Consider the following 114,429-nt stretch of genomic DNA (forward strand, 5'->3'; position numbering starts at 1 on the left):
GCAGTGGCTGCACACCTACAATCACCACCGCGGACACACCGCGCTGAAAGGCCAACCACCCGCCAGCCGCGTCCCCAACCTCACGGGTCAGTACAGCTAGCCCGCCACCCGCAGCAGCAGTACCGCCCGCTCCGGCATCGTGATCTCCGTGCCCGCCCGGTGCTCCGCCCCGGGCGCCTGCGCCTGCTCCTCCAGGCTCGTGTCGACGACGACCTCGTAGCGCTCCGCCCAGGGCGGCCCCGGCAGCGTGAAGGTGACCGGTCCCTCTCCCGCGTGCAGCACGGCCAGGAAACTGTCGTCGACGATCTGCTCCCCGCGCGCGTCCCGGCCCGGAATGTCCCGGCCGGACAGGTACATGCCCAGTGTGGCGGCGGGCGCGTACCAGTCCTGCTCCGTCATCTCCGTGCCCCGGGAGGTGAACCAGGCCAGATCGCGCAGCCCGTCCGCGGTCTGGGCCCGGCCCGAGAAGAACGCCCGGCGCCTGAGCACCGGGTGACGGTGGCGCAGCGCGATCAGCCGGGACGTCAGCGCGAACAGGGCCTTCCAGCCGGGGTCCTCGAGCAGCGTCCAGTCAAGCCAGCCGATCTCGTTGTCCTGGCAGTACGCGTTGTTGTTGCCGTGCTGGGTGCGGCCCAGCTCGTCGCCGGCGACCAGCATCGGCACGCCCGTGGACAGCAGCAGGGTGGTCAGCAGGTTCCTGAGCTGCCGCCGCCTGAGCGCCCGTATCCCCTCGTCGTCGGTCTCGCCCTCGGTGCCGCAGTTCCAGGCCCGGTTGTCGTCCGTGCCGTCCCGGTTGCCCTCGCCGTTGGCCTCGTTGTGCTTGCGCCCGTAACTCACCAGGTCGCGCAGGGTGAACCCGTCGTGGGCGGTGATGAAGTTGACGGACGCGTACGGCCTGCGCCCGCCCCAGGCGTACAGGTCGCTGGAGCCCGACAGGCGGTAGCCCATCTCCCGGACGTCGGGCAGGGCGTGCCGCCAGAAGTCCCGCACGGCGTTGCGGTACCGGTCGTTCCACTCCGTCCACAGCGGGGGGAACGCCCCCACCTGGTAGCCGCCCGACCCCACGTCCCACGGCTCGGCGATCAGCTTCACCCGGCGCAGCACCGGGTCCTGGGCGATGACCGCGAGGAACGGGGAGAGCATGTCGACGTCGTGCATGGAGCGGGCGAGTGCCGCCGCCAGGTCGAAGCGGAAGCCGTCCACGCCCATCTCGGTGACCCAGTAGCGCAGCGAGTCCGTGATCAGGCGCAGCACATGCGGCTGGACCACGTGCAGGGTGTTGCCGCAGCCGGTGTAGTCGGCGTAGCGGCGGGCGTCGTCCTGGAGGCGGTAGTAGCCGCGGTTGTCGATGCCCTTCAGGGAGAGCGTCGGGCCGAGTTCGCCCGCCTCCGCGGTGTGGTTGTAGACCACGTCGAGGATGACCTCGATCCCGGCCGCGTGCAGGGCGCGCACCATGCGCTTGAACTCGCCGACCTGCTGGCCGGCCGTCCCGGAGGCCGCGTAGGCCGCGTGCGGGGCGAAGTAGCCGATGGAGTTGTAGCCCCAGTAGTTCGTGAGGCCCCGGCGCAGCAGGTGGTCCTCGTGTGCGAACTGGTGCACCGGCAGCAGCTCCACCGCCGTCACGCCCAGCCGGACCAGGTGGTCGATCGCCGCCGGGTGCGCGAGGCCGGCGTAGGTGCCGCGCAACTTCTCGGGGATGCCGGGGTGCCTCTGCGTGAAGCCCTTGACGTGCAGCTCGTAGATCACCGAGTCGGCCCACGGCGTCTTCGGGCGGCGGTCGTCCGCCCAGTCGTCGTCATCGTGGACGACGACGCCCTTCGGCACGTGCGGCGCCGAGTCCCGGTCGTCGCGCACGGTGTCGGCGACGTGCTGCTGGGGCCAGTCGCGGACATGCCCGTACACCTCCGGCGGCAGGCTGCTGTAATCATTTCCCGCGGCACCGTCGACCGCCCGCGCGTACGGGTCGAGGAGCAGCTTCGCCGGGTTCCAGCGGGCGCCGGTCCACGGGTCCCAGCGGCCGTGCACCCGGTAGCCGTAGCGCTGGCCCGGCAGCACGCCCGGGACGAAGCCGTGCCAGATCTCGTGGGTCAGCTCGCCGAGCCGCACCCGCGACTCCTTGCCCGCCTCGTCGAAGAGGCACAGCTCGACACCCTCCGCCCCGCCCGCCCACAACGCGAAGTTGGTGCCCGCCACCCCGTTTGGGCCGACCCGGAACCGGGCGCCCAGCGGGGTCGGCGCACCCGGCCACGCGGGCACGGTGGGCGGCGGCGCGGCCCGCCGTGCGCCGTTCACGGCGGCGGCCTGGCGCCCTTTCCCGGCGGCCTGATGACCGGCCACCGCCTCCTGCTCGGCTGCGCTGGACACCTGTCAGCCTCCCGCGGCTCGTGGAACGACGGGGGACAGAGGGATGCGGCCCTGTGCTGCGGCCCGGGTCGCGGCTCCCCTGCGCGTCGTCCTCCCCACTGTTCTGCCCAGAGCGTGGGTCGCACTCACGTTTCCCCGGGGGCGGGCATGGTCGTTTCCCGGGGACACGGCCGGTCGTTGGGCACCCCGTGAGGCACGTACAAGGGCGCGCGCGGCGCGCGAGGGCCGCGCTGGCCGCCGTAGTGACATGGGCAGGGCTCCTCGCCGGGGCCACGGGCTGTACCTCGGACGACGCGGGCGGGATCACCGGGGCGTTCGGCGCGCCCCCGGCGCCCGGGGACGTCATCAAGGTCTCGCCCGAGGACGGCAGCAGGGGAGTGCGCCCCGGGAAGAAGCTGCGGGTGCGCGTGCCCGACGGCCGGCTGGAGAAGGTGAAGGTCGTCCGGTCGCAGGACGCGCAGGAGACCCCGGTGCCCGGGCATCTCTCCGCCGATCGCCTGACCTGGGAACCCGACGACCAGCGGCTCGCGCTGGCCGCCAGGTACACGATCGACGCGGTGGCCGTGGACGGCGAGGGACGCCGCTCGGCCCGGCACACCACCTTCACCACCTACGTCCCCGAGGAACGCTTCATCGGCTACGTCGCCCCGGAGAACCGTGCCACCGTCGGCACCGGCATGATCGTCTCCCTGGAGTTCAACCGGGAGATCACCGACCGCGCCGCCGTCGAACGCGCGGTGCGGGTCACCGCCCGCCCCGCCGTCGAGATCCGCCCGCACTGGTTCGGCAGAACCCGCCTCGACTTCCGCCCCGCTGACTACTGGAAACCCGGCACCCGGGTCACCGTCGACCTGCGCCTGCGCGACGTCGAGGGCGCCCCCGGGGTCTACGGCCTCCAGCACAAGACGTTCTCCTTCACCGTCGGCCGCAGCCAGATCTCCGTGGTCGACGCCGCCGCGCACTCCATGGAGGTCCGGCGCGACGGCGAGCTCCTCGCCACCGTGCCCATCACGGCGGGCGCGCCGAAGAACACCACGTACAACGGCAAGATGGTGGTCACCGAGATGCTCGACGTCACGCGGATGAACGGCGCCACGGTCGGCTTCAAGAAGCGCGACGGCAAGGGCGAGTACGACATCCCGGACGTCCCGCACGCCATGCGCCTGACCGACTCCGGCACCTTCCTGCACGGCAACTACTGGGCGCACCCCACCGTCTTCGGCCGCACCAACGTCAGTCACGGCTGCATCGGGCTGCGCGATGTGAAGGGCGGCGGTTCGGGCACCCCGGCCGGCTGGTTCTTCGATCGGAGTCTCATCGGGGACGTCGTCGAAGTCGTCAACAGCAATGACAAAAAGGTCTCTCCCGACAACGGGCTCGGAGGCTGGAATATGGACTGGAACGCATGGAAGGCGGGCAGCGCGGTGAAATAGCCGCATACGGGGGGCGGGTTGACCGGGCGCCGCGTTGGGACCGAACAGTGACAATCGCGGGCGGCCGGGCCCGTCCCCCCTGTGGTTACTATTCGCCGACGCGCGGGGGACGCGCGAGGTGTGGGCCTGACCAGGCCCTGGGAGGGGAGAACCACTTGAACGGGCGACCGATATCGGGGGCGTCGGTTGGGCGCAGGAACGGAGTGCTCGCGCTGATACTGGGCATGCTGCTCCTCGCCGTCACGGCGTGCGGCGGCGGGGGGACCGGCTCCGGTTCCGGCGGGGGCGACACCGGGGGGAAGGATTCGGGCGCCGCGCAGAGCGGGCAGTCCGAGGCGGTCGTCCGCATCACCCCCGAGGACGGAGCCAAGGCCGTCGACACGAGCGGTGCGCTGAAGGTCACCGCCGCGAAGGGGAAACTGACCGAGGTCGAGGTCAAGGACGCCGAGGGCAGGAAGGTCGACGGCGAGATATCCGAGGACGGCGCCGGCTGGACGCCGTCCACTCATCTGGCCGGCGCCACCAAGTACACGGTCCACGCGGTCGCCAAGGACTCCGAGGGCCGCACGGCCGCGGAGGACGCCGGCTTCACCACGCTGACCCCGGAGAACACCTTCACCGGCACGTTCACTCCCGAGGACGGCTCCAAGGTCGGCGTCGGGATGCCGTTCTCCATCCGCTTCTCGCGGGGCATCACCCACCCGGAGGACGTCGAGAAGGCCATCCGCATCAAGACGGAGCCGGCCGTCGACGTCGAGGGCCACTGGTTCGGCAACGACCGTCTCGACTTCCGCCCCGAGAAGTACTGGGAGCCCGGCACCAAGGTGACCGTCGACCTGAACCTCGACGGCGTCGAGGGCCGCCCCGGTGTCTACGGCGAGCAGGACAAGAAGGTCGAGTTCACCATCGGCCGCAACCAGGTCTCCGTCGTCGACGCCAAGAAGCTCACGATGAAGGTCATGCGCGACGGCAAGGTCATCAAGACCATCCCGGTCACCACCGGCAAGCCGGGCATGGAGACCTGGAACGGCCAGATGGTCATCAGCGAGATGCTCACGGTGACCCGGATGAACGGCGAGACCGTCGGCTACGGCGGCGAGTACGACATCAAGGACGTCCCGCACGCCGTCCGCCTGACCACGTCCGGCACCTTCCTGCACGGCAACTACTGGGCGAGCGGCGCCTTCGGCAACTACAACGCCAGCCACGGCTGCATCGGCCTGCGCGACGTGCGCGGCGGCTGGGACAAGAAGGTGCCGGCCGCGTGGTTCTTCAACCACTCGATGGTCGGCGACGTCGTGGTCGTCAAGAACTCCGAGGACCGGATCGTCGACCCGGACAACGGGCTCAACGGCTGGAACATGTCGTGGGAGAAGTGGAAGAAGTAGCCCCCCGGCGACCGACGGGCCCCGGTGCGACCGACCGCACCGGGGCCCCTCGCCGTCGGTCCCCGCGCCGGCCCGCCCGCGGGTTGCCCCCGGGGCCGATTCTTGTCAGCCCCGCGCTGTGCCCTGCCCGGCGGCGACCCCTGGACCCCCCGGGGTTCCCGGCCGGTGTGACCGACCGCACCGGCCCGGATTCTGTTAGTCCCCGTTAACCTGCTGCCTATGACCGTCTCTCTCGAAGTCGCTGAAGGCGTCGGCACGATCCGTCTCGACCGCCCGCCCATGAACGCGCTGGACATCGCCACGCAGGACCGGCTGAAGGAACTCGCCGAGGAGGCCACGCGCCGCGAGGACGTGCGGGCCGTGGTGGTCTACGGCGGCGAGAAGGTGTTCGCGGCCGGCGCGGACATCAAGGAGATGCAGGCGATGGACCACACCGCGATGGTCCTGCGCGCCCGCGCCTTGCAGGACTCCTTCACGGCGGTGGCCCGCATCCCCAAGCCGGTCGTCGCGGCGGTGACGGGCTACGCGCTGGGCGGTGGCTGCGAGCTCGCCCTGTGCGCGGACTTCCGGATCGCCGGCGAGAACGCCAAGCTCGGCCAGCCGGAGATCCTGCTCGGCCTGATCCCCGGCGCCGGCGGCACCCAGCGCCTGGCCCGCCTGGTCGGCCCCTCCAAGGCCAAGGACCTCATCTTCACGGGCCGCATGGTGAAGGCCGACGAGGCCCGCGAGATCGGCCTGGTGGACCGGGTCGTGCCCGCCGGCGAGGTGTACGCACAGGCGCACGCCTGGGCCGCGAAGCTGGCGCAGGGCCCGGCGCTCGCGCTGCGCGCCGCCAAGGAGTCGATCGACACGGGTCTGGAGACGGACATCGACACGGGCCTCGCGATCGAACGCAACTGGTTCGCCGGCCTGTTCGCCACCGAGGACCGCGAGCGCGGGATGCGCAGCTTCGTGGAGGAGGGGCCGGGTAAGGCGAAGTTCCTCTGAACATCCCCCCAAGGCCTTGCCATTGACGCCGTGTCCGACCCGGGGTCCCTCGTTGGGGCGGTTTATGTCACCCTTAAGCCAACCTTAAGCGTGTCTGGTCGAGGGAGCTCGTCCTGCGCTCCGGACCGAGCTGTTCCGGCAGGTCGGGCGGGGCATGAAGGTCTCCGAAGTGCCGTTGGCACATGACGGACGACCCTCGGTTCACCACCCGCTCCCCGGGGTGTATTCCCGGGGAACGCCCCGTCGGGCGCTCGGGGCGGCCATGATGGGGGGCATGGCGGGGCTGGAGGGTATGGGACAGCCGCGGGGACACGCACATGCGGCCGCGGCGCGCTGGTCGCCGACCGTCGAGGACGAACACGCGCTGAAGGCGCTGGAGTTGTACGGCAACCCGACGGAGGCGGAGGTTTCACTGCCGTCCCGCCCCGAGTCCGCGGCCACCGCGAGACGGCTCACCCAGGTCGTGGTGCTGCGTCACTGGGGGCTCACCCCCAAGACCACGGAGGACGCGGTCCTGCTCGTCTCCGAACTGGTCGGCAACGCCGTACGCCACACCGGTGCCCGTGTCTTCGGACTGCGTCTGCACCGACGCCGCGGCTGGATCCGCGTCGAGGTCCGCGACCCCTCCCGGGGGCTGCCCTGCCTGATGCCGGTCCAGGAGACGGACATCAGCGGCCGGGGCCTGTTCCTCGTGGACAAGCTCGCCGACCGCTGGGGGGTCGATCTGCTGCCCCGGGGCAAGACCACCTGGTTCGAGATGCGGGTCGCCGAGCGCTGAGCGCGCGCGATGCCTCACCCGGTCGCCGGACGGGCGAATCACGGGTTTGCCTTCCATACACCCATTAAATGGTGCGATGCACCGCCATCTCGTCAAGAGCGCCCTGGCCGCGGGTGCCGCCCTCGCCGTCCTCGCCGCCTGTGGCACCGGGAGCGGGGAACGGACCTCCCAGGCGCGCGCCACCAAGGCCGCCGTGCCCGCCCCGCCGGAGAAGAAGCCCGTCAAGGGCCTGCCCGGCATGCCGCCCGTCCTGGACCCCGAGGACGTGTACGCGGCCGACCGCCCGAACAAACTGTCCCCGGTGGTCAAGGGCTTCCCGTCCCGGGTCTACGTCCCCAACACCGAGTCCGACACCGTCTCCGTGATCGACCCGAAGACCTACGAGATCGTCGAGACGATCCGCGTGGGCCGGCAGCCCCAGCACGTCGTGCCCTCCTGGGACCTCAAGACGCTCTGGGTCAACAACAACCGCGGCCACACCCTCACCCCGATCGACCCGAAGACCGGCAAGGCGGGCAAGGACGTCGAGGTCCACGACCCGTACAACCTCTACTTCACACCCAACGGCAGGTACGCCGTCGTCATGGCCTCCCTCGACCGCGAGCTGGTCTTCCGCGACCCGCACACCATGAAGATCGAGAAGACCGTCCCGGTCTCCTGCTACGGCGTCAACCACGCCGACTTCTCCCTCGACGGCCGCTACTTCATCGTCTCCTGCGAGTTCAGCGGCGAACTGCTCAAGGTCGACACCGAGAAGATGAAGATCGTCGGGCAGCAGCGACTGCCGTTCCAGGGCGCCATGCCGCAGGACGTGAAGGTCTCGCCCGACGGCAAGAGGTTCTACATCGCCGACATGATGGCCCACGGCATGTGGGTCCTGGACGGCGACAAGTTCACCGAGCCCACCCTGATGCCCACCGGCAAGGGCTGTCACGGCCTCTACGTCAGCCGGGACTCACGCGAGATGTACGTGACCAACCGCGGCGAGGGCACGATCTCCGTCTTCGACTTCGCCCGGGGCAAGCTGACGAAGAAGTGGCGGCTGCCCGACGGCGGCAGCCCCGACATGGGTGGCGTCTCCGCCGACGGCAAGGTGCTGTGGCTGTCTGGCCGCTATGACGCCGAGGTGTACGCCGTCGACACCCGCACCGGAACCCAGCTCGCCCGCATCCCGGTCGGCAGTGGCCCGCACGGCCTCGCGGTCTACCCGCAGCCCGGCCGCTACTCCCTCGGCCACACCGGCGTCTTCCGGTGACGCCGGTCCGTACTACGGAGCCCTGACACTGAGCAGCGCCTCCGAGCCCACCGGCCGGTAACCCGCCGCCTGGAACGCCCGCAGACTGCGGGCGTTCCCCGCCGCCACCTGCGCCCACACCGGAGCGCCCCCGGCCAGCTGCCGCGCCGCCGTGACCAGCCGCCGTCCGACCCCGCGGTGGCGCACCCCCTCGTCCACCTCGACGGCGACCTCCCACCGTCCGGCCACCCCACGGCCCAGTACGAGCACCGCGCCGTCCGCCGCCCACACCCGCACGCCGTCCCGCCGCCCGCGGGCCGACGCCACGCGCGGATGCCCGGGGTCGTCGATCTCCGTCAGCGCGATCGACGGCTCCCCGGGCAGTGCGGCACCGGTCAGCAGCACGTCGACCGTGTCGCAGACCCGCCCCGTCCGGTCCATGAGAGCCGTCAGGAAGCGGGCGTTCATCGTGGCCGCGAGCGCGTCGCAGTCGGTACGGGCGAGGGCGTCGCGTACCCAGTCCGGGTCCTCGTCGGTGAAGACGACCGAGTGGGCCGTGAAGGCGAGGACGCCCGCGTTCCGGGGCGAGGGCTGGGGCACGATCGTCATCCCGCCGTCCGCCGGCGGGAAGACGCCGCACGCCGCCGCGTCGAGTATGTCCCCCAGGCCGTCCGCCACCGTCGCGCTCCTTGAGTCTCCACCCGATGAAGGGTCCAGACTCGCAGACGTGATCGATGACGGCACCGGACTGCTCACCGTCGAGGAACCGGCCCGGGTCGCCGGACTCACCGTGCGCACCATCCGCTACTGGTCCGACCAGGGCGCCCTGCCTCCGGTGGCCCGGTCCGCGGGCGGCTACCGGCTGTACGACGCGGCGTCGGTGGCCCGGCTGAGCTGATCCGCACCCTGCGCGAGCTGGGCCTCGGCCTGGCGGACGTACGGCGGGTCCTGTCCGGTGAGACCACCGTCGCGCAGGTCGCGGCGGCGCACGTGGTCGCGCTGGACGCGCGGATCCGGTCGCTCAAGGTGACCTTCCGGCGGCTCGTGCGACGGGGAGCCCGGGCCCGCGCGGGCGGGATCGCGCCCGATTCGCCGGAGGCGGCCGGGGTGCTGCGCGAGCTGTTGCAAGACGCCGCCCCCGCCACCGTGCTCGCCCGGCCGCGGTCGCACGCCGGTCACCCAGCCGCCCGCTACCGCGAGTTGCTCCCCGTCGTGAAGGGAGCCGGGCCCGAGGCGGCGTACCGCGAGGGGTTCACCTGGGTGGTCGCCGCGCTGGAGGCGCGCACGGCCGGTTAATCTGACCTGCGTCAAACCTGCGTCAGTAGGACGCACAGCACGAGATGAGGGGCGGATCGGTGGCGGACATCGAGGAAGCACGCAAGCAGTTCGAGCGGATCGATACGGATGGTGACGGCTTCATCACCGCTGCCGAGTTCAAGGCCGCCCTCGCCCGGTCGGGCGACTGGAACGTCACCGAGTCGGTCGCCGAGGTCGTCATCAAGACCCGCGACCTCGACGGCGACAAGCGGCTGAGCTTCGACGAGTTCTGGACCTACCTGAACAAGTAGGCGCCGGTTTTCGCCGGACGGTGGGGCCCGGTCCGCGACCGCGGACCGGGCCCCACCGCCATGCCCGTCGGCGGCTCCTTCGGGAGGACCCGTCCCGGACTCGGAATAGCCCACACGCCCCGGCGGTTGACCCGGGTCACGAAGGCCGCACGAGGCGCTGTTCATCTCCGGAAGGGCAAGGCGAGGACATGAAGATCGGCATCATCGGAGCCGGCAACATCGGAGGCAACCTGACCCGGCGGCTCACCGCCCTCGGGCACGACGTCTCCGTCGCCAACTCCCGGGGGCCCGAGACGCTCACGGCCCTCGCGGAGGAGACCGGCGCGACGCCCGTGACGGTCGGGGAGGCGGCCCGCGGCGCCGAGGTCGTCGTCGTCACCGTCCCGCTGAAGGCGGTCCCCGACCTTCCCGCCGGCCTGTTCGACGGCGCGGCGGACGGCCTCGCGGTCATCGACACCGGCAACTACTACCCCCGGCAGCGCGACGGCAGGATCGCCGGGATCGAGGACGACGGCCTCACCGAGAGCCGCTGGACGGAACGCCAGATCGGCCACCCGGTCGTCAAGGCCTTCAACGGCACCTTCGCCCAGGACATCCTGGACCGACCGCTCCCCGCCGGCGACCCCGGCCGCATGGCCCTCCCCGTGGCGGGCGACGACGAGGCGGCCAAGCGCAAGGTACGGGACCTGATCGACGCGCTCGGCTTCGACACCGTCGACGCGGGCGGCCTCGACGACTCCTGGCGCCAGCAGCCCGGCACCCCGGTCTACGGCCTGCGCGGCGGCGTCGAAGCGGTCACGAAGGCCCTGGCCGAGGCGTCCCCGGAGCGCGCACCGGACTTCCGCGGCTAGAGCCCTGTCGTTTGGATCAGGTCGCAGGGACGTGACGGTGCTGTTCCGTTCCGGTGAGCGCGGTCTGGTGCGTGCAGCCGCAGGGCGGAGGAGGGAGTCGACGCGGAGCGTCGGCGACCGACGACAACGCCGCAGATGTGCGGGCCAGAATGTGGCTGAGCAACGCCGGCCACGCCAACGAGATGGCCCAGCGCCTCGCCGAGGGCGTGCGGGCCGTGCACGGTGTGGCGATCCTCTGCCAGGCAGGCCAACGCGGCGCGTCTGCGGCGTGATCCGAACGACAGGCCCCAGGTCAGGCGTTCTCGGCCCACTCGCGCAGGGCCGCCCTGCTCCCGAAGTCGGCCACGTTCTTGTCCAAGGGGTCGTCGGTGTACTGGTGGAAGCGCCACTTGGCCTTGATGCGGGGCTTGCCCGCCGAGACGTAATCGGCGATCCACAGGCCGTCGCCCGCGAAGGACGTCGTGTCCATGTTCAGCCAGAAGTGCCGGTTGCAGTAGAGCACCACCCGGTTGCCCGGCCGCAGATCCCGCACCTTCCGTATGAACCGGTCCTTCTCGGCATTGCTCGCGTGCGTGCCGTCTCCGGTCGTCTCCCAGTCGACGGCGAGGATGTCGCCCGCGCGGTCCGGGGCCTTGCTCACGAAGTACTCGGCCTGGGCGGTGACATGGCCGGGCCACAGGAAGTGGTAGAAGCCGGCGACCAGTCCGGCGTCCCGGGCCCGCTTGGTCTGGGCGGCGAGTTTGGGGTTGACGTAGGAGCGCCCCTCCGTCGCCTTGACGAAGACGAAGGAGAGGCCGTCGGTGCCGTAGGACGAGGACTGATACGCGCTCACATCGATGCCGCGCAGCATGGGGGCTCCCTGAAGTGCCGTGGGGGGGGGAGTTGATGCCCCACCACCATGGCACGGGCCGCTGTGCCCTGACGGGGAAACGCCAAGTTCGCCGAGCCGTAGGACTCCGGCCGCCGCCCCGCCCCCGGCTCAGCACTCGATGATGTTCACCGCCAGCCCGCCCCGGGCCGTCTCCTTGTACTTCACCGACATGTCCGCGCCCGTGTCCTTCATCGTCTTGATGACCTTGTCCAGCGACACCTTGTGGGAGCCGTCGCCGCGCATCGCCATGCGGGCGGCGGTGACGGCCTTGACCGCGGCCATGCCGTTGCGTTCGATGCAGGGGATCTGGACCAGGCCGCCGACCGGGTCGCAGGTGAGACCGAGGTTGTGCTCCATGCCGATCTCGGCGGCGTTCTCGACCTGCTCGGGCGAGCCGCCGAGGACTTCGGCGAGGGCGCCCGCGGCCATGGAGCAGGCGGAGCCGACCTCGCCCTGGCAGCCGACCTCGGCGCCGGAGATGGAGGCGTTCTCCTTGAAGAGCATGCCGATCGCGCCCGCGGCGAGCAGGAAGCGGACCACGCCCTCCTCGTCGGCTCCCGGCACGAAGTTCATGTAGTAGTGCAGGACCGCCGGGATGATGCCGGCGGCGCCGTTGGTGGGGGCGGTGACGACCCGGCCGCCCGCGGCGTTCTCCTCGTTGACCGCCATGGCGTAAAGGGTGATCCACTCCATGGACAGGGCCAGCGGGTCACCCTCGGAGCGCAGCTTGCGCGCGGTGTTCGCGGCCCGCCGGCGCACCTTGAGACCACCCGGCAGGATGCCCTCCTGGGACAGGCCGCGCGCCACGCAGTCCCGCATCACCTGCCAGATCTCGAGCAGCCCCTCGCGGATCTCTTCCTCCGAGCGCCAGGCCCGCTCGTTCTCCAGCATCAGCGCGGAGATCGACAGGCCGGTCTCCTCGGTCAGGCGCAGCAGCTCGTCGCCCGTGCGGAAGGGGTACTTGAGCACGGTGTCGTCGAGCTTGATGCGGTCGGCGCCGACCGCGTCCTCGTCGACGACGAAGCCGCCGCCGACCGAGTAGTACGTCTTGGTCAGCAGTTCCGCGCCCGAGGCGTCGTACGCCCACAGCGTCATGCCGTTCGCGTGGTACGGCAGGGTCTTGCGGCGGTGCAGGACCATGTCGTCGTCGAAGGAGAACGCGATCTCGTGGTCGCCGAGCAGGTTCAGCCGGCCGCCGGTCTTGATCGCCTCCACCCGCTGGTCGGCGTTGGACACGTCCACCGTGCGCGGCGAGTCGCCCTCCAGGCCGAGCAGTACCGCCTTGGGGGTGCCGTGGCCGTGCCCGGTCGCGCCGAGCGAGCCGTACAGCTCCGCGCGGACCTTCACGGTCGGCTCCAGCAGCTCCTCGTTGCGCAGCCGCCGGGCGAACATCCGGGCCGCCCGCATCGGGCCGACGGTGTGGGAGCTGGACGGGCCGATGCCGATCGAGAACAGGTCGAAGACCGAGATGGCCACGGGTGGAACTCCTGACTACGGGGGTGGTGCACAGGGGTGGGGCCGCGCCCGCTTGTGGCCGGCGCGGCGCCCGAAAGGTTTCTTCGCGACCGTTGCGTGCCGCTTGTTACTTGTTCAGAGCCGGGTACAGCGGGTGCTTGTCGGCCAGAGCCTTCACCCGGGCCTTGAGGGCATCCGCGTCGTAGGACGGCTTCAGCGCCTCGGCGATGACGTCCGCGACCTCCGCGAAGTCCTCGGTCCCGAACCCGCGGGTGGCCAGGGCCGGCGTGCCGATCCGCAGACCGGACGTCACCATCGGCGGACGCGGGTCGTTCGGGATCGCGTTCCGGTTGACGGTGATGCCCACCTCGTGGAGGCGGTCCTCGGCCTGCTGGCCGTCCAGCTCCGAGTGGCGCAGGTCGACCAGGACCAAGTGCACGTCCGTGCCGCCGGACAGGACGTCCACGCCCACGGCCCGGACGTCGTCCTTCACCAGACGCTCGGCCAGGATGCGGGCACCCTCCAGCGTACGGCGCTGGCGCTCACGGAAGTCCTCCGAGGCGGCGACCTTGAAGGCGACCGCCTTGGCGGCGATCACATGCTCCAGCGGACCACCCTGCTGACCGGGGAAGACGGCGGAGTTGATCTTCTTGGCCAGTTCGGCCGTGGAGAGGATCACACCGCCGCGCGGGCCGCCGAGGGTCTTGTGGGTCGTGGTGGTGACCACGTGGGCGTGCGGCACCGGGTTGGGGTGCAGCCCGGCCGCGACCAGCCCGGCGAAGTGGGCCATGTCGACCATCAGGTACGCGCCGACCTCGTCCGCGATCCGGCGGAACTCGGCGAAGTCCAGCTGCCGCGGGTACGCCGACCAGCCGGCGACGATCAGCTTCGGCTTGGACTCCTTGGCCAGCCGCTCGACCTCGGCCATGTCGACCCGGCCGTCCTCGCCCACGTGGTAGGCGACGACGTCGTAGAGCTTGCCGGAGAAGTTGATCTTCATGCCGTGGGTCAGGTGCCCGCCGTGGGCGAGGTTCAGACCCATGATGGTGTCGCCCGGCTTGAGCAGCGCGAACATCGCGGCCGCGTTGGCCTGGGCGCCGGAGTGCGGCTGCACGTTGGCGTGCTCGGCGCCGAACAGCTCCTTGATGCGGTCGATCGCGATCTGCTCGACCACGTCGACGTGCTCGCAGCCGCCGTAGTAGCGGCGGCCCGGGTAGCCCTCGGCGTACTTGTTGGTGAGGACCGAGCCCTGCGCCTCCATGACCGCGACCGGCGCGAAGTTCTCCGAGGCGATCATCTCGAGCGTGGACTGCTGGCGGTGCAGTTCGGCGTCGACCGCCGCGGCGACGGCCGGGTCGAGCTCGTGCAGGGGTGTGTTCAGGACGGACATGGGGCTACGACTCCTCAGCCGGCGGAGAACGCGGTGTACTCGTCGGCGGAGAGCAGGTCGCCCGGCTCGTCCGTGACGCGCACCTTGAACAGCCAGCCGCCCTCGAAGGGGGCCGAGTTCACCAGCGACGGGTCGTTCACGACGTCCTCGTTGACCTCGGTGACCTCACCGGACACGGGGGAGTACAGGTCGGACACCGACTTGGTCGACTCCAGCTCGCCGCAGGTCTCGCCGGCGGACACGGAGTCACCGACCTCGGGAAGCTGGACGAACACGACATCGCCGAGCGCGTTGGCCGCGTGCTCCGTGATGCCGACCGTCGAGACGCCGTCCTCGGCGGCCGACAGCCACTCGTGCTCCTTGCTGTAGCGCAGCTCTTCGGGGTTGCTCATGGCCTGGATTCTCCTGTACGCGCGGGAGTGCTGTGAAAGGGGGGACTGCTGGTGAGCAGGGGCGACGGGCGTGGGGTCGCTGCCGCGGCCCTTCGGCCAGTGTCTACTTCTGGCGCTTGTAGAACGGCAGCGCCACGACCTCGTACGGCTCGTGACTGCCCCGGATGTCCACGCCGACGCCGGTCGTGCCGGGCGCGGCGTGCCCGGGATCGACGTACGCCATCGCGATCGGCTTGCCGAGGGTGGGGGAGGGGGCACCGGAGGTGACCTCGCCGATCACCTCGCCGCCGGCGACGACCGTGTACCCGGCGCGCGGGACCCGCCGGCCCTCGGCGACGAGGCCGACCAGGACGCGCGGGGGGTTCTGCTCGGCCCGGGCGGCGGCCTCGCGCAGGGCCTCGCGCCCCACGAAGTCGCCTTCCTTCTCGAACTTCACCACCCGGCCGAGCCCGGCGTCGAAGGGGGTCAGGGACGTCGACAGCTCGTGCCCGTACAGCGGCATGCCCGCTTCCAGACGCAGCGTGTCACGGCAGGACAGCCCGCACGGGACCAGACCGACGCCCTCGCCGGCCTTGGTCAGGGCCTGCCACAGCTCGACCGCGTGCTCCGGCTTCACGAACAGCTCGAAGCCGTCCTCGCCGGTGTAGCCGGTGCGGGCGATCAGGGCCGGGACGCCCGCGACCGTGCCGGGCAGACCGGCGTAGTACTTCAGGCCGTCCAGGTCGGCGTCCGTGAGCGACTTCAGGATGCCGGCGGACTCAGGGCCCTGCACGGCGATCAGCGCGTAGGCGTCCCGGTCGTCGCGCACCTCGGCGTCGAAACCGGCGGCGCGCTCGGTCAGCGCGTCCAGGACGACCTGGGCGTTGGAGGCGTTGGCGACGACCATGTACTCGGTCTCGCCCAGCCGGTAGACGATCAGGTCGTCCAGGATGCCGCCGTCGGCCCGGCAGATCATGGTGTAGCGGGCACGGCCCGGCTTCACACCGCCGATGTTGCCCACCAGGGCGAAGTCCAGCAGGGCGGCGGCCTGCGGTCCGGTGACGGTGATCTCACCCATGTGGGAGAGGTCGAACAGTCCGGCCTTCGTCCGCACGGCGGTGTGCTCGTCGCGCTCGGAGCCGTAGCGCAGGGGCATGTCCCAGCCGGCGAAGTCGGTCATCGTCGCGCCGAGCGAGCGATGCAGGGCATCGAGCGCGGTGTGACGGAGTTCTCCTGTACTGCTCACAGTCGGTCGTCTCCAAGGGCAATGACGGGCGAGGTCGGTCCTCCCCATCTGTCATCGGAACCTGAGAGGTTCGCCATGACCGCGCTGGTCGATGGCTTGCACCTTGGGTGGGGCCACGCCCTGCCGGGACAGGGGAAGGCCCGCTTTTCAGATGTGCCTCGCCCGCGCGGTAACGGGGCCTGAGAGATTCAAGGGAGGGACTTGCTCCTTCGGCGCCCCAGCTCTTGCGGTGCTGGGGACTCTCCCGCGCGGATTCAAACGGCCGGTATGCAGTTGGCGCGCACATCATTGCACGCATCCTTCCGGCGCGGCAGGGGGACCTTTCACAGGGAGTGCACGAGTCCCGCCCGCCGGACTCCGCGACCTGTAGCAGCCCTGTTGCAGGACAAGGACGCAAATGAGAGGCCTGCGGCATTACTTTCTCTTTACACTCGGCGGGGATGGGACTCCGTACCTGGCCCCAGGGGAGGACGATCACGGTGAACAGGACCACCGCGTACGCGACGACGGGCATCGCGCTGCCCGAGCAGCCGGCCGCCGCTCCGGTCCGGGCGGTCCGCGCCCCGGCGCCGGCGCCGGTCGTCCGCGATCTGCGCGCCCGCGCCGGACGCGGCCCACGCACGCTGCTGTTCGGCCCCCGCGACCTCGTCGTGGTCACGGGCCTGCCCGGCAGCGGCAAGTCCACGCTGATGCGGCGCGCCGTGCCGGACCGGCGGATCGACTCCCAGGACACCCGCGACCGCTGGGAGCGCCGCATGCCGCGCGCCCTGCCGTACGCGCTCTACCGCCCGCTCGTCCGCCTCGCCCACTACGCCGGGCTGCGGCACGCCCTGCGCAAGGGTGAGGGCCTCGTCGTGCACGACTGCGGCACCCAGGCCTGGGTCCGCCGCTGGCTGGCCCGCGAGGCCCGCCGCCGGGGCGGCACGCTCCACCTGCTGCTGCTCGACGTCACCCCCGAGCAGGCGCTGGCCGGCCAGCGCGACCGGGGCCGCGGCGTCTCGCGCTACGCGTTCCTGCGCCACCGCGCGGCGAGCACCCGCCTGCTGCGCGCGGTGGAGCGCGGCGACCTGCCCGCCGGCTGCGGCTCGGCCGTCCTCGTCGACCGGGACGCGGCCGACACCCTCCGCAGAATCGGCTTCACCGGCTGACGGGCCGAAGGCGGGGAGGCGAGCCGAAGGCCGCCAGACGAGGCGGCGGACCGGGGGCGACGGATGTACGTGAGCCACCCCGCCGGCGGCCCCCGCCCCCGGGGCTCCCCTCACCCTCTCCACATCCGACCGCCCCGCGTCCCCGAGCCGTTAGCCTTTTGAGCCACAGCAGTGGTTCCAGGCAGGCGGTAGGCAGATGGACTTCCCGGCGGAATTCTCCGCGGACTTTCCGGCGCGGACGCAGACTCACCCGCACGGCGGTTGGCCCGGCAACGAACTGGAGGAGGTGCTCTCGGCCTCCCTCGGCGCCGGCCCGGCGGCCGGCGGGCGGATCGTCGAGGTGCTCGGCCGGAGCTTCGTGTGGATCCCGCTGCCCAATGGCGGCGGCCCGCACAGCGGCCCCCTCGACCTGCCCGGCATCGAGATCGACGGCCAGGCGTTCGTGCCGGTGTTCAGCTCCGAGGAGCAGTTCCGCCAGGTCGTCGGCTCCCACATGTCGTACACCATCGCCCCCGCCGTGGAGTTCGCCCGCGGCCTGCCCCCGCACGCGGGGATGGTCGTCAACCCGGGCGGTGTGGTGGGCATCCCGCTCCCGCCGCCCGCCGTGGCGGAGCTGTGCCGGGCCGGCCGGACCCCGCTGGACGGCCCCGCGAGCGGCGGCCGGGTCCGTCTCTTCGAGCCAGACTGGCAGGACGACCCGGTGGATTTCCTGGCCGCGGCGTCCTCCGAGTTCGAGGCCACCGGCATCGTCGTCACGGCCCGCCGCTGTCTCGCCGCCATCGAGACCGCCGAGCCCGTGATGTTCGTGGGCGTCGAACTCTCCCAGTGGGAAGGCGACGTGCGCGCGCTCCCGCTGGAGGCCCTCACCCGGGCCGTCACCGCCGTCCCGGCCCCCTGGCCGGTCAATCTGGTGCTCCTGGACGTGACGGAGGACCCGGTGGGCAACTGGATGAGGGAGCAGGTCCGGCCTTTCTACCAGCGGTAGGGCGAGGGGCCCGGGGGCGCGGGCTGTGGCATCGTGCGGCTGCGCCGCCTGGGCGCGACACGCCACGGCCGGGCCGCACTCGCCGAACGAGGGCAAGTCCCGAGTCGGTGTGCGGGCTTAAGCTAGGGCACCGTCGAGGCGTTGTACGAAGGGGCGGTAAAGGTGAGCGCGAGCGGCACGGCCGCGGCCGGACAGGTCGAGCACATGCTGCGCCAGGTCACGCCCGGGCGCTACGACGCCTATGAGGCACTCCTGCGCGCGCTCGCGACCCCCCACACCGGCCGGATCTGGATGCTCCTGTGGCACGGGCTGGCCGGCTCCCCGGACGCCCAGTACGGGAACATGGACGTCGACGGCTACGGCTACGCCCCCTGCGTGACCTCCGCCCAGGAGCTCTCCGCCAGCGGCTGGAACCGCTCGTACGAGGTGGTCGACGGGATCGACGTCGCCCGCGCCCTCTACCCCGACCACTACGGCCTCTGGCTCAACCCGCACGCCCCCGGCGGGGGCGTCGGCATCCCCTGGCTCGACCTGCGCCGGATCGCCACGGGCCTGGACCGCCAGCCCGCCGGCCCCCTGCGCCTGTCCGAACCCGCCATCGAGATTCCGCAGTTCTACGCGCTGCTGGCGCAGAACGCCCACCGCACCCCGGCCGTCCGCTCGCTGCGCCGCGCCTGGGTGCAGCCCGCGCTCGGGGCGCCGTACCTCGCCATCGGACTGGACGTGTACGACACCTCGCCGCCGGCCGTGGACTCCGTGCGGGCGATGATGCAGCAGTCCCTCGGCGCCGTACCCGACGGGCTGCCCGTGTCGACCGTCGCCATGTCCGACGAGCACGACCCGGTCGCGATGTGGCTGCGTGCGAAGGCCCGCCCCTTCTACGACCGCGAGGCGCATGCCACGGCCCCCGTCCAGGCCCCGGCCTCGGGCTACGGATATCCTCCGGCGCAGGGCCGTTACTGAGGGCTTCGCCCCCGCCCACCTCCTCATCGCGTGCGGCACGGGCGCGCTTCTCCGCGCGTAGATGGAGGATAAAACGCCTATCCTGTACAGAATGTCCCGATTTGCCTGCGACCGATCCTCGTTGCCCATTGTCCGGATAACGGAATCCCGCAGACAGCATCACGTTTATGCATCCTTTCATCGTCAAGTCTGGCAACGAAACGCTGAAGCGTTGAAGACTCCCGGCACCAGGGGAGTTTCGCCCCTGAGTACGACGGACTGATCACGCCGCCACAGCGGAAATGCGCGGGCCGGCCACCGCCGGTTGAGAAGAGGGGTCCCTGCCTGATGACGGCACCACTGCACGAGCCGACCGCGGAAGCTGCTCCGAGTGCGGCCGAGGAGGCGGCAGCCGTCGGCGTCGATGCGAAAGCCGTACAGGGCCGTTCTCTGGGCCGGATCGCCTGGGAGCGCCTGAAAAGGGACAAACTCGCCCTGGCGGGCGGAGTCATGGTGCTCGTGCTCATCGTGGTCGCGCTGCTCGCGCCGGTCATCACGGGCCTGGTGGGCCAGGACCCCGAGGCGCACCACGAAGATCTGATCGACCCGCTGTTCGGCACCCCCACGGGGGCGTGGGGCGGCATCAGCGGTGAGCACCTGCTGGGTGTCGAACCGGTGAGTGGTCGCGACATCTTCGCCCGCATCGTCTACGGCGCCCAGATCTCGCTCCTGGTCGGTTTCCTGTCGGCGGTCGTCGCCGTCGTGATCGGCACCGTCGTGGGCGTCCTGGCCGGCTTCTTCGGTGGCTGGGTCGACTCCGTCATCAGCCGTGTGATGGATGGTCTGCTGGCCTTCCCGCAGCTGCTGTTCATCATCGCCCTGGTCTCCGTCATGCCGAACGAGATGCTGGGGCTGACCGGCACCGGCGTGCGTCTGTTCGTGATGATCCTGGTCATCGGCTTCTTTGGCTGGCCCTACATCGGACGCGTCGTGCGCGGCCAGACGCTCTCGCTGCGCGAGCGGGAGTACGTCGAGGCGGCCCGGTCGCTCGGCGCCGGGCGGTTCTACATCCTCTTCAAGGAACTGCTGCCCAACCTGGTCGCGCCCATCATCGTGTACACGACGATGATGATCCCCACCAACATCCTCACCGAGGCGGCACTCAGCTTCCTGGGCGTGGGCGTCAAGCCGCCCACGGCCTCCTGGGGGCAGATGCTTTCGAGCGCGATCGACTACTACGACTCGGACCCCATGTACATGGTGGTCCCGGGCGTGGCGATCTTCATCACCGTTCTCGCCTTCAATCTCTTCGGCGACGGCGTGCGTGACGCGCTCGACCCGAAGGGCTCCCGCTGAACTGCCGTACAAACAGCGACCCGTGACACCTGGCACGGGGTCTCTCATCTAATCCGGAGGATCCGAGATCGTGACTACCCAACGCACCTCAGGGCGGCGCAAGCAGGCCATGGCCGCTGCGGCCGTGGTCGCCGCACTGCTGACCACGGCGGCGTGCGGCGGCGGCAACGACAACGAGGGGTCGAAGGGCGGAGCGGCCGGCTTCGACGCCGCGAACAACAAGGTCGCCCAGGCCTCCCTCGCCAAGAAGGGCGGCACGCTGAAGTTCGCCGGTGCCCAGGACGCCGACTCGTGGGACACCACGCGCGGCTACTACGGCTTCATGTGGAACTTCTCCCGCTACTACAGCCGCCAGCTCGTCACGAGCAAGACGGAGCCGGGCAAGGCCGGCACCGAGCTGACTCCGGACCTCGCCAGCGGGCTCGCCAAGATCTCGGACGACGGCAAGACCTACACGTACACCCTGCGTGACGGCATCACCTGGGAGGACGGCAAGCCGATCACCTCCAAGGACGTCAAGTACGGCATCGAGCGGGTCTGGGCGCAGGACGTGCTGTCCGGCGGCCCGGTCTACCTGAAGGACGTGCTCGACCCCAAGGGTGAGTACAAGGGTCCCTACAAGGACAAGTCCGCGGACAAGCTGGGCCTGAAGGCCATCGAGACGCCGGACGACAAGACCATCGTCTTCAAGCTGCCCCAGGCCAACTCGGACTTCGAGGAGATGCTGGCCCTGACCTCGGCGTCCCCGGTCCGTCAGGACAAGGACACCAAGTCCAAGTACGGCCTGCACCCGTTCTCCTCCGGCCCGTACAAGTTCGAGTCGTACAACCCGGGCAAGGACCTGACGCTGGTCCGCAACACCGAGTGGAAGCAGGCCTCGGACCCGATCCGCAAGGCGTACCCGGACAAGATCACGGTCAAGTTCTTCTCCAACGCCAACGACATGGACGCGCGCCTGATCGCGGGCGACTACGACCTGGACATCAACCAGACCGGCATGTCGCCGCAGGGCCGCACCACCGCCCTGAAGCAGCACAAGGCCAACCTGGACAACCCGGTCTCGGGCTACATCCGTTACGCGGTCTTCCCGCAGACCGTGAAGCCGTTCGACAACATCGAGTGCCGCAAGGCCGTGATCTACGGCGCCGACCACGTGTCGCTGCAGACCGCGCGCGGCGGCCCGGTCGCCGGTGGTGACATCGGCACCAACATGCTGCCGCCGGCCGTCCCGGGCGCCGAGGGCCAGAAGTACGACCCGTACGAGCTCGCGGGTGCCAACAAGAAGGGCAACATCGACAAGGCCAAGGAAGCGCTGAAGGCCTGCGGTCAGCCGAACGGCTTCAAGACCACCATCGCGGTCCGCAACAACAAGCCGTCCGAGGTGGCCACCGCCGAGTCCCTCCAGGCGTCGCTGAAGAAGGTCGGCATCACCGCCGACATCGACCAGTACGACGGCTCGCAGACCTCCGGCATCATCGGCAGCCCCTCGAACGTGAAGAAGAAGGGCTACGGCATCATCATCATGGGCTGGGGCCCGGACTTCCCGTCCGTGCAGGGCTACGGCCTCCCCCTGTGGGACAGCAGCTACATCCTCGAGAGTGGCAACAACAACTTCGCCATGATCAAGGACAAGACGATCGACGGTCTGTTCGACAAGTACGTCACCACGCTGGACGACGCGGGGAAGACCAAGATCGCCACGGAGATCAACCACAAGGTGATGGAGGGCGGCTACTACCTGCCCTTCGTCTTCGAGAAGTTCATCAACTGGCGTTCCAGCCGGCTGGCCAACGTCTACACGACGGACGCGTACAGCGGCATGTACGACTTCGTCAACCTCGGCCTGAAGTCCGCGAAGTAACCGGCACACCCGCCGTACGGCACGAAAGGCAGGTGAAGGCCGGCGCGGCGTGACCTCGGGCCATCGGAAGACCTCCGGTGGCCCGAGGTCCGCAGCGGGCCGAGATCTGTGCTCGCTTACCTGATCAGGCGGCTGTTCGCCGCCGTAGTGATGCTCGCGGTCATCATCATGGTGGTCTTCGGCATCTTCTTCCTCGTCCCCAAGTGGGCGGGCGTCGACATCGCCAGCAGCTTCGTGGGCAAGCAGGCCGACCCGGCGGCCGTCGAGGCGGTGCGGCAGAAGCTGGGACTGGGCGACCCGATCTACGTCCAGGTCTGGGAATTCTTCAAGGGCATCTTCGCGGGCCGTACGTACGCGGGCGGCGGCGACGTCACCCACTGCGCCGCGCCGTGCTTCGGTTACTCCTTCCGCAGCGAGCAGGCCATCTGGCCGGTGCTGACCGACCGCTTCCCGGTGACCCTGAGTCTCGCGCTCGGCGCGGCCGTGCTGTGGCTGCTGCTCGGTGTCGCGGCGGGTGTCCTCTCCGCACTCAAGCGGGGAACGCTGTGGGACCGCAGTGCGATGGTCGTCGCCCTCGCGGGTGTCTCGCTCCCCATCTACTTCACCGGTCTGCTGAGCCTCGCGATCTTCTCCTACGGTCTGGGCTGGATCAACGCGGAGTACGTGCCCCTCGAGGAGAGCTTCACCGGCTGGCTCGGCGGCATGATCCTTCCGTGGGTCACCTTGGCGTTCCTGTACGCCGCGATGTACGCCCGGATCACCCGCGCCACCATGCTGGAGATCCTCGGCGAGGACTACATCCGTACCGCCCGCGCCAAGGGCATGCGCGAACAGGTCGTCATCCGCAAGCACGCCATGCGCTCGACGATGACGCCCATCCTGACCATGCTCGGCATGGACCTCGGCGCCCTCATCGGCGGCGCCATCCTGACCGAGACCACGTTCAGCCTGCCCGGGCTGGGTCAGGCCGTGCTCAACGCGATCAAGAACCAGGACCTGCCCATCATCCTGGGCGTCACCCTGATCACCTCCGTCGCGGTGCTCGTCGCTAACCTCGTGGTGGACGTCCTGTACGCCGTGATCGACCCCCGAGTGAGGCTCGCATGACCGAACTCAGCAAGACCTCATCGGCCGTGGGCGAGCCCACGAGCGACTCGTCGGCGCCGACCGCCTTCCTGGACGTGCGCGACCTGAAGGTGCACTTCCCGACCGACGACGGTCTCGTCAAGTCCGTGGATGGGCTGAGCTTCCAGCTGGAGAAGGGCAAGACCCTCGGCATCGTGGGCGAGTCGGGTTCCGGCAAGTCGGTGACCTCGCTCGGCATCATGGGCCTGCACACCGCCGGCCAGTACGGCAAGCGCAAGGCGCGGATCTCCGGCGAGATCTGGCTGGACGGCACCGAGTTGCTGGCTGCCGATCCGGACCACGTGCGCAGGCTGCGCGGCCGCGAGATGGCGATGATCTTCCAGGACCCGCTGTCCGCGCTGCACCCGTACTACACGATCGGCCAGCAGATCGTGGAGGCGTACCGGATCCACAACGACGTCAGCAAGAAGACCGCCCGCCGCCGGGCGGTCGACATGCTCGACCGCGTGGGGATCCCGCAGCCGGACAAGCGCGTCGACAGCTACCCGCACGAGTTCTCCGGCGGTATGCGCCAGCGTGCGATGATCGCGATGTCGCTCGTCAACAACCCCGAGTTGCTCATCGCGGACGAACCGACGACCGCCCTCGACGTGACCGTCCAGGCGCAGATCCTCGACCTGATCCGGGATCTGCAGAAGGAGTTCGGCTCCGCGGTCATCATCATCACCCACGACCTGGGGGTCGTCGCCGAGCTCGCCGACGACATCCTCGTGATGTACGGCGGCCGCTGCGTCGAACGGGGCCCGGCCGAGCAGGTGTTCTACGAACCCCGCCACCCCTACACCTGGGGTCTGCTCGGCTCGATGCCGCGTCTCGACCGCGAGCAGCAGGAGCGCCTCATCCCGGTCAAGGGCTCCCCGCCCTCCCTGATCAACATCCCGTCCGGCTGCGCCTTCAACCCGCGCTGCCCGTACGCCGACGTCCCCAAGGACAACGTCACCCGCGCGGTCCGCCCCGAGCTGACCGAGGTCGGAAGCCAGCACTGGGCCGCCTGCCACATGACCAGGGAGCAGCGGGAGCGCATCTGGACCGAAGAGATTGCGCCGAAGCTGTGAGCGAGAACTCCAAGGACACCGCTGTGACCACTCCCGCCGAGAGCGACGGCTCCGAGGCCCATGCGTCCGGCGCGGCCACCCTCACCAAGGACGCCGCCGCCGGTGACATCCTGCTGAAGGTGACCGGGCTGCAGAAGCACTTCCCGATCCGCAAGGGTCTGCTCCAGCGGCAGGTCGGCGCGGTGCGCGCGGTCGACGGCATAGATTTCGAGGTCAGGGCCGGTGAAACCCTCGGTGTCGTGGGCGAATCGGGCTGCGGCAAGTCGACGATGGGCCGACTGATCACCCGGTTGCTCGAGCCCACCGCCGGGAAGGTCGAGTTCGAGGGCCGGGACATCACGCATCTCGGCGTCGGGGGCATGCGCCCGCTTCGCCGGGACGTGCAGATGATCTTTCAGGACCCGTACTCCTCGCTGAACCCGCGCCACACCATCGGCACGATCATCGGGGCTCCTTTCAAGCTCCAGGGCGTCACGCCCGAGGGCGGCATCAAGAAGGAAGTGCAGCGGCTGCTTCAGGTCGTGGGCCTCAACCCCGAGCACTACAACCGCTATCCGCACGAGTTCTCCGGCGGTCAGCGCCAGCGCATCGGAATCGCCCGCGCGCTCGCGCTCAACCCGAAGCTCGTCGTGGCCGACGAGCCGGTCTCCGCGCTGGACGTGTCGATCCAGGCCCAGGTCGTCAACCTGCTCGACGACCTCCAGCAGGAACTCGGTCTGACGTATGTGATCATCGCGCACGACCTGTCGGTCGTCCGGCATGTCTCGGACCGGATCGCGGTGATGTACCTCGGCAAGATCGTGGAGCTGGCCGACCGCGACCTGCTCTACAAGACGCCGATGCACCCGTACACCAAGGCGCTGATGTCGGCGGTACCGATCCCGGACCCGAGGCGGAAGAACGCCAAGAGTGAGCGGATCCTGCTCAAGGGCGACGTGCCCTCGCCGATCGCCCCGCCGAGCGGCTGCCGCTTCCACACCCGGTGCTGGAAGGCTACGGAGATCTGCAAGACGACCGAGCCGCCGCTGAGGGAACTGCGTCCCGGTCAGCGGGTGGCCTGCCACCACCCGGAGAACTTCGAGGACCAGGCCCCGCAGGACACGGTGCTGCTGACAGCCGCCAAGGAGGCGGCGGAGTTGGTGGCCGACGAGGTGCTGGCCGAGTCGGCGGAGACGTCGGCGGCGGTGGCGGCGGCGGCCGCTGAGGTGTCCAAGAGTCCCGGGGCCACAGCCGAGGGCCCTTCGGACGAGTCGGACAACCAAGCGGATGAGCCGCCAGGTAGGTAGGCGGTCTGCGGTCCCCGTCTTGGTTCGCAAGGCGGGGACCCTTTCGTGCGCAAGGATGTAAGGGTGCTCCAGCAACTCTTCAGTCCGTCCGTCCAGCACACGCTCGACCTGATCGGCATCTTCGTCTTCGCGATCTCCGGCGCCCTGCTGGCCGTGCGCAAGAACTTCGACGTGTTCGGCATGGCCGTCCTCGCCGAGGTCACCGCGCTGGGCGGGGGGCTGTTCCGTGACCTGGTCATCGGCGCCGTGCCGCCCGCCGCGTTCACGGACCTGGGGTACTTCCTCACCCCGCTCCTCGCCACCCTCCTGGTCTTCTTCCTGCACCCCCAAGTGGAGCGCATCCAGGTGGCGGTGAACGTCTTCGACGCGGCCGGTCTCGGCCTGTTCTGCGTCGCCGGCACGACCAAGGCGTACGAGTACGGGCTCGGCCTGACCGCCTCCGCCGGTCTGGGGCTGACCACCGCCGTGGGCGGCGGTGTGCTGCGGGACGTCCTCGCCAACGAGGTGCCCTCGTTGCTGCGCTGGGACCGCGACCTGTACGCGGTCCCGGCCATCGTCGGCTCCGCCCTGGCCGCCCTGTGCATCCGCTACGACGCCCTGAACCCGGTCACCAGCGGCGTCGCGGTCATCACCGCCTTCGTACTGCGCCTGCTCGCGATGCGGTACCACTGGCGAGCTCCGCGGGCGTGGCACCGGCGGTCGACGGTGAGCGAGGAGGAGCAGCCGGTCCTGCCGTGACGCGGGCGCCCATCTCCTCGGTCAGCCAGTGGAACGCCGGGACGACCTGGGGTCGCCACAGGGCCAGGTTGTGGCCGCCCGCGCTCTTCGGGATGTAGATCACGTGCACGGTCGTCGGCGCCTTCGCGGCCTGCTCCAGGGCCACGGCGGCCTCGTAGCCGTCGTGCGGCTGGCCGGAGAGGTACAGCGCGATCCGCGGTGGGACGGGCGCCCTGCGCAGCATCAGATACGGGTCGTTCTCGGCGCGCAGGGTGGGGTTCTGCGCGGTGAGCGAGTCGCGTTCGCCGATCGGGTCGTTGTAACCGGACATGCTGACGGCGGCCCGGTAGCGGTCGGGGTGGGCGACGGCGAGCCTGGTCGCGCAGTGCGCCCCGGCCGAGTAGCCGGCGACGGCCCAGCCCTGCGGGGCCGGCTGGGCGCGGAAGTTGTCCATGACCATCCTCGGCACGTCGACGCTCAGCCAGGTGTCGGCGTCGACCGTGCCCGGGATGTTGGCGCACCCGGTGTCGACCCCGGCCAGCAGGTTGGTGCGGGGCGCGACCAGGATGAACGGGGCCACCCGGCCGTCGCGCATCAGCGGCTCCAGTTGCTCGTGCGCGTGCAGCGAGCCGAACCACGCCTTCGCCGAGCCGGGGTAGCCGGGCAGCAGTTCCACGACCGGGAACCTGTGGTGCCGGTAGGCCGGTTCGCCGTACTGCGGGGGCAGCCAGACGTAGACCTCGGCGTTCACACCCGACACCCGGCCCTTGAGCTGGGTCACCCGCACCCCGCCGGCCGCGCCCATCCCGGGTCCGGTGGCGGGCGTGAAGGTCTGACGCACCGTGGGCAGCCGCTTGAGCGAGATCCCGCCGGTGCCGTCGGCGCCCAGATCGGCCGCCTGATGGACATGGTCGCCGGTGCCGAGCAGGTCGGCCCAGTCGTCGTACAGGTTGTTGGCGTTGTTGACCAGCGTGAAGACCAGGGCCACGGCCGTCCCCTGGGCGAACAGCAGCATCAGCGCCCGGGCCGCGGCACGCAGGACCCGGGGCCCGTGGATGCGCGACCACAGGACCAGCGGCAGGACGAGGGCGGCGACGGACAGTACGACCAGCGTGCAGAGGAACGGTGTCCCGGTGAGGCTCATGCCCCTACAGAGGAGGGAAAGGCCCACGGGGTTTACGGACGAGTCGGGCACTTACCAAGAAATTGCCCGTGTCTCACCAGGGGGTGACCCATGGCCGTAGCGCCCGGGCGGCCCGTAGAAAGCTACCGCTTAGTAGTCAGTTCTTGTACTGTTCAGCCATGCCAGAAGCAGCCACCGCCCCGGCCGCCCGGGCCACGATCGGCGACAGCGAGTTCGACCGCGACACCGCGCTCACCCGCCGCGCGCCGGGCGTCTACGACATCGACCTCTCCGCCGGCTGGACGATCATCAGTGCCGTCAACGGCGGCTACCTGCTGGCCGTCCTGGGCCGCGCCCTCGCGGACGCCCTGCCGCACGCCGATCCCTTCACGATCTCGGCGCACTATCTGACCGCGTCCCAGCCCGGCCCCGCGGTCGTCCGCACGGACGTCGTCCGCACCGGCCGCACCCTGTCGAGCGGCCAGGCCTCCCTCTTCCAGTACGACGCGGAGGGCCGCGAGGTGGAGCGCATCCGCGTCCTCGCCTCCTACGGCGACCTGGACACCCTGCCCGACGACGTCCGTACGACGGCCCGGCCGCCCGCGATCCCGCCGCTGGAGCACTGCTTCGGCCCCGAGGACGGACCCGCCCCCGTCGACGGCAGCTCGGCGATCACCGAGCGTCTGATGCTCAAGCTCGACCCGTCCACTCTCGGCTGGGCCCTCGGGCAGCCCTCCGGCAAGGGCGAGATGCGGGCCTGGTTCGGACTCAAGGACGGGCGCGACCCCGACCCGCTCTCCCTGCTGCTGGCGGTCGACGCCCTGCCGCCCACGGCCTTCGAACTCGGGCTGAAGGGCTGGGTGCCGACCGTCGAGCTGACCGTGCACGTCCGGTGCCGCCCGGCGCCGGGTCCGCTGCGGGTGTCGATCACCACGCGCAACCTCGCCGGCGGCTTCCTGGAGGAGGACGCCGAGGTGTGGGACAGCGCGGACCGACTGGTCGCGCAGTCCCGGCAGCTGGCGCGGGTGCGGCTGGGCTGAACTTCGCCCCGTTGACAGGCAGGTCACAGGCCCCGAGGGAGGCCTGAGCGGCGCTGGTTGAGTACTCGCCTCAGGACTCCCTCGTCTTTCCTGGAGCTGTCTCTCATGGCGCGTGCGCGTCTCGTCCCCGTCGTGGCCCGGCTGGCGCTCTCGTCCCCCGGTCCTGGTGGCCTGCGGGGCGGCCGGCTCCTCGTCGTCCTCGAACGGTGGGGGCGGGCCGGGGCGGCAGCAGTGCTGCCGGGCGCCGTCGGGGGCGGCTTCGGGTGCTCCTTCCGATGCGCCCTCGGGTGCCCCGCCGGGTGCCGCCTCCGCGGGATCCGAGCCGACCGGTGCGCCGTCCGGGGCCCCCATCGGGGATGCCCGGCGGTGCGCCGGGCGGCGACCAGGGCGGTCCGGGTGGCGCTCCGGGAGGCGGTTGCGGCGGCCCGGGCTGCGGCGGTCGGACCGCGGGCGGGCAGGGGCAGGGGCAGGGCGAACAGCCTCAGCAGTCGTCAGAAGGAGCAAGAGGCGCAGGATGCCGGCTCGGGCCCGCCCGGGTCGGCATGCGGCAGGGGCGGCGCGTCCGGCGAACGGGCGCGCCGCCCCTGTGCGTGGTCCGGGGGCGTCAATCCAGCCAATGCCGGCGGCCGAGGCCGATCAGCCGCATCTGGCGGGTCGCCAGCTGTGCGACGCGCCGGGTCCGGTCGGGGCGCTCCTCCGCCGGCCCCTCCAGCGTCTCCAGGAACTGCGACGCCGTACTCAGCATCTGGTCGACGTAGAGATGCGCGAGCATCAGCAGGTCGTCCTCGCTCCAGCCCTCGGAGACCGGGTCCTTGGCCAGCTCGTCCTTGACCTCCTGGGCGAACCGGGCGAGTTGCTCCCGTATGGCTTCTCGTACCGGCAGAACTCCGCCATGTCGTTCACGGGCGATGAAGCGGACATGAGCGGGGTACCCGTCGACGTGACGGGCGATCAGTTCGATGGTGCGCGTGATGCGTTGCTCGTGGTCGCCCGTCGTGGACACCGTCGTCCGGATCATCGGGTGCAGGCTGCCCAGCGCCTCCTCGACCAGGGCCACGCCCAGATCCGCCGTGGAACGGAAGTGGCGGTAGAAGGCGGTCGGGGCGACACCGACGGCGCGGGTGACCTCGCGCAGTCCCAGGCTGCTCAGGCTCTGCCCCTCCAGCAGCCCGAGGGCGGCGTCGAGGAGTGCCTGCCGGGTCTTCTGCTTCTGGGCCTGTCGGATGCCGAGGGTGTGACTCATACCATGCAGTTAACAACTGTTCTCTGGAATTGGAAAGTCATGAGAGGATCTAGACTGGGAAGTCAGTGAACAACTGTAACCACAACCGTTCACCGAAACCCTGGGGGCTGATCCCGTGCTGTTCATCGTCGCCGCACTCCTGCTGCTGGGTGTCGTCCTGGGCACCGTGGCCCACGCGCCGCTCACCTTCTCCGTCGCCCTCGGTGCCGTCATCGCCGTCTGGCTCGGCATCTTCGCGCTCCGCGAGCGCGGCCGCCGCCGCCACACGCAAACCCACTGACACCGACCGCCACCCCTTCGATCCGCATCCAGGAGTCGATCATCATGCAGCTCACCGCTCCGGCCTCGCGCCGCACCGGTATCCGCGACACCGACGGCATGGCCGTAGCGTCCTTCGTCCTCGGCCTGCTGGGCCTGCTCGTGCTCAACCTCTTCCTCGGTCCGATCGCCATCGTGCTGGCGAGCGTCGCCCTGTGGCGCGGCACCGAGCGCCGCGGCCGCGCGTGGCTGGGCCTGGGCCTGGGCGTCGCCGACCTGCTGGTCCTCGCGGCCTTCATGGAGTTCGACAGCACGATCTCGTGGAGTTTCTGAGCCGCCGTCGGACAGCCGTCCGCCGGTACGCCGCGGCCGCGCCCGAGGACGACGGGCCGTCGCCGCGCCGGGAAGCGGTTCACGTTCGGCCAGCCTTGGCCTGAGGCCGGTGGAAGGGGAGCCGTAGAATCGGGCTCACCATGGCTTACCTCGACCACGCCGCGACCACCCCGATGCTCCCGGAGGCGGCAGAGGCGCTCACCGCCCAGCTGGGTGCCACCGGCAACGCGTCCTCCCTCCACGCATCCGGCAGGCAGGCCCGCCGCACCGTCGAGGAGGCCCGCGAGACCCTCGCCGAAGCCCTCGGCGCCCGCCCCAGCGAGGTCGTCTTCACCTCGGGCGGCACGGAGGCCGACAATCTCGCCGTCAAGGGCCTCTACTGGTCACGCCGCGACGCCGACCCGGCCCGCACCCGCGTCCTCGCCAGCCCCGTCGAGCACCACGCGGTCCTCGACGCCGTGCACTGGCTCGGCGAACACGAGGGCGCCACCATCGAATACCTGCCGGTCGACACCCACGGCCGCGTCCACCCCGACGCCCTGCGCGAGGCGATCGCCCGCAACCCCGACGACGTGGCCCTCGCCACCGTCATGTGGGCGAACAACGAGATCGGGACGATCCTGCCGATCCGCGAACTCGCCGCCGCAGCAGCCGAGTCCGGGGTCCCGCTGCACTCGGACGCCGTCCAGGCCTTCGGACAGATCCCCGTGGACTTCGCCGCCTCAGGCCTCGCCGCGATGACGGTCTCGGGCCACAAGATCGGCGGCCCCTACGGCATCGGCGCGCTGATCCTCGGCCGTGAGCACACCCCCGTCCCGGTGCTGCACGGCGGCGGCCAGGAGCGCCATGTGCGCTCCGGCACCCTCGACGTGCCCGCCATCGCCTCCTTCGCCGTCGCCGGGCGGCTGGCCGCCGAGCAGCGCGAGTGGTTCGCCCGCGAGATCGGCGCCCTGCGCGACGCCCTTGTCGATGCCGTCCGTTCGGCGGTGCCGGACGCGATCCTCGGCGGCGACCCGGACCCGGATGGCCGCCTCCCGGCCAACGCGCACTTCACCTTCCCCGGCTGCGAGGGCGACTCCCTGCTGCTCCTGCTCGACGCGCAGGGCATCGAGTGCTCCACCGGCTCCGCCTGCACCGCCGGCGTCGCCCAGCCCAGCCATGTCCTGCTCGCCACCGGCACCGACCCCGACCTGGCCCGCGGCACCCTGCGCTTCTCCCTCGGCCACACCTCCACGCAGGCCGACATCGAGGCCCTGGCGAAGGCCATCGGCCCGGCGGTGGAACGGGCGCGGGCTGCCGGACTGACATAACGCGAGCGGCCTGACCGACGCAGAAGGCTGCGCGGACGGGCCCGGCGGTCACGCCGGTGTCGTGCGCGCCCGCCGGATCAGGCGCAGGTACTTCTCCCAGTCCCAGTGCCGCCCCGGGTCCGTGTGATCCGTTCCCGGGACCTCCACGTGGCCGATGATGTGCTCGCGGTCCACGGGTATGTCGTAGCGGGCGCAGATCCGGGCCGTGAGACGGGCCGAGGCCTCGTACATCTCGTCCGTGAAGTCCTGCGGGCGGTCCACGAAACCTGCGTGCTCGATGCCCACACTACGTTCGTTGTAGTCGCGGTTGCCCGCGTGGTAGGCCACGTCCAGCTCACGGATCATCTGGGCGACCCGCCCGTCCTGCCCGACGATGTAGTGCGCGGCCGCCTTGTGCCCCGGGTCCTGGAAAGCCTTCACCGCGCTGCCGAAACTGCCCTGCGTGACATGGACGACCACCATGTCTATGCCGTAGTCGTCGGGGCGGTCCGCACGGCGCCAGTTGGCGTCCGAGGCCGCCACCCAGCGCGCCCCCGCGTAGTCGACCTCGCCCTCCTTGCGCGGCTTCTCGACACCCGGAGCGCGCCACCACAGACGCGCCAGCTCGTCCCGGGCCAAGGCGGCGGAGCCCGCCGCGGCCACCGTGCCGCCGATCAGCAGCGCACGGCGGCCGACCTTCCGGTCGCCGTCCCTCGAAGCCTTCCGCTCTCCCATGTGATCGTCAACGGATACCCGGCGGCCCCGGTTCCCGCGCCCCCGTACCCTGGAAGGGTTATGACTGAGATCCCGCAGCGCCCCCGCCCCCTCCGCGTCCTGGCCGCCATGTCCGGCGGTGTCGACTCCGCCGTCGCCGCCGCCCGCGCGGCCGAAGCGGGCCACGACGTGACCGGCGTCCACCTGGCGCTCTCCGCCAACCCCCAATCGTTCCGGACGGGCGCGCGGGGCTGCTGCACCATCGAGGACTCGCGCGACGCCCGCCGCGCCGCGGACGTCATCGGCATCCCGTTCTACGTGTGGGACCTCGCCGACCGCTTCCGCGAGGACGTCGTCGAGGACTTCGTCGCCGAGTACGAGGCCGGCCGCACCCCCAACCCCTGCCTGCGCTGCAACGAGAAGATCAAGTTCGCCGCCCTCCTCGACAAGGCGCTCGCCCTCGGCTTCGACGCCGTCTGCACCGGCCACTACGCCCAGGTGATCGTCAGCGAGGACGGCACCCGCGAACTGCACCGCGCCTCCGACATGGCCAAGGACCAGTCCTACGTCCTCGGCGTGCTCGACGACCGGCAGCTCGCCCATGCCATGTTCCCGCTCGGCGACACCGTCACCACCAAGGACGAGATCCGCGCGGAGGCCGAGCGCAGGGGCCTGGCGGTGGCCAAGAAGCCCGACTCGCACGACATCTGCTTCATCGCCGACGGCGACACCCAGGGCTTCCTCGCGAAGCGGCTCGGCCGCTCCGAGGGCGACATCGTCGACGAGTCCGGCAACCGGCTCGGCACCCACGAGGGCGCGTACGGCTTCACCATCGGCCAGCGCAAGGGCCTGCGCATCGGCACCCCGGCCCCCGACGGCAAGCCGCGCTACGTCCTCGACATCTCACCGGTGGACAACACGGTGACCGTCGGCCCGGCGTCCGCCCTGGACGTCAGCGCCCTCACCGCGATCAAGCCCCGCTGGTGCGGCGCCGCCCCCGCCGGCCCCGGCACCTACACCGCCCAGCTGCGCGCCCACGGCGGCGAGACCGAGGTCACCGCCGAAGTCGTCGACGGCTCCCTGGAGGTCACCTTCGCCGAGCCGGTCCGCGGCGTCGCGCCCGGCCAGGCGATCGTCCTGTACGACGGCACGCGTGTGGTCGGCTCGGCGACGATCGCGTCGACGACCCGCGCGACGGCCGGCGTGGCCTGACCCCGCCGCGGGGCCCGGGGCCGGGCTCCACGCGCGCGTGCCCCCGCGCCCCCCGGGCTCAGTCAGTCCCGGTTGAAGAACTCCGTCAGCACCGGCGCCAGCACATTCGGCTCGACCATGTGCGTCTGGCCCTGGAGCGTGCGGTACGTACCGTCGGGGACGGAGTCGGCGATCGCCCTGGCCGCCTCGCGCAGCCACCCGGGGCTCGCGTCGCCCGCCACCGCCAGGACGGGGACGCCGACCGAGGCCAGCCGGGAGCGGGGCACCCGGCCGTCGCCCATGACGGCGTCGTCGTAGGCGAGGCTCGACGCCATGGCCTCCATGCCGGCCCACATGGGGGACTGGCGGGCGCCCTGGATCACGCCCTCGGCGAGGCCCGTCAGGCGCAGGAACAGCTCGACCGCGTCCCCGCGCCGGCCCTCGCCGAGCGCCTCCCTCAGCCGTTGGGTGTAGTCCGCGCGCTCCTTGGCGCCCTCCTCGGACATCGCGAACGGCGTCTCGTAGACCGCCACGCGCCGCACCGGCAGTCCGCTCGCCGCCGCCTCCAGCGCGAGGGCCCCGCCCGAGGAGATGCCGTACAGGTGTGCCTCGCCGCCCACCGCCTCGATCACGGCGGCCAGGTCCTCGACCTCACGCTCCACGGCGTACGGCGCGGTGTCCGCGCTGGCGCCACGGCCCCGGCGGTCGTACACGACGGCCTGGAAACGGTCCGAGAGCGACACGGCCAGCGGCGCCAGGGTGCCGCCCGTCGACATCGCGCCACTCACCAGGACGACCGTGGGGCCGCGTCCGGTGCTCTCGTAGGCGATGCGGGTGCCGTCGCCCGAAAGGGTCTTCTTGTCCATGCCCATGCAGACTGCCGCACGCCGGGGTGTTCATCGATGAGGCGGGCGGCGCGTCAGCCGATCAGAACACTTCCACTTCGTAGAAGCACAGGTGGTCCTTGATGTCGACGACATCCGGCTTGGGGTCCGGATACGCCCAGACGAGGTCCGCCGCGTCCGGCAGCGACCAGTAGGAGGCGGTGCCCTTGAACGGGCAGTACGTCCGCGTGCCGGACGGCGTCAGCAGGTCCAGGCGCACGTCCTCGGCGGGAATGTAGTACCGCTCGGGACAGCCCGTCTCGCGCAGGACCAGCGACCGGTCGCTCTCCGCCAGCACCTGCCCGCCGTGCACCACGCGCACGTGCCCGCCGCTCCGCTCGATGGTGATGCGATGCCCTGTGGTCACGATCGCCCCTCCTCGGGTAGCCGACTCCCCGGGTACAGCGCAGGCTGAAGCGGAGTTCTTCCCTCGCCGCAGGAGGCCCCCATGCGCGCCACGGAAACGGCCGGAAACCGCTCCAGCCTGCTGCACCAGGTCCGGTACGCCCTGCGACACCCGGAGCGGGTGCCCGCGCACGCCCGGCGCGCGGTGCGGGACGCCTGGCTGCGGCTGCGCCACCCCGACCACATCGCCTACTACCGGGCCGTGATGGCCTCGGACGCGGCCCGCAGCACCGAGGCCGCGGTGGGGCACAACCCCTCGCGCGAGCAGTGGGCGCGCATCGGCCGCATGCAGTTCGACTACCTGGTGGGCCACGGCCTCCAGCCGCACCACCGGCTCCTGGAGATCGGCTGCGGCAATCTGCGCGCCGGGCGGCTGTTCATCGACTACCTCGACACCGCGCACTACTACGGCATCGACATCTCGCCCCCCATCCTGCTCGCCGCCCAGGACACCCTCGTGGCCGAGAAGCTCCAGCCCAAACTGCCCTATCTGATGCTCGCCGACGACCTCACCTTCGCCTTCCTGCCGGACGCGCACTTCGACGTCGTGCACGCGCACAGCGTCTTCTCGCACTCGCCGCTGCACGTCATCGAGGAGTGCTTCGCCCACGTCGGCCGGATCCTCGCACCCGGCGGGTTCTTCGACTTCACGTTCGACCGCACCGAGGGCCAGGAGCACCAGGTGCTGCACGAGGACTTCTACTACCGGACGCGGACCCTCACCGACCTCGCCGCGCGGCACGGCCTGTCTGCCCGGTTCATGGACGACTGGGAGCGCCTCCCGCACCGGCAGTCCAAAATGCGGGTCACCGTCACGGTGGACCGGGCCCGTACGGTGGGTTCATGAACATCTGTGTCTTCCTGTCCGCGGCCGACCTCGACGAGCGCTACACCCGCCCCGCACGGGAGTTCGCCACGCTGCTGGGCAAGGGCGGCCACACGCTGGTGTGGGGCGGCTCCGACGTCGGCCTCATGAAGGTGGTCGCCGACGGGGTGCAGGAGGCGGGCGGCCGGCTGGCAGGCGTCTCCGTGCAGTTCCTCGCGGCCAAGGCCCGCCCGGGCGTCGACGAGATGGTGATCGCCAAGGACCTCGCCGAGCGCAAGAGGCTGCTCCTGGAGCGGGCCGATGCCGTGGTGATCATGGTCGGCGGCACCGGGACGCTCGACGAGGCGACCGAGATCCTGGAGCTGAAGAAGCACGGTCTCACCGACAAGCCGGTGGTCCTGCTCAACACCGCGGGCTTCTACGACGGTCTGAAGGAGCAGTTCCGCCGCATGGACGCCGAGGGCTTCCTGCCCCGGCCGCTCACCGACCTGGTGTTCTTCGCCGAGGAGCCGGTGGGGGCTCTGGCCTACCTGGAGGAGAGCCGGGGCATCGGGTGACCCAGGGGCCCTGTGACGGATCTGCGCAGCGTCGCGACGCCCGGCACGCACTCCTGCGAGTTCTCGGCTTCGCCCGAGCACGGAGGACCCCCATGCCGTGCGGTGCGAAGGGAAGGGCCAGTGGCTCCGCCACCTGACCCTCCGCACCGCAGGCCGATCGCACCCACCGAACCCCGCTCCTTCTCTGCGGAGATCCATCACGAGGCCCCGGCGCTGATGCGAGCATGGCGGACATGGCTACTCATGTGATCACCGGAGCCGGCTCCGGCATCGGCGCGGCCGTGACCCGCCGCCTGCACGCGCGCGGGGACGACCTCGTGCTGCACGCGCGCGACGCGGGCCGTGCGAAGGAGCTGGCGGCCGAGTTCCCCGGCGCGAGGACATTGGTGGGCGACCTCGCCGACCCGGACAAGCTGTCCTGGGCCTTCTCCCACCAGTCGCTGCCGGACCGCGTCGACTCGCTGCTGCACATCGCCGGTGTCGTCGACCTCGGCCCGGTCGGCGAGCTCACGCCGAAGACCTGGCGCCACCAGCTCAACGTCAACCTGATCGCCCCCGCCGAGCTGACCCGCCACTTCCTGCCCCAGCTGCGCGCCGCCCGCGGGCACGTGATCTTCGTCAACTCCGGCGCCGGCCTGAGCGCTCATGCCGGCTGGTCCGCGTACGCCGCCTCCAAGCACGGCCTGAAGGCCCTCGCCGACTCCCTGCGCCACGAGGAGCACGCGGGCGGCGTCCGGGTCACCTCCGTCTATCCCGGCCGCACGGCCAGCCCCATGCAGGCCAAGGTCCATCAGCAGGAAGGCAAGGAGTACGACGCCTCGAAGTGGATCGACCCCGAGTCGGTCGCCACGACGATCGTCATGGCCCTGGACCTGCCGCGGGACGCGGAGGTCAACGACCTGACGGTGCGCCCGGGAGGCTGACCCCGGTCACGGCGCTGCGTAGGCTTCTCCGGTGAGCGAAAACAGCCAGTTCAGGTTCGGCGCCGCCACCGGCGTGGGATCCATGCCGGGCGGCGACGCCCGTGAGGCCGCCAAAACCGTCACCGGCACCTTCGAGGACTTCCCCTTCCTGCCCGAACTGCCCGCCCGGGGGCCGGGCGCGGACATGATCGGGCGGACCGCCGGCATGCTCGTCGAGCTCTACGCGCGGGTGGAACCCAGCGGATGGCGGCTCGGGGACCGGCCGGGGCGCGACACCAAGAGGGCCCGCTCCTGGCTCGGCGAGGACCTCGACGCGCTGGAGGAATTCACGCAGGAGTACCAGGGGCCGCTGAAGGTGCAGGCCGTCGGTCCCTGGACCCTCGCGGCCAACCTGGAGCTGCGCGGCGGGGAGGCCGTCCTCTCCGACGCCGGCGCCTGCCGCGACCTCGCCGCCTCCCTCGCCGAGGGCCTGCGTCTGCACCTCGCCGAGGTACAGCGGCGGGTCCCCGGCGCGCAGCTCGTCCTCCAGCTCGACGAGCCGTCCCTCACCGCAGTCCTGCGCGGCCAGGTGAAGACCGCCAGCGGCTACCGCACCCACCGGGCCCCCGACCGGCAGATCGTCGAGCAGACGCTGCGCGACCTCGTCGGGATCCACACCGGCGGCCCGGCCGTGGTCCACTCCTGTGCCCCGGACGTGCCGTTCGCCCTGCTCCGCCGGGCGGGCGCGGCGGCCGTCTCGTTCGACTTCTCCTTGCTCACCGAGCGTGACGACGAGGTGATCGGCGAGGCGGTGGAGGGCGGCACCCGGCTCTTCACCGGTGTCGTCCCGGGCACGGAGGGCCCGTTGTCAGACCCTGCCGGTAGCGTCATGGGTGTCAGGACGCTGTGGCGCAGGCTGGGGCTGTCACCGGGGCTTCTCGCGGAGGCGGTCACGGTCACGCCGGCGTGCGGACTCGCGGGGGTCTCCCCGGAGTACGCGCGCACGGCTCTCGCGCACTGCGCCCGGGCGGCGAGATCCCTCGCGGACAACCCAGAGTAACGGGAGGACGACACGGTGGCCGGCGACAAGCAAGCGGAGACGACGACGGTGCCCGCCGAGGCACGGGAGAAGCACGCGCGCCTCGCGGAGCAGATCGAGGAGCACCGCTTCCGCTACTACGTGAAGGACGCTCCCGTCGTCAGCGACGCGGAGTTCGACCAGCTGCTGCGTTCCCTGGAGGCGCTGGAGGAGGAGCACCCGGAGCTGCGCACCCCGGACTCGCCGACGCAGAAGGTGTCCGGCTCGTACGAGACGGAGTTCACGGCCGTCGAGCACCGCCAGCGCATGCTCTCCCTCGACAACACGTTCAACGACGAGGAGATGGCCGCCTGGACGGAGCGCATCGCCAGGGAACTGGGTGAGCAGGAGTACCACTTCCTGTGCGAGCTGAAGGTCGACGGCCTCGCCGTGAACCTCACCTACGAGCACGGCCGTCTCACCCGCGCGGCCACCCGCGGCGACGGCCGCACCGGTGAGGACATCACACCGAACGTGCGGACGATCACCGAGATCCCCGACCGCCTCAAGGGCGACGACGTCCCCGACCTCGTGGAGATCCGCGGCGAGGTCTACTTCCCGATGGAGAAGTTCCAGGAGCTCAACGCCCGCCTCGTCGAGGCAGGTGACAAACCCTTCGCCAACCCGCGCAACGCGGCGGCCGGTTCCCTTCGCCAGAAAGACCCGCGCGTCACCGCCACGCGCCCCCTGCACATGGTGGTCCACGGCATCGGCGCCCTGGAGGGCTTCACCGGCCTGACCCGCCTTTCCCAGGCCTACGACCTGCTGAAGACCTGGGGCCTGCCCACCTCCCGGCACAACAAGGTGGTCGACGGGCTGGAGGGCGTACGGGAGTTCATCGCCCACTTCGGCGAGAACCGCCACTCCGTGGAGCACGAGATCGACGGCGTGGTCGTCAAGCTCGACCAGATCCCCCTCCAGGGCCGCCTCGGCTCCACCTCGCGCGCGCCGCGCTGGGCGATCGCGTACAAGTACGCGCCGGAGGAGGTCAACACCAAGCTCGTCAACATCCGCGTGGGCGTGGGCCGCACGGGCCGCGTCACCCCGTACGCCCAGGTCGAACCGGTCACGGTCGCGGGTTCCGAGGTCGAGTTCGCCACGCTGCACAACCAGGACGTGGTCAAGGCCAAGGGCGTCCTCATCGGGGACACGGTCGTGCTGCGCAAGGCCGGTGACGTCATCCCCGAGATCCTCGGTCCCGTCGCCGACCTGCGCGACGGCAGTGAGCGCGAGTTCGTGATGCCGAGCGAGTGCCCCGAGTGCGGCACGCCGCTGCGGCCGATGAAGGAGGGCGACGTCGACCTGCGCTGCCCGAACGCCCGCACCTGCCCGGCCCAGTTGCGCGAGCGCCTGTTCTACCTCGCCGGCCGCAAGGCCCTGGACATCGAGCACTTCGGCTACGTCGCCGCCGCCGCCCTCACCGCCCCGCTGGAGCCGAAGACCCCGCCGCTCGTCGACGAGGGCGACCTGTTCGACCTCACCATCGAGCAGCTGCTGCCCATCAAGGCGTACGTCCTCGACCCGGACAGCGGTCTGCCCAAGCGCGACCCGAAGACCGGCGAGGAGAAGGTCGCCACGATCTTCGCCAACCAGGAGGGCAAGCCCCGCAAGAACGCGGTGGCCATGCTGGAGAACATCGCGGCGGCCAAGGAGCGCCCCCTCGCCCGCGTCATCACCAGCCTGTCGATCCGTCACGTCGGCCCTGTCGCGGCCGAGGCGCTGGCCCGCGAGTTCCGCTCGATCGAGCGCATCGACCAGGCCACGGAGGAGGAGCTGGCGGTCACCGAGGGCGTCGGCCCGACCATCGCCGCCTCTCTCAAGCAGTGGTTCGCCGAGGACTGGCACCGCGACATCATCCGTAAGTGGAAGGCCGCGGGCGTCCGCCTGGAGGCCGAGAGCACCGGCGAGGACGAGGGGCCGCGCCCCCTCGAAGGCCTCACCGTCGTCGTCACCGGCACGCTCGAACACTTCACGCGGGACGGCGCCAAGGAGGCGCTGCAGAGCCGCGGAGCGAAGGTGACCGGCTCGGTTTCGAAGAAGACGTCCTTCGTCGTGGTGGGTGACAGTCCGGGATCGAAGTACGACAAGGCGATGCAGCTGAAGGTTCCGGTCCTGAACGAGGAGGGTTTCGGCGTCCTGCTGGAGCAGGGACCGGACGCGGCGGCCGAAGTCGCGCTTTCGGCCGAGGAGTAGCGGTTGAAGGCCACCCGTTCGGCGCATACCAGATGCATACGGGTGGCCGGGGCGCAATCGGGCAACCGTCGGCGACCGCTGCCCGAGGAAGCCTTCCGCGGCCTACTGTTGAGATGTGCGCCTGCCGTGCCCAGCTGCGGTCGGGGCATCTTCGTGTTCGCACAGAGCGCGGGGAAGGGTTTCCAGCGCGGGCCGCCCAAGGGTTGTCGGGCACCGGGCCGCGGGGCGTGGGCACCGCCGGCTGTGAGAGGGACGGGAATGGAACCGACCGAGAGCGCCGTGCCGGACTCACGGCTGCGCCTGCGCCGCATGGCGGTCGCATGGCGTGCAGTGCGTGGGGCCGGGCGGCCGGCGGGACGTCCGGGTGCGGAGGTGCGCGCCGTCGGACAGTACACCCCGGACGGGCGTGCCGGCGCGGGGCGCGCCGCCGACGGCCCCGGCGCACAGCCGATCACCGAACACACCTCCGGACTGGCCGGCGAGGACGCGGACGGCGAACGGCACCACTCGTGGCCCGCGCTGCCCGCGGCCGTCGTCGCGGCGGCCGGGTTCGTCCTGGGCGGGGGTTTCTACCGCGCCTTCACCGACGGCCACGCCCTCTTCCCGTCCGGCACGGCCGGCTGGTCGCTGGCCGTGCTGACCGGCGTCATCGTCGGCCACCTCGTCATGCTGGGCCGCTCCCGCTGGTGGGGCGGCACCGGCTCGGGCGCCGCCCTCACCCTCGCCGTGCTGCTGCTCCACGGCTGGGTTCCGGCCGGCATGGTCAGCCTGACGGTCGTCGTGCTCGTCGGGATAGCCCGCCGCAACCGCTGGCGCCAGGGCGTGCTGCACGGCGCCGTCGACCTCCTCGGCATCGGCGCCGGCGCGCTCGTGCTGGGCGTCTTCGGAAGCGTGCCGTCCGTCGAGTCCCCGGCGGAGCCCGCCGCCTGGACCCTGGCCACCGCACCCCAGGTGGCCCTGGTCGCCGCCGCCTACCTGACGGTCAGCCGCGTCCTGCTCTGGTACCTGCACGCCCCGCGCCCCGGCCTGCCGACGGTCGCCCGCACCGCCCTGGTCAGACAGGGCCTGGTCGCGGTCGCGCTGCTGGGGATCGCGCCGCTGATCTGCGTGGTCGCCGCGGCCAAGCCGATCCTGCTGCCGCTGTTCGCCATCCCGCTCATCGCCCTGGACTCCACCCTGTGGATAGCCCGGGCCCGCGCGGAGGAGCAACTGCGCGACCCGCTGACCGGGCTGCCCAACCGTCAGTGGCTGCTGGAGCGCATCTGGACCGCACTGGACGACGCGGAGCGGATCAACGCCCGCGCCGCGTTGATGCTGATCGACCTCGACCGGTTCCGGTCGGTCAACGACACCCTCGGTCATCTCGCCGGTGACCGGCTGCTGTTGCAGATCGCCGACCGGCTGCGGGTGGCGCTGCCGCGCGGGGCGGAGGCCGCCCGGCTCGGCGGGGACGAGTTCGCCGTCTTACTGCCCGTCGCCGATTCCACGACCTCCGCGACCCGCGTCGCCCGCAACCTCGTCGCCGCGCTCAGCTCCCCGCTCGACCTCGACGGCCTCACCCTCGTGCTGGAGGCCAGCGCCGGAGTCGCCGTCTTCCCCGACCACGCCCTGGACGCCGAAGGGCTGCTGCGGCGGGCGGACGTGGCGATGTACCAGGCGAAGCGGGATCGCACCGGCGTCGAGGTCTACGAGTCCAAACGCGACTCCAACACCCCCGACCGGCTCGGCCTGCTGGGTGATCTGCGCCGCGCCCTCGACGCCCACGAGGTGCATCTGCACTACCAGCCCAAGGTCCGCTTCGACGGCCAGGTCGCGGGCCTGGAGGCCCTGGTCCGCTGGGTGCACCCCGAGCGGGGCAAGGTGCCGCCGGACGAGTTCATAGCGATCGCCGAATCCTCGGGCCTGATGCCCCACCTCACCGAGTACGTGCTGGAGACCGCGCTCGGCCAGGTCGCGCGCTGGCGGAGCCAGGGCCTGTTCGTCCCGGTCGCGGTGAACGTCTCCCCGCGCGATGTGCACACCCCCGGCTTCGCAGGCTCCGTCGCCGCCCGGCTGGCCCGGCACGGCGTCCCGGCGGGAGCGCTCCAACTGGAGATCACCGAGCACGTCCTCCTGGAGGACCCGCAGCGCGCCGCCGACACCCTCAACCAGCTGACCGCGCACGGCGTGAAGATGTCCCTCGACGACTTCGGCACGGGCTACTCCTCGCTCGTGCACCTGCGCCGGCTGCCGGTCAGCGAGCTGAAGATCGACCGCTCGTTCGTGGCCCGGCTGGCGGTCGACACCGAGGACGCGGAGATCGTGCGCTGCACGGTCGACCTCGCCCACTCCCTCGGCCTGCTCGTGGTCGCCGAGGGCGTCGAGGACGACGAGACCTGGGAGCGCCTGCGCGACCTCGGCTGCGACGCCGTCCAGGGCTGGCTGGTCGCGGCGGCGATGCCCCCGGAGGAGACCACGGCGTGGCTGCGGGCGCGGGGCCCCAGGGGATGGCAGCGGCCGCGCGCCGCGCTGCCCGCGGCAACGGCCGACGAGTAGGTCTTCGCCCCGGCCGTTTGGCCCCACGGCTTGGTGGTCCGAACGAGGGGTGCCCTCCCGCCTGCCGGGAATGGCAGCGCCCGCCGACGGCGACGCCGGCGCCCCCCCTGACGATCAAGGGCCTGCGGGACGGCACCCTCGTGCCGGCACGGCCTGGCGGCGCTCGTCTTCGCGGTGCCGGGCCCGAGGCCCGGTTCATGCGCGCGAGAGCCGGGTCGCCGCGACGCCGAGCAGACCGCTCAGCTCGTCCTCGGTCAGGGCCAGCACGTCGGGCGGCACTCGTGCCGCCCGGCCACACACTGATCGTGCCGCGCCACGGCGGTACGAAGGCGGTGGCCTTCGGAAGCCACTTCGTCGCGCGGTCATCGTCCTGATCGGTGCCGGACCGCTCTTCGCCGTCCGAGCGCGCCCGGACCGTCGTCCGGCGGCTCCACGCAGGCGCTGCGCGACGGCCCATTCCTGCGGAGCGGGGCCCGGGAGAACCGCCGTCACCGACGGCCGGGCCAAACCGCTTCACGGGCACGGCCCCGCGACCCATAGGATTGGGCCAAACCCATTCACTCACCCCAGAGGATCGCTGCATGCCTGGCATCACGCGCGAGGAGGTCGCCCACCTCGCCCGGCTGGCGCGTCTGGAGCTGAAGCCCGAAGAGCTCGACCACTTCGCGGGACAGCTGGACGACATCATCGGCGCGGTCGCCCGCGTCAGTGAGGTCGCCGACCAAGACGTACCGCCGACCTCGCACCCGCTCCCGTTGACGAACGTCATGCGCGCGGACGAGGTCCGTCCGTCGCTCACCCCCGAGCAGGCGCTCTCCGGCGCCCCGGCCCAGGAGCAGCGGCGTTTCAAGGTGCCGCAGATCCTGGGGGAGGACTAACAGCCATGACGGACATCATCAAGCTCACGGCAGCCGAGACCGCCGCGAAGATCGCCTCCGGCGAGCTCACCGCGGTCCAGGTCACGGAGGCCCACCTCGCCCGCATCGAGGCCGTCGACGAGAAGGTGCACGCCTTCCTGCACGTCGACCGGGAGGGCGCCCTGGCCCAGGCTCGTGCCGTCGACGACAAGCGCGCCAAGGGCGAGAAGCTCGGCCCGCTGGCCGGTGTGCCCCTCGCACTGAAGGACATCTTCACCACCGAGGGCATCCCGACCACGGTCGGCTCGAAGATCCTCGAGGGCTGGATCCCGCCGTACGACGCGACCGTCACCCAGCGCCTGAAGGCCGCCGACGTCGTCATCCTCGGAAAGACCAACATGGACGAGTTCGCCATGGGGTCCTCCACCGAGAACAGCGCCTACGGCCCGACCGGCAACCCCTGGGACCTGACCAGGATCCCCGGCGGCTCCGGTGGCGGTTCCTCCGCGGCGCTGGCCGCGCACATGGCCCCCCTCGCCATCGGCACCGACACGGGCGGCTCCATCCGCCAGCCCGCCGCCGTCACCGGCACCGTCGGTGTGAAGCCGACGTACGGCGGGGTGTCCCGCTACGGCATGGTGGCCTTCTCCTCTTCCCTCGACCAGGGCGGCCCCTGCGCCCGCACGGTCCTGGACGCGGCCCTGCTGCACGAGGTGATCGCGGGGCACGACCCGCTCGACTCCACGTCCATCGACGCCCCGGTCCCGCCGGTCGTCGAGGCCGCGCGCAACGGCTCGGTCGAGGGCATGCGCGTCGGCGTCGTCAAGCAGTTCCGCGGTGAGGGTTACCAGGCCGGCGTCATCCAGCGGTTCGACGAGTCCGTCGCGCTGCTGAAGGAGCTGGGCGCCGAGATCGTCGAGCTGGACTGCCCGTCCTTCGACCTCGCGCTGTCGGCGTACTACCTGATCGCGCCGAGCGAGTGCTCCTCCAACCTGGCCCGGTTCGACGGCCTGCGCTACGGCCTGCGGACCGGCGACGACGGCACGCACTCCGCCGAGGAAGTCACCTCCCTCACCCGCGAGGCCGGCTTCGGCCCCGAGGTCAAGCGTCGCATCATGCTCGGTACCTACGCCCTGTCGAGCGGCTACTACGACGCCTACTACGGCAGCGCCCAGAAGGTCCGCACGCTCATCAAGCAGGACTTCGACAAGGCGTTCGAGCAGGTCGACGTGATCGTCTCCCCGACGACGCCGACCACCGCATTCCCGATCGGCGAGCGCGCCGACGACCCGATGGCGATGTACCTCGCCGACCTGTGCACCATCCCGACCAACCTGGCGGGCAACGCGGCCATGTCGCTGCCGTGCGGCCTCGCCCCGGAGGACAACCTCCCGGTCGGTCTGCAGATCATCGCCCCCGTCATGAAGGACGACCGCCTGTACAAGGTGGGTGCGGCCGTCGAGGCCGCCTTCGTGGAAAAGTGGGGCCACCCGCTGATCGAGGAGGCTCCGTCGCTGTGAGCGCACTGTCCAAGGCCAAGGGCTTCAAGAAGTCCAAGTCCGGGCTGTACATCTCGATGGCCACGTCGGCGTTCGGCGCCGTCGGGGTCTACAAGCAGATCAAGAAGGCCCGCGGAGACAACGACACGCTGCGGCTGCTCGACGCCGTCGTGACCGGAGCCGCGGTCGTCACCAACCTGGCCATTCTCTACCGCGAGCTGAAGCAGCTGGGCGACGACGACGTCCTGTTGGGCTGAGAGGGAAGTTCACCGTGACCACCACGACCGACCTGGTGTCGTACGAGGACGCACTCGCGTCGTACGACCCCGTCATGGGCCTCGAGGTCCATGTCGAACTCGGCACCAAGACCAAGATGTTCTGCGGCTGCTCGACCGCCCTCGGCCAGGACGCCAACACGCAGACCTGCCCGGTCTGCCTGGGCCTGCCCGGCGCGCTCCCGGTCGTCAACGCGACCGGCGTCGAGTCCGCCATCAAGATCGGCCTCGCGCTGAACTGCGAGATCGCCGAGTGGTGCCGCTTCGCCCGGAAGAACTACTTCTATCCGGACATGCCGAAGAACTTCCAGACCTCCCAGTACGACGAGCCGATCGCCTTCAACGGATACCTCGACGTGCAGCTGGAGGACGGTGAGACCTTCCGTGTGGAGATCGAGCGCGCCCACATGGAGGAGGACACCGGCAAGTCGACCCACGTCGGTGGCGCGACGGGCCGTATCCACGGCGCCTCGCACTCGCTGCTGGACTACAACCGCGCCGGCATCCCGCTCATCGAGATCGTCACCAAGCCGATCGAGGGCGCGGGCGAGCGCGCACCCGAGGTCGCGCGGGCCTACGTCCGTGAGCTGCGCGAGCTCATCAAGGCGCTCGGCGTCTCCGAGGCCCGGATGGAGATGGGCCAGATGCGCTGCGACGTGAACCTGTCGCTGCGGCCGAACGGCACCGAGAAGTTCGGCACCCGCTCCGAGACGAAGAACGTGAACTCGCTGCGGTCCGTGGAGCGCGCGGCCCGCTTCGAGATCCAGCGGCACGCGGCCGTGCTGTCGTCCGGCGGCACGATCATCCAGGAGACCCGCCACTTCCACGAGGACACGGGGTCGACGACCTCGGGCCGGGTGAAGGAGGAGGCCGAGGACTACCGGTACTTCCCGGAGCCCGACCTCGTCCCGGTGGCCCCGTCCCGTGCATGGGTCGAGGAGATCCGCGCCGGGCTGCCCGAGCTGCCGCTGGTCCGCCGCAACCGGCTCCGCGAGGAGTGGGGCGTCTCGGCCACAGACATGCAGGCGATCCTCAACGCCGGTGCTCTGGAGCCGATCGTCGCCACCATCGAGGCCGGGGCCGACGCGGCGTCCGCCCGCAAGTGGTGGATGGGCGAGCTGGCCCGCAGCGCCAACGAGTCGGGCACGGCGCTCGACGAGCTTGCGATCACGCCGGCCCAGGTCGCCCGGGTCACCGAGCTCGTCGCGAAGGGCGACCTGAACGACAAGCTGGCCCGGCAGGTCATCGAGGGCGTCCTCGCGGGCGAGGGCACCCCGGACGAGGTCGTCGACAAGCGGGGCCTGAAGGTCGTCTCCGACGAGGGCGCCCTCACCACCGCCGTCGAGGAGGCCATCGCCGGCAACCCGGCCATCGCGGACAAGATCCGCGGCGGCAAGGTGGCCGCGGCCGGCGCCCTGGTCGGCGCGGTCATGAAGGCGACCCGGGGGCAGGCCGACGCGGCCCGCGTCAAGGAACTGATCCTTCAGAAGCTGGGCGTCGACGAGGGCTGAGCCCCGCCGACGCGACCGAGGGGGGATACGCCGAACCCGGCGCATCCCCCCTCGTCATGCTCAGAGGCGACGACCCACGACCCGGACGAAGCCCAGCGTCTCGCCCCGGTCGAGGCGCAGCATCTCGGCGCACTGTCCGGCCATCCGGACGTGCCACTCGTCCGTGTGCTCCTCGGCCACGACCTCGCACCAGCGCAGCCAGTCGCGCCAGCCGTCCTCCAGCCAGTCGGCCGTCTCGACCTCCACGGCACCGCTGCGGGTCCAGTGGCGCCGCCACCAGCCGGCCGTGTGGAAGCACCAGAACGCGGGCTCCCAGTACGGCTCGAGGTGCTCCGGCGGCTCGACGCCGTCGATCTCCTCGCGCAGCGCCGGTACGACGACGCCGATCCGCCCGCCGGGCTTCAGCAGCCGCGTCAGCTCGGGCAGGTACAGGTCGTCGGTGCCGAAGTACTGGTAGGCGTCGATCGAGACGATCGTGTCGAAGCTGTTCTCGCCGAACGGCAGGTCGTGCGCCTCGGCCAGCACGGGCAGGACGCGGTCGGCGACGCCCGCTTCGGCGATGCGCCCGGCGTTCTCGCCGGGCTTGACCCACAGGTCGGCGGCGGTGACCTGGGCGTCGTACTCCTTGGCGAGGAAGATCGACGTCATGGCGCGGCCGCAGCCCAGGTCGAGCACGCGGGACGCGGGGCTCAGGGCGTCGAGCCCCAGGGCGGGGGCCAGCCACTCCAGCAGCCACAGCGCGTGCGGGCCCATCTGGTTGTCGATGGTCCAGCGGGCGTCGTAGCCGTTGCTGCGCGGATAGCCGGGGTGGCTCACACGGTCAGTAAGGGGGGCGTTCGAGGTCCGGGAAGTGATGTCCGGCATCGGTGGACGGGCTCCTTGAGTCCTTGAGGAAGAAGGGGGATGCGTAGGAGCTCGGTCGGACCGTCAAACAATGCACCTGCTTCGGCCGGGCGGCGGGATGCCGCGGGCAGTCCTCGGACCAGCGGACGCTAACAGCCGGCCCACCGGCCCCGCATCCGGTTTTCCCCGCCCGGCACGCTACCGTCTCGGCCATGAGTGGACGTGCTGATTCCGACACCGGTCCGCAGACGGCGGACGGGGAGACGGTCGCCGGTCAGGACGAGGCCGACGACCTCATGGAAGACGCGCGCCGGGCCCGCTGGACGGCGGCGGCCACCGGCGCCGCACTGACCGTGGCGGGGCTCGCCGCGGCGCTGCTCCGCCTCACCGGTTCCGCACCGGCGCTCGTCCCGGCCGCGTACGCCGGAGGGGCCGCCGTCTGCGCTGCCGCCGCCGTGCTGGGCTCCCGTGGCCGTACCCGGCGCGCGCTGTGGCTGCTGGTCGCGGGCGTGATGGTGATGGCGCTGGGGGACCAGTTCGACTGAGGCCGGAAGCTGTGAATAAGCCCACGAAACCGACAAATGATCTCGTGGGTTTGTCAGAGTGGCAGCGCATTGCTCATGCGTTCTTTGCTGGCCGTTCAGTTCACGTACGACTGTTCCCGGTCAAAGATCCACACAAGGCAACTCCGGGAGCACGTTTCGTGGCAGCCCTCGCACACTGGTGTGTCCAGCGCCGTCTGCTCAGCGTCCTGCTGTGGCTCCTCGCGTTCTCTGGGATCGCCGCGGGCGCCGCCGTCGCCGGCGCCGCGTACTCGAACGACTACCAGGTCCCCGGTACCGAGTCGGGCCGTGCCACCGAGCTGCTGCACGAGGGCTTCCCGCAGCTCGGCGGGGACAGTGACACCGTCGTCTGGCACACCTCCGGCAGCGTCCGCGCCGCCGACGTCGAGCAGACGATGACCCGCACCCTGGACCGGATCGAGAACCTCCCCGGCGTGGCCTCGGTCACCAGCCCTTACGGCGGGCCGGGCGCGGGCCGCATCAGCGAGGACGGCCGCACGGCGTACGCCTCGGTCACCTTCGACGACCGGGCCGAGGACATCGGCAAGGGCGAGGCACAGGCCGTCGTCGACACCGCGAAGAGCGCCGAGACCGACGGGCTCCGGGTGGAGCTGGGCGGCAGCGCCGTCGCGCTCACCGAGTCCTCCGGCGGGCACCTGGCCGAGATCGTCGGCGTGATCGTCGCCGCGGTGGTGCTGTTCCTCGCCTTCGGCTCGCTCGCCGCGTCCCTGCTGCCCATCGCCACCGCCCTGGTCGGCGTCGGCACCGCCTACGCCGGGATCGTGCTGCTCGGGCACGTCATGACCGTCGCCGACTTCGCGCCCATGCTGGGCATGCTGATCGGGCTCGGCGTCGGCATCGACTACGCGCTGTTCATCGTCACCAGACACCGGCGCGGGCTGAAACGAGGGCTGTCCGTCACCGAGGCGGCCACGAACGCCGTCGCGACCACGGGACGGGCGGTCGTCTTCGCGGGTGCCACCGTTTGCATCGCCCTGCTGGGCATGCTGATCCTCCGGCTGAGCTTCCTCAACGGCGTCGCCATAGCGGCGAGCCTCACCGTGATCCTCACCGTGGCCGCCTCCGTGACCCTGCTGCCCGCCCTGCTGTCCTTCATCGGCATGCGTGCGCTCAGCCGCCGTGAGCGCCGCCGCCTCGCGGAGCACGGGCCGGAACCCGAGGTGCCCACCGGCTTCGCGGCCCGCTGGTCGGCCTTCGTGGAGCGCCACCCCAAGGTGCTCGGCGCGGTCGCCCTGGTCGTCATGGCCGTCCTCGCGCTGCCCACCTTCTCCCTGCACCTGGGCACCTCCGACCAGGGCAACGGCCCGAAGACGGCCACCACCCGGCAGGCCTACGACCTCTTGGCCGAGGGCTTCGGCCCGGGGGTGAACGGCCCGCTCACCCTCGTCACGAAGGTCGACGGAGCCGGCGACAGGCTCGCCCTGGACAACCTCGACGGCACCCTCCGCGCCACCGACGGCGTCGCCGCGGTGACCCCGGTGACCTTCGACTCCGGCGGCCACACCGCGTACCTCACCGTCGTCCCGAAGTCCTCCCCGCAGTCGCAAGCGACCAGCGACCTCGTCGACCGGCTGCGTGACGAGGTGCTGCCGCGTGCCGAGGCGGGCACCTCCCTGGACGTGCAGGTGGGCGGCATGACGGCCGGTTACGACGATTTCGCCGACGTCATCGTCTCCAAGCTGCCCGTGTTCGTCGGGGCCGTCATCGGCCTGGGCTGTCTGCTGCTCCTGCTCGCCTTCCGGTCCGTCGGCATCCCGCTGAAGGCCGCCGCGATGAACGTCGCCGCCGTGGCCTCCGCCTTCGGCGTGGTGGTCGCGATCTTCCAATGGGGCTGCGGCAGCGAACTGCTCGGCCTCGGCAGCGCGGGGCCCATAGAGCCCTTCCTGCCCGTGATCATGGTGTCGGTGCTGTTCGGCCTCTCCATGGACTACCAGGTCTTCCTGGTCAGCCGGATGTACGAGGAGTGGCTGGAGACCGGGGACAATCGGCGGGCCGTGCGCGTCGGCCTCGCCGAGACCAGCCGGGTGATCAACTCGGCGGCGGTCATCATGATCTCCGTCTTCCTCGCCTTCGTCCTCAGCGGCGACCGGGTCATCGCCATGTTCGGCATCGCCCTGGCCGCCGCCGTCGCCCTGGACGCCTTCGTCCTGCGCACCCTCCTGGTCCCCGCCCTGATGCACCTGCTCGGCGGGGCCAACTGGTGGCTGCCCCGCTGGCTCGACAAGCGCATGCCGCGCATCAGCATCGAGCCGCCCGAGAGCCGTGCCGCCCATGAGAGGCTGGCCGCCGCGACGGACGCCGAGGTGGCGGACGTCCTGGCGGAGGAGGAGCGGCAGCGGGATGTACGCGATATCCCTGGGTGACGACGTCGAGCTGAAGCCTCTGGAGCCCTGGCACGCCGGAGAGTTCCTGGCGCACCTGGAGCGGGGCCGGGAGTTCATCGGGCGGTACATCCCGTTCGGGACCACCGAGACGGACCTGGCCTCGGCGCGGACGAAGCTCCAGCGGTATGCCGACATGCGCGCCGCCGACACGGGCTCCTTGCACGGCCTGTGGCTGGACGGGACGCTGGTGGGAGGGGTGCTGTTCCTGAACTTCGACGCGGCGACCGGGAACTGCGAGGTCGGCTGCTGGCTGGAGCCCGCCGGAACGGGCCGGGGCCTGGTCACCCGCGCGATGCGGGTCCTCATCGACTGGGCCGTCGAGGAGCGCGGCATCCACCGCGTCGAGTGGGTCGCCGCCTCCGGCAACCAGCCGAGTCTGAACGTGGCGCGGCGGCTCGGTATGACCCGTGACGGTGTGCGGCGCGAGGCACACCCCTATGGTGGCGTACGGCACGATCTCGAAGTCTGGTCGGTGCTGGCACCCGAGTGGCGCGCCGCACGCGCGCGTGCCGCTCACGACGATCATTAAGAGACTTCTCAGACAGCGACCCTACGGTGCGAGGCATGGCAACGAACGCAGTGGACGAGACCGAGGCCACCAAGGCCACGACCGACGAGAGGGCGGTGGACACCACCGAGTCCGACGAGGTGCCCCAGAGCGAGGTCCCGGCCGCGCCCGAGGACGCGCAGACCAAGCAGGAGAGCCCCTCCGGCGTCGGCCAGGGCGCCGCCGCCGTGGTCTCGGCCGCACTGGGCGTCGTCTCGCTCACCGGCAGCTGGATCGGCACCGTGGCGTCCGCGCGCCAGAACCTCATCGGTCAGCTGGAGACGGCGCAGAACGCGGGCGTGGCCCAGCAGATCCAGGCGGTCTACGGCGACGCCTGGCGGACCACCGCCCTGTGGGGCGGTCTGTTCGCGCTGATCGCGCTGGTCGTCGGCGTCGTGACGCTCGCCCGCCCCGCGTTCGGCACGCCCGGCAGGATCCAGGCCTCCTGGATCAAGTCCGTCGCCTGGGCCGGAGTCGCGCTCGGCGTCATCGGCCTGTTCCTGGCCGTGCTCAAGTACACCGGCATCCTGCTCGGACTGCCCTCGGCGAGCTGAGCCGCCGCACATCCCGAGGGGTCTCAGGGGTTCCGTAAGCACCTTACGGAACCTCCTGGGGCCCCTCAGCCGTGTCTAAGGCCTCTCGCACCGCCGAAGATGCGGAACTCTCCCGATGCGGCTGCCCCGCCTGGGAGACGAGAGTGAGGTCATCGCGGAGAAACCCTCCGTGACCGGCCCTCTCACCAAGGACACACCATGTACGAGTACGAGCTCCAGCACGTGCGCACCGCCGACCTCATCCGCCGCGCCGACCACGAACGCCTGGTCCGCGAGGTCGTCGCCGCCCGCCGCGCGGCCCGGCGCTCGACGGAGGAACACTCCGCCGAGCACGAGAGCCATAGTCGCCGTTTCCGCCGGCTCCGCTCCGCCCGGGCGGCGTGAACACCGGGCCGGGACCGGCCACCGTCATGGCCGCCCGCGGGGCAGCGGCCGCCGTTCGCACCGTAACGGCGGCCGCTGCTGCGGCCGTTCACCGGAAAACCGGTGCCGCGCCGTCCGGTCCGCATGCGATGCTCGGGGCCGTGGAGACCAGGTCCGTCAGCCCCGTGTTCGTCGGCCGTGCCGAGGAATTGGGCACGCTGCACGACGCGCTCGTCCGCGCCGGCGAGGGCGAGCCCCAGGCGCTGCTCATCGGCGGGGAGGCCGGAGTCGGCAAGACCCGCCTGGTCGAGGAGTTCGCCGCCGCCGCCCGTCGCCGCGGGGCGGTGATCGCGCTCGGCGGCTGCGTGGAGATCGGCGCCGACGGGCTGCCCTTCGCCCCCTTCTCCACCGCCCTGCGCGCACTGCGCCGCGAACTCCCCGGCGAGCTGGCCACCGCGGCCGCCGGCCAGGAGGAGGAACTGGCCCGCCTGCTGCCCGAACTGGGCGAGTCGAGGGCCGGGCGGCACGACGAGGACGGCATGGCCCGTCTCTTCGAGCTCACCGCACGCCTGCTGGAACGCGTCTCCGCCGAGCACACCGTCGTCCTCGCCCTGGAGGACCTGCACTGGGCCGACGCCTCCACCCGGCATCTGCTCTCGTACCTCCTGCGCACCTTGCGCACCGGCCGCCTCGTCGTCCTCGCCACCTATCGTTCCGACGACATCCACCGCCGCCATCCGCTCCGGCCCCTGCTCGCCGAGCTCGACCGGCTCCGCACGATCCGCCGCCTCGAACTCGCCCGCTTCAACCGCGACGAGGTGTGCCACCAGATCGCCGGGATCCTCGCCCACGATCCCGAACCGGACCAGGTCGACGCGATCTTCGAGCGCTCCGACGGCAACGCCTTCTTCGTCGAGGAACTCGCCGTCGCCGCCCACGAGGGCTGCCGGACCGGCCTGACCGACTCGCTGCGCGATCTGCTGCTCGTCCGCGTCGAGAGGATGCCGGAGCCCGCCCAGCAGGTCGCCCGGATCGTCGCCGAGGGTGGCTCCACCGTCGAATACCGGCTGCTGGCCGCCGTCGCCCGGCTCACCGAGGACGACCTCATCGAGGCGTTGCGGGCCGCCGTGAACGCCGGCATCCTCGCCCCCGCGCCCGGCGGTGACGGCTACCGCTTCCGGCACTCCCTGGTCCGCGAGGCCGTCAGCGACGACCTGCTCCCCGGCGAACGCTCCCGCCTCAACCGCCGCTACGCCGAAGCCCTGGAGAGCGACCCGGCCCTCGTCCCCGCCGACCAGTGGACCACACGCCTGGCCAGCTACTGGTACCACGCCCACGACGCCGCCAAGGCCCTGCCCGCCGTCCTCGAAGCCTCCGTCTCCGCCCGCCGCCGGCACGCCTACGCCGAGCAACTCCGGCTGCTGGAGCGGGCCATGGAACTGTGGGACAGCGCCCCCGACGCCGTACGCCGCACCCTGCGCCCGGTCGACTACGCCGAGGTCTACCCTCCCTGCGGATGCGACCCGGCCACCACCGCCCTGCGCTACCTGGACCTGCTGGCCGAGGCGGCCGTCGCCGGACGGCTCTGCGGGGAACGCGAACGCGCCCTGAAGATCACCAAGCGGGCGCTGCGGCTGCTGGACGAGGAGAGCAGGGCGGACCCCCACCGTGCCGCCTGGTTCTGGATCCAGCGCTCCCGGCTGGTGCAGGGGCTGGCCCGGGGCGACGGCTGGAAGGAGATCGCCACCGCACAGGAACTGGTGCGCGGCCTGCCGCCGTCCGAGGTGCACGCCGAGGTGCTGGCCACGGCAGCCCACTGGTCGATGCTCCACGAACCGGGCCCGGACGCCCTGACGGCCGCCGAACGGGCCGTCGAGTACGCCCGCATGGTCGGCGCCGACGACATCGAGTCCAACGCCCGGCTCACCCTCGGCGGACTGATGGTCGACGCCGGGCAGATCGACACCGGGCTCGGCCACATGTACGACGTCAAGGACGAGGTGGTCGCCCGGGGCCTCGCGGCGATCGTGGGCCGCAGTCATGTGAACCTGCCCTCCGTCCTCGAAGGCGTCGGCCGCTCCGAGGAGGCCGTCGCCATCCTGCGCGAGGGCCTGCGGCTCACGGGGACGATGGGGCTGCGGGACGCCGAGGCCTGGATCTGGAGCAACCTCGCCGAATCGCTCATCTCCCTCGGCCGCTGGGACGAGGCCGTCGAGGCCGCCGGCAACGCCCAGCGGCGCGGACAGACGGCCGGTCCGCACGGGTCCGGCGCCAACTGCCTGGCCTTCCTGGCGCTCGCGCGCGGGCAGCTGTCCGAGGCGGCCCGCCATCTCGCCCAGGGCCGCGCCGCCTACGGCCCGCACGACCCCATGCCGCAGCACGACCTGCCGATCTCCTGGCTCACCATCGCGCTCGCCGCCGCCGAGGGACGCCTGGCCGACGCCCGCGCCGAACTCGTCCGCACCCTGGAACCGGGCTTCCCGCTCGGCACCCAGCGCTACGCCTGGCCCCTGCTGCTCGAAGCGGCCACCGCCGAGGCCGACTCCCGGGCGCTGCCGGCCGCCCGCGAGGGCCGCGAGGACGTTCTGGACGGCATCCTCGGGGCCGTCAAGCGCCTCACCACCCATGCCCCCGTCTGGCTCGCCCACGAGCAGTGGGTCCGCGCCGAACTGCACCGCGCCGAGGGCCGGAGCACCCCGGACGGCTGGTCCGAGGTGGTCGCCGCGTTCGAACCCCTTGACCGGCCCTACGACCTCGCCCGCGTCCGCTACCGCCTGGCCGATTCCCTGCTGGCGGTCGGCGGCGAGGACGAGCGTGAGCGCGCCACGGAACTGCTCCGCCTCACCCACACCGTCGCCGGCCACCTCGGTGCCCGGCCGCTCGCCGACGCCGCCCGGGCGCTCGGCCGGCGCGCCCGCCTCCCGCTCACGCGTGCCGGGGAACCGGGCCCCGCGGCGGCCGACCCCGTCGAGGCCCTCGGCCTCACCAGCCGGGAACGGGACGTGCTCCGCCTGGTCGCCGCCGGCCACACCAACCGCCGGATAGCGCAGGAGCTGTTCATCTCGCCGAAGACCGCGAGCGTGCACGTCTCCAACATCCTCGGCAAGCTCGGGGTCTCCGGGCGGGGCGAGGCCGCGGCGGTGGCTCACCGGCTGGGGCTGTTCCCGGCCGAAATGCTCATGCCCGGTCCGGCGGGCTGAGGCCTACGCTGTAAGGGGCGTCGCGGATGCCGCGGGCCCCGCGGCCCTGGGAGGCTTCGTTGTTCAACGTGTTCGAGGAACTGTTCTCACCCGGGCGCAAGCACACCCGCGACGAGCAGAACCGCCTGGAACTGACCCGCGAGGACGTCGGGGACGGCGATCCCGGACGCGGGCCGATAGATCTCACGTCCGGGAAGGTCGTCGTACGCCCGCCCGAGGAGGAGCCGGAGCACCCGGTGGACCCGGTGGACCGCAGTGGGAGGAGGCAGCCGGGCGCCATACGATGACGCCCACGAGTGGGGAGCAGCTCACCGAGGAGGCGTTCCGGTGGCCGCCGCAACCGGCCTGGTGACTCCCTCTCGCTTCACGGCGATCTCGAACATCGGGGCGCCCTGCCGGTCGGCGAACTCCAGCTTTCCGCCCCCTTCTGGGACGACGGCCCTGCCGCTGCCGGTGACGGTCTCGCCCGGTCGCGGGTCGGGCTCGCCGCCGAGATCGTCGTCGACGCCCAGAAGCAGGTCCGGCCCTGTCACCTGGCCGCCCGACGTCCACCGCTGCGCCACCGTCAGCGGGTAGAGGTCGAACTCGTCCGGGCCGGGGTTCGTAACCTTCATCGTCCAGATGACGAACTGCTCACCAGGGTCCGCCTCCTGCACCGAGGCAGGGTTGTCCTGCGACCGGTGGACCGTGGTCACGTCCACGTCGCGAAGGGTCACTTCGGCTGCACCGGCAGGAATCGGCCTGGCGACCCGCGCCGACGAGGTGGAGATGCTGACGGTCTGTCCCACGGCCAGCCTCGGGATGCTGCTGCCGTTCGGGAACCAGGCCCTCCCTGTAGAGGCCGTTGAGCCGTCGGTCGGCACGCCGGCTTAGCCGATGCGGCGCCCGTACGCGTCCTGCACGGCTCGACGAGCGATTCCGCCGTCAGAAATGACGCTTTAGAACTCCGGGGCTCCCGTCACATCCCGCCCAGTCCGCACCCGGTAGGAGATGCGCAACCCTTCAGGCCCGGAAGCCCGGATGCTGCCCCAAGGAATGGTCTGCCCGAACTTGAGCCCTGTGAAGTTGGGGTCATCCACCACATCCAGCTTCACCCCATTCAGGCGCCGACTGAGAGTGAGGGTATCGCGGGGTTCCTTGATCTCGACTGTGCACTGCCTGGACACGGCAACGTCAAGCACTTCCAGACCGCTGTGCCCAATAGTGCGCACTTTGTCACGGACCGCCATAAAGAGTCCTTTCATTCCGGCACCGCCGCCAGACAAGAGCTACCTCTGAGCCTGTACGACGCCTGGCGACGGCGCGCACCGGGACACACGAACGGGTGACAGCCACCGAGCGGCCGATGCCGCGCTGGTCAGGGCAGTAGGGCCGCGGTGCGGCATCTCCCCCTGCTGGGTCTCGTCGACGCCCCTGGTCGCTCCGAGTTGCTTCAACGGGCCACCCGCAGCCCGGGCTGTGGCCACTCGTACGTGCGGGTGCTGACCCTGGCGTCCCCGAGCAGGTCGACCTCGACCTGGTAGCGGACTGTTTCCAGCAGCGACCACCCTCGCCGGTGCCGATCAGAGGAAGAGCCTGCACTTCTGCCTACCGCAAGCGTGGATCATCTCGCCCGGGATCGCCCATGCCGTCGCGGGCGTCGGCTCCTTCTCCTTCTACCCGAGTTCACCGCGACGGAGGGCGTCCCTTGTCTCGCTGAGCTTCACGGTCGTTGCCGGGGTCCGCTCCTGTGCCTGTTCAGCGAGGCGGAGGGCATCGTCGATCTCGCTGAGCTTCCTGGAGGACAGGACGGCCGCCCGCTCTATCAGGTCGTCCCGGGACACGGTGGTCAGCCACGTGCACGGGGTGAAGCCTGGACGCGGGAACGCGAGCCGCAGCACGCCTTCGAGCGGCAGCCCTTCACCGGCGCCGACCGGCACTTCGATGCCCAGACCGCTGATGTCGAAGCCCGCCGGGGCGACGACCTGCATCACCTGGAACCCGGACGCGTCGTCTCCTGACAGCAGTACGACCAACCTCCGCTCGTCGAACTGGACCCACCAGACTTCGCCACGTTGCACAAGCCCTCCGATACACAGGACGGCAGGCAGACGCTGCGCGACCTGACGCGGTGTGGAGACGGGTGTGGCCACCGTTGATCATCGGTGCGTGAAGACAAACGATCATGCGGTGGCCGCAGGCCCAGCGTAGATGGCCGCCGGCCTCGGTGACCATACGGAGTTCGCGACCAAGCCGGAGCCGGCCGCTCGCATGGTCACCCGATTCCTCGACGCCGGCCATCGGGCCGCCTGGGTCGCGGGAGACGAGGTCTACGGCGGCAACCCGAGGCCGCGCAGCACGCTGGAGGAACGCGGCACCGGCGGGGGACCCGGGGGTCTAGCCCACCTTCAGTTCGAGGATCCGGTCGTCCCCGTCCTTCGGGTCGCCCCGGCCGTCCGTGTTGCTGGTCACCAGCCACAGCCGGTCGCCGCCCGCGGGCACCACCGTGCGCAGCCGGCCGTACTCGCCCTCCAGGAAGGCCTGCGGTTCGGCCGAGGCCTCGGTGCCGTTCAGCGGGATGCGCCACAGCCGCTTGCCGCGCAGCCCCGCCATCCAGATCGACCCCTCGGCGTAGGCGATGCCGCTGGGGGAGGCCTCGGCCGTGCTCCACTGGTCGACCGGGTTGTGGAACCGCTTGTCGTCGGACCGGCCCTCGGCCTCCGGCCAGCCGTAGTTGTCCCCTGGCTTGATCGCGTTGAGTTCGTCCCAGGTGTCCTGCCCGAACTCCGCGGCGAACAGCCGTTGCCTGCCGTCCCAGGCGAGACCCTGCACATTGCGGTGCCCGTACGAGTACACCGGGGAGTCCGGGTACGGGTTGCCCGGCGCCGGTTCGCCCTCCGGGGTCAGGCGCAGGATCTTGCCGCCCACGGAGTCCTTGTCCTGGGACAGGCCGGTCTCGCCGCTCTCGCCCGTGCCCACGTACAGCATCTTGTCCGGGCCGAACGCGATGCGGCCGCCGTTGTGGACGAAGCCCTTGGGGATGCCTTTGAAGATCGTGTCGGGCGCACCGAGCCGCTCACCGGCGGGCTTCCGCTCGTCGTGGATCATACGGACGATGCGGTTGTCGGAGGCCGAGGTGAAGTAGGCATAGACCATGTGGTCCGACGCGTAGTCGGGGGACAGGGCGAGGCCGAGGAGACCGCCCTCGCCGGCCGCCGAGACTCCCGGCACCTCGCCCACTTCGGTCTTCTTGCCGGTTTTCTCGTCGACCCGGAGGATCGTCCCGTCGTCCCGGGAGGCGACGAGGAGCCCGCCGCCCGGCAGCTCAGCGAGCCCCCAGGGGGACTTCAGGCCCTCGGCGACGGTGCGCACCACCTTCACCGAACCCTGGGCGGGAGGCGTCTCCTCGGCGGGCTGCCCCGGCGGGGCGGACGACGGCGCCGTACGGCCGGGGGACGAGCTGTCGTCGGCACCGGACGGCCCTCCGCCGTCGTTGGAGCAACCGGCCGTCAGCAGGAGCGCGGCGGCGGCCAGCACGGCCGGGACGGCTCGACGATGCACGATCATGGTCCCTTCGACGGGGCAGGTCCTCTCCCTGTCATACACCGCTCGTGGCTCTGAGGTTCCCGATCACGCAAGGCCGAACCGGGAACGCGGGATTTGCCCGAAACGCGCCCGGTGGGACCGGCTCAGTCCCACGACCCCTGGGCCGGGGGCAGCCGGGCTATCTCCTGGAGATCGTCGAGGGTCAGGCGCAGTGCCGTGGCGGCCGTGTTCTCCGTGACCCAGCGCTCCTGCTTGGTGCCGGGGACGGGGACCACGTGCGGGCCCTGGGCCAGCACCCACGCGAGGGCGACCTGGGCGGGCGTGACGTCCGCGCCGTGCCGGCGGGCCACGCGGCGCAGGCCCGCGACGAACGGCTGGTTCGCGGCCATCATCTCGGCGGTGAAGCGGGGGTGGCGGGCGCGCAGGTCGTCCGCCTCGAAGCCCGCGCCGGGCCGCAGCCTGCCGGTCAGGAAGCCGTTGCCCAGCGGCATCGCGGCGAGGAAGCCCACGCCCCGCGTCTGGCACCACGGCAGCAGCGTCTCCAGCGCCTCCGGCGACCACACCGACAGCTCCGCCTCCACCGCGCTCACCGGGAAGACCTGCTGCACGCGCTCCAGCTGCCGGATCGTCCCGTCGTGCAGCCGGGCCCCGGCACGGCGGCCGGCTCGCGCGCCGACCGCGCACAGGCCCAACGCCCGTACTTTTCCGGCCTGGACGAGCTCCGCCATCGCACCCCAGGTCTCCTCGACCGGCACCTCGGGGTCGGCCCGGTGCAGCTGGTAGAGGTCTATGACGTCCGTCTGGAGCCGCCGCAGTGACGCGTCACAGGCCCGCTTCACATACCTGGGGCGGCCGTTGGCGACGATGTGCTGGTCGCCCACGAGCAGCCCGACCTTCGTCGACACGAACGCGTCGGACCGCCGCTCCTTCAACGCCCGCCCCACCAGCAGCTCGTTGGTGAAGGGGCCGTACATGTCGGCCGTGTCCAGCAGGGACGCGCCCAGGTCGAGCGCCCGGTGCACCGCCCTGAGCGACTCGTCGCCGCGTCGCCGCGACGCGCTGTAGGCCCAGCTCATCGGCATGCATCCGAGTCCGACGGCCCCCACCGCGAGCGCCGCCGCGCCGATCGTCCTGCGCTCCACCTGGTCGTGACCCTCCCTGTTCCGGCCACCCCAACCTAACCTCTGCCGTCACACGCTCCTGACATAGCCTCCAGAGCATGACTGCTGACGTGTGGCTGCCCATCCCGCCGGGCGAGATCGAGGGACTCCCCGAGGGTCCGGAGTACCGGTTCTGGAACGGCGCCGAGGACTTCCCCGCGGACCCGGCCGACTGCGCCTTCTACGTCGTCCCCTACATGAAGCCCAGCCCGCTGTGCGTGCGTCCCCTGGGGCGGATGAGCAACGTGCGGGTCGTGCAGACCCTCTCCGCCGGCATCGACCACGTGGAGCCGGGGCTCGGGCACCTGCCCGCGGGCGTGCGGCTGTGCAACGCACGTGGGGTGCACGAGGCCAGCACCGGTGAGCTCGCCCTCGCGCTGATCCTCGCCTCGCTGCGCGGGATCCCCGACTTCGTCCGTGCACAGGACCGGGGGGAGTGGCTCGGCGGGTTCCGGCCGGCGCTCGCCGACAAGAACGTCCTCATCGTGGGATACGGCTCGATCGGCGAGGCCATCGAGGATCGGCTCGTTCCGTTCGAGGTGGCGCGGGTGGCGCGCGTCGCGCGCTCCGAGCGCACCACGGCGCGCGGGCCGGTGCATCCGCTCACCCAACTCCCCGCCCTGCTGCCGGAGGCGGACATCGTCATCCTGTCGACCCCGCTCAACGAATCCACCCGTGGCCTGGCCGGAGCCGACTTCCTGTCCCGGATGAAGGACGGCGCGCTCCTCGTCAACGTCGCCCGCGGCCCCGTCGTCGACACCAAGGCCCTGCTCGCCGAGCTGGAGGGCGGCCGCATCACCGCCGCCCTCGACGTCACCGATCCGGAGCCGCTGGCGCGCGAACACCCCTTGTGGCGTGCGCCGGGGGTACTCATCAGCCCTCATGTCGGCGGCCCCACCTCCGCGTTCCTTCCGCGCGCCAAGCGGCTCCTGGTGGACCAGTTGCGCCGATATGTGAACCGGGAGCCGCTCCGCAACGTGATCCTCACGACGGGTGCATCAACGGACTGAGAGACCTCCGAGCACCGTCCGCAATCCTTCGGGTGCGGTGGGTACTCATATATTTGTTGATCGTCACGGAGCGTAGAGAACCTATGTCCCTGAGTGACGAGACTGGTGTATCGTCCCGACAGGGGCTGCGCCGGGGACTGTTCGGCGCCGGGGACGGACACTTCGGACTGTGAGGGGGGAGACAGGCGATGCACGGCCTTTGGACGAGCGATCCGACGGGGCGGGGCGGCCGGCGGCGACCCTGGTGGACGACCGCCGGCGGACGCGGTCACCACGCCGGTCACGGCGGCCACCACACCCACCACGGTGAACGCCGCAGCGGACACCACACCGAACAGAGCCGTCGCCGCCGCAGGGCCGGCAGCCGCAGAAGGCACGACCAGCCGGTTCACCGGGACCCGGGAGCGGCGTGGACCGGGAGGACCCGGTGAGCGCGCCCCCCACCCCCACGCTGGACGGAGCGCTGCGGGCGCAGCCTTCGTCACCGGACGCGCTGCTGCCTCGCACTCCGGTCTCCGGCCGCCGGTCGGGGCCGGCCCTCCAACTCGTCCTCGCCCTGGTCTGCGCGGGATACGTCCTCGGGGCCGCGCTCGGCTGGGGTTCGTACGAAGTGGCCCTGTTCATGGGTGACTTCGGGCTGAGCGCCGCAGCCGGCACCGCCGCCGTCTCGTGCTTCCTCTACGCCCGCCGCCGCGCCACCCGCTTTCGACCCGCCTGGCTGCTGTTCGGCCTGTCCTCGACCATGGCCGCCTTGGGCAACCTGGTCTGGGGGTGGTACGAGGTGGTCCTGGGACTGCCCGTGCCCAGTCCCAGCTACGCCGACCTGTTCTTCCTCTGCTTCGCGCCGCCCGCCATCGTCGGGCTGCTCGTGCTCGCGAAGCGGCCGGTGACCAAGGCCGGCTGGGTCTGTCTCGGGCTGGACGCCTGGCTGATCGGCGGCTCGTTGCTCACGCTGGCGTGGAGCCTCGCCCTCGCCCAGGCCGCGAAGTCGGAAGGACCCGGCGTGGCGCAGATCGCGTTGTCGCTGGCGTATCCGCTGCTCGACATCGCGCTGGTCAGCATGGTGCTCGCCCTGCACTTCAGGCGGTCCGCGGTGAACCGCTCCGCGGTCAACACCGCCATCGGCGCCCTCGCGCTGACCGTGATGTGCGACGCCCTGTTCACCTCGCCGCTCATGCAGCACGACTACCGCTCCGGCCAGCTGCTCGACGCGGGCTGGTTCGCGGGCTCGCTGCTCCTGGCGTACGCCCCGTGGGCGGGGCCCCGCGCGAGCGCCGACCGGTATGGCCCGGACCGGCGCGGCACGGGGCACACCCGCGTGGTGCACGAGCACGTGCCCGGGCAGCGCAGCGGACCCCACCACCAGGCGCCGCTGCCCGAGGCCGAGCACAGCCGGTACGCGGCCGCCCGGCCCACCGCCGGCTCCCTCGCCGCCCTCACGCCGTATCTCGCGGCCGCCGTGTGCACCCTGGGCATCCTCTACAACGTCCTCAACGGCCGCAGCGTCGACCGCGTGGTCCTGCTGACCGGGGGCACCGTGGTGCTCGCGCTCGTCGTGCGCCAGGGCATCATGCTGCTCGACAACATCACCCTCACCCAGGAGCTGGCGCAGAAGGAGAACCACTTCCGCTCCCTGGTGCAGGGCTCCAGCGACGTCATCATGATCGCCGCTCCCAGCGGCGTCCTCAGGTATGTCTCCCCGGCCGCCGCCGGGGTGTACGGCCGCTCGGCGGAGGAGCTGGTGGGTACGGAACTGGCCAACCTGATCCACCCCGAGGACCTGGGCTGCGTCGTGCACGAGGTGCGCAGATTCCTCGCCGCCCATCCCGCCGAGGAACCCACCACCCGCATCGAGTGCCGCTTCCGCTCGGGTGACGGAGGCTGGCTGAACGTCGAGTCGACCATCAACCGCCATCACGGCGGCCTCATCTTCAACAGCCGGGACGTGACCGAACGGGTTCGGCTCCAGGCCCAGTTGCAGCACAACGCCGAACACGACCCGCTCACGGACCTGCCCAACCGCGCCCTGTTCACCAAGCGCGTCCAGCACGCCCTCTCGGGCCGCCGCGCCTGCGACCGGGGTGTGGCCCTGCGGAACACGGCCGTGCTCTTCATCGACCTCGACGGCTTCAAGGCCGTCAACGACACGATCGGGCACCAGGCCGGGGACGAGCTGCTCGTCCAGGCCGCGCGCAGACTCCAGGAATCCGTCCGGCACGGCGACACCGCCTCCCGGCTCGGCGGAGACGAGTTCGCGGCTCTGATCGCCGGGGACAACACCCGCGACCGGGACGCCCGGGAGCGGCACATCCTGGAGCTCGCCGACCGCCTCAGGACGACGCTGTCCCAGCCCTACCTCATCGACGGCAACGATGTCCGGGTCAACGCCTCCATCGGCGTGGCCTTCGCGGACGCCGGCCTCGGCGCGGGCGAACTGCTGCGCAACGCCGACCTGGCCATGTACCGCGCCAAGGCCGGCGGCAAGGGACGCGTCGAGCTGTACAAGCCGCAGATGCAGCAGGACGTCGTCCGCAAGGCGGAGCTGGCCACCCGTCTGCGGGCCGCGCTGCACGACGGGGAGTTCGCCCTGCTGCACCAGCCGGTGGTGTCCCTGGAGGACGGCCGGATCACGTCGGTGTCCGCGCAGGCGCGCTGGCGCTCCTCGCAGGGGGTGCTCTTCACCCCCGCGGAGTTCCTGCGGGTTGCCGAGGACAGCGACAAGACCGCCGAGCTGGGCCGCTGGATGATCGAGGAGGCCGTCGAGCAGGCCGCCGAGCGGCACGAGACCGGGATGTCCGTGCCGGTCGTCATCCGGATGAGTGCCCGTCGGCTGCTGGACCGGTCGATGCCTCTGGGCTCGATCGAGGCGCTGCTCACGCGGCACGGGTTGCCGCCCGGGTCGCTGATCATCGAGCTGTCGGACGCCGACCCCAGGGTCTCGCTGGACGAGCTGGAGCGCCGCCTGAGCGCCCTGCGGCGGGTCGGCGTACGGATCTCGCTCGACGGGTTCGGCAGCGGCTACGCGGCGATCACGGCCCTCAGGCGGCTCCCCGTCGACGTCCTGAAGCTCGACCGCGGTCTGGTCGAGGGCGTCGTCGAGTCCGCGCGGCTCTACAAGATCACCAACGGGCTGCTGCGCATCGCCGGCGACCTCGGGCTGAAGTCCGTGGCCGAAGGGGTGGATCTGCCCGAGCAGGTCATCGCCCTGCGCACGATGGGCTGCACGCACGGGCAGGGCATGGCGTTCTCCGGGCCCCTCGACGAGTACCGGCTGCGCCGGGCGCTCGCTTCCGGCCACTATCCGGTGCCCAACGGGCCGGTCGAACCGGCCTTCGCGGGAGGCACTCCGCGGGTGTACGGCTCGGGGGTGTCCGCCGTCATCGGAGGCGGCGCGGCCCTTCGTTCACATAATGAGACTCCCGTCCCACCCACTTGACAGTGAGTGCGTGCCGGGGGGAGGGTCAGTGCCATGCGCACCCGAATTCTCGTACTTGGAAAGCGCGTCGGCTGACGCTGAGCCTCGACCGCTCAGCGACCCCACCCGGCGCGCTCCCCTCGCTTGCCTCATGGCACGAGGGGTTTTTTGTTGCACAGGCGCCTTTCGTGCAGCAGCCGAAGACCGTACAAACCTCGCAAAAACCCTCAGCGTCTGAGAAGAGAATGCCGATGACCGAGCAGGCCACCGGGGCCCACCACCCGCAGCCCCGGCCCCGATCCGGAGGACACTCCGCCCCCGAGCAGGTGACGGGCGCGCAGTCCCTCATCCGCTCTCTCGAGGAGGTCGGCGCCGACACGGTATTCGGCATTCCCGGTGGTTGCATCCTTCCGGCGTACGACCCGCTGATGGACTCCACCCGCGTGCGTCACATCCTGGTGCGCCACGAGCAGGGCGCCGGTCACGCGGCCGAGGGGTACGCGCTGGCCACCGGCAAGGTCGGCGTCTGTATGGCGACCTCGGGCCCCGGCGCGACCAACCTGGTCACGCCGATCGCCGACGCGCACATGGACTCGGTGCCGATGGTCGCGATCACCGGACAGGTGGCCTCCAAGGCGATCGGCACGGACGCCTTCCAGGAGGCGGACATCGTCGGCATCACCATGCCGATCACCAAGCACAACTTCCTGGTCACCAAGGCCGATGACATCCCGCGGGTCATCGCCCAGGCCTTCCACATCGCCTCCACCGGCCGGCCCGGCCCGGTCCTGGTCGACATCGCCAAGGACGCCCTCCAGGCGAAGACGACCTTCTCCTGGCCGCCGGTCATGGACCTGCCCGGCTACCGTCCGGTGACCAAGCCGCACGCCAAGCAGATCCGCGAAGCCGCCAAGCTGATCACCCAGGCCAAGCGGCCGGTGCTGTACGTCGGCGGGGGTGTGCTCAAGGCCAACGCCACCGCCGAACTGAAGGTGCTCGCCGAGCTCACCGGCGCGCCCGTCACCACCACCCTGATGGCGCTCGGCTCGTTCCCGGACAACCACCCGCTCCACCTGGGCATGCCCGGCATGCACGGCTCGGTGGCCGCCGTCACCGGTCTGCAGAAGGCCGACCTGATCGTCGCCCTCGGTGCCCGCTTCGACGACCGCGTCACCGGCAAGCTGGACAGCTTCGCCCCGCACGCCAAGATCGTCCACGCGGACATCGACCCGGCCGAGATCGGCAAGAACCGCGCCGCCGACGTGCCGATCGTCGGTGACGCCCGCGAGGTCATCGCCGACCTGGTCCAGGCGGTCCAGAAGGAGCACAGCGAGGGTCACCAGGGCGACTACAGCGCCTGGTGGAAGGACCTGAGCCGCTGGCGCGACACCTACCCGCTCGGCTACGACCAGCCCGGCGACGGCTCGCTCTCCCCGCAGCAGGTCATCGAGCGCATCGGACAGCTCGCCCCCGAGGGCACGATCTTCACGGCGGGTGTCGGTCAGCACCAGATGTGGGCCGCGCACTACATCGAGTACGACAAGCCGGGCACCTGGCTGAACTCCGGCGGCGCCGGAACCATGGGCTACGCCGTCCCGGCCGCCATGGGCGCCAAGGCCGGCGCGCCCGACCGGTCGGTCTGGGCGATCGACGGCGACGGCTGCTTCCAGATGACCAACCAGGAGCTCGCCACCTGCGCCCTGAACAACATCCCGATCAAGGTCGCCGTCATCAACAACGGCGCCCTCGGGATGGTCCGCCAGTGGCAGACCCTCTTCTACAACCAGCGGTACTCCAACACCGTCCTGCACTCCGGCCCGGACGACGTCAACCCCGCGGCCCGCGGCACCCGCGTCCCCGACTTCGTGAAGCTGTCGGAGGCCATGGGCTGCTACGCGATCCGCTGCGAGTCCCCGGACGACCTCGACAAGGTCATCGAAGAGGCCAACTCCATCAACGACCGCCCGGTCGTCGTCGACTTCATCGTCCACGAGGACGCGATGGTCTGGCCGATGGTCGCCGCCGGCACCTCCAACGACGAGATCATGGCCGCCCGGGACGTCCGCCCCGACTTCGGCGACAACGAAGACGACTGAGAGCCGTAAAGGAAGCAGATCATGTCCAAGCACACGCTCTCCGTCCTGGTGGAGAACACCCCCGGCATCCTCGCCCGGATCGCCGCCCTGTTCTCCCGCCGCGGCTTCAACATCGACTCGCTCGCCGTCGGTGTCACCGAGCACCCCGACATCTCCCGCATCACCATCGTCGTCGGCGTGGAGGACCTGCCGCTGGAACAGGTCACCAAGCAGCTCAACAAGCTCGTCAACGTGCTGAAGATCGTCGAGCTGGAGCCGTCGCAGGCGGTGCAGCGCGAACTCGTCCTGGTGAAGGTGCGCGCCGACAACGAGACGCGCTCCCAGATCGTCGAGATCGTCCAGCTGTTCCGCGCCAAGACCGTCGACGTCTCCCCGGAGGCCGTCACCATCGAGGCCACCGGATCCGGCGAGAAGCTGACCGCGATGCTCAAGATGCTGGAGCCGTACGGCATCAAGGAACTCGTCCAGTCCGGCACCATCGCGATCGGCCGTGGTGCCCGTTCCATCACGGACCGGTCGCTGCGCGCCCTGGACCGGTCGGCATAAGACGGAGAACGGGCGGTCGGCGCGCCGTCGGCCGCCCGTATTCCGAGACCCTCAAGCTTCCCTTCCGCCCGCCGTCATACGGTGGGACGCAACACCTGCACTCCCGAGGAGAGAACCCAAAGTGGCCGAGCTGTTCTACGACGCCGACGCCGACCTGTCCATCATCCAGGGCCGCAAGGTCGCGGTCATCGGGTACGGCAGCCAGGGCCACGCCCACGCGCTGTCGCTGCGCGACTCGGGTGTCGACGTCCGCGTCGGTCTGCACGAGGGCTCCAAGTCCAAGGCCAAGGCCGAGGAGCAGGGCCTGCGCGTGGTGAGCCCGTCGGAGGCCGCCGCCGAGGCCGACGTCATCATGATCCTCGTCCCGGACCCCATCCAGGCCCAGGTCTACGAGGAGCACATCGCCCCGAACCTGAACGACGGCGACGCCCTGTTCTTCGGCCACGGCCTGAACATCCGCTACGGCTTCATCAAGCCCCCGGCCGGCGTCGACGTCTGCATGGTCGCCCCCAAGGGCCCGGGCCACCTGGTGCGCCGCCAGTACGAGGAGGGCCGCGGCGTTCCCTGCATCGCCGCCGTCGAGCAGGACGCCACGGGCAACGCCTTCGCGCTGGCCCTGTCGTACGCGAAGGGCATCGGCGGCACCCGCGCCGGCGTCATCAAGACGACCTTCACCGAGGAGACCGAGACCGACCTGTTCGGTGAGCAGGCCGTCCTGTGCGGTGGCACCGCGGCGCTGGTCAAGGCGGGCTTCGAGACGCTGACCGAGGCCGGCTACCAGCCGGAGATCGCCTACTTCGAGTGCCTGCACGAGCTGAAGCTGATCGTGGACCTCATGTACGAGGGCGGCCTGGAGAAGATGCGCTGGTCGATCTCCGAGACCGCCGAGTGGGGCGACTACGTCACCGGCCCGCGGATCATCACGGACGCCACCAAGGCCGAGATGAAGAAGGTCCTCGCCGAGATCCAGGACGGCACGTTCGCGCAGCAGTGGATGGACGAGTACCACGGCGGTCTGAAGAAGTACAACGAGTACAAGAAGCAGGACTCCGAGCACCTGCTGGAGACCACCGGCAAGGAGCTGCGCAAGCTCATGAGCTGGGTCGACGAGGAGGCGTAAGCCGCCTGCCCGAAGGGGCCGGAGCATCCCGCTCCGGCCCCTTCGGTGAACCCCGGGTAACGTCGGTGGTACGGCGTTGTCCATCCCGTCCGGCCACGGACGGGTGATCCTTCCGCAGCGGCACAGGACGATGCCCCCGGCGCCACTAGACTGCTGCACACATACGCGTCAGGCCCACAGCGTCGTGCGTCTTCCACGCGGCAAGCAACCCTCCACCGCCTGCGGCCGTCGGGACGGCCGTCCGCAGCACTGGATTTGTGAGGACTCACGTGAGCTCGAAACCCGTCGTACTCATCGCTGAAGAGCTGTCGCCCGCCACCGTCGACGCCCTGGGCCCGGACTTCGAGATCCGCCACTGCAACGGCGCGGACCGAGCCGAGCTGCTCCCGGCCATCGCCGACGTGGACGCGATCCTGGTCCGTTCGGCCACCAAGGTCGACGCCGAGGCGATCGCCGCCGCGAACAAGCTGAAGGTCGTCGCACGAGCCGGCGTCGGCCTGGACAACGTGGACGTCTCCGCCGCCACCAAGGCCGGCGTGATGGTCGTCAACGCCCCCACCTCGAACATCGTGACCGCCGCCGAGCTGGCCTGCGGTCTGCTCGTCGCCACGGCCCGTAACATCCCGCAGGCCAACGCCGCGCTGAAGAACGGCGAGTGGAAGCGCAGCAAGTACACGGGCGTCGAGCTGGCCGAGAAGACCCTCGGTGTCGTCGGCCTCGGCCGCATCGGCGCGCTCGTCGCGCAGCGCATGTCGGCCTTCGGCATGAAGGTCGTCGCCTACGACCCCTACGTGCAGCCCGCCCGCGCCGCGCAGATGGGCGTCAAGGTGCTGTCGCTGGACGAGCTGCTCGAGGTCTCCGACTTCATCACCGTCCACCTCCCCAAGACGCCCGAGACCCTCGGCCTGATCGGCGACGAGGCGCTGCGCAAGGTCAAGCCGAGCGTGCGCATCGTCAACGCCGCGCGCGGCGGGATCGTCGACGAGGAGGCGCTGTACTCCGCCCTCAAGGAGGGCCGGGTCGCCGGTGCCGGTCTCGACGTGTACGCGAAGGAGCCCTGCACGGACTCCCCGCTGTTCGAGTTCGACCAGGTCGTCTGCACCCCGCACCTCGGTGCCTCCACCGACGAGGCGCAGGAGAAGGCCGGTATCGCGGTCGCCCGCTCGGTGCGCCTCGCCCTCGCCGGTGAGCTCGTGCCGGACGCGGTGAACGTGCAGGGCGGTGTCATCGCCGAGGACGTCAAGCCGGGCCTGCCGCTCGCCGAGCGCCTGGGCCGGATCTTCACCGCGCTCGCCGGTGAGGTCGCGGTCCGCCTGGACGTCGAGGTGTACGGCGAGATCACCCAGCACGACGTGAAGGTTCTGGAGCTGTCCGCGCTCAAGGGTGTCTTCGAGGACGTCGTCGACGAGACGGTGTCGTACGTCAACGCCCCGCTGTTCGCGCAGGAGCGGGGTGTCGAGGTGCGCCTCACCACCAGCTCCGAGGCGACCGAGCACCGCAACGTGGTCACGGTGCGCGGCACCCTCGCCGACGGCGAGGAGGTGTCGGTGTCCGGCACGCTGGCCGGCCCCAAGCACCTGCAGAAGCTCGTCGCCGTCGGGGAGTTCGACGTCGACCTCGCGCTCGCCGACCACATGATCGTGCTGAAGTACGAGGACCGTCCGGGCGTCGTCGGCACGGTGGGCCGCATCCTCGGCGAGGCGGGCCTCAACATCGCCGGCATGCAGGTGTCGCGGGCGGCGGCCGGTGGCGAGGCGCTGGCGGTGCTGACCGTGGACGACACGGTGACCGCGGGTGTGCTGGCCGAGGTGGCCGCGGAGATCGGTGCCACGTCCGCGCGTTCCGTGAACCTGGCCTGACCTTCCCCGGGGGCTGTCGCCCCCGGGGCCTCGTTCCCCCTGCCCGGACTCGACTTCACACCCCGGACGGGCTGACTCGTTCCAGCGAGTCGGGCCGTCCAGCGTTCTCCGTGCCCGGCCCCTCGGGGCCGGGCACCCGCCGGAGCGTGATCGCGGCCGGCACCGCCGCGCACAGCAGCAGGGCCGCGCCCGCGATCGCCGCCCCGTTCATCGCGCTGGTGAAGGCCTCCCGGGCCGTCGTCGCCAGGGCGTCCCCCGCGCGCCCCGGCAGTCGCTCGGCCACGGCCAGCGCGCCGCCCAGCGTCTCGTGGGCGGGGGCCGGGGCGGAGCCGGGGATCTCGCGGCGGTAGACGGCCGTACCGATCGAGCCCAGGACCGCCATGCCCAGGGCACCGCCGAACTCCGCGCCGGTCTCCATCAACGATGAGGCGGTGGCCGCCCGTTCCACCGGGGCCGCGCCCATCGCCAGGTCCATGACCTGGGTCGTCACCATCACGATGCCGAAGGCCAGGACACCGCACGCGGTCAGCACGAGCCACATCGAATCCGGGCCGGCGAGGGCCAGCAGCCCGTAACCGCTCGCGGAGATGACGAAGCCCGCCGTGACGACCGCGGCGCGGGACAGGCCCTTTTGGACCAGCACGGCAGCCATCGGGGCCGCCACGCCGATCGGCATCGACGGGAGCAGCGACCACAGCGAGGCCTCCAGCGCGCTCTTGTCGAGCACCGACTGGATGTACTGCGTGGTGAAGAACGCCGAGCCCATCATCGCGAACAGGGAGAGCAGGTTCAACGCGACGGCGGGCCCGAAGCCGCGGATGCGGAACAGCGAGGGCGGGATCATGGGTGAGGCCGACGTGCGCTGCCGGTGGACGAAGAGGGCGGCGAAGAGCAGGCCGACGGTGATCGAGACGACGTACCGGACGTTCCAGCCCTCCGTCGTGATCTCCTTCAGGCCGTAGATCACCGGCAGTACCGCCGCCATCGACAGCGGTACGCTCAGCCAGTCGAAGCGGCCGGGGGAGGGGTTCCTCGACTCGGGAAGCAGGATCGGTCCGAGAACCAGCAGCAGGGCCATCGCGGGCAGGTTGACCAGGAAGACCGAGCCCCACCAGAAGTGCTCGACGAGCACGCCGCTCATCACCGAGCCGAGCGCGACGCCGCCGGCCATCACGCCGGACCACAGGGCGATCGCCTTCGCGCGCTGCGCGGGGTCGGTGAACATCGTGCGGACCAGCGCCAGCGTCGACGGCATCAGGGTGGCGCCGCCGATGCCCAGCAGCGCGCGGGCCGCGATCAGGGCCTCGGCGCTGTGGGCGTACGCCGCGGCCAGCGAGGCGGCTCCGAAGGCGGCGGCGCCGATCAGCAGCAGCTTGCGACGGCCGATGCGGTCGCCCAGCGCTCCCATCGTCATCAGCAGTCCAGCCAGGACGAAGGCGTAGATGTCGAAGATCCACAACTGCTGGGTGCCGGTGGGTTCAAGGTCGGCGCTGATCTGAGGGGCCGCGAAGTAGAGCACCGACACGTCCATCGAGACCAGCAGCAGCGGAAGCATCAGCACGCCCAGCGCTGTCCATGCGCGGTGGCCGGCGAGGGCGGGCGGGTGGGGTTCGATCGTCATGGGCAGGACTGTACGAGCGTCTTATACGCTTGTCTAGTACGCATGTTTAATACGCTCGTCTGGGTGGCGGATAGGGTGGCATGCCATGGGACACCGTGAGGATCTGCTGGAAGGCGCCAAGCGCTGCCTGCTGGCGAAGGGCTTCCTGCGCACCACCGCGCGCGACATCGTCAAGGAGTCGGGGACCAACCTGGCATCGATCGGGTACCACTACGGCTCGAAGGACGCGCTGCTCGCGCAGGCGTACGTCGAGATGGTGGAGGGGATGTCCGACGCGTTCGAGGGCGGCGGCGAGCTCAGGGGTGAGCCGGGGTCGCTCGAGCGGTTCACCGAGGTGTGGGCGAACATCATCGGGACCATGCGGGAGCCGGGCTCCCTGTGGCGGCTCAGCACGGAGATCGTCGCCATGGGGGACCAGCTGCCGGAGGTGCGGGAGCACCTCGCGCGGGCCCAGCGGGAGGGGGCGCGCGGCATCGTCACGCTCTTCCACGGGGGGCCCGAGGACGAGGTGACGGACGAGCAGGTGGACACCCTCGGATACTTCTACCTGACCCTGATGATGGGGCTCATGGCGCAGTGGACCTTCGATCCGAAGAGCGCGCCGGAGGCAGGGCAGCTCGCCGCCGGGCTCCGCCAGGTGATCGAGGCCGCCAGGGGGAAGTGAAGTGACGCGTCCCCCTCACCCGGGGGTGTCGACGACCGAGTCGATGGCGGACACGGTGTCGGGGGCGGTCCGGGTGGGGGTGTGTGCCGTCCCGGTCCAGGGGCGGCCGGCCGACACCCAGACGCTGCGGACGCCGATGCCGGCCGCCCCGGCGATGTCGGCGTGCGGCGAGTCGCCGATCATCCAGGCGCCCTCCAGGGTGGCGCCGACGGTGGCGGCAGCGGCGTGGAAGATCTCCGGCGCGGGCTTTTTGTGGCCGACCGCCTCGGAAACGACCCAGCCGTGGGCCAGCGCGTCGAGACCGGTCCCGCGGATCTTGGCCTCCTGCTGCGCGGTGCGGCCGTTGGTGACGATGACCAGGGTCCAGCCGGCGGTGGCCGCCCGGACGAGGGCGGTGCGGACGGGAGCGGACAGGACCACGCGGTCGGCCGCGCCCCCGTCGAGCAGCGAGCGGACGGCCGGGCCGGGGACCTGCTCGCCGTACCGTGCGCGTACGGCCCGGGCCACCTCGGCGCGGGGCGTGTAGCCGCCGGCGTCGACGGTCATCAGCCACTCGGCGTCGTGCGCGGGCAGGGCGTGCACGGCCAGGAAGTCCACGACCGCCGCTCGGAACGCGGCGTCCCGGTCGACCAGGGTGTTGTCCAGGTCCAGCAGCAGCAGGGGCATGGGCGGGGCGGTCCTCACAGCCGGTGTGCCTTCAGGGTCATGTGCAGCAGCAGACGGTCCTCGCCGTCGTCCAGGTCGAGTCCGGTGAGCTTCTCGATCCGGGACAGGCGGTAGTACAGGGTCTGGCGGTGGACGCCCAGTTCGGCGGCGGCCCGGGCGGCCTGGCCGGCGCAGTCGAGGTAGACCTCGGCCGTCCGGGCGAGTTCGTGGTGGGCCGGGGCGAGCAGGGTCCGGGCGGCGGGGTCGCGGGCGATCTCCGGGGGCAGAGCGGTCAGCATCCGGAACGGCCCGATCGACGTCCACTGCGCGACGGGCCCCAGCCGCGCCTCGGCCAGCGCCGCCCGGGCGGCCGCCGACGCCTCCCGCCAGGCGGCCGCCAGGTCGGCGAGGCCGGAACGGGGGGTGGCGACACCGGCGGCGGGTCCGCCGGCTCCGCGCGACGCGTCACCGGGGCGGCCGGGCGGGGCGGCACCGGTCGCTCCGCCGGCGGACGCCGTGGGGTGGGACCTGGCGGAGCGTGACATCCCGGCCGGACCGCTTGCCGCGCCGTCCGAACCGCCGGCGCCGGCTCCGCCCGGACCGCCGGAACCCGGCCCCTGCCCGGCCGCGCTCGCCGGGCCGCTCGCCCCGCGCGCCCGCTCCAGCAGCCGCCCCGCCGCCGTGGTGGCCGGAGTCATGACCTCGGGGGAGCGCAGGCGCAGGAGCACGGCCACACACTGGGCCGTCGCCCCCCACGGCAGGGTGCACAGGGCCGTCGCACCCGGGACCGCGCGGACCGACGGGGCGTCGTCCGGGTCGGCCGAGGGCCAGGGGGCGATGCACACCAGGGTGTGCAGGCCCTCGGCCCGGGGACCGAGGGCCGTGCGGAGCTCGGCGACGGCCATGTCGCTCTGCCAGCCGCGCTCGGCGGTGAGCACGGCCCGGAGCTCACGGCTGAGGTCGGCGCCGTGCTGCGCCTCGTCCGCGAGCAGGGCACCGATGCGGGCCGTGACCCGCATGGCGTCGGCGAGCCGGAGCTCGCTCGGGCCGGGATCGTCGTCCAGGAGCCAGACGTAGCCGTGGACCACGCCCCGGTGGCGGACGGGGAGACAGATCCGGCCCCGGTAGACACCGGCCTCCGGGGTCGGCGGGATACGGACGGGACCCGTCGCCCGCGTGATGCCGAAGCCCTCGAACCAGGCGCGGACCGCCGCCGTCGAGCGGCGGGTGAGGATCGAACGGGTGCGCACCGGGTCCAGGGCCGACGGATCGAGGTCGCTCTCACTGTCGTACGCCCCGAAGGCGATCAGCTCGAAGTCCCGGTTCTCCAGGGTCGCGGGCGCGCCGAGCAGCTCCGAGATCTCGTCGACGAGCTCCTCGTAGTCGCCCCTGTGTTCCGACGTCACCCGGGCATTGTCCCGCACTTCCCGAAGCCCTTCATACATCTGTCTGAGATCTGCGGCACGGATGCGTGACAGCTGTCGATGGCAGACGATCGGAGGGATCCTTAGGTTTCACGGTGGTTCTCCGTGCCGTACCCGACGTGTCATCCGCGAGGGGTCCGGCCCTCACGTTGCTTGTGCTCTGGAGGTGCCCCGTGCTGGGTCCCGTGATTCTCGCCGCGTCGCGCAGCGACCGGATGCGACGCCTGATCTCGGCGGCCCCGGTGACCAAGCAGGTCGTCGACCGCTTCATCCCGGGCGAGGACGTCGACGACATCGTCCCCGTCATCCGGAACCTGACCGGGCAGGGCCTGGAGCTGACGATGGACGTCGTCGGCGAGGACATCACCAACCCCGCGCAGGCCGCCGCCGCCCGGGACGCCTATCTGGAGCTCGTCGACCGTCTCAAGCCGCTGGAGCTCGGCACCCGCGCCGAGATGTCGGTGAAGCTGTCGATGTTCGGGCAGGCCCTGGAGGACGGCCACGAGCTGGCGCTGAAGAACGTCCGCCCGGTCGTCGAGGCCGCTGCCGAGATCGGCACCACGGTCACGCTCGACGCCGAGGACCACACCACGCTGGACTCGATGTTCGCCATCCACGAGGAACTGCGCAAGGACTTCCCGCAGACCGGGTGCGTCATCCAGGCCTACCTCTTCCGCACCGAGGACGACGCCCGCCGCCTCGCCGCGAGCGGCAGCCGGGTCCGCCTGGTCAAGGGCGCCTACAAGGAACCGGCCTCGGTCGCGTACCAGGACAGGCACGAGATCGACCGGGCATACGTGCGGATCCTGCGGACGTTGATGGAGGGGGAGGGGTACCCGATGATCGGGTCCCACGACCCGCGCCTGATCGCGATCGGCCAGGAGCTCGCCCACCGGGCCGGGCGCAAGTCCGACGAGTACGAGTTCCAGATGCTCTACGGCATCCGCGGCGAGGAGCACCTGCGGCTGGCCGCCGAGGGCCACCGGATGCGCGTGTACACCGCCTACGGCACCGACTGGTACGGCTACTTCATGCGCCGACTCGCGGAGAAGCCGGCGAACCTGCGCTTCTTCGTCAGGAGTGTGATCACACGTGGCTGATGGAACGGCGCTGTGCTGCGGCCCCTGCCGGGGGTCCGGGGGTCGCCCCCGGATAGGCACGGCATGCGCCGACTCGCAAAGAAGCCGGCGAACCTGCGCTTCTTCGCCCGAAGCATGCTCACCCAGGGCTGACCGAATCACCGCTCAGTAAGGAGTTACGGAAAACATGGACGCTGTGACCCAGGTCCCCACCCCCGTCAACGAGCCGGTGCGCGGCTACGCCCCCGGCTCGCCGGAACGGGCGCGGCTGGAGGCCCGGCTGAAGGAGCTGGCCGACAACCCGATCGACCTGCCCTGCACCATCGGCGGTGAGAAGCGGATGGGCGGCGGCGAGGCGTTCCAGGTCGTCCAGCCGCACAACCACCAGGCCGTGCTCGGCACCTACCGCAACGCCACGCAGGCGGACGCCCGGGACGCGATCGACGCGGCCCTCGCCGCCGCGCCCGCCTGGCGCGCGATGTCCTTCGACGACCGCGCGGCGATCATCCTGCGCGCCGCCGAGCTGCTGGCCGGCCCCTGGCGCGAGACGCTCGCCGCCTCGACCATGCTCGGCCAGTCCAAGACCGCCCAGCAGGCCGAGATCGACACCCCGTGCGAGCTGGTCGACTTCTGGCGCTTCAACGTCTCCTACGCCCGCAACCTGCTCGCCGAGCAGCCGCCGGCGAACGCCCCGGGCGTGTGGAACCGTCTGGACCACCGCCCGCTGGAGGGCTTCGTCTACGCGATCACGCCCTTCAACTTCACCGCGATCGCGGGCAACCTGCCGACGGCCCCGGCCCTGATGGGCAACGTCGTCGTCTGGAAGCCGTCCCCGACGCAGACGCACGCCGCCGTCCTGCTCATGCAGCTGCTGGAGGAGGCCGGTCTGCCCAAGGGCGTCATCAACCTCGTCACCGGCGACGGCATCGAGGTCTCCAAGGTCGCCTTGGACCACCGCGACCTCGCCGGCATCCACTTCACCGGGTCGACCCCGACCTTCCAGTACCTGTGGAAGACGGTCGGCGCGAACATCGAGAAGTACCGCACCTACCCGCGCCTCGTCGGCGAGACCGGCGGCAAGGACTTCCTCGTCGCCCACCCCTCGGCCGACCCGGCGATCCTCAAGACCGCCCTGACCCGCGGTGCCTTCGAGTACCAGGGCCAGAAGTGCAGCGCCACGTCCCGGGCGTACATTCCCGCCTCGATCTGGAACTCCGGCTTCAAGGAGGAGTTCGCCACCGAGGTCGACGGCATCAAGATGGGTGACGTCACCGACCTGTCGAACTTCATCGGCGCCGTCATCGACGAGCGTGCCTTCGCCAAGAACAAGGCCGCCATCGACCGGGCCCGGGAGGACGCCTCCTGCACGATCGTCGCGGGCGGCACCTACGACGACTCCGAGGGCTGGTTCGTCCGTCCGACGGTCATCGAGTGCACCGACCCGGACAACGAGGTCTTCCGCACCGAGTACTTCGGCCCGATCCTCGCCGTGCACGTCTACGAGGACGACCGGTACGACGAGATGCTGACCCAGATGGAAGCCGTCTCCGACTACGCCCTGACCGGCTCGGTCATCGCGGGTGACCGCGCCGCGGCCGCCCACACGGCGCACAAGCTGCGCTACGCGGCCGGCAACTTCTACATCAACGACAAGTCGACCGGTGCCGTCGTCGGCCAGCAGCCCTTCGGCGGCGGCCGTGCCTCCGGCACCAACGACAAGGCCGGTGCCCCGCAGAACCTGATGCGCTGGACCCTGACCCGCGCCATCAAGGAGACGCTGGTCCCGCCGACCGACTACACCTACCCGCACATGGGCTGACATCCGGCCGCACCGGCGGGCCAGGTCGCGAAACGACCTGGCCCGCCGGCATGTCCGCCGGGAAGACTGGCCCGATGACCACCCGAGCGCGCACCGCCCACACCGCCGACCTCACCCCCGCCGAACTCGACGCCGTACGAGGCCTCCTGGACGCCGCGTTCGACGGCGACTTCGGCGACGAGGACTGGGACCACGGCCTCGGCGGCATGCACGCCCTCGTGCACGACGGCTCGGGGCTCGCCGCGCACGGAGCGGTCGTGATGCGCCGGGTGCGGCATCGCGACCGGTGGCTGCGCACCGGGTACGTCGAGAACGTCGCCGTTCGCGCCGACGCCCGCCGCACCGGCCTCGGCGGCCGGGTCATGGCGGAACTGGAGCGCGTCGTCGACCGCGCCTACGACCTCGGCGCCCTCTCCGCCAGCGACGACGGGGCCCGGCTCTACACCTCCCGCGGCTGGCAGCCGTGGACGGGGGAGGTGCACGCCCTGAGCCCTCGGGACGGCGTCGTCCGGATGCCGGACGAGGAGGGGAGCACCTACGTACGGACCGCCACCGCCGGCTCCCTCGACCCCGCTCACCCGCTCCTCTTCGACTGGCGCGACGGCGACGTGCTCTAGGAATCACCGCAGGTCAGCATGGTGTGACCCAGTCCACCGTCTCAGATAGTAGGAAGTCCGAGTAATTGTGGAGACAGACGCTCCGGCCTCCCTTAGCTTTGTAGGAGCCGAACGTCTCGCTCGACCAAGCGAATGGCGGTCGTGAGCCGGGCCCCGTGCAGGCAACCCCTGCGGCGCCGCTCCCCGCCCCTTCTGGGGGTCCCACCCACGCCCATAGGCAGTGGGGCAGTCTCGTAACCCTCCCTGCGCACTCCGTGCTGACGAAGGAGTCGATTTCCCATGGCCGAGACGACCGTCCGCCGCCGAGTCCGTCACGTCTCCCGTACGACCGAGTCAGACCGCAAGAACGCCGCCGCAGCGCTCCAGCGCGCCCTCGACCGCAGGGACAACGGCGGATCCAGCGGCCACTGAGCCGCCGCAGGAACGGGAGCCGCCCGACGAGGCGCGGTGCGGGGCCTCACGCCCCGCGCCGCACCTCGAAATGGTCGATCCGCTCACCGCTCGACGCCAGCGCCGACACCGTGAGCTTCGGCCTGGCGCCGCTCTCCGCCTCCACCGAGAGGAACGAGAATCCGCGGTAGCGCACCCGCGACCACTGCACCGACTCCGCCCTGGTGTCCCGGGACTTGGTCCACCGGAACGTGGCGACCGGCTCGTGGTCCGCGGTGTTCCCCTCGTAGCTCTCCTTCACGCCGCCGGGGAAGCCGTACAGTTCCTTGCCGCCGCCGCCCGCGGTGACGTACACGATCCCGTCCCGCCGCGGATCCGTCGTCGCGCCGACCGGCACCGGCCTGCCCACCTCGCCGTCCCGGATGGCGTCGGTCCGCTCGTAGACGTGGTTGTGGCCGTTGATCACCAGGTCCACCTCGTGCCGGGCGAACAACGGCAGCCACTCGGCGCGCACCCCGCCGTCGGAGGCGTGCGTGGACGTCGAGTAGGCGCAGTGGTGGAAGAACACGACGATGAAGTCGACGTCCGCGGACGACCTCAGTTCGCCGAGCTTCTTCTCCAGCCACCTGGTCTGCCTCCCCTCCGTGTAGCCGAAGTTGGCGGGGATCTCGTACGACACGTCGTTCGCGTCCAGCGCGACCACGCCGACGTTGCCGTACGTGAAGGCGTACACGCCCGGCGCCGTGCGCGCGTCGAAGCCGCTGTCCGGCAGGGAGAACCGGGCGAGCTGGCCGCCGTAGCCGTCCGGTGAGTACCAGGCCTCCATGTCGTGGTTGCCGGTCGTCACCATCCACGGCACCGACCTGGCCACCGGCTCGGTCTGCTTCAGGAACCGGTCCCACTGTCCGGCGTCGAAGACGTCCGACTCCTTGCCCTTGCCGGTCGGATCGGCGTAGCAGATGTCGCCGGCGTGCAGATGGAAGGCGGGCTTCCGGCGCAGCAGCGTCCGGTCGTTGAGGGCCGCATCCTCCCCGACGCCCTGGTCGCCGAACGCGGTGAACACGAACCGCTCCGGCGGGCGCGCGGGCGCCGTGCGGAAGGACGTGACGGTCGGCCGGTGCCGCGGGGACGCCGGGTCGAAGCCCTCGTGACCGACGCCGTAGTAGTACGTCGTGTCCGGGCGCAGACCGTCCAGCGCGGCATGCAGGTAGTACTGGTCGACCGCCGCCCGGATGCCCTTCAGCTCCGGGGTGTGCAGGTCGCGCAGCTCCGCCTCGACCTTGCGGTCGAGGTCGTCGGGGCGCAGTCCCACCCGTACGTACGGCTTCTTCACCGCGAGCGGCACCTGCCAGGAGATCCGCATCTGCGTCTTCGGGTCGGCGCCGAAGGCGAGATGGCGGCCGAAGGGCGTGATGAGGGAACCGGGCGCCTGCGAGGGGCCGGGCGACGGGCTCCCGGCCGCCGCGGCGCCGTCCCGCCCGGGACGCGAGCCGGAACCCGAGCAGCCGGTCAGCAGCCCGCTCGCCACCGCGCCCGCGGTCACCAGGGTGCGCCGCCGGGACAGTCGTGTCCGCAGGTATTCGTGCTGCTCCGCCATGCTCATCCGGCGGGCGAGCTCGGGCGGGATGCCGAAGTGGGGGATCTCCATGTCCAGTGAACTTCCCAGCGGAGGCCGACGGCCGCACCACATATGGGTGAACGGCATGCGGCGGAGGGGTGCCGTCCCTCCGTCGGGGCCTCCTGGCTGTCCGCATCACGGACACCGAATGTCATTCCATGGGACGAGGAGTAGGGTGCCCGCATGTCTCGCAGCATCAATCTCGCAGTGATCCCCGGTGACGGCATCGGCCAGGAGGTCGTGGTCGAAGGTCTGAAGGTCCTCTCCGCCGTCCTTCCGCAGGATGTGAAGCTGGAGACCGAGGAGTACGACTTCGGCGCCCGGCGCTACCACGCCACCGGTGAGACCCTGACCGACGCCGACCTCGACGCCCTGAAGCGGCACGACGCCATCCTGCTCGGCGCGATCGGCGACCCGAGCGTGCCCTCCGGCGTCCTGGAGCGCGGCTTCCTGCTCAAGCTCCGCTTCGCCTTCGACCACCACGTCAACCTGCGTCCGTCGAAGCTCCTTCCGGGTGTCGCCACCCCGCTCGCCGGCGAGCCGCAGATCGACTTCGTCGTCGTGCGCGAGGGCACCGAGGGCCCGTACACCGGCAACGGCGGCACGATCCGCAAGGGCACCGAGCACGAGGTCGCCACCGAGGTCTCCGTGAACACGGCCTTCGGTGTCGAGCGCGTGGTCCGTGACGCCTTCGCGCGTGCCCAGGCCCGCCCGCGCAAGAAGCTGGCGCTGATCCACAAGAACAACGTGCTGACCTTCGCGGGCCACCTGTGGACGAACGTCTTCAACAAGGTGGCCGCGGAGTTCCCCGAGGTCACCACCGAGTACATGCACGTGGACGCGGCGACGATCTACCTCGTCACGCAGCCCGAGCGCTTCGACGTGATCGTCACCGACAACCTCTTCGGCGACATCGTCACCGACCTCGCCGCAGCCGTCTCCGGCGGCATCGGCGTCGCCGCCAGCGGGAACATCAACCCCTCCGGCGAGTTCCCCTCGATGTTCGAGCCCGTGCACGGCTCGGCCCCGGACATCGCCGGCCAGGGCAAGGCCGACCCGACCGCCACCGTGCTGTCCGTCGCCCTGCTCCTGCGCCACCTCGGCTACGAGGCCGAGGCCGCCCGCATCGACGGGGCGGTCGCCGCCGACCTCGCCGAGCGCACCGGCAAGCCCGCCCGCTCCACCTCGGAGATCGGCGACGCGCTCGCCGTACGCGTAGCCGGCTGACCCGCCGCTGCACACCGCAAGCCGCCGGGTCGCAACCGCGCCCGGCGGCTTTCGCATGTTCCCGCCGGGTGCCACCATCGACCACCGGGCCGCATTCACCCCGTTCCTTGCGCCGCCGCCCCCGGGCGATAATCGAACGCGAGGCCGCGGAACGAGGGAATGCTCGGACGTCCTAGCACTGGTCACCATCAGAGCAGTACCGAGCGCGGCCCGTCACTACAACCGGTGAAGGACATCAACCCATGACGACGCCCACGATCGAGCTCAAGCCCTCCGCCCACCCGCTCTCCGCCGCAGACCGCGAGGCGATCCTGGCCAACCCCGGGTTCGGCCGCCACTTCACCGATCACATGGTGACGATCAAGTGGACGGAAGGCCGGGGCTGGCACGACGGTCAGCTCGTGCCGTACGCGCCGATCTCCCTGGACCCCGCCACCACGGTTCTGCACTACGCGCAGGAGATCTTCGAGGGGCTGAAGGCCTACCGCCAGGCCGACGGGTCCGTCGCCACCTTCCGCCCCGAGAAGAACGCCGAGCGCTTCCAGCGTTCCGCCCGCCGGCTCGCGATGCCCGAGCTGCCGGTCGAGACGTTCATCGAGGCCTGCGACGCCCTGGTCCGGCAGGACCAGGCATGGGTGCCGGCGCACGGCGGCGAGGAGTCCCTCTACCTGCGCCCCTTCATGATCGCCACCGAGGTCGGTCTGGGGGTGAAGCCGGCCAACGAGTACCTGTTCCTGGTGATCGCCTCCCCGGCCGGGGCGTACTTCCCCGGTGGTGTGAAGCCGGTGTCCATCTGGGTCTCCGAGGACCGCGTCCGTGCCGTCCCCGGTGGCATGGGCGACGCGAAGACGGGCGGCAACTACGCGGCGTCCCTGCTCGCCCAGGCCGAGGCCGCCACGAAGGGCTGCGACCAGGTCTGCTACCTCGACGCCGTGGAGCACACATGGGTCGAGGAGCTGGGCGGCATGAACCTGTACTTCGTGTACGGGAACAAGATCGTCACGCCGACGCTCACCGGGTCGATCCTGGAGGGCGTCACCCGGGACTCCCTGCTCGCCGTCGCCCGTGACCTCGGGTACGAGGCGGAGGAGGCCCGGATCTCGGTCGACCAGTGGCAGCGTGACTCGGAGGACGGGTCGCTCACGGAGGTCTTCGCCTGCGGTACGGCCGCGGTGATCACTCCGGTCGGTACGGTGAAGCGGTCCGGGGCGGAGTGGAAGCAGAGCGAGGGAGAGCCGGGCGAGGTCACGCTGCGGCTGCGCCAGGCGCTGCTGGACATCCAGCGCGGTACGGCCGAGGACAAGCACGGCTGGATGCACCGGCTGGGCTGAGTCGTCCTCGGTCCCGGGGGGCTTCGCGTGGGGGTGGCCGAAGAAGACCAGCCCGCCCCGGACCCCCGGGCCTCGCCCCTCCACCGCCCGATCGAGTCGGGCAAGACGTAGTGGCTGCCTTGACCGGCCCCGGGTTCCCGCCGCGCGGAACCCGGGGCCGTCAGCGCGTACGCCACCCCGCCCACCACCCCCGACAGCAGGAAGCTGCAAGTCCACCCCGCCCTGCGGCGGCCCGGCCGGCCGGCACGCTCACCATCACGTCCCCGCCGATCCACACGGTCAGCGCCGTGTGACCGAGGGCCGGCGGGTGCCCGACCACCGAGCCGGCCAGCCGCCCGCGGACTCCGAACGGGGGCGCCGGAGGGGGCCGACCGGTTGGTGCCGGTGCGCAACGGGACCAGCGCCAGCGGGGCCGTGAACAGCCACGCCCACCACCGTGCCCGCGAGCACCGCGCTGACCTACGACCACCAGTCCGGGCCGAAGGGCGGCGGCAGCCGGCCCAAGACGATCACTCCCAGGCAGAGGTCGGAGCCGAGCGCTGTTCGATCGGCATGGGCCGCCGCGCCCACGCCGGCGCCGCGGACCGAGAAGGCGAGCGTCGCCCCGGACGGCACCGACGGCGAGGCCCCGCCCGGCGGGCCGAGCCTCGCGCGTCCACGCCCGTCACGGGGGGTGACCGACCGCATCCTGAGACGGCGGTGAGCGAAGCGCGGGGTTGTGCCAGACTTCCGCCGTGCTCTCGTTCGCCACGATTATTGGCAGCAGGCGCGCCGGTCCGCAGTGACCGCCACGTACGACCAGGTACGGGCGGACACCGTCGTCCTCGACCCGCGCGCAGACCTCTCGCACCCGCGAGAGGTTTTTCGCATTTTCGGCCCACCCACAGCCGGAGGCGAGAGCGCGAGGGAGTATGTGAGGGCGGTGGAGCCGGTCATTCCGGTACGACCGAGATCCCATCCTCAGGAGCCTTGAGACCATGACCGCTAGCAGCGAGCTCGACGATTCGTTCCACGTCTTCGACACCACCCTGCGCGACGGTGCCCAGCGGGAGGGCATCAACCTCACCGTCGCGGACAAGCTGGCCATCGCACGGCACCTGGACGACTTCGGGGTGGGCTTCATCGAGGGCGGCTGGCCGGGCGCCAACCCCCGGGACACCGAGTTCTTCGCCCGCGCCCAGCAGGAGATCGACTTCCGGCACGCCCAGCTCGTCGCGTTCGGCTCCACTCGCCGCGCCGGCACCACCGCCGCCGAGGACCCCCAGGTCAGGGCGCTCCTGGAGTCGGGCGCGCCGGTGATCACGCTCGTCGCCAAGTCGCACGACCGCCATGTCGAGCTCGCCCTGCGCACGACCCTGGACGAGAACCTGGCCATGGTCCGCGACACCGTCTCCTTCCTCAAGGAGCAGGGCCGCCGCGTCTTCATCGACTGCGAGCACTTCTTCGACGGCTACCGCGCCAACCCGGAGTACGCCAAGGCGGTCGTCCGTACCGCGTCGGAGGCCGGCGCGGACGTGGTCGTCCTGTGCGACACCAACGGCGGCATGCTCCCGGCCCAGATCCAGGCCGTCGTCTCCACCGTCCTCGCCGACACCGGCGCCCGCCTCGGCATCCACGCCCAGGACGACACGGGCTGCGCCGTCGCCAACACCCTGGCCGCCGTCGACGCGGGCGCGACCCACGTGCAGTGCACGGCCAACGGCTACGGCGAGCGCGTCGGCAACGCCAACCTCTTCCCGGTCGTGGCGGCCCTGGAGCTGAAGTACGGCAAGAAGGTGCTGCCCGAGGGGCGCCTGCGCGAGATGACCCGCATCTCGCACGCGATCGCCGAGGTCGTCAACCTCACCCCCTCCACGCACCAGCCCTACGTCGGCCTCTCCGCCTTCGCCCACAAGGCCGGTCTGCACGCCTCGGCGATCAAGGTCGACCCGGACCTCTACCAGCACATCGACCCCGAACTGGTCGGGAACACCATGCGGATGCTGGTCTCCGACATGGCCGGGCGCGCGTCCATCGAGCTCAAGGGCAAGGAGCTCGGCGTCGACCTCGGCGGCGACCGCGAGCTGGTCGGCCGGGTGGTGGAGCGGGTCAAGGAACGCGAACTCGAGGGTTACACGTACGAGGCGGCCGACGCGAGCTTCGAACTCCTCCTGCGCGCCGAGGTGCAGGGCATGCCGCTGCGCTACTTCGAGGTCGAGTCCTGGCGGGCGATCGTCGAGGACCGGCCCGACGGCTCCCACGCCAACGAGGCCACGGTCAAGCTGTGGGCCAAGGGCGAGCGCATCGTCGCCACCGCCGAGGGCAACGGCCCGGTCAACGCCCTCGACCGCTCCCTGCGCGTGGGCCTGGAGAAGATCTACCCCCAGCTCGCCAAGCTGGAGCTGGTGGACTACAAGGTCCGCATCCTGGAGGGCAGGCACGGCACCAACTCCACGACCCGCGTTCTGATCTCCACGTCCGACGGCACGGGCGAGTGGTCGACGGTCGGTGTCGCCGAGAACGTCATCGCCGCGAGCTGGCAGGCCCTGGAGGACGCGTACACCTACGGCCTGCTGCGCGCCGGAGTCGCTCCGGCGCAGTAGCCGCACTCCCGCCGGGGCGGGTGCCCGGGGCGCGTGTCACATCGCCGTGTCCCGGGAGCGCGGTACCGGGACCTCGCCGCCCCGGTCACGGCCGGGCGTCCGGTCGAGGCGGAAGAGACCCGCGGTGTGGGAACGCTGGCCGCCGGCGGTGCTGGTGGAGCGGGTCAGCTCCTCGACGCCGTCGGCCAGATACCCGACCCACGCCGTGCCCTCGTCCTCGATGATGCGCTGGGCGTCGGCCCGCAGCCGCTCGATCACGCCGAGCAGGGCGGCCTGCTCCTTGTCGCTGGGGGAGTCGGTGGTCCTCAGGAACGCCTGCGCCCAGTCGGACTGCGCCTTCTTGAGGATCTGCTGCAACGCCAGCTCCGCACGGATGTAGCGGGTCCAGGACGCCGAGAACCCGAAGATCCGGTCGAAGAGGACGCAGCCGGCGCCGCCGGCCAGGAACACGAAACCCCACTCGGGCTGCACGGCTGTGGGCGCGGCCGCGTGCACCAGCGGTGTGATGGTGCCGACGATGCCCAGCAGCGTGGCGAGCGCCCGCAGCGAACGCGACCACAGCGACGGTCCCCTGCGCCGGGCGAGATACCAGCCGATCGCCGACGTCACCTCCGCCTCGGCGTGCCGGAAGAGCTCCCACAGCAGGTCGGCCCGCGTGCGCGACCGGTCCAGCTCGGTCAGTTCGGACACCGTCATGTCCGCAGCCCTGCGTCGTCCGAACATGTCCCTGTCCCCGCCCCTCATGGATGGCCGAAGGGCATCCTAGGCGCAGCCGCGTCGACAAATCTCTGCCTCGACGGATCACCCTTTTTGCGCCCTTTCAGGTAGCTTCGAACATATGAAGGCCGTGCTGGTGCGTACCGTCGTACGTCTGCTGATCGTGCCGTTCGCCGCCGTCCTGGCGGTGCTGCTGGCCGGTGCGTCCGGGGCGCATGCGGCCACCGACCTGTCCGATGTCGCCCGGCACCTGCGCGAGAGCCCCGTCTACGTCGATCCGGCCGCCTCGGGACAGCTGGCCGCGTCGGACGCGGAGGCCCTCGCCGACAAGATCAAGGACGCGGACAAGCCGGTGTTCGTGGCGGTCCTCCCGGCCGGCTACCCCACGCAGGACCTCTTCCGGAACCTCCGCACCGAGACCGGTGTCACCGGCCTGTACGGCGTCCACCTCGGCGACCGGTTCGACGCCCGGGCCGACAGCTCCGTGATGAGTCGCCAGGCGGTGTCCAACCTGGTCACGGCGGTGCAGAACGGGGGCGACACCAAGGCCCAGCTGAACGACTTCGTCGACGATGCCCTGCGCAACGTGGGCGGCTCGGCGCCGAGCGGCTGGAGCGACGGCTCGGGCACCGACGTGCCGGTCGGCGGCCTGATCACGGTCGGCGCCCTGGTCGCGGCCGGCGGCGCGGGCGCCTACACCCTGGCCCGCCGCAACCGGCGCCGGCACGAGGAGGAGCAGCGGGCCGCGCTGGAGAAGCTGCGGGTGGTCGTCGACGAGGACATCACCGCGTTCGGCGAGGAACTCGACCGGCTCGACTTCCACCCCGGGGAACCCGGCGCCGACGACGCGATGCGCGCCGACTACGAGCGTGCCCTGGACGCCTACGAGCAGGCGAAGTCGCTGATGGCTGGCGCGACGAAACCGGAGGACGTCCGGGCCGTCACCCAGGCCGTGGAGGACGGCCGGTTCTCCCTCGCCCGCCTCGCGGCCCGCCGCGAGGGCGGAGCCCTGCCGGAGCGCCGGCCGCCCTGCTTCTTCGACCCGCGCCACGGCCCCTCCGTAGCCGACGCCACCTGGACGCCCCCGACCGGCAGCGCCCGCGAGGTCCCGGTCTGCGCGGCCGACGAGCGGCGTCTGGCCGAGGGCCGCGACCCGGTGATCCGCGAGGTCGACACCGACTACGGCCGCCGCCCCTACTGGGAGGCCGGTCCGGCGTACGGCCCCTGGGCCGGCGGTTACTTCGGCGGCGGTCTCCTGCCCGGCCTCCTCGTCGGCACCATGCTCGGCAGCATGATGGCCGGCCCCGCCTACGCGGCCGACTACGGCTCCGGCTACGGCGACTTCGGCGGCTACGAGGGCGGTGACGTCTCCGGCGCGGACTTCGACACCGGCGATTTCGGAGGCGGCTTCGGGGGAGGGGACTTCGGTGGCGGGGGAGGCGACTTCGGTGGCGGGGGTGGCGACTTCGGCGGCGGGTTCTGAGCGGGGCCTGTACGAGGGTCTCGCCGAAGACCGACCCCGAGTCCGCGGACTCGACGGCCAGGACGCCGATGCTCCTGGACCGCCCTGGGTTTCTCACGGGCTGGGCGCCTTGCCGGACGCCGTCGGCCAGGCCCGTGAACAGGCCCGCGCGCTGCTCGCGTAGCGGACACGATCTGTCCTATCGCGTCCCTACCGTGGGGCCATGACCACCTCCGACGCCCCGGACCCTGTCTCCTTCACGACCACGGCCGACCTGGACGCCTGGCTCACCGACCATCCGGCCCCGCATCCCGGCCTGTGGGTCAAGGTGGCGAAGAAGGGCTCGGGCATCCCGTCCGTCAGCGCCGCCGACGTCAACGACGTGGCCCTCTGCCACGGCTGGATCACCGGGCAGCGCAAGGGCCTCGACGCGTCGTCCTACCTCCAGAGGATCACCCCGCGGCGCCCCGGCAGCCTCTGGTCCATGGTCAACGTCCGGCGCGTCGAGGAACTGACGGCCGCCGGACGGATGCGGCCGGGCGGACTCGCCGAGGTGGCGGCCGCGCGGGCGGACGGCCGGTGGGAGGCGGCGTACGCGTCGCAGAAGGAGGCGGAGGTCCCTCGGGACCTGGTGGTGGCCCTGGCCCGGAGCCCTCGCGCCGCCGCGGCCTTCGAGGCGCTGGGCCGCACGGACCGGTATCTGGTGATGCTCGGCGTCCTGCGGGCCAGGACGACGGGGAGCCGGGCCGCGCAGGTGGCGGCGGCGGTGCGGAGGCTGGAGTCAGGGAGCGCGCACGGCTGAGGCCGGGCGGTCGTGCCGTCGCGAAGCGCCGGGCCCGGACGCCGCTGCATGCCGCGGGGCCGAACGCAACGGGCCCGGCGCCTCATCGGCGTCGGGCCCGCGAAGCCGTGGGTCAGAGGGTCGATGCCGCCGAGGCGATGGCGGAGGCGAAGGCGGAGACCTCCGTGTAGACGCCGGGGGCCTCGGGGCGGGCGCAGCCCTCGCCCCAGCTGACGATGCCGACCTGGATCCAGTCGCCGGCGTTGTCCTTGCGGAACATCGGGCCGCCGGAGTCGCCCTGGCAGGTGTCGACGCCGCCCGCGTCGAAGCCCGCACAGATCTCCTCGCCGGCGACGAGGTCGCCGTAGAGACCGCCGTAGGCCTTGCAGGCGGAGTCGCTGACGAACGGGACGGTCGCCTTCAGGAGGTAGCGCTGCTGGGAGCCGCCCTCACGGTTCGCGCCCCAGCCCGCGACGGTGAAGTCACCGGTGTTGTACTGCGCGGTGGTGGCGATCTTCAGAGTCGGCAGGTTGATCGGCTGGGCGAGCTTGATGAGCGCCCAGTCCTTGCCGGTGCCGTTGTAGCCGGGGGCGCGCAGCACCTTGGTGGAGCGGACCTGGACCCGGCCGCTGGTGGACTGGAGGTCGACGACCCCCGCGGTGGCGGTGATGCCGGTGTTGTTGCCGGACCGGCCCACGCAGTGCGCGGCCGTGAGCACGATCTGCTGGGTGTAGAGCGCACCGCCACAGCCCATGGAGAGCCGGACCATGAACGGGAACTCGCCCTGTGCGGCCCGGGTCCCGCCGACGACGGGCGAGGGGGCGGCCTGTGCGGCGGAGACGGGCTGAAGACTGGCGATCGCGAGCGCGGCGGCGCCGAGGACCGCGCATCTCTTGAGGGCCGTCAGAAGTCTCTTCAACGTGATGCCTTTCGTGGGGGGTTGACCGGGGAGATGTGCAACCGAAGCATCAGATTGACGAGTGCATGACAGCAACAAGGGCAAAAAGAACGTCCATGTGCTGGCATGGACTGGTCAAAACACTGCTGCTGGATTATGAGAACGCCGACAGTCTTTGCACAAGGGCCCGGAACCGGCCAGACCGGCCCGGTGGCGTGTCACCGGGCCGGTCCCGCGGGGCTCACGCGTTCCTGACGGCCGAGATGTCGAAGTTGAGCTTGATCTTGTCGGATACCAGGACACCGCCGGTCTCCAGCGCGGCGTTCCAGGTCAGGCCCCACTCGGAGCGCAGGATCTCCGCCTTGCCCTCGAAGCCGACGCGCTCGTTGCCGAAGGGGTCCTTCGCGGCACCGTTGAACTCGAGGTCGATGGTGAGAGGGCGGGTGGTGCCCAGGATCGTCAGGTCGCCGGTGATCCGGTAGTCGTCACCGCCCAGCGCCTGTGCCTCGGTGGAGCGGAACGTCATGGCCGGGAACTCGTCCGCCTTGAAGAAGTCCGCGCTCTTCAGGTGGCCGTCACGGTCGGCGTTGCCCGTGCTGATGCTGGCCATCACGACGTCGAGGGAGGCCGTCGATCGCGACGGGTCGGAGCCGTCCAGGTGCAGCGTGCCCGTGAAGTCCTGGAAGCTGCCCTTGACGTTGGTGACCATGGCGTGTCGGGCGACGAACCCGATCGTCGAGTGGGCGGGATCGATCGTGTAGTCGCCGGTCAGGGCGGCCGGCTCGGGGGTCACGGCGGTACCGGTGGTGGTGGCGGTCCGGGCGTCGTCGCGGCTGAAGATGCTCATGGTGTGTACGCCTCCTGAGTGGGATGTTGAATCTTTAACTACTCCAACGAGGCCCACCGTAGACCTATTCCGTTCAATGTTCAACATCTTCGCGCGGGTAGGTCCACGACGCCTTCCGCGGCCCCCTAAAGTCCCCCGGTTGGCGCAACCGCGCGCCCTGCGGTGGCGGCCTCCGGCGAGAAGGGGTTCCGTTTCTAGGGAGCGCATGGAGACAGACGAGAGACCACGGCGGACGCACAGCGCAGGGGAGAGCGACTCGTGACACTCACCGGCTCCGGCTCGGCCTACGACCCGCCGGCGGACCCCGTCCCGCACCGCGCCACGACGCCCGTCCCCGACCGGGTGAACCAATACGGGCCGCCGCGGCGTCTCGACCGGCGCGTCGCCCTGGTCACCGGAGCCTCCTCGGGTATCGGCGCGGCGACGGCGCGGCGGTTCGCCATGGACGGCTGGCAGCTGATCCTCAACGGGCGAGACCGGCACCGCCTGGAGCAGACGGCGTTCGGTACGTCGGCCGTCGTGCTGCCCGCCGACCTCGCCGCCCCGGGCGGTCCGCGTCTGCTGGCCCAGTCCGCGCTGCACACCACCGGCCGGATCGACGTCCTGGTCGCCGGAGCGGGCCTCGGGTGGACGGGCCCCTTCGCCGCCATGCCGCACACCGACATCGACCGGGTGCTGACCCTGGACCTCAACGCCACGCTCCACCTCGTACGCGAGGTGCTGCCCTCCATGATCGCGGCCGGACGGGGCCGCGTGGTGCTGCTCGGCTCGGTCGCGGGCTGCGTGGGCCTGCGAGAGGAAGCGGTGTACTCCGCCGCCAAGGCCGGCCTGGCCGCCTTCGCCGAGGCGCTGCGCCAGGAACTGCGCGGCACGGGCGTCGGGGTGACCTTCGTCGTGTCCGGAGCCGTCGACAAGGCCTTCCAGCCCCGCCGCGGCAGGCCCTATGACGGCAAGCGCTCCGGTCTCCTCTCGCCCGGCTGCGTGGCCGGCACCATCTGGGAAGCCGTGCGGCACAACCGCGACGAGGCCTACGTCCCCACCTGGCTCACCGTCCCGGGCCGGGTCCGCGGCCTGGCACCGGGCCTGTACCGCCGCCTGCTGAACCGCTTCGGCTGACCCCGGACGGCTTTTCGCGGTTCCGGCCCTCCCGGCCGTTCACGTTTCCGCCCTCCCGGCGGATCGCCGTTTCGGCTTTCCCGGCCGTTCGTGGTTGTGGCGCGCCCGGCGGATCGCGGTTTGGGCTTTCCCGGCCGTTCGTGGTTGTGGCGCTCCTGGCCGTTTCCGGTTGTGGCGTTCCTGGCCGTTCACGTTTCCGCCCTCCTGGCGGATCGCGGTTTGGGCTTTCCCGGCCGTTCGCGGTTGTGGCCCTCCTGGCGGATCGCGGTTTCGGCTCTCGGCTCTCCCGGCGGATTGCGGTTCTGGCTCTCCCGGCCGTTCGCCGTTCCGGTCACTCCGGCGGTCGGTGGCTCCGGCCGTCTTGGCTTCGCCGTTCCGGTCCCCCTGGTCGTCAGTGGTTCCGGTAGTCCCGGCCGTTCGCCGCTTCCGGTCGCCCTGGCCCGTTCCCCCGTTGCGGTCACTTCGGCCGGATGCACCGTTCAGGTGACTGTCTCCCCGTGGTAGGGCATGGGCATGACTCCCCAGCGTCGCGTCCTTCCCCCCGGTACGGCCGTGGCCGCCGCCCGGCTCCGGCCCAGCCGCCGCGCCCTGCTGCTGGCGGCCACGGCCCTCGCGGCGACCGGGGGCGCAGCGCCCGCGGGCCGGGGCGCCGACGCCGCGGATGAGCCGGCCGACCCAGGCGACCTGGGCGGCCCGGGCGATCCGTACGACACCCTCCGCCGACGCTGGCTCGGCATCTTGCTCGGCACCGGCTACGACCCGGCGGCCGAGCCCTACGCGGCCCGGCTCGCCGAGACCGGCACACTCGCCCGCGGCCTGCTCGCGAGCATGGCCCCGGCGGCGGACTCCCTCTGGCCGGGCCACCCCTTCGACCCGCCGGCCGGCATCACCCTCGGCTACGGCCGCCTGTGGACCATGACCCGGGCCTACGTCCGGCAGGGCACCGGCTCGACCGCCGACCCCGGCCTCCTCGCCGGCATCCTGCGCGGCCTCGACCACCTCTCCGCCACCGTCTACCACCCCTCCACCCCCCGCTACGGCAACTGGTGGGAATGGCAGATCGGCAGCCCCCGTCCGCTGATGGACATCACGGCCGCCCTGCACGAGCAACTGGGGGAGACCCGGGTGCGCGCCGCCTGCGCCGTCGTCGACCACTTCGTCCCCGACTCGGCCCTCGGGGACTACACCGGCACCTCCACCGGCGCCAACCGCGTCGATCTGTGCCGTTCCGCCGCCCTGAGCGGCATCCTCGGCCGCGACCCCAAGAGGATCGCCCTGGCACGGGACGCGCTCTCGCCGGTCTTCCCGTACGTCGTCCGGGGCGACGGCCTCTACGCCGACGGCTCGTTCGTCCAGCACACCTGGGTCGCCTATTCGGGCACCTACGGCCAGGTCATGCTCGACGGTCTCGGCCGGCTCCTCGCCCTGCTCGCCGGATCCGACTGGGAGATCACCGACCCCGACCGGCAGATCGTCCTCGACAGCGTCGAACGCGCCTTCGCGCCGCTCCTCCACGACGGGCTGGTCATGGACAGCGTCAACGGCCGGGCCATCAGCCGCGGTCACCTCCTCACCGACGACCGGCCGGTCATGCGCAGCGACCATTACCACGGCCACCAGCTCATCGCCGCCATCGCCCTCCTCGCGGCCGGCGCGAGCCCGGCGGAGCGCGACCGCTGGCACGCCCGTATCAAGGGGTGGGCCGAACGGGACATCGTGAGCCCGATCCTGACGGCCCCCCAGTTCGGGGTCGCGGACCTGTCCCGGCTCAACACCATCGCCGCCTCGCCCGTCCCGGCCGCCCCCGAACCCGCCGGGCACCACCTCTTCGCCGCCATGGACCGGGCCGTCCACCGCCGACCCGGCTTCACCGTGAGCATCGCCATGGCCAGCGACCGCATCGCCCACTACGAGTGCGGCAACGGCGAGAACGCGCGCGGCTGGCACACCGGCGCGGGCATGGTCAGCTGGTGGGCCTCCGCGAGCGACCAGTACACGGACTGGTTCTGGCCGACCGTCGACTGGTACCGCCTGCCCGGCACCACCGTCTCGACCAAGCGGCTCGCCGACCGCGAAGGCGGTGAGTGGGGTGCGGCCCGCCCGGACACGCGCTGGGTCGGCGGCGCCACCGACGGCACCTACGCGGCCCTCGGCCAGCACCTCAAGGGCCTCGGCTCCACTCTCGAAGCCCGCAAGTCCTGGTTCTGCGTCGCGGACGCGGTCATCTGTCTGGGAGCCGGGATCACCTGTGCCGACGGCGTCCCGGTCGAAACGATCGTCGACAACCGCAACCTCGGCGAATCCGGCACCCAACGCTTCGTCAAGGGCCCGAACTGGGCCCACCTGGAGGACCACGGCGGCTGGGTCCTGCTCGGCCGTGAGCCCAGGGCGCTGCGCGAGGACCGCACCGGCGCCTGGTCCGACATCAACACCGGCGGCACACCGCAGCGGCGCACCCTCCGTTGGCAGACCCTCTGGCTGGACCACGGCACCGACCCCGAGGACGCCACGTACGCCTACGTCCTCATGCCCGGGGCGTCCCGCCGGGCGGTCGCCCGCCGTGCCGCCGACCGCCGCTGGATGTCGGTGCTCGCCAACGATGCCGCCCGCCAGGCGGTCACCGTGCCCTCCCTCGGCTGCACGGCCGCCAATTTCTGGAGGACCGGCACGGCGGGCCCGCTCACCGCCTCCGCGGCCGCGAGCGTGCTGACGGTCCGCCGGGGACGTACCGCTACCCTCTGCGTGAGCGAACCGCCGCGCACGGGCGAGCCCCTGGAGATCACCTGGGACGGCCCGGTCCGCCGGGTCGTCCGGGCGGACGAGACGGTCGAGGTGCTCTCCACAGGCCGCCGGTTGCGCGTGCGCGTCACCCCTGGGGAGGCATGCGCCACACACATCTGTGAGGTGGCTCTCGCCTGATCGTTTTGTGCGGCCCCTACAAGCGACACGCCCGCTGAGCAGTCGGAAAGGGTCAACGCCGCCCTGGTTCTGTTCAGTGGTACCAGGAAAACACGCCGGAGACTGTGAGGAGTCGACGGCCCGCATTCCTCGGTTGGCTTCGTAAGGTCGCTACATGACCGTTTTGGATGAGGCGCCGGGTGAGCCGACCGACGCGCGCGGACGCGTGGCCGAACTGCACGAGATCCGTGCGCAGGCGATGGCCGGACCGAGCGAGAAGGCGACGGCGGCGCAGCACGCCAAGGGCAAGCTGACCGCGCGGGAGCGCATCGAACTCCTCCTCGACCCGGACTCCTTCCGGGAGGTCGAGCAGCTGCGCCGGCACCGGGCCACCGGCTTCGGCCTGGAGGCCAAGAAGCCGTACACGGACGGTGTGATCACCGGCTGGGGCACGGTGGAGGGCCGCACGGTCTTCGTCTACGCGCACGACTTCCGCATCTTCGGCGGCGCCCTGGGCGAGGCCCACGCCACGAAGATCCACAAGATCATGGACATGGCCATCGCGGCCGGGGCGCCCCTGGTGTCGCTGAACGACGGTGCGGGCGCCCGTATCCAGGAGGGCGTCTCGGCGCTCGCCGGCTACGGCGGCATCTTCCAGCGCAACACCAAGGCCTCGGGCGTGATCCCGCAGATCTCGGTGATGCTCGGTCCGTGCGCCGGTGGCGCGGCCTACAGCCCGGCCCTCACCGACTTCGTCTTCATGGTCCGCGAGACCTCGCAGATGTTCATCACCGGCCCGGACGTCGTCAAGGCGGTCACCGGCGAGGAGATCACGCAGAACGGCCTGGGCGGCGCCGACGTCCACGCCGAGACCTCGGGCGTGGCGCACTTCGCCTACGACGACGAGGAGACCTGCATCGCCGAGGTCCGCTACCTCCTCTCCCTGCTCCCGCAGAACAACCGCGAGAACCCGCCCCGCACCGAGTCCTCCGACCCGGCCGACCGCCGCTCGGACGTCCTGCTGGACCTGGTCCCGGCGGACGGCAACCGGCCCTACGACATGGCCAAGGTCATCGAGGAGCTCGTCGACGACGGCGAGTACCTCGAGGTCCACGAGCGCTGGGCCCGCAACATCATCTGCGCGCTGGGCCGGATGGACGGGCAGGTCGTCGGCATCGTCGCCAACCAGCCCCAGTCGCTGGCGGGCGTGCTGGACATCGAGGCCTCCGAGAAGGCGGCCCGCTTCGTCCAGATGTGCGACGCCTTCAACATCCCGATCATCACTCTTCTGGACGTCCCCGGCTTCCTCCCGGGCGTCGACCAGGAGCACGGTGGCATCATCCGCCACGGCGCGAAGCTCCTCTACGCCTACTGCAACGCGACCGTGCCGAGGATCTCCCTGATCCTGCGGAAGGCCTACGGAGGTGCGTACATCGTCATGGACAGCCAGTCCATCGGTGCGGACCTCACCTACGCCTGGCCGACCAACGAGATCGCCGTCATGGGCGCGGAGGGCGCGGCCAACGTCATCTTCCGCCGCCAGATCGCCGAGGCCGAGGACCCCGAGGCCATGCGGGCCCGCATGGTCAAGGAGTACAAGTCCGAGCTGATGCACCCCTACTACGCGGCCGAGCGCGGCCTGGTCGACGACGTCATCGACCCCGCGGAGACCCGCGAGGTGCTCATCAAGTCCCTCGCCATGCTCCAGACCAAGCACGCGGACCTGCCGTCCCGCAAGCACGGCAACCCGCCGCAGTAACCCGGCGGACATCTTCCTCACGGAGACTGACACCCATGGAATCCTCTGACATCCGCGTCGAGAAGGGCCACGCCGAGCCCGAGGAAGTCGCCGCCATCACGGCCATCCTCCTGGCCCGCGCCGCCGCCCGTCCCACGGACCCGACCCCGGCCCACCGCGGCCGCATCAAGGCCGGCTGGCGCCGCCTGGAGCGCGAGCCCGGCTTCCGCGCCCCGCACAGCTGGCGCTGACCTGACCGACCGCGGAACCCGGAAGAAGGCCCCTCATGGAGGGGCCTTCTTTTTTCGGCGGGCGGGCCCCGGACACACAGCAGCCCCGGACACACGACAGCCCCGGGCAGCCGATGGCCGCCAGGGGCTGTCCCGCGGAGAGGGAACTAACGGAGCCGTGCCATCAGCGCGTGCTCCACCAGCGTGATCAGCGCCGACTTCGCGTCGGCGCGGTGCCGGGCGTCGGTCGTGATGATCGGGGTGTCAGGGCCGATCTGGAGCGCCTCTCGCACCTCGTCCGGCGTGTACGGCTGCTGGCCGTCGAAGCCGTTCAGCGCGATGACGAACGGCAGGCCGCTGTTCTCGAAGTAGTCGACGGCGGGGAAGCAGTCGGCGAGCCTCCTCGTGTCGACCAGCACGATCGCGCCGATGGCGCCGCGCACCAGGTCGTCCCACATGAACCAGAAACGGTCCTGGCCCGGCGTACCGAAGAGGTACAGGATCAGGTCCTGGTCCAGGGTGATACGGCCGAAGTCCATGGCGACCGTCGTGGTCGTCTTGTCCCCGGTGTGGGTGAGGTCGTCGATGCCGGCCGAAGCGGACGTCATGACGGCCTCGGTGCGCAGCGGGTTGATCTCCGAGACGGCACCCACGAACGTGGTCTTGCCCACGCCGAAGCCGCCAGCCACCACGATCTTCGCGGACGTGGTGGAGCGGGAAGGCCCTCCGCTAGAGCTTGCGAAGTCCACTGAGCACCCTTTCGAGCAGTGTCACGTCTGGCTGGCCGCCGGCGTTCTCGTCGCCGCCGGGCTGATGGATGGCGACCAGTCCCGCCTCCGCCAAGTCGGCGACGAGGATCCTGGCCACGCCGAGAGGGATCGTGAGGAGCGCCGAGATCTCGGCGACCGACTTGATTTCCCGGCAGAGGTTGCAGATCCGCTGATGCTCGGGCAACTGGCCCTGCATCTGGTGCGGCTGCGCAGTGGTGTGCACCAGCGCCTCGATGGCGAGCTGGTAGCGCGGGCGGGTCCGGCCGCCGGTCATGGCGTACGGACGCACCAACGGATTGTGGTGGTTCGACCCCCCGCCGGGCGTCGGCTCGGGGCTGCGGCGCTGCGGTTGCACGGGCTGGATGCGCGGCGCCGGCGGCTGGTCGTACGGCGAGGGGCCGGGGCCCTGCGGCGCGTACGGCTGCCGGTGGCTGGGCGCGGAGGGGAAGTTGTAACGGTTCGGGTTCTGACCACCGTCGCCCTGACCCTGGGCAGGGCCGTACGACCAGTTGTCCGAAGACGAACCGCCTGGGGGTGTTGCCACTTTCTCCTCCTCCGACTGTGCCTGGCACCCATCGCTGTGGAGCCGCGTCCCAAGACCTTACGGCCCCGGGACGCCAAAACGCACCGTCCGTCTGTTAGTTGAGCAGGCTCCCCTGGAGCTCCGCACGAAGGTCCGGTGTCAGGACCGTACCGGCTCGGTCGACCAGCAGCGCCATCTCGTACCCGACGAGGCCGATGTCCGCCTCCGGATGCGCGAGGACCGCGAGCGACGATCCGTCTGAGATGGACATGATGAACAGGAATCCCCGCTCCATCTCCACAACCGTCTGATTCACGCTGCCACCCTCGAAGATCCGGGAGGCGCCTGCCGTCAGAGACGTCAAACCGGAGGCGACGGCCGCGAGCTGGTCGGCGCGGTCACGGGGGAAGCCTTCGGACATCGCCAGAAGGAGTCCGTCGGCGGAGACCACCACCGTGTGGGACACCCCCGGGGTGTTGTCCACGAAGTTGGTGATCAACCAGTTCAGGTTCTGTGCCGCCTGGCTCATCGGGCTCACACTAACGCTCCTGGTTGTAGGTGCTGTCAGGACCGAAGCCCTGGCCGTTCGTTTCACTGCCTGCGCTGCGCCCGCGCTGGACGCCTCGACGCAGGTTGCTCAGCCTGCCCCGGACGTCCTCCGGGGCGCGGGAGACCTGTGGGCCTCCCTGGTGGGTGCTTTCGGCGGCCCCCTCGATCAGGTTGGCCTTGGGCACCCGCCTCGGCAGGCCGGAGGAGGTGACCCCGCCCGCCTTGGGCTTCCGGAGCTGCGAGGCCTGCTGCCACCGCTCGTCGTTCGCCGAGCGCCAGTCGTCCCCGTTGTTCCCCGGAGCGGAGGCCGGCGGTTCCTGGCTCACCTGGCGTGCGCCACCACCCGTACCGTTCGCACCGCTCGCGGTGGGTCCACGGCGGGGAAGCCCGGCGTCGGTCATCGTGTGAGCGGCGGAGGGGCTCGATCCCGGACGGTCGAAGCCTACGCGGTCCTGCTCACTCGCGTCAGCGGCCTGCGCAGATTCCGTTTCCGGGGCTTGAGAAGGGTACTGGCTCGGGTAGCCGTTCTGGTAACCGTCCTGCTGCGGCCAGTCATCCTGGTGACGGCGCTGTTCGAACGCGGCGAATCCGCCCTGCCCGCCCGTGCCCTGCGCCGAGGGCTTCTCCTGAGCCGGCTCCGCATAGGAAGGCTCCGGGTAGCCGCCGTTCGGCGAGAAGGTGTCGTTCTGCGGCAGGCCGCCGCCCGGCGCGTAGTACTGCTCATCGTACGCCGCCCGCTGCGGCTCCTCGTACGCCGTGTGCCGCTGCTCCTCGTACGACGCCTGCTGCTCCTCGTAGGGCGCCTGACGGTCGTACGCGGACGGCTGCTGCTCCGGGTAGCCGCTCTGGCCGGTGTCGTAGGCCTGCCCGGCGTCGTAGCCCTGCTGCCCGTTGGTGTACTCGTCGCGGTACCCGGTCGCCTCGGTGGACTGCTGGTCGCTCTGCCCGGGCAGCGCGGGCTGCTCGTGCGACTGGGCCTCCAGGGCCGCCCGGCGCTCCTCGCGCATCAGGGAGCGGCCGACGGGGTCCAGCTCCCGTATGTCGTCGGGGACTTCGGAGTAGCGGCTGTCGTCGAAGCCGAGCTCCGCGGCCGTGCGCATGGGCTGGCCGAAGTTCTCGCCGCCGAAGTTCTGCTCCGGGATGATCTGCGAGACGGTGAACTCGTCGCGGTCCACGTGGTGCTCGCCGCCACCACCGTGGGTGATCGCGTCCGGCAGCATGACCAGCGAGGTCGTCCCGGCCTGCTCGCCCGAGGGGCGCAGCTGGACGCGGATGCCGTGCCGGTCCGACAGCCGGCCGACCACGAACAGGCCCATGCGCTGGGAGATCGCGGCGTCCACGGTCGGCGGGTTGGCCAGCTTGTGGTTGATGTCAGCGAAGTCCTCGGCGGTGAGGCCGATGCCCTTGTCGTGGATCTCGATCATGACCCGGCCGTCGGGGAGACGGGTGGCGGTCACGCGGACCTTGGTCTGAGGGGAGGAGAACGTCGTCGCGTTCTCCAGCAGCTCGGCGAGCAGGTGCACGAGGTCGGTCACGGCACGGCCGTGGATCTCGGCCTCCGGGACGCCGGACAGCTCGATGCGCTCGTACTGCTCCACCTCGGAGGAGGCGGCACGCAGCACGTCGACCAGCGGGACCGGCTGGTCCCAGCGGCGGCCGGGCTCCTCGCCGGCGAGGACGAGGAGGTTCTCGCCGTTGCGGCGCATGCGCGTGGCCAGGTGGTCCAGGCGGAAGAGGTTCTCCAGCTGGTCCGGGTCGGCCTCGTTGTTCTCCAGGTCGGTGATCAGGGTCAGCTGGCCCTCGATCAGGGACTGGTTGCGGCGCGACAGGTTGGTGAAGATCGCGTTGATGTTGCCCCGCAGCAGGGCCTGCTCGGCGGCGAGCCGGACGGCCTCGCGGTGGACCTGGTCGAAGGCACGGGCGACCTCGCCGATCTCGTCCGTGGTGGTGATCGGGATGGCCTGCACACGGGTGTCGACGCGGCCCGGGTCGGTGCGGGAGAGCTGGTCGACCAGCATCGGCAGGCGCTGCTCGGCGATGCCGAAGGCGGCGTTTCGCAGCTGGCGCATCGAGCGGCTCATCTGGCGGGCGACCGCGCCGGCCAGGATGAAGGCCAGGAGCAGGGCGACCACGACGGCGGCACCGGTGATGTAGGCGTCACGCTGGGCGTCGTCGGCGATGTCGGACGCTTCGCTCACGGCCTTGTCGGCCAGGTCCGTCTCGATCTTCTCGTACGCGTTGAACTTGAGGGTGTTGACCGCCCACCAGTTCTCGGCGGTGATGCCCTTCTCGGCGAGGGCGGCGCGGGCGCTCGGGTCCGTGCTCTGGAGCGTCGCGACGGCGGAGATCATCGTCGTCGGGTTGGACGGCGGCGGGACGTAGTCCGGGTTCTTGGCCTTGGCCTCCCGGGCCATCACGGCGGCGTCGGCCTTGATCTTGGTCTCGGCCGCGTCGAGCTTGGCCGCGTCCTGCTCGGTGCCGCCGCCGATGTACTCCTGCACGGCGATGCGCTCGAGATAGGCGTACGAGGACAGGGCGATGCGCTGGCTGGCCAGGTTGCCGGCGTCCGGGCCCGGCTTGACCAGGATGTGCATGCCGATGGAGCGCTGCAGCGACAGGGCCGCCTTGGTGAGCTCGATGGCGTACACGGTCCGGCCGTAGCTGGTGATGTTGCCGGTGCCCAGACCCAGCTCGTTGGCGAACTCCGTCAGCGGGTGGGCGACCTCGACGTAGCCCTCCTCGGTCTGCACGCCCCTGAGCTTGGAGGTGTACGCGACCTGGCGCAGGGTGGCGAGCTTCGGCTCCGCCTTGCGGAACAGGTCCAGCCGCCGCTCCAGGCCGGGCTTCGCCGGCATGTTCTGGGCCGCGGCGTCGAAGGCGTCGGCCGCCTCGTCGGTGGCCTTGCGGACCTGCGTGACGGTCGCCTTGTCCTGCGCGGTCTGGGCACTGCCCTTCAGCAGGGGCGCCGCCGAGGCGTCACGTTCGTTGTAGAGGGCGTTGGCGTAGAGCAGCGAGGCGCGGACCAGACGCGCGGTGTTCTCCGCGTCCTCGGCCTCCTGCCAGGTGTCGATCGAGCTCTTCACCTGGAAGCCGCCCATGACGAGGCCGACCACCACGGGTATGAGCAGGATGGCGTTGAGCCTGGTCGCCACGCGCCAGTTGCGCGGGGAGAGACGGCCGCCGCTCTCGGCGGGCGCGGCCGTCGGCTCCGAACCGGGCACGGGGGCGGGCGCCGCTGTGCGCGGCGGCGGGGTGAAGTTGCCCCGGGCCGACGGCTCGGGACTGTTCTTGCTTCGCCTCACTCGACCAACAACCTCTCGGCGGTCGGCACCAACGTTGTGCCGCAGTGTTCAGAGCCCAACACGACTCGATGGACGAGTACGTCATTGACTATTGGGCAGTTCAGGCATTCCAGCACGACGACCTGCGCTCTTCCAAACAGTCCGGGGAGGGGATTCAACGTGATGTAAGCCCCAGATAAAACGGTCATAAAGAGCGAGCCCCGCCAAAAGGCGGGGCGATTGTGAGCGCAGCGAGACCGGATGTGCGCGACGCGTGGCCGTACCACCCCATTCCTCTGCCGAAACGTTATGAACACCTTGGCCGACCGTGTCAAAGGACACAGCCGGCTCCGGCGCATCTACGACAACTGCCGTATGGCGTATCTGAATTGGGTGCTACCTCAGCCGTGCCATCAGAGCGTGCTCGACCAGTGTGATCAGGGCACTCTTCGCATCCGACCGGTGGCGGGCGTCGGTGGTGATGATCGGGGTGTCCGGTCCGATCTGCAGCGCCTCGCGCACCTCTTCGGGCTGGTAGGGCTGCTGGCCGTCGAAGCCGTTCAGCGCCACGACGAACGGCAGACCCGAGTTCTCGAAGTAGTCGACTGCCGGGAAGCAGTCGGCCAGGCGCCGGGTGTCCACGAGCACCACCGCGCCGATCGCACCGCGCACCAGGTCGTCCCACATGAACCAGAAGCGGTCCTGGCCCGGCGTACCGAAGAGGTACAGGATCAGGTCCTGGTCCAGCGTGATGCGGCCGAAGTCCATGGCCACCGTGGTGGTGGTCTTGTCCCCGGTGTGGGTCAGGTCGTCGATGCCCGCGCTGGCGGAGGTCATCACGGCCTCCGTGCGCAGCGGGTTGATCTCCGAGACGGCACCCACGAACGTGGTCTTGCCCACGCCGAAGCCGCCGGCCACCACGATCTTCGCGGAGGTGGTGGATCGACCCGCGTCAGAGCTTGCGAAGTCCACTGAGCACCCTTTCGAGCAGTGTCACGTCCGGTGCACCGGTGGCGTCGTCGCCGCCCGGCTGGTGGATCGCGACGAGACCGGCCTCGGCGAGGTCCGCGACCAGGATCCGGGCCACACCCAGCGGCATGTTGAGCAGCGCCGAGACCTCGGCCACCGACTTCACCTCACGGCAGAGGTGGCAGATCCGCTGGTGCTCCGGGAGCAGTCCCATGAGCGCGGCGGGGTCCGCGGTCGTACTGATCAGTGCCTCGATGGCCAGCTGATAGCGCGGCCGTGTCCGGCCGCCGGTCATGGCGTAAGGCCGTACCAGCGGCTGGTCGCCCTCGTCCTCGTACGGCTCCGCGTACGGATCATGAGAGGCGGTGGGCGGGGTCATGGGTCCTCCGGGCGGGACAGCAAGTCGGTCAGCAAGCCGTCTGACGGGGCCTGTGTGGGGTATGTGGCAGCCGGACGGTGATGTGGTGAGACGGGTGGTGCCGGGGCCGATCAGTGGAGCAGGCTGCCTTGGAGCTCAGCTCGCAGGTCGGGGGTGAGGACCGCGCCCGCGCGGTCGACCAGGAGCGCCATCTCGTAGCCGACGAGGCCGATGTCGCACTCGGGGTGGGCGAGAACGGCCAGGGACGAGCCGTCCGAGACGGACATGAGGAAGAGGAACCCTCGCTCCATCTCCACGACCGTCTGCGCCACCTCACCACCCTCGAAGATCCGGGAGGCGCCGGCCGTCAGAGACGTCAGGCCCGAGGCGACGGCTGCGAGCTGGTCCGCGCGGTCGCGCGGAAAACCCTCCGACATCGCCAGGAGGAGACCGTCGGCGGACACGACGACGGTGTGGGACACCCCGGGGGTGTTGTCCACGAAGTTGGTGATCAACCAGTTGAGATTCTGTGCCGCCTGGCTCATCGGACTCAACTAACGCTCCTGCTGGTGAGTGGGCCGTGGGTGGCTGCCGGTCTGGGTGGACCCGGCCTGACGACCCTGTGCGATTCCCCGACGGAGATTGGTCAGCCGGCCGCGCACGTCATCGGGCGCACGCGAGATCTGCGGACCGCTCTGGTGGGTTTGCTGCTGCGCCGTGCCCGGGACGAGGTTCGCCCGGGGCACCCGGCGCGGCAGGCCGGAGGTGGTGACACCACCCGCGGCGGGCTGGCGGACGCGTTCGGCCTGGCGGACGAGGTCGTCGTTCGGCGAGGCGCGCCAGCCGGCGGGGGCGGCGGACCGCTGCGGACCGGTGGGTCCCTGCGGTTGCTGCGGGGCGGCCGGAGCGGAGCCGTTGTTCTGCGGCTGCTGCTCCTGCTGGCCGTGGAACCAGTTGGTCTCCAGCGTGTCGTACAGCGGGGTACGACCGTCGCCCGGACCGGACGCCGGTGGCAGGGCCTCGGGCTCCTGCCGAACGGGCCGGGCCTGCGGGGCGGGCGGACGCGGGGCCCCGAAGTCGGCACCGCCCCGCCCACCGTTGACCTGCGGCCGCTCGTACTGGCCCGTGCCCGCCGGGTCGGCCGGTGTGGCCGGACCGGGCAGGGTGGGCCGGCCGGAGCCGTTGTCCTGGCGGGACACGGGGTAGTGCCCGGTCGAGCCGTTGTCCTGCCGCTGAGCCGGGTACTGGCCGGTCGAACCGTTGTCGTAGGACTGCGGAGCCGGGTACTGGCCCGTGGAACCGTTGTCGTAGGACTGCGGAGCCGGGTACTGGCCCGTGGAACCGTTGTCGTAGGACTGCGGTGCCGGGTACTGGCCCGCCGTGGACGACGGATCGGGGCGGCCGCCCGTGGTGCCGAAGACGTCCGGCCGGACGAACTGGCCCGGGCCCTGCGACGCGTTCGCGCCCGGGCCGAACGGGTCCGCGTGCTGCGGAGCGCCGAAGTCGGCCGGCGAGCCGGGACCCTGCCGGTCGTTGTCCCGCGGGACGGCCGGCATCTCCGACGTCGAGCCGGGGCCCTGACGGTCGTCGACACGCGGCATGGACGCGGTGCGGGTGGCGTCCGGCTCCTCGTGGCCTCGCGGGGCGTCCAGCGAGGCACGCGGCACCGGCGGCTGGGCGTTCTCGTCGCTCCAGCTCGGCACCCGCGATTGCGCGTCACCCCCGGGCAGCTCTGCCCGCGGACCGCCACGCGGCGGCAGCTGCGGGCGACGGCCCTTGCCCTGATCGGAGTTCTTGCCCTGCTTCTTCCGGCCGCGGCCACCGCCGAAGGCGTCCTGGCCCTGCGGCCCGTTGGTGCCCGCGGCCTGCAGACCCTGCGGGGCACCCGGCGCCTGCTGGCCGAATCCGGCACCGGCCGGAGCCTGCGGGGCACCACCCTGCTCGAACGAAGAGGTGCCGGGGCCCTGCGGTCCACGCGCTCCGCCCGGTGCTCCCGGACGGCCACCGTCCGCGTCCCGCCCGGGCAGCGCGGCCCGCGGGCTCTGGCCCGGAGCGAGCCGGCCACCGCCGGACGCACCGCCGCCGAAGGCACCGCCGGACGCTCCGGCCCCGAGGGCTCCGGCGTTCTGGCCGGCACCGGCCGCACGCCGGGCCGCGGCCGCACCGGCGGCGGCCTGCGCGGCGGCGGGTCCGCCACCGACCGGCGGCTGGCCGGGCTGCTTGGGCTGGGGCTTCCTGCCGCCCTGGGCGACATCGACGGGCAGCATGACCAGCGCGGTCGTGCCACCGGAGTCGGACGGGCGCAGCTGGATGCGGATGCCGTGCCGCTGGGACAGCCGGCCGACCACGAACAGACCCATGCGGCGGGAGACGGAGACGTCCACCGTCGGGGGAGAGGCGAGCCGCTCGTTGATCGCGGCGAGGTCCTCGGGGGAGAGGCCGATGCCGGTGTCGTGGATCTCGATCAGCACACGACCGTCGGGCAGGGCGTGACCGGTGACCTTGACCTTGGTCTGCGGCGAGGAGAACGAGGTCGCGTTCTCCAGCAGCTCGGCGAGCAGGTGCACGAGGTCGTTGACCACGCGGCCGGCCACTTCGGTGGTCGGCACGGAGGACAGCTCGATGCGCTCGTACTGCTCCACCTCGGACGCGGCGGCGCGGAGCACGTCGACCAGCGGCACCGGACGGGTCCAGCGGCGGCCGGGCTCCTCACCCGCGAGGACGAGGAGGTTCTCGCCGTTACGGCGCATGCGGGTCGCGAGGTGGTCGAGCTTGAAGAGGGAGGACAGCTGGTCCGGGTCGGCCTCACGGGACTCCAGCTCGGAGATCAGCGACAGCTGGCGCTGGATCAGACCCTGGGAGCGGCGCGAGAGGTTGGTGAACATCGCGTTGACGTTGCCCCGCAGGAGGGCCTGCTCGGCGGCGAGGCGGACCGCCTCGCGGTGCACGTCGTCGAAGGCCGCGGCCACTCGGCCGATCTCGTCCCGGGAGTGCACACCGACCGACTCCACGGACGTGTCGACGTCCTGCGGGTCGGACTCGGACAGCTGCTTGACCAGCTCGGGCAGGCGGTCGGAGGCGACCTTGGTCGCGGTGTCCTCCAGGCGGCGCAGCGAGCGGATCATCGACCGCGCCACGACGAAGGCGCCGACCAGCGACACACCCAGCACGATCAGGATCAGGGCACCGGAGATGATCGCGTCGCGCTCGGTGGCGCTGCGCAGCTCGCGGGCCTTCTGCTCCATCTCCTCGAGCAGCGTGTGCTCGATGTTCTTCATCTGCTGGATCTTGGTGGAGCTGTCGTCCAGCCAGTCGCGGTAGGACCGCTTGTCCTGCTGGGCGAGACCGCTCGCGGATTTCAGGGCGCGGCCGGCGTAGGTGTCGGTCGCCTTGATCGTGGAGTTGCCGCCGTCCTCGATCGGCTTCAGCAGCTCGGCGGCGGCGTCCTCGCCGTAGATGCTCTTGAAGGTGCGGAGCTCGGAGTCCTGGCTCTCCAGGGCCGACTCGGCGTAGAGCCGGTCGTTCGGCGAGAGCTTGCCGGTGGTGGTGTTGCTCGCGGGGAGCGCCGCCGCCAGGGCCGCACGCTGGATCGAGGAGTACTCCTTGGCGGAGGAGAACGCCGCGAGCGCACGCGTGCGCTGGATCATGTCCGGGTTGCTGGTCGCCTCGGCCATGTCCTGGGAGAGGTCGATCAGGTTCTCGATCAGACGGTGGTACGCCTCGACCGTCTGCGTGGAGTTGTCCTCGGAGGCGTAGGCGCCCTTGCGGATCTGCTCCAGGTCGCCGAGCTCGCCGGCGATCTGGACGAGGTACTCGCGGACGCCCTTGAGGTTGCCGTCCTTGCTGGTGCTGTCGATCTCCTCGGAGCTGTCGAGGAAGTTCTTCCTCGCCCGGTCGGTCTTCTCGCGAAGTCCCTTGACCGTGAAGTCGGTCGCCTTGCCGCCGTGGGCCAGCGGGCCGGCCGACTGGTCGCGCTCCTCCTGGAGGGCGGCCGACAACTCGGTGGCCTGCTTGGTCAGATCCGTCAGCAGCTTCATGTTGTCCAGCTGCTGGATGTTGTCCATGGAGTCGTTGATACGCAGGGCGCCCAACGACGTGGCGGCGACCACGGGGAGTGCGAGCAGCGAGACCAGGCGGGTGGAGATGCGCCAGTTCCGCAGGGCTATTCGCGGGCCGGGGCCCACCGGACCCGCCGGCGGCTTCAGGCCTTTGGCCGGGCTCGCGGTGCCGGGCGAGGCCGGGCCGGAGCGCTCACCGCCGTCGACGGCCGGGCCCTGGTTCTGGGCGTGCTGGGGCGAGGGGCCGCCATTCATGGGGCCAGTCCCGCCGCGCGGCTCCGGCCCCGCCGAAGCGTTGCCATCCCTCTTGAAACGTCCCTGCACTAGCGTCGCAACCTCTGGACCAGGCACCCCGTCGCCTGAACGGCGGGGCACGGTGTCGGCGTTCTGGGGACGCCCTGAAAAACGCCCCCGTGGTGGTCGTGAGTGACCGGCGCTGGTTCCCCCTTCTCACCGCCACTCGGCGCGTCTGTGCGCCCCCTGTGCGCCGGCTCGATCCTGCGGCGGTCCGTGAGATTCCAGCACAGCACAGGATCTCCAACAAGGCCCGTAGGCCGAGCCGTGACTTAGGTGACACCACGTGAGTGCCGGGTCACCGGACGTAGAAAGCTAGTTCACCCATTTCGGGCGTAAACCCCCCGAGTCGTCGAGCTCGGCCAGGTGTCCCAGTCGCCATGATCAGGAGCGGAATGAGGGCTTCAGTGAGTCAATGTCCGTTTCGTTGGGGTGGAGTGCGAGTCCGGAATGACCGATTCACCCACTGATTCGTGAGGAAACTCACATGCCGATCATGGCCTCCGGGCGGCTGGACCGGGGAATCGCATGTTTAGCCTGACGCTTTACAGCGATGGCACAACCGACAACCCGCGCCCCCCGGGGGGCTCACGCTCCTCCCGGCGCCCGTCACAGGACAGGGTCAAGTAAACAGTGAAGACGACGACGATGTTCCACAAGATCGCCAACCCGCGGCGCACGACGCTGGCGCACCTGCAGGACGCCGACGAACTGCAGACGCCGGAGCAGCCGGAGCACCCCGTCGAACTCCCGGCCCAGACCGCCAACCCCAAGCGCACCGTCCTCATGGAGAGCCCCGTCGCGGCCGCCGCAGCCGCGGAATGACACCAGGTAGTACGCGTGCGGGCCGTCGGATGCTCACGGCGGCGGGACACGGATTTCCGAGGGGCGCCCCCCGCGACGGGGCGCCCCTTCACCATGCGCGGGGCAGGGGGACCTCCCCGCGTTAGCCTGGACCGTCAGACTCCAGCCGCTTCAGTCAAGGGGCCAAGCATCCCGTGCGCATCGCCAGATTCTCCATCGACGGGAACGTCGCCTTCGGTGCCATCGAGGGCGACAAGCAGGACGAACTCGTCCTGGACATCATCAAGGGCATCCCGTTCGCGGACTTCGAGCTCTCCGGTACGAAGGTGCCGGTGAGCAAGGTCAGGCTGCTGCCGCCGGTGCTCCCCAACAAGGTCGTGGCCTTCGGCCGCAACTACGGCGAGCACGCGCGCGAGCTGGGCCACGAGGTCCCCGACGCCCCCTTCGCCTTCTTCAAGCCGTCCACCTCGGTGATCGGCCCCGGCGACGACATCCAGTACCCCTCCTTCTCCGAGGAGGTGCACCACGAGGCCGAGCTGGCCGTCGTCATCGGCCGGATGTGCCGCGAGGTCCCCCGCGAGCGCGTCAAGGACGTGATCTTCGGGTACACCTGCGCCAACGACATCACCGCCCGCGACGTGCAGAAGCGCGAGAAGCAGTGGGCCCGGGCCAAGGGCTTCGACAGCTCCTGCCCGCTCGGCCCCTGGGTGGAGACGGACCTGGACGCGAGCGACCTCACCATCCAGCTCACGGTCAACGGCCAGCAGCGTCAGCTGGGCCGCACCAGCGAGATGATCCACTCGATCGAGGATCTGATCGTCAACATCACCGAGGCCATGACGCTGCTCCCCGGCGACGTGATCCTCACGGGCACCCCCGCTGGGGTCGGCCCCCTGAACGTCGGCGACGAGGTCGCCGTCACCATCGAAGGCATCGGCACTCTCACCAACAAGGTTGTCAAGCGTGGCTAGCGCACCCGGCTCTCCTTCCCCCAAGTCCTCGACTCCGCTCGGACAGGGCGTACCCCCACGCGTCCGTTTCTGTCCCTCGCCCACCGGTAACCCCCACGTGGGCCTGGTCCGCACCGCCCTGTTCAACTGGGCGTTCGCCAAGCACCACCAGGGCACCCTGGTCTTCCGCATCGAGGACACCGACGCGGCCCGCGACTCCGAGGAGTCGTACACCCAGCTGCTCGACTCGATGCGCTGGCTGGGCTTCGACTGGGACGAGGGCCCCGAGGTCGGCGGCCCGCACGCGCCGTACCGCCAGTCGCAGCGCATGGACCTCTACAAGGACGTCGCGCGGAAGCTGCTCGACGCCGGGCACGCCTACCACTGCTACTGCTCCCAGGAGGAGCTGGACACCCGCCGCGAGGCCGCCCGCGCCGCCGGCAAGCCGTCCGGCTACGACGGCCACTGCCGCGCGCTGACCGAAGCCCAGGTCGAGGAGTACACGGCCCAGGGCCGCGAGCCGATCGTCCGCTTCCGGATGCCCGACGAGACGATCACCTTCACCGACCTGGTCCGCGGCGAGCTGACCTTCACGGCGGAGAACGTCCCGGACTACGGCATCGTCCGTGCCAACGGGGCCCCGCTGTACACGCTGGTCAACCCGGTCGACGACGCCCTGATGGAGATCACCCACGTCCTGCGCGGCGAGGACCTGCTTTCCTCCACCCCGCGCCAGATCGCCCTGTACAAGGCGCTGATCGAGCTGGGCATCGCCAAGGAGATCCCGTCGTTCGGCCACCTGCCGTACGTGATGGGCGAGGGCAACAAGAAGCTCTCCAAGCGCGACCCGCAGTCCTCCCTCAACCTCTACCGGGAGCGTGGCTTCCTCCCCGAGGGCCTGCTCAACTACCTCTCGCTGCTCGGCTGGTCCCTCTCGGCCGACCAGGACGTCTTCTCGATCGACGAGATGATCGCGGCGTTCGAGATCTCCGACGTGAACCCCAACCCGGCCCGCTTCGACCTGAAGAAGTGCGAGGCCATCAACGGCGACCACATCCGTCTGCTGGACGTGAAGGACTTCACCGAGCGCTGCCGTCCCTGGCTCCAGGCGCCTTTCGCCCCCTGGGCGCCGGAAGCCTTCGACGAGGCGAAGTGGCAGGCCATCGCCCCGCACGCACAGACCCGCCTCAAGGTGCTCTCCGAGATCACCGACAACGTCGACTTCCTGTTCCTGCCGGAGCCGGTGGAGGACGAGGCCAGCTGGGCGAAGGCGATGAAGGAGGGCTCGGACGCCCTGCTGCGCACGGCCCGCGAGAAGCTGGAGGCCGCCGACTGGTCCTCCGCCGAGTCGCTCAAGGAGGCCGTCCTGGCCGCCGGCGAGGCCCACGGCCTCAAGCTCGGCAAGGCCCAGGCCCCCGTCCGCGTCGCCGTCACCGGCCGCACGGTCGGTCTGCCGCTGTTCGAGTCCCTGGAGGTCCTGGGCAAGGACACCACCCTCGCCCGGATCGACGCGGCGCTGGCGAAGCTGGCCGCGTAACGCCAAACACCCGCACGGCGAGGGCGGCGTCCGGTTCGGGCGCCGCCCTCGCCGTGTCCGCCCGGCCGTCACCGGGAGTTCACCCAAGACGTTCCCCTGGGCACCGGTGTGGCAGCTCAACAAGCCCGCCACCTGGACCCTGACCCTCACCAACGCCTCCGGCAAGGCCGTCCGCACGCTGACCGGGGCTTCCACGGGCGCCGTCGTACGCCCCGCCTGGGACGGCACCACCGACAGCGGAGGCGGCGCCACGGGCGGCGCCTCCACCTGGAAGCTCAGCGATCACCCCCGCGACGGCCAGGGCCCCGACCTCGCCCTCTCCGGCGGCATGAGCCTGGGCTGAGAGCACATCGCGGTGGGTACGGTCGGAGTATGAGCATCCAAGCCGTGGTCTGGGACGTCGACGACACCCTCTTCGACTACAGCACCGCCGACCGCCTCGGCATGCGCGCCCACCTCACGGCCGAGGGCCTGCTCGACCGCTACGACAGCGTCGAGCAGGCCATCGACCACTGGAGGGAGGTCACCCACCTGCAGTGGGCCCGCTTCTCGGCCGGCGAGGCCACCTTCGAGGACCAGCGGCGCGAGCGGGTACGGGTGTTCCTGGACCGGGCCCTCACCGACGCCGAGGCCGACGCGTGGTTCCAGCGGTACGTCACTCACTACGAGGCGGTCTGGGCCCTCTTCCCGGACGTCCTGCCCGTGCTCGACGCCCTCTCCGCCAGCCACCGGCACGCCGTGCTCTCCAACTCCAGCCTCCAGGTCCAGGACCGCAAGCTGCGCGCCCTCGGCGTCCACGACCGCTTCGAGACCATCCTGTGCGCGGCCGAGCTCGGCATCTCCAAGCCCGAGGCCGGGGCGTTCCTCGCGGCCTGCGCATTCCTCGGACTGCCGCCGCACCAGGTCGCCTACGTCGGCGACCACCCGGAGATCGACGGGAGGGGTGCCGCCGACGCCGGACTGCTGTCGGTGTGGATCGACCGCGGCGGCCTGTACGCCACGATCGACCCGCCCGTCGGGCCGCACCGCATCGCCACGCTGGCCGAACTGCCGTCCCTGCTCGGCTCGGATACTCGTTTTGGAGCCCCGTCCACCTTCGGGTAATGTTCTTCCTGCGCCGCGGGGAGCGGGCCGGAAGGTCGGAATCCCAGGCGCACAGCTAGAACACAACCCCCCGGGGCTTGCGTTCCAGTGGCCTATGGTGTAATTGGCAGCACGACTGATTCTGGTTCAGTTAGTCTTGGTTCGAGTCCAGGTAGGCCAGCTCGCAGAGCTCATCTGCATCGCCCCCGTTGTGTAGCGGCCTAGCACGCTGCCCTCTCAAGGCAGTAGCGCCGGTTCGAATCCGGTCGGGGGTACTGGTTCCAAGTGATCGACGATCATGTCGGAACCGCTAGGGCCCCCGTTGTGTAGCGGCCTAGCACGCCGCCCTCTCAAGGCGGTAGCGCCGGTTCGAATCCGGTCGGGGGTACTGACTGGTCTATACCACATTGGTCTATGGTGTAATTGGCAGCACGACTGATTCTGGTTCAGTTAGTCTTGGTTCGAGTCCAGGTAGACCAGCTCGGACCTGCGGAAACGCAGTGTCCAGGCCCCCGTTGTGTAGCGGCCTAGCACGCCGCCCTCTCAAGGCGGTAGCGCCGGTTCGAATCCGGTCGGGGGTACACAAGAGAAAGGCCCTCCACTTCGGTGGGGGGCCTCTTCCGTATGTCCTCCCGGTGTCCCGGTGCCTGCTCGGGAAGGCCTGCCGCGGCGTTGAGGCCGGCCTTCCCGCGAACGCGCCGTCGCTTCAGCCGGTGCGCCGCAACGCCTCGGAGAGGCGCCCGGCTGCATCGATCACGGCCTGTGCGTGCATCCGGCCGGGATGCCGCGTCAGCCGCTCGATCGGCCCGGACACCGACACCGCCGCCACCACACGGTTCGACGGCCCTCGCACCGGCGCCGAGACGGACGCGACGCCCGGCTCCCGCTCACCGATCGACTGGGCCCAGCCCCGCCGCCGCACACCCGACAGCGCCGTCGCCGTGAAGCGCGCCCCCTGCAACCCGCGGTGCAGCCGCTCCGGCTCCTCCCAGGCCAGCAGGATCTGCGCCGAGGAACCGGCCTTCATCGTGAGCGTCGAACCGACCGGGACGGTGTCCCGCAGTCCGGACAGGCGCTCAGCCGCGGCGACGCAGATGCGCATGTCGCCCTGGCGGCGATAGAGCTGCGCGCTCTCGCCCGTGATGTCGCGAAGATGTGTGAGCACCGGGCCGGCGGTGGCGAGGAGACGGTCCTCACCCGCGGCCGCGGCCAGCTCTGCCAGCCGAGGGCCGAGAATGAAACGGCCCTGCATGTCGCGCGCCACCATGCGGTGGTGTTCCAGGGCCACGGCCAGGCGGTGGGCCGTGGGTCGTGCCAGTCCGGTGGCACCGACCAGACCCGCGAGGGTGGCCGGACCGGACTCCAGAGCGCTCAGGACGAGGGCCGCCTTGTCCAGAACGCCGACGCCGCTACTGTTGTCCATGAAACGATACTTGCGTCTCACTCTGTGAAACGCAAGTTCAAATTTCCGTGGAACGCGCCACCCTGGAATCACGAAGTCACAACGGCCCGTGACGTAAGGGCCTGGTGGTGTGTGCTCGGAATCAGGGGTACGGGCACCGCCTCCTCAAGATCTCTAGTTGGGTCGGCGGATCGTCGCCGTCCGGAGGGAAAAGCGATGGGTAGGACACTCGCGGAGAAAGTCTGGGACGACCACGTCGTCCGGCGCGCGGAGGGCGAGCCCGACCTTCTCTTCATCGATCTGCACCTGCTGCACGAGGTGACCAGCCCGCAGGCCTTCGACGGCCTCCGCAAGAGCGGTCGCACCGTGCGGCGCCTGGACCTCACCATCGCGACCGAGGACCACAACACCCCCACCCTCGACATCGACAAGCCGATCGCGGACCCGGTCTCCCGGATCCAGCTGGAGACGCTGCGCAAGAACGCCGCCGACTTCGGCGTGCGGCTGCACCCGCTGGGCGACGTCGAGCAGGGCGTCGTGCACGTCGTGGGTCCGCAGCTGGGTCTGACCCAGCCCGGCACCACCGTCGTCTGCGGCGACTCGCACACCTCCACGCACGGCGCCTTCGGCGCGCTGGCGTTCGGCATCGGCACCTCCCAGGTGGAGCACGTGCTGGCCACCCAGACGCTGCCGATGTCCCGCCCCAAGACCATGGCGATCACGGTCGACGGCGAACTGCCCGACGGCGTCACCGCCAAGGACCTGATTTTGGCGATCATCGCGAAGATCGGCACCGGCGGCGGCCAGGGCTACGTCCTGGAATACCGCGGCGAGGCCATCGAGAAGCTCTCGATGGAAGCCCGCATGACCATCTGCAACATGTCGATCGAGGCCGGCGCCCGCGCGGGCATGATCGCCCCGGACGAGACCACGTTCGCCTACCTCAAGGGCCGCCCGCACGCCCCCGAGGGCGAGGACTGGGACGCGGCCGTCGCGTACTGGAAGACGCTCAGGACCGACGAGGACGCCGAGTTCGACGCCGAGGTCGTCATCGACGCCGCCGAACTGTCGCCGTTCGTCACCTGGGGCACCAACCCGGGCCAGGGCGCACCGCTTTCGGCGTCCGTCCCCGATCCCGCTTCGTACGAAGACGCATCGGAGCGCTACGCCGCCGAAAAGGCCCTGGAGTACATGGGGTTGGAGGCAGGGCAGCCGCTGCGCTCCATCAAGGTGGACACCGTCTTCGTAGGCTCGTGCACCAACGGCCGCATCGAGGACCTGCGCGCCGCCGCCGAGCTGCTGAAGGACCGCAAAGTCGCCGACGGCGTACGGATGCTGGTCGTCCCGGGCTCCGCGCGGGTCGGTCTGCAGGCCGTCTCCGAGGGGCTGGACGTGGTCTTCAAGGAGGCCGGCGCCGAGTGGCGGCACGCGGGCTGCTCGATGTGCCTGGGCATGAACCCCGACCAGCTGGCCCCCGGTGAGCGCTCCGCGTCCACCTCCAACCGCAACTTCGAAGGCCGGCAGGGCAAGGGCGGCCGGACGCACCTGGTGTCGCCGCAGGTCGCGGCCGCCACGGCCGTCCTGGGCCACCTGGCCTCCCCGGCCGACCTGTCCGACGCCGAGACCCGTACGCCCGCTGGAGTCTGATCAGTCATGGAAGCCTTCACCACCCACACCGGCCGGGCCGTCCCACTGCGCCGCAGCAACGTCGACACCGACCAGATCATCCCCGCCCACTGGCTCAAGAAGGTCACGCGCGACGGATTCGAGGACGGGCTGTTCGAGGCCTGGCGCAA

The 114,429-nt window shown here is 71.0% G+C and carries 98 protein-coding genes, 5 tRNA genes, 4 pseudogenes and 1 riboswitch (1 of these 108 only partly in view); of the genes and pseudogenes, 73 read left to right on the plus strand and 34 right to left on the minus strand.

The annotated features are described in order from the left end of the window. Nucleotides 1-96 precede the first annotated feature (96 nt). On the minus strand, nt 97-2,364 hold the full coding sequence (glgX, locus tag ACIQHQ_RS29665) for a glycogen debranching protein GlgX (RefSeq protein ID WP_402617487.1): 2,268 nt from the start codon (nt 2,362-2,364) through the stop codon (nt 97-99). Between the two features lie 188 nt (nt 2,365-2,552). Here glgX and ACIQHQ_RS29670 point away from each other — a divergent pair, with 188 nt between their 5' ends. The 5 genes from ACIQHQ_RS29670 to ACIQHQ_RS29690 all read left to right on the plus strand — a co-directional run bounded on the left by ACIQHQ_RS29670 (nt 2,553) and on the right by ACIQHQ_RS29690 (nt 8,205). Beyond that, nucleotides 2,553-3,797 carry an Ig-like domain-containing protein gene (locus tag ACIQHQ_RS29670; RefSeq protein WP_402617490.1) on the plus strand — a complete coding sequence of 415 codons (1,245 nt, stop codon included), beginning with the start codon at nt 2,553-2,555 and terminating at the stop codon, nt 3,795-3,797. Between the two features lie 155 nt (nt 3,798-3,952). Next, nucleotides 3,953-5,185 carry an Ig-like domain-containing protein gene (locus ACIQHQ_RS29675; protein WP_402617493.1) on the plus strand — a complete coding sequence of 411 codons (1,233 nt, stop codon included), beginning with the start codon at nt 3,953-3,955 and terminating at the stop codon, nt 5,183-5,185. 219 nt (nt 5,186-5,404) lie between these two features. Beyond that, nucleotides 5,405-6,172: an enoyl-CoA hydratase/isomerase family protein gene (locus tag ACIQHQ_RS29680; RefSeq protein WP_402617496.1), complete on the plus strand. Its 768-nt coding sequence runs from the start codon at nt 5,405-5,407 to the stop codon at nt 6,170-6,172. A 274-nt stretch (nt 6,173-6,446) separates the two neighbouring features. Continuing rightward, nucleotides 6,447-6,950, plus strand: a complete 504-nt coding sequence (locus tag ACIQHQ_RS29685) for an ATP-binding protein (protein WP_402617499.1) — start codon at nt 6,447-6,449, stop codon at nt 6,948-6,950. Nucleotides 6,951-7,026: 76 nt separating this feature from the next. Next, nucleotides 7,027-8,205, plus strand: a complete 1,179-nt coding sequence (locus ACIQHQ_RS29690) for a hypothetical protein (RefSeq protein ID WP_402617502.1) — start codon at nt 7,027-7,029, stop codon at nt 8,203-8,205. A 12-nt stretch (nt 8,206-8,217) separates the two neighbouring features. On the opposite strand, the gene ACIQHQ_RS29695 is transcribed toward ACIQHQ_RS29690, so the two are convergent. Further along, nucleotides 8,218-8,862 (minus strand): GNAT family N-acetyltransferase, encoded by a 645-nt coding sequence (locus ACIQHQ_RS29695; RefSeq protein WP_402617505.1) that lies wholly within the window; start codon nt 8,860-8,862, stop codon nt 8,218-8,220. A gap of 49 nt (nt 8,863-8,911) precedes the next feature. On the opposite strand from ACIQHQ_RS29695, the pseudogene ACIQHQ_RS29700 reads away from it, so the two are divergent. The 4 genes and pseudogenes from ACIQHQ_RS29700 to ACIQHQ_RS29715 all read left to right on the plus strand — a co-directional run. Further along, nucleotides 8,912-9,480 (plus strand): annotated as a pseudogene (locus ACIQHQ_RS29700) (MerR family transcriptional regulator). Between the two features lie 59 nt (nt 9,481-9,539). Next, entirely contained in the window at nt 9,540-9,752 is a 213-nt protein-coding gene (locus ACIQHQ_RS29705; protein ID WP_402617508.1) for an EF-hand domain-containing protein, read from the plus strand. A gap of 188 nt (nt 9,753-9,940) precedes the next feature. Continuing rightward, nucleotides 9,941-10,603: an NADPH-dependent F420 reductase gene (locus tag ACIQHQ_RS29710; RefSeq protein ID WP_402617511.1), complete on the plus strand. Its 663-nt coding sequence runs from the start codon at nt 9,941-9,943 to the stop codon at nt 10,601-10,603. A 149-nt stretch (nt 10,604-10,752) separates the two neighbouring features. After that, nucleotides 10,753-10,894, plus strand: a pseudogene (locus ACIQHQ_RS29715) (threonine aldolase); the annotation flags it as partial. 1 nt (nt 10,895) lies between these two features. On the opposite strand, the gene ACIQHQ_RS29720 reads toward ACIQHQ_RS29715, so the two are convergent. From ACIQHQ_RS29720 to gcvT, 5 genes are all read right to left on the minus strand, one after another. After that, nucleotides 10,896-11,453, minus strand: coding sequence for a glycoside hydrolase family 25 protein (locus ACIQHQ_RS29720; protein ID WP_402617514.1), 558 nt, complete (start codon nt 11,451-11,453; stop codon nt 10,896-10,898). A 129-nt stretch (nt 11,454-11,582) separates the two neighbouring features. Further along, complete coding sequence (locus ACIQHQ_RS29725) at nt 11,583-12,950, minus strand: L-serine ammonia-lyase (protein ID WP_402617517.1); 1,368 nt, start codon at nt 12,948-12,950, stop codon at nt 11,583-11,585. Between the two features lie 106 nt (nt 12,951-13,056). Further along, on the minus strand, nt 13,057-14,319 hold the full coding sequence (glyA, locus tag ACIQHQ_RS29730; protein WP_402617520.1) for a serine hydroxymethyltransferase: 1,263 nt from the start codon (nt 14,317-14,319) through the stop codon (nt 13,057-13,059). Nucleotides 14,320-14,333: 14 nt separating this feature from the next. Continuing rightward, entirely contained in the window at nt 14,334-14,711 is a 378-nt protein-coding gene (gene gcvH / locus ACIQHQ_RS29735; protein ID WP_031137901.1) for a glycine cleavage system protein GcvH, read from the minus strand. A gap of 103 nt (nt 14,712-14,814) precedes the next feature. Beyond that, entirely contained in the window at nt 14,815-15,936 is a 1,122-nt protein-coding gene (gene gcvT / locus ACIQHQ_RS29740) for a glycine cleavage system aminomethyltransferase GcvT (RefSeq protein WP_402617524.1), read from the minus strand. A 157-nt stretch (nt 15,937-16,093) separates the two neighbouring features. Then, nucleotides 16,094-16,193: riboswitch (glycine riboswitch) on the minus strand. 222 nt (nt 16,194-16,415) lie between these two features. On the opposite strand from gcvT, the gene ACIQHQ_RS29745 reads away from it, so the two are divergent. The 9 genes from ACIQHQ_RS29745 to ACIQHQ_RS29785 all read left to right on the plus strand — a co-directional run bounded on the left by ACIQHQ_RS29745 (nt 16,416) and on the right by ACIQHQ_RS29785 (nt 26,453). Continuing rightward, nucleotides 16,416-17,084, plus strand: coding sequence for an AAA family ATPase (locus tag ACIQHQ_RS29745; RefSeq protein WP_402617527.1), 669 nt, complete (start codon nt 16,416-16,418; stop codon nt 17,082-17,084). Nucleotides 17,085-17,280: 196 nt separating this feature from the next. Next, complete coding sequence (locus tag ACIQHQ_RS29750; RefSeq protein ID WP_402617530.1) at nt 17,281-18,069, plus strand: enhanced serine sensitivity protein SseB; 789 nt, start codon at nt 17,281-17,283, stop codon at nt 18,067-18,069. A 162-nt stretch (nt 18,070-18,231) separates the two neighbouring features. Next, nucleotides 18,232-19,032 (plus strand): enhanced serine sensitivity protein SseB C-terminal domain-containing protein, encoded by an 801-nt coding sequence (locus ACIQHQ_RS29755; protein ID WP_402617533.1) that lies wholly within the window; start codon nt 18,232-18,234, stop codon nt 19,030-19,032. Between the two features lie 327 nt (nt 19,033-19,359). Then, on the plus strand, nt 19,360-20,367 hold the full coding sequence (locus tag ACIQHQ_RS29760; protein ID WP_402617536.1) for an ABC transporter permease: 1,008 nt from the start codon (nt 19,360-19,362) through the stop codon (nt 20,365-20,367). Between the two features lie 70 nt (nt 20,368-20,437). After that, nucleotides 20,438-22,228, plus strand: a complete 1,791-nt coding sequence (locus ACIQHQ_RS29765; RefSeq protein WP_402617538.1) for an ABC transporter substrate-binding protein — start codon at nt 20,438-20,440, stop codon at nt 22,226-22,228. A 108-nt stretch (nt 22,229-22,336) separates the two neighbouring features. Continuing rightward, nucleotides 22,337-23,335, plus strand: a complete 999-nt coding sequence (locus ACIQHQ_RS29770) for an ABC transporter permease (protein ID WP_402617541.1) — start codon at nt 22,337-22,339, stop codon at nt 23,333-23,335. After that, complete coding sequence (locus ACIQHQ_RS29775; RefSeq protein ID WP_402617543.1) at nt 23,332-24,429, plus strand: ABC transporter ATP-binding protein; 1,098 nt, start codon at nt 23,332-23,334, stop codon at nt 24,427-24,429. The genes ACIQHQ_RS29770 and ACIQHQ_RS29775 overlap by 4 nt, the downstream gene beginning before the upstream one ends. Beyond that, entirely contained in the window at nt 24,426-25,715 is a 1,290-nt protein-coding gene (locus tag ACIQHQ_RS29780) for an ABC transporter ATP-binding protein (RefSeq protein WP_402617546.1), read from the plus strand. The genes ACIQHQ_RS29775 and ACIQHQ_RS29780 overlap by 4 nt, the downstream gene beginning before the upstream one ends. 63 nt (nt 25,716-25,778) lie before the next feature. Beyond that, a complete protein-coding gene (locus tag ACIQHQ_RS29785) occupies nt 25,779-26,453 on the plus strand; it encodes a trimeric intracellular cation channel family protein (RefSeq protein ID WP_402617549.1) in 675 nt (224 codons plus the stop codon). On the opposite strand, the gene ACIQHQ_RS29790 is transcribed toward ACIQHQ_RS29785, so the two are convergent. Continuing rightward, nucleotides 26,344-27,576 carry an alpha/beta hydrolase gene (locus ACIQHQ_RS29790; RefSeq protein ID WP_402617552.1) on the minus strand — a complete coding sequence of 411 codons (1,233 nt, stop codon included), beginning with the start codon at nt 27,574-27,576 and terminating at the stop codon, nt 26,344-26,346. The genes ACIQHQ_RS29785 and ACIQHQ_RS29790 overlap by 110 nt on opposite strands. Before the next feature lie 158 nt (nt 27,577-27,734). Between ACIQHQ_RS29790 and ACIQHQ_RS29795 the strand changes: the two genes are divergently transcribed. After that, nucleotides 27,735-28,595 carry a thioesterase family protein gene (locus ACIQHQ_RS29795; RefSeq protein ID WP_402617554.1) on the plus strand — a complete coding sequence of 287 codons (861 nt, stop codon included), beginning with the start codon at nt 27,735-27,737 and terminating at the stop codon, nt 28,593-28,595. Between the two features lie 604 nt (nt 28,596-29,199). Here the strand turns inward: ACIQHQ_RS29795 and ACIQHQ_RS29800 are convergent. Next, the gene (locus tag ACIQHQ_RS29800; protein WP_402617556.1) at nt 29,200-29,838 is read right to left on the minus strand and encodes a TetR family transcriptional regulator; all 639 of its coding nucleotides are present in this window, start codon (nt 29,836-29,838) and stop codon (nt 29,200-29,202) included. Nucleotides 29,839-29,953: 115 nt separating this feature from the next. On the opposite strand from ACIQHQ_RS29800, the gene ACIQHQ_RS29805 reads away from it, so the two are divergent. The 3 genes from ACIQHQ_RS29805 (at nt 29,954) to ACIQHQ_RS29815 (ending at nt 31,739) form a co-directional block, all read left to right on the plus strand. Next, entirely contained in the window at nt 29,954-30,118 is a 165-nt protein-coding gene (locus ACIQHQ_RS29805; protein ID WP_402617558.1) for a hypothetical protein, read from the plus strand. Nucleotides 30,119-30,162: 44 nt separating this feature from the next. After that, complete coding sequence (locus tag ACIQHQ_RS29810) at nt 30,163-30,429, plus strand: DUF4190 domain-containing protein (protein WP_402617560.1); 267 nt, start codon at nt 30,163-30,165, stop codon at nt 30,427-30,429. Nucleotides 30,430-30,569: 140 nt separating this feature from the next. Continuing rightward, a complete protein-coding gene (locus ACIQHQ_RS29815) occupies nt 30,570-31,739 on the plus strand; it encodes a cysteine desulfurase family protein (protein ID WP_402617563.1) in 1,170 nt (389 codons plus the stop codon). A 48-nt stretch (nt 31,740-31,787) separates the two neighbouring features. Here ACIQHQ_RS29815 and ACIQHQ_RS29820 read toward each other — a convergent pair whose 3' ends face one another. Further along, on the minus strand, nt 31,788-32,453 hold the full coding sequence (locus ACIQHQ_RS29820) for an N-acetylmuramoyl-L-alanine amidase (RefSeq protein WP_402617566.1): 666 nt from the start codon (nt 32,451-32,453) through the stop codon (nt 31,788-31,790). A gap of 60 nt (nt 32,454-32,513) precedes the next feature. Here ACIQHQ_RS29820 and mnmA point away from each other — a divergent pair, with 60 nt between their 5' ends. Further along, a complete protein-coding gene (gene mnmA, locus ACIQHQ_RS29825) occupies nt 32,514-33,644 on the plus strand; it encodes a tRNA 2-thiouridine(34) synthase MnmA (protein ID WP_402617569.1) in 1,131 nt (376 codons plus the stop codon). Nucleotides 33,645-33,706: 62 nt separating this feature from the next. Here mnmA and ACIQHQ_RS29830 read toward each other — a convergent pair whose 3' ends face one another. Continuing rightward, nucleotides 33,707-34,489, minus strand: a complete 783-nt coding sequence (locus ACIQHQ_RS29830; protein WP_402617571.1) for an alpha/beta fold hydrolase — start codon at nt 34,487-34,489, stop codon at nt 33,707-33,709. A gap of 61 nt (nt 34,490-34,550) precedes the next feature. Further along, the gene (locus ACIQHQ_RS29835; protein ID WP_402617574.1) at nt 34,551-34,874 is read right to left on the minus strand and encodes a DUF427 domain-containing protein; all 324 of its coding nucleotides are present in this window, start codon (nt 34,872-34,874) and stop codon (nt 34,551-34,553) included. An 81-nt stretch (nt 34,875-34,955) separates the two neighbouring features. Between ACIQHQ_RS29835 and ACIQHQ_RS29840 the strand changes: the two genes are divergently transcribed. The 10 genes from ACIQHQ_RS29840 (at nt 34,956) to gatB (ending at nt 47,145) form a co-directional block, all read left to right on the plus strand. Next, a complete protein-coding gene (locus ACIQHQ_RS29840) occupies nt 34,956-35,759 on the plus strand; it encodes a class I SAM-dependent DNA methyltransferase (RefSeq protein WP_402617577.1) in 804 nt (267 codons plus the stop codon). Then, nucleotides 35,756-36,295: a TIGR00730 family Rossman fold protein gene (locus ACIQHQ_RS29845; protein WP_402617580.1), complete on the plus strand. Its 540-nt coding sequence runs from the start codon at nt 35,756-35,758 to the stop codon at nt 36,293-36,295. The genes ACIQHQ_RS29840 and ACIQHQ_RS29845 overlap by 4 nt, the downstream gene beginning before the upstream one ends. 224 nt (nt 36,296-36,519) lie before the next feature. Continuing rightward, the gene (locus tag ACIQHQ_RS29850) at nt 36,520-37,218 is read left to right on the plus strand and encodes an SDR family oxidoreductase (protein WP_402617583.1); all 699 of its coding nucleotides are present in this window, start codon (nt 36,520-36,522) and stop codon (nt 37,216-37,218) included. A 31-nt stretch (nt 37,219-37,249) separates the two neighbouring features. After that, complete coding sequence (locus tag ACIQHQ_RS29855) at nt 37,250-38,257, plus strand: methionine synthase (RefSeq protein WP_402617586.1); 1,008 nt, start codon at nt 37,250-37,252, stop codon at nt 38,255-38,257. Between the two features lie 15 nt (nt 38,258-38,272). After that, nucleotides 38,273-40,468 carry an NAD-dependent DNA ligase LigA gene (gene ligA / locus ACIQHQ_RS29860; protein ID WP_402617589.1) on the plus strand — a complete coding sequence of 732 codons (2,196 nt, stop codon included), beginning with the start codon at nt 38,273-38,275 and terminating at the stop codon, nt 40,466-40,468. 258 nt (nt 40,469-40,726) lie between these two features. Then, the gene (locus tag ACIQHQ_RS29865; protein WP_402617592.1) at nt 40,727-43,003 is read left to right on the plus strand and encodes a putative bifunctional diguanylate cyclase/phosphodiesterase; all 2,277 of its coding nucleotides are present in this window, start codon (nt 40,727-40,729) and stop codon (nt 43,001-43,003) included. A gap of 581 nt (nt 43,004-43,584) precedes the next feature. Then, a complete protein-coding gene (gatC, locus tag ACIQHQ_RS29870; RefSeq protein ID WP_007505297.1) occupies nt 43,585-43,881 on the plus strand; it encodes an Asp-tRNA(Asn)/Glu-tRNA(Gln) amidotransferase subunit GatC in 297 nt (98 codons plus the stop codon). 5 nt (nt 43,882-43,886) lie between these two features. Beyond that, on the plus strand, nt 43,887-45,380 hold the full coding sequence (gatA, locus tag ACIQHQ_RS29875) for an Asp-tRNA(Asn)/Glu-tRNA(Gln) amidotransferase subunit GatA (RefSeq protein WP_402617595.1): 1,494 nt from the start codon (nt 43,887-43,889) through the stop codon (nt 45,378-45,380). Further along, nucleotides 45,377-45,616 carry a hypothetical protein gene (locus ACIQHQ_RS29880; protein WP_030851407.1) on the plus strand — a complete coding sequence of 80 codons (240 nt, stop codon included), beginning with the start codon at nt 45,377-45,379 and terminating at the stop codon, nt 45,614-45,616. The genes gatA and ACIQHQ_RS29880 overlap by 4 nt, the downstream gene beginning before the upstream one ends. A gap of 14 nt (nt 45,617-45,630) precedes the next feature. Then, on the plus strand, nt 45,631-47,145 hold the full coding sequence (gene gatB, locus ACIQHQ_RS29885; protein ID WP_402617598.1) for an Asp-tRNA(Asn)/Glu-tRNA(Gln) amidotransferase subunit GatB: 1,515 nt from the start codon (nt 45,631-45,633) through the stop codon (nt 47,143-47,145). Between the two features lie 60 nt (nt 47,146-47,205). Here gatB and ACIQHQ_RS29890 read toward each other — a convergent pair whose 3' ends face one another. After that, the gene (locus ACIQHQ_RS29890; protein ID WP_402617601.1) at nt 47,206-48,009 is read right to left on the minus strand and encodes a methyltransferase domain-containing protein; all 804 of its coding nucleotides are present in this window, start codon (nt 48,007-48,009) and stop codon (nt 47,206-47,208) included. 191 nt (nt 48,010-48,200) lie between these two features. On the opposite strand from ACIQHQ_RS29890, the gene ACIQHQ_RS29895 reads away from it, so the two are divergent. From ACIQHQ_RS29895 to ACIQHQ_RS29925, 7 genes are all read left to right on the plus strand, one after another. Next, nucleotides 48,201-48,533: a hypothetical protein gene (locus ACIQHQ_RS29895; RefSeq protein ID WP_402617604.1), complete on the plus strand. Its 333-nt coding sequence runs from the start codon at nt 48,201-48,203 to the stop codon at nt 48,531-48,533. Nucleotides 48,534-48,691: 158 nt separating this feature from the next. Next, nucleotides 48,692-50,935, plus strand: a complete 2,244-nt coding sequence (locus ACIQHQ_RS29900; protein ID WP_402617607.1) for an MMPL family transporter — start codon at nt 48,692-48,694, stop codon at nt 50,933-50,935. Beyond that, nucleotides 50,913-51,485, plus strand: a complete 573-nt coding sequence (locus ACIQHQ_RS29905) for a GNAT family N-acetyltransferase (RefSeq protein WP_402617609.1) — start codon at nt 50,913-50,915, stop codon at nt 51,483-51,485. Before ACIQHQ_RS29900 ends, ACIQHQ_RS29905 begins: the two co-directional genes overlap by 23 nt. A gap of 26 nt (nt 51,486-51,511) precedes the next feature. Continuing rightward, nucleotides 51,512-52,057, plus strand: coding sequence for a hypothetical protein (locus ACIQHQ_RS29910; RefSeq protein ID WP_402617612.1), 546 nt, complete (start codon nt 51,512-51,514; stop codon nt 52,055-52,057). 198 nt (nt 52,058-52,255) lie between these two features. Continuing rightward, nucleotides 52,256-52,441, plus strand: coding sequence for a hypothetical protein (locus ACIQHQ_RS29915; RefSeq protein WP_402617615.1), 186 nt, complete (start codon nt 52,256-52,258; stop codon nt 52,439-52,441). A 26-nt stretch (nt 52,442-52,467) separates the two neighbouring features. Continuing rightward, entirely contained in the window at nt 52,468-55,620 is a 3,153-nt protein-coding gene (locus tag ACIQHQ_RS29920; protein WP_402618053.1) for an AAA family ATPase, read from the plus strand. Between the two features lie 59 nt (nt 55,621-55,679). After that, a complete protein-coding gene (locus ACIQHQ_RS29925) occupies nt 55,680-55,907 on the plus strand; it encodes a DUF6191 domain-containing protein (protein ID WP_402617618.1) in 228 nt (75 codons plus the stop codon). Between the two features lie 21 nt (nt 55,908-55,928). Here the strand turns inward: ACIQHQ_RS29925 and ACIQHQ_RS29930 are convergent, their stop codons facing one another. Then, nucleotides 55,929-56,321, minus strand: a complete 393-nt coding sequence (locus ACIQHQ_RS29930) for a hypothetical protein (protein ID WP_402617620.1) — start codon at nt 56,319-56,321, stop codon at nt 55,929-55,931. A gap of 954 nt (nt 56,322-57,275) precedes the next feature. Then, nucleotides 57,276-57,680 (minus strand): type II toxin-antitoxin system PemK/MazF family toxin, encoded by a 405-nt coding sequence (locus ACIQHQ_RS29935; RefSeq protein ID WP_402617623.1) that lies wholly within the window; start codon nt 57,678-57,680, stop codon nt 57,276-57,278. 133 nt (nt 57,681-57,813) lie between these two features. On the opposite strand from ACIQHQ_RS29935, the pseudogene ACIQHQ_RS29940 reads away from it, so the two are divergent. Further along, nucleotides 57,814-57,981 (plus strand): annotated as a pseudogene (locus ACIQHQ_RS29940) (IS701 family transposase); the annotation flags it as partial. A gap of 15 nt (nt 57,982-57,996) precedes the next feature. Here ACIQHQ_RS29940 and ACIQHQ_RS29945 read toward each other — a convergent pair. After that, nucleotides 57,997-59,166: a PQQ-dependent sugar dehydrogenase gene (locus tag ACIQHQ_RS29945; protein ID WP_402617625.1), complete on the minus strand. Its 1,170-nt coding sequence runs from the start codon at nt 59,164-59,166 to the stop codon at nt 57,997-57,999. Between the two features lie 122 nt (nt 59,167-59,288). Beyond that, nucleotides 59,289-60,287, minus strand: a complete 999-nt coding sequence (locus ACIQHQ_RS29950; protein WP_402617628.1) for an aldo/keto reductase — start codon at nt 60,285-60,287, stop codon at nt 59,289-59,291. A 77-nt stretch (nt 60,288-60,364) separates the two neighbouring features. Here ACIQHQ_RS29950 and ACIQHQ_RS29955 point away from each other — a divergent pair, with 77 nt between their 5' ends. From ACIQHQ_RS29955 to serA, 6 genes are all read left to right on the plus strand, one after another. Beyond that, nucleotides 60,365-61,315: a 2-hydroxyacid dehydrogenase gene (locus ACIQHQ_RS29955; protein WP_402617631.1), complete on the plus strand. Its 951-nt coding sequence runs from the start codon at nt 60,365-60,367 to the stop codon at nt 61,313-61,315. 427 nt (nt 61,316-61,742) lie between these two features. Further along, complete coding sequence (locus tag ACIQHQ_RS29960) at nt 61,743-64,751, plus strand: putative bifunctional diguanylate cyclase/phosphodiesterase (RefSeq protein WP_402617634.1); 3,009 nt, start codon at nt 61,743-61,745, stop codon at nt 64,749-64,751. Nucleotides 64,752-64,975: 224 nt separating this feature from the next. Continuing rightward, nucleotides 64,976-66,826, plus strand: coding sequence for an acetolactate synthase large subunit (locus tag ACIQHQ_RS29965; RefSeq protein WP_402617636.1), 1,851 nt, complete (start codon nt 64,976-64,978; stop codon nt 66,824-66,826). Nucleotides 66,827-66,847: 21 nt separating this feature from the next. After that, nucleotides 66,848-67,372: an acetolactate synthase small subunit gene (ilvN, locus tag ACIQHQ_RS29970; protein ID WP_003993148.1), complete on the plus strand. Its 525-nt coding sequence runs from the start codon at nt 66,848-66,850 to the stop codon at nt 67,370-67,372. 121 nt (nt 67,373-67,493) lie between these two features. After that, nucleotides 67,494-68,492, plus strand: coding sequence for a ketol-acid reductoisomerase (ilvC, locus tag ACIQHQ_RS29975; protein WP_031137995.1), 999 nt, complete (start codon nt 67,494-67,496; stop codon nt 68,490-68,492). Between the two features lie 269 nt (nt 68,493-68,761). Beyond that, a complete protein-coding gene (gene serA / locus ACIQHQ_RS29980; protein WP_402617641.1) occupies nt 68,762-70,351 on the plus strand; it encodes a phosphoglycerate dehydrogenase in 1,590 nt (529 codons plus the stop codon). Nucleotides 70,352-70,406: 55 nt separating this feature from the next. Here serA and ACIQHQ_RS29985 read toward each other — a convergent pair whose 3' ends face one another. Continuing rightward, a complete protein-coding gene (locus ACIQHQ_RS29985; RefSeq protein WP_402617644.1) occupies nt 70,407-71,972 on the minus strand; it encodes an MFS transporter in 1,566 nt (521 codons plus the stop codon). A gap of 85 nt (nt 71,973-72,057) precedes the next feature. On the opposite strand from ACIQHQ_RS29985, the gene ACIQHQ_RS29990 reads away from it, so the two are divergent. Further along, the gene (locus ACIQHQ_RS29990; RefSeq protein WP_402617646.1) at nt 72,058-72,636 is read left to right on the plus strand and encodes a TetR/AcrR family transcriptional regulator; all 579 of its coding nucleotides are present in this window, start codon (nt 72,058-72,060) and stop codon (nt 72,634-72,636) included. 15 nt (nt 72,637-72,651) lie between these two features. On the opposite strand, the gene ACIQHQ_RS29995 is transcribed toward ACIQHQ_RS29990, so the two are convergent. Both ACIQHQ_RS29995 and ACIQHQ_RS30000 read right to left on the minus strand, forming a co-directional pair. Then, entirely contained in the window at nt 72,652-73,302 is a 651-nt protein-coding gene (locus ACIQHQ_RS29995) for an HAD family hydrolase (protein WP_402617649.1), read from the minus strand. Between the two features lie 14 nt (nt 73,303-73,316). Further along, complete coding sequence (locus ACIQHQ_RS30000) at nt 73,317-74,726, minus strand: PucR family transcriptional regulator (protein ID WP_402617652.1); 1,410 nt, start codon at nt 74,724-74,726, stop codon at nt 73,317-73,319. A gap of 152 nt (nt 74,727-74,878) precedes the next feature. Here ACIQHQ_RS30000 and ACIQHQ_RS30005 point away from each other — a divergent pair, with 152 nt between their 5' ends. The 4 genes from ACIQHQ_RS30005 to ACIQHQ_RS30020 all read left to right on the plus strand — a co-directional run bounded on the left by ACIQHQ_RS30005 (nt 74,879) and on the right by ACIQHQ_RS30020 (nt 78,631). Beyond that, nucleotides 74,879-75,805, plus strand: coding sequence for a proline dehydrogenase family protein (locus ACIQHQ_RS30005; RefSeq protein ID WP_402617655.1), 927 nt, complete (start codon nt 74,879-74,881; stop codon nt 75,803-75,805). Nucleotides 75,806-75,971: 166 nt separating this feature from the next. After that, a complete protein-coding gene (gene pruA, locus ACIQHQ_RS30010; protein WP_402617658.1) occupies nt 75,972-77,603 on the plus strand; it encodes an L-glutamate gamma-semialdehyde dehydrogenase in 1,632 nt (543 codons plus the stop codon). A 74-nt stretch (nt 77,604-77,677) separates the two neighbouring features. After that, nucleotides 77,678-78,220, plus strand: coding sequence for a GNAT family N-acetyltransferase (locus tag ACIQHQ_RS30015; RefSeq protein ID WP_402617661.1), 543 nt, complete (start codon nt 77,678-77,680; stop codon nt 78,218-78,220). A 279-nt stretch (nt 78,221-78,499) separates the two neighbouring features. Then, the gene (locus ACIQHQ_RS30020) at nt 78,500-78,631 is read left to right on the plus strand and encodes a hypothetical protein (RefSeq protein ID WP_104781486.1); all 132 of its coding nucleotides are present in this window, start codon (nt 78,500-78,502) and stop codon (nt 78,629-78,631) included. 46 nt (nt 78,632-78,677) lie between these two features. Here ACIQHQ_RS30020 and ACIQHQ_RS30025 read toward each other — a convergent pair whose 3' ends face one another. After that, nucleotides 78,678-80,258, minus strand: a complete 1,581-nt coding sequence (locus ACIQHQ_RS30025; RefSeq protein ID WP_402617665.1) for a purple acid phosphatase family protein — start codon at nt 80,256-80,258, stop codon at nt 78,678-78,680. Between the two features lie 153 nt (nt 80,259-80,411). Between ACIQHQ_RS30025 and ACIQHQ_RS30030 the strand changes: the two genes are divergently transcribed. Continuing rightward, nucleotides 80,412-81,455 carry a 3-isopropylmalate dehydrogenase gene (locus tag ACIQHQ_RS30030; RefSeq protein ID WP_402617668.1) on the plus strand — a complete coding sequence of 348 codons (1,044 nt, stop codon included), beginning with the start codon at nt 80,412-80,414 and terminating at the stop codon, nt 81,453-81,455. A 242-nt stretch (nt 81,456-81,697) separates the two neighbouring features. Next, the gene (locus ACIQHQ_RS30035) at nt 81,698-82,786 is read left to right on the plus strand and encodes a branched-chain amino acid aminotransferase (protein WP_402617671.1); all 1,089 of its coding nucleotides are present in this window, start codon (nt 81,698-81,700) and stop codon (nt 82,784-82,786) included. Nucleotides 82,787-82,955: 169 nt separating this feature from the next. On the opposite strand, the pseudogene ACIQHQ_RS30040 reads toward ACIQHQ_RS30035, so the two are convergent. Next, nucleotides 82,956-83,356, minus strand: a pseudogene (locus ACIQHQ_RS30040) (cytosine permease); the annotation flags it as partial. A gap of 407 nt (nt 83,357-83,763) precedes the next feature. Between ACIQHQ_RS30040 and cimA the strand changes: the two are divergent. Then, on the plus strand, nt 83,764-85,368 hold the full coding sequence (gene cimA, locus ACIQHQ_RS30045) for a citramalate synthase (RefSeq protein ID WP_402617674.1): 1,605 nt from the start codon (nt 83,764-83,766) through the stop codon (nt 85,366-85,368). Between the two features lie 36 nt (nt 85,369-85,404). Here cimA and ACIQHQ_RS30050 read toward each other — a convergent pair whose 3' ends face one another. Then, nucleotides 85,405-86,064, minus strand: a complete 660-nt coding sequence (locus ACIQHQ_RS30050) for an SLATT domain-containing protein (RefSeq protein WP_402617677.1) — start codon at nt 86,062-86,064, stop codon at nt 85,405-85,407. A gap of 142 nt (nt 86,065-86,206) precedes the next feature. Here ACIQHQ_RS30050 and ACIQHQ_RS30055 point away from each other — a divergent pair, with 142 nt between their 5' ends. Both ACIQHQ_RS30055 and ACIQHQ_RS30060 read left to right on the plus strand, forming a co-directional pair. Beyond that, nucleotides 86,207-87,568, plus strand: coding sequence for a hypothetical protein (locus ACIQHQ_RS30055; protein WP_402617680.1), 1,362 nt, complete (start codon nt 86,207-86,209; stop codon nt 87,566-87,568). A 202-nt stretch (nt 87,569-87,770) separates the two neighbouring features. Then, nucleotides 87,771-88,349: a YdeI family protein gene (locus tag ACIQHQ_RS30060; RefSeq protein WP_402617682.1), complete on the plus strand. Its 579-nt coding sequence runs from the start codon at nt 87,771-87,773 to the stop codon at nt 88,347-88,349. A 112-nt stretch (nt 88,350-88,461) separates the two neighbouring features. On the opposite strand, the gene ACIQHQ_RS30065 is transcribed toward ACIQHQ_RS30060, so the two are convergent. Further along, entirely contained in the window at nt 88,462-89,247 is a 786-nt protein-coding gene (locus ACIQHQ_RS30065) for a S1 family peptidase (protein ID WP_402617685.1), read from the minus strand. Between the two features lie 220 nt (nt 89,248-89,467). Further along, nucleotides 89,468-90,073, minus strand: coding sequence for a YceI family protein (locus ACIQHQ_RS30070; protein WP_402617688.1), 606 nt, complete (start codon nt 90,071-90,073; stop codon nt 89,468-89,470). A gap of 258 nt (nt 90,074-90,331) precedes the next feature. On the opposite strand from ACIQHQ_RS30070, the gene ACIQHQ_RS30075 reads away from it, so the two are divergent. The 4 genes from ACIQHQ_RS30075 to ACIQHQ_RS30090 all read left to right on the plus strand — a co-directional run bounded on the left by ACIQHQ_RS30075 (nt 90,332) and on the right by ACIQHQ_RS30090 (nt 96,076). Next, nucleotides 90,332-91,189: an SDR family NAD(P)-dependent oxidoreductase gene (locus ACIQHQ_RS30075; protein WP_402617690.1), complete on the plus strand. Its 858-nt coding sequence runs from the start codon at nt 90,332-90,334 to the stop codon at nt 91,187-91,189. Between the two features lie 513 nt (nt 91,190-91,702). Further along, on the plus strand, nt 91,703-94,108 hold the full coding sequence (locus ACIQHQ_RS30080; protein WP_402617693.1) for a polysaccharide lyase 8 family protein: 2,406 nt from the start codon (nt 91,703-91,705) through the stop codon (nt 94,106-94,108). A 154-nt stretch (nt 94,109-94,262) separates the two neighbouring features. Further along, nucleotides 94,263-95,846, plus strand: coding sequence for an acyl-CoA carboxylase subunit beta (locus ACIQHQ_RS30085; protein ID WP_402617696.1), 1,584 nt, complete (start codon nt 94,263-94,265; stop codon nt 95,844-95,846). Between the two features lie 35 nt (nt 95,847-95,881). After that, nucleotides 95,882-96,076, plus strand: coding sequence for an acyl-CoA carboxylase subunit epsilon (locus ACIQHQ_RS30090; protein ID WP_402617699.1), 195 nt, complete (start codon nt 95,882-95,884; stop codon nt 96,074-96,076). A gap of 146 nt (nt 96,077-96,222) precedes the next feature. Here ACIQHQ_RS30090 and ACIQHQ_RS30095 read toward each other — a convergent pair whose 3' ends face one another. From ACIQHQ_RS30095 to ACIQHQ_RS30130, 8 genes are all read right to left on the minus strand, one after another. Continuing rightward, entirely contained in the window at nt 96,223-96,804 is a 582-nt protein-coding gene (locus tag ACIQHQ_RS30095) for an ATP/GTP-binding protein (protein WP_014675207.1), read from the minus strand. Then, nucleotides 96,785-97,369, minus strand: a complete 585-nt coding sequence (locus ACIQHQ_RS30100) for a DUF742 domain-containing protein (RefSeq protein ID WP_402617702.1) — start codon at nt 97,367-97,369, stop codon at nt 96,785-96,787. Before ACIQHQ_RS30100 ends, ACIQHQ_RS30095 begins: the two co-directional genes overlap by 20 nt. Nucleotides 97,370-97,463: 94 nt before the next feature. Further along, the gene (locus ACIQHQ_RS30105) at nt 97,464-97,877 is read right to left on the minus strand and encodes a roadblock/LC7 domain-containing protein (protein ID WP_033321188.1); all 414 of its coding nucleotides are present in this window, start codon (nt 97,875-97,877) and stop codon (nt 97,464-97,466) included. Nucleotides 97,878-97,887: 10 nt separating this feature from the next. Then, nucleotides 97,888-101,199, minus strand: coding sequence for a nitrate- and nitrite sensing domain-containing protein (locus ACIQHQ_RS30110; RefSeq protein ID WP_402617705.1), 3,312 nt, complete (start codon nt 101,197-101,199; stop codon nt 97,888-97,890). A gap of 375 nt (nt 101,200-101,574) precedes the next feature. Next, complete coding sequence (locus tag ACIQHQ_RS30115; protein ID WP_097220936.1) at nt 101,575-102,150, minus strand: ATP/GTP-binding protein; 576 nt, start codon at nt 102,148-102,150, stop codon at nt 101,575-101,577. Next, nucleotides 102,131-102,526: a DUF742 domain-containing protein gene (locus tag ACIQHQ_RS30120; RefSeq protein ID WP_030851927.1), complete on the minus strand. Its 396-nt coding sequence runs from the start codon at nt 102,524-102,526 to the stop codon at nt 102,131-102,133. Before ACIQHQ_RS30120 ends, ACIQHQ_RS30115 begins: the two co-directional genes overlap by 20 nt. A gap of 110 nt (nt 102,527-102,636) precedes the next feature. Continuing rightward, nucleotides 102,637-103,050, minus strand: a complete 414-nt coding sequence (locus tag ACIQHQ_RS30125) for a roadblock/LC7 domain-containing protein (RefSeq protein WP_030851929.1) — start codon at nt 103,048-103,050, stop codon at nt 102,637-102,639. 9 nt (nt 103,051-103,059) lie between these two features. Next, nucleotides 103,060-106,887 carry a nitrate- and nitrite sensing domain-containing protein gene (locus tag ACIQHQ_RS30130; RefSeq protein ID WP_402617709.1) on the minus strand — a complete coding sequence of 1,276 codons (3,828 nt, stop codon included), beginning with the start codon at nt 106,885-106,887 and terminating at the stop codon, nt 103,060-103,062. Between the two features lie 603 nt (nt 106,888-107,490). On the opposite strand from ACIQHQ_RS30130, the gene ACIQHQ_RS30135 reads away from it, so the two are divergent. From ACIQHQ_RS30135 to ACIQHQ_RS30180, 10 genes are all read left to right on the plus strand, one after another. Continuing rightward, complete coding sequence (locus ACIQHQ_RS30135; protein WP_402617712.1) at nt 107,491-107,682, plus strand: hypothetical protein; 192 nt, start codon at nt 107,491-107,493, stop codon at nt 107,680-107,682. Between the two features lie 173 nt (nt 107,683-107,855). After that, nucleotides 107,856-108,632, plus strand: a complete 777-nt coding sequence (locus ACIQHQ_RS30140) for a fumarylacetoacetate hydrolase family protein (protein ID WP_402617715.1) — start codon at nt 107,856-107,858, stop codon at nt 108,630-108,632. Beyond that, nucleotides 108,625-110,148 carry a glutamate--tRNA ligase gene (gltX, locus tag ACIQHQ_RS30145; RefSeq protein WP_402617718.1) on the plus strand — a complete coding sequence of 508 codons (1,524 nt, stop codon included), beginning with the start codon at nt 108,625-108,627 and terminating at the stop codon, nt 110,146-110,148. The genes ACIQHQ_RS30140 and gltX overlap by 8 nt, the downstream gene beginning before the upstream one ends. Before the next feature lie 106 nt (nt 110,149-110,254). Next, on the plus strand, nt 110,255-110,491 hold the full coding sequence (locus ACIQHQ_RS30150) for a FlgD immunoglobulin-like domain containing protein (protein WP_402617721.1): 237 nt from the start codon (nt 110,255-110,257) through the stop codon (nt 110,489-110,491). A 29-nt stretch (nt 110,492-110,520) separates the two neighbouring features. After that, a complete protein-coding gene (locus ACIQHQ_RS30155; RefSeq protein ID WP_402617724.1) occupies nt 110,521-111,252 on the plus strand; it encodes an HAD family hydrolase in 732 nt (243 codons plus the stop codon). Nucleotides 111,253-111,340: 88 nt separating this feature from the next. Then, nucleotides 111,341-111,412, plus strand: a tRNA-Gln gene (locus tag ACIQHQ_RS30160). A gap of 21 nt (nt 111,413-111,433) precedes the next feature. Beyond that, a tRNA-Glu gene (locus tag ACIQHQ_RS30165) sits at nt 111,434-111,506 on the plus strand. Nucleotides 111,507-111,546: 40 nt separating this feature from the next. Next, nucleotides 111,547-111,619, plus strand: a tRNA-Glu gene (locus tag ACIQHQ_RS30170). 20 nt (nt 111,620-111,639) lie between these two features. Continuing rightward, a tRNA-Gln gene (locus ACIQHQ_RS30175) sits at nt 111,640-111,711 on the plus strand. A gap of 28 nt (nt 111,712-111,739) precedes the next feature. Continuing rightward, a tRNA-Glu gene (locus tag ACIQHQ_RS30180) sits at nt 111,740-111,812 on the plus strand. 125 nt (nt 111,813-111,937) lie between these two features. Here ACIQHQ_RS30180 and ndgR read toward each other — a convergent pair. Then, the gene (gene ndgR, locus ACIQHQ_RS30185; protein WP_184988622.1) at nt 111,938-112,654 is read right to left on the minus strand and encodes an IclR family transcriptional regulator NdgR; all 717 of its coding nucleotides are present in this window, start codon (nt 112,652-112,654) and stop codon (nt 111,938-111,940) included. 195 nt (nt 112,655-112,849) lie between these two features. On the opposite strand from ndgR, the gene leuC reads away from it, so the two are divergent. Continuing rightward, a complete protein-coding gene (gene leuC / locus ACIQHQ_RS30190; RefSeq protein ID WP_402617728.1) occupies nt 112,850-114,280 on the plus strand; it encodes a 3-isopropylmalate dehydratase large subunit in 1,431 nt (476 codons plus the stop codon). Nucleotides 114,281-114,286: 6 nt separating this feature from the next. Next, a protein-coding gene (gene leuD, locus ACIQHQ_RS30195; RefSeq protein WP_390989419.1) for a 3-isopropylmalate dehydratase small subunit crosses the window boundary here: on the plus strand, nt 114,287-114,429 show its 5' portion. Its footprint extends 451 nt past the window's final position; the window shows 143 of its 594 coding nt (coding positions 1-143); it begins with the start codon at nt 114,287-114,289; the stop codon falls past the right edge of the window.

The organism is Streptomyces sp. NPDC092370 (assembly GCF_044755265.1).
Taxonomy (GTDB): domain Bacteria; phylum Actinomycetota; class Actinomycetes; order Streptomycetales; family Streptomycetaceae; genus Streptomyces.

Bases quoted from the DNA above. Each gene is read 5' to 3' on its own strand.
- ACIQHQ_RS30030 (WP_402617668.1), top strand. From the start codon at position 80,412: ATGTCTCGCAGCATCAATCTCGCAGTGATCCCCGGTGACGGCATCGGC.
- ACIQHQ_RS29850 (WP_402617583.1), top strand. From the start codon at position 36,520: ATGGCGGACATGGCTACTCATGTGATCACCGGAGCCGGCTCCGGCATC.
- ACIQHQ_RS29895 (WP_402617604.1), top strand. From the start codon at position 48,201: ATGAGTGGACGTGCTGATTCCGACACCGGTCCGCAGACGGCGGACGGG.
- ilvN (WP_003993148.1), top strand. From the start codon at position 66,848: ATGTCCAAGCACACGCTCTCCGTCCTGGTGGAGAACACCCCCGGCATC.
- ACIQHQ_RS29760 (WP_402617536.1), top strand. From the start codon at position 19,360: ATGACGGCACCACTGCACGAGCCGACCGCGGAAGCTGCTCCGAGTGCG.
- ACIQHQ_RS29890 (WP_402617601.1), bottom strand. From the start codon at position 48,009: ATGCCGGACATCACTTCCCGGACCTCGAACGCCCCCCTTACTGACCGT.
- ACIQHQ_RS29955 (WP_402617631.1), top strand. From the start codon at position 60,365: ATGACTGCTGACGTGTGGCTGCCCATCCCGCCGGGCGAGATCGAGGGA.
- pruA (WP_402617658.1), top strand. From the start codon at position 75,972: ATGGACGCTGTGACCCAGGTCCCCACCCCCGTCAACGAGCCGGTGCGC.
- ACIQHQ_RS29800 (WP_402617556.1), bottom strand. From the start codon at position 29,838: ATGAGTCACACCCTCGGCATCCGACAGGCCCAGAAGCAGAAGACCCGG.
- ACIQHQ_RS29945 (WP_402617625.1), bottom strand. From the start codon at position 59,166: ATGATCGTGCATCGTCGAGCCGTCCCGGCCGTGCTGGCCGCCGCCGCG.
- ACIQHQ_RS29920 (WP_402618053.1), top strand. From the start codon at position 52,468: ATGGCCGCCCGCGGGGCAGCGGCCGCCGTTCGCACCGTAACGGCGGCC.
- ndgR (WP_184988622.1), bottom strand. From the start codon at position 112,654: ATGGACAACAGTAGCGGCGTCGGCGTTCTGGACAAGGCGGCCCTCGTC.
- mnmA (WP_402617569.1), top strand. From the start codon at position 32,514: ATGACTGAGATCCCGCAGCGCCCCCGCCCCCTCCGCGTCCTGGCCGCC.
- glyA (WP_402617520.1), bottom strand. From the start codon at position 14,319: ATGTCCGTCCTGAACACACCCCTGCACGAGCTCGACCCGGCCGTCGCC.
- ACIQHQ_RS29995 (WP_402617649.1), bottom strand. From the start codon at position 73,302: ATGCCCCTGCTGCTGCTGGACCTGGACAACACCCTGGTCGACCGGGAC.
- gcvH (WP_031137901.1), bottom strand. From the start codon at position 14,711: ATGAGCAACCCCGAAGAGCTGCGCTACAGCAAGGAGCACGAGTGGCTG.
- gatA (WP_402617595.1), top strand. From the start codon at position 43,887: ATGACGGACATCATCAAGCTCACGGCAGCCGAGACCGCCGCGAAGATC.
- ACIQHQ_RS30015 (WP_402617661.1), top strand. From the start codon at position 77,678: ATGACCACCCGAGCGCGCACCGCCCACACCGCCGACCTCACCCCCGCC.
- gatC (WP_007505297.1), top strand. From the start codon at position 43,585: ATGCCTGGCATCACGCGCGAGGAGGTCGCCCACCTCGCCCGGCTGGCG.
- ACIQHQ_RS30125 (WP_030851929.1), bottom strand. From the start codon at position 103,050: ATGAGCCAGGCGGCACAGAATCTCAACTGGTTGATCACCAACTTCGTG.
- ACIQHQ_RS29845 (WP_402617580.1), top strand. From the start codon at position 35,756: ATGAACATCTGTGTCTTCCTGTCCGCGGCCGACCTCGACGAGCGCTAC.
- ACIQHQ_RS29985 (WP_402617644.1), bottom strand. From the start codon at position 71,972: ATGACGATCGAACCCCACCCGCCCGCCCTCGCCGGCCACCGCGCATGG.
- ACIQHQ_RS29710 (WP_402617511.1), top strand. From the start codon at position 9,941: ATGAAGATCGGCATCATCGGAGCCGGCAACATCGGAGGCAACCTGACC.
- ACIQHQ_RS30155 (WP_402617724.1), top strand. From the start codon at position 110,521: ATGAGCATCCAAGCCGTGGTCTGGGACGTCGACGACACCCTCTTCGAC.
- cimA (WP_402617674.1), top strand. From the start codon at position 83,764: ATGACCGCTAGCAGCGAGCTCGACGATTCGTTCCACGTCTTCGACACC.
- ACIQHQ_RS29965 (WP_402617636.1), top strand. From the start codon at position 64,976: ATGCCGATGACCGAGCAGGCCACCGGGGCCCACCACCCGCAGCCCCGG.
- ACIQHQ_RS30020 (WP_104781486.1), top strand. From the start codon at position 78,500: ATGGCCGAGACGACCGTCCGCCGCCGAGTCCGTCACGTCTCCCGTACG.
- ACIQHQ_RS29795 (WP_402617554.1), top strand. From the start codon at position 27,735: ATGCCAGAAGCAGCCACCGCCCCGGCCGCCCGGGCCACGATCGGCGAC.
- ACIQHQ_RS30090 (WP_402617699.1), top strand. From the start codon at position 95,882: ATGGAATCCTCTGACATCCGCGTCGAGAAGGGCCACGCCGAGCCCGAG.
- ACIQHQ_RS29990 (WP_402617646.1), top strand. From the start codon at position 72,058: ATGGGACACCGTGAGGATCTGCTGGAAGGCGCCAAGCGCTGCCTGCTG.
- ACIQHQ_RS29810 (WP_402617560.1), top strand. From the start codon at position 30,163: ATGCAGCTCACCGCTCCGGCCTCGCGCCGCACCGGTATCCGCGACACC.
- ACIQHQ_RS30055 (WP_402617680.1), top strand. From the start codon at position 86,207: ATGAAGGCCGTGCTGGTGCGTACCGTCGTACGTCTGCTGATCGTGCCG.
- ACIQHQ_RS29865 (WP_402617592.1), top strand. From the start codon at position 40,727: ATGGAACCGACCGAGAGCGCCGTGCCGGACTCACGGCTGCGCCTGCGC.
- ACIQHQ_RS30105 (WP_033321188.1), bottom strand. From the start codon at position 97,877: ATGAGCCAGGCGGCACAGAACCTGAACTGGTTGATCACCAACTTCGTG.
- ACIQHQ_RS30080 (WP_402617693.1), top strand. From the start codon at position 91,703: ATGACTCCCCAGCGTCGCGTCCTTCCCCCCGGTACGGCCGTGGCCGCC.
- ACIQHQ_RS30035 (WP_402617671.1), top strand. From the start codon at position 81,698: ATGACGACGCCCACGATCGAGCTCAAGCCCTCCGCCCACCCGCTCTCC.
- leuC (WP_402617728.1), top strand. From the start codon at position 112,850: ATGGGTAGGACACTCGCGGAGAAAGTCTGGGACGACCACGTCGTCCGG.
- ACIQHQ_RS30000 (WP_402617652.1), bottom strand. From the start codon at position 74,726: ATGTATGAAGGGCTTCGGGAAGTGCGGGACAATGCCCGGGTGACGTCG.
- ACIQHQ_RS29840 (WP_402617577.1), top strand. From the start codon at position 34,956: ATGCGCGCCACGGAAACGGCCGGAAACCGCTCCAGCCTGCTGCACCAG.
- ACIQHQ_RS29775 (WP_402617543.1), top strand. From the start codon at position 23,332: ATGACCGAACTCAGCAAGACCTCATCGGCCGTGGGCGAGCCCACGAGC.
- ACIQHQ_RS29690 (WP_402617502.1), top strand. From the start codon at position 7,027: ATGCACCGCCATCTCGTCAAGAGCGCCCTGGCCGCGGGTGCCGCCCTC.
- ACIQHQ_RS30085 (WP_402617696.1), top strand. From the start codon at position 94,263: ATGACCGTTTTGGATGAGGCGCCGGGTGAGCCGACCGACGCGCGCGGA.
- ACIQHQ_RS29830 (WP_402617571.1), bottom strand. From the start codon at position 34,489: ATGGACAAGAAGACCCTTTCGGGCGACGGCACCCGCATCGCCTACGAG.
- ACIQHQ_RS29685 (WP_402617499.1), top strand. From the start codon at position 6,447: ATGGCGGGGCTGGAGGGTATGGGACAGCCGCGGGGACACGCACATGCG.
- ACIQHQ_RS29815 (WP_402617563.1), top strand. From the start codon at position 30,570: ATGGCTTACCTCGACCACGCCGCGACCACCCCGATGCTCCCGGAGGCG.
- ACIQHQ_RS29915 (WP_402617615.1), top strand. From the start codon at position 52,256: ATGTACGAGTACGAGCTCCAGCACGTGCGCACCGCCGACCTCATCCGC.
- ACIQHQ_RS29905 (WP_402617609.1), top strand. From the start codon at position 50,913: ATGTACGCGATATCCCTGGGTGACGACGTCGAGCTGAAGCCTCTGGAG.
- ACIQHQ_RS30025 (WP_402617665.1), bottom strand. From the start codon at position 80,258: ATGGAGATCCCCCACTTCGGCATCCCGCCCGAGCTCGCCCGCCGGATG.
- ACIQHQ_RS30050 (WP_402617677.1), bottom strand. From the start codon at position 86,064: ATGACGGTGTCCGAACTGACCGAGCTGGACCGGTCGCGCACGCGGGCC.
- ACIQHQ_RS30060 (WP_402617682.1), top strand. From the start codon at position 87,771: ATGACCACCTCCGACGCCCCGGACCCTGTCTCCTTCACGACCACGGCC.
- ACIQHQ_RS29750 (WP_402617530.1), top strand. From the start codon at position 17,281: ATGGACTTCCCGGCGGAATTCTCCGCGGACTTTCCGGCGCGGACGCAG.
- ACIQHQ_RS29790 (WP_402617552.1), bottom strand. From the start codon at position 27,576: ATGAGCCTCACCGGGACACCGTTCCTCTGCACGCTGGTCGTACTGTCC.
- ACIQHQ_RS29720 (WP_402617514.1), bottom strand. From the start codon at position 11,453: ATGCTGCGCGGCATCGATGTGAGCGCGTATCAGTCCTCGTCCTACGGC.
- ACIQHQ_RS30120 (WP_030851927.1), bottom strand. From the start codon at position 102,526: ATGACCCCGCCCACCGCCTCTCATGATCCGTACGCGGAGCCGTACGAG.
- ACIQHQ_RS30070 (WP_402617688.1), bottom strand. From the start codon at position 90,073: ATGAGCATCTTCAGCCGCGACGACGCCCGGACCGCCACCACCACCGGT.
- ACIQHQ_RS29820 (WP_402617566.1), bottom strand. From the start codon at position 32,453: ATGGGAGAGCGGAAGGCTTCGAGGGACGGCGACCGGAAGGTCGGCCGC.
- ACIQHQ_RS29680 (WP_402617496.1), top strand. From the start codon at position 5,405: ATGACCGTCTCTCTCGAAGTCGCTGAAGGCGTCGGCACGATCCGTCTC.